The 111937-nt window shown below is 68.6% G+C and carries 118 protein-coding genes and 4 tRNA genes (2 of these 122 only partly in view); 59 read left to right on the top strand and 63 right to left on the bottom strand.

The features are described 5' to 3' along the window. A protein-coding gene (locus J4E04_RS07165) for an acetyl-CoA C-acetyltransferase (RefSeq protein ID WP_056445905.1) crosses the window boundary here: on the top strand, positions 1 to 150 show its end. 1059 nt of this gene lie to the left of the window's left edge; only the last 150 of its 1209 coding nucleotides appear in the window; its start codon lies off the left edge, out of view; it ends in the stop codon at positions 148 to 150. On the opposite strand, the gene J4E04_RS07160 is transcribed toward J4E04_RS07165, so the two are convergent. From J4E04_RS07160 to J4E04_RS07135, 6 genes are all read right to left on the bottom strand, one after another. Beyond that, entirely contained in the window at positions 147 to 416 is a 270-nt protein-coding gene (locus J4E04_RS07160; protein ID WP_027505655.1) for an Rdx family protein, read from the bottom strand. The genes J4E04_RS07165 and J4E04_RS07160 overlap by 4 nt on opposite strands. Before the next feature lie 92 nt (positions 417 to 508). After that, the gene (clpX, locus tag J4E04_RS07155) at positions 509 to 1789 is read right to left on the bottom strand and encodes an ATP-dependent Clp protease ATP-binding subunit ClpX (RefSeq protein WP_027505654.1); all 1281 of its coding nucleotides are present in this window, start codon (positions 1787 to 1789) and stop codon (positions 509 to 511) included. Between the two features lie 225 nt (positions 1790 to 2014). Further along, positions 2015 to 2680: an ATP-dependent Clp protease proteolytic subunit gene (locus tag J4E04_RS07150; RefSeq protein ID WP_027505653.1), complete on the bottom strand. Its 666-nt coding sequence runs from the start codon at positions 2678 to 2680 to the stop codon at positions 2015 to 2017. Between the two features lie 79 nt (positions 2681 to 2759). Next, the gene (locus J4E04_RS07145; protein ID WP_051613384.1) at positions 2760 to 3356 is read right to left on the bottom strand and encodes an ATP-dependent Clp protease proteolytic subunit; all 597 of its coding nucleotides are present in this window, start codon (positions 3354 to 3356) and stop codon (positions 2760 to 2762) included. A 241-nt stretch (positions 3357 to 3597) separates the two neighbouring features. Continuing rightward, complete coding sequence (tig, locus tag J4E04_RS07140; RefSeq protein ID WP_056445908.1) at positions 3598 to 5016, bottom strand: trigger factor; 1419 nt, start codon at positions 5014 to 5016, stop codon at positions 3598 to 3600. A gap of 115 nt (positions 5017 to 5131) precedes the next feature. Then, positions 5132 to 5205: transfer RNA gene (locus tag J4E04_RS07135), tRNA-Pro, on the bottom strand. Between the two features lie 192 nt (positions 5206 to 5397). On the opposite strand from J4E04_RS07135, the gene J4E04_RS07130 reads away from it, so the two are divergent. Then, a tRNA-Gly gene (locus J4E04_RS07130) sits at positions 5398 to 5471 on the top strand. 55 nt (positions 5472 to 5526) lie between these two features. On the opposite strand, the gene J4E04_RS07125 is transcribed toward J4E04_RS07130, so the two are convergent. Continuing rightward, positions 5527 to 5943 carry an STAS domain-containing protein gene (locus J4E04_RS07125; protein WP_051613329.1) on the bottom strand — a complete coding sequence of 139 codons (417 nt, stop codon included), beginning with the start codon at positions 5941 to 5943 and terminating at the stop codon, positions 5527 to 5529. Between the two features lie 229 nt (positions 5944 to 6172). Here J4E04_RS07125 and J4E04_RS07120 point away from each other — a divergent pair, with 229 nt between their 5' ends. The 4 genes from J4E04_RS07120 to J4E04_RS07105 all read left to right on the top strand — a co-directional run bounded on the left by J4E04_RS07120 (position 6173) and on the right by J4E04_RS07105 (position 10311). Continuing rightward, entirely contained in the window at positions 6173 to 7006 is an 834-nt protein-coding gene (locus J4E04_RS07120) for a universal stress protein (protein WP_222630270.1), read from the top strand. A gap of 88 nt (positions 7007 to 7094) precedes the next feature. Continuing rightward, a complete protein-coding gene (locus J4E04_RS07115; RefSeq protein WP_222630268.1) occupies positions 7095 to 8429 on the top strand; it encodes an EAL domain-containing protein in 1335 nt (444 codons plus the stop codon). Between the two features lie 18 nt (positions 8430 to 8447). After that, on the top strand, positions 8448 to 9464 hold the full coding sequence (locus J4E04_RS07110; RefSeq protein ID WP_490150260.1) for an iron-containing redox enzyme family protein: 1017 nt from the start codon (positions 8448 to 8450) through the stop codon (positions 9462 to 9464). Between the two features lie 37 nt (positions 9465 to 9501). Further along, positions 9502 to 10311, top strand: a complete 810-nt coding sequence (locus J4E04_RS07105) for a DUF1542 domain-containing protein (RefSeq protein ID WP_490150259.1) — start codon at positions 9502 to 9504, stop codon at positions 10309 to 10311. Between the two features lie 113 nt (positions 10312 to 10424). On the opposite strand, the gene J4E04_RS07100 is transcribed toward J4E04_RS07105, so the two are convergent. Both J4E04_RS07100 and J4E04_RS07095 read right to left on the bottom strand, forming a co-directional pair. Further along, positions 10425 to 11222, bottom strand: coding sequence for an Fpg/Nei family DNA glycosylase (locus tag J4E04_RS07100; RefSeq protein ID WP_490150258.1), 798 nt, complete (start codon positions 11220 to 11222; stop codon positions 10425 to 10427). Positions 11223 to 11261: 39 nt separating this feature from the next. After that, positions 11262 to 11759, bottom strand: a complete 498-nt coding sequence (locus J4E04_RS07095; RefSeq protein WP_027505646.1) for a ribose-5-phosphate isomerase — start codon at positions 11757 to 11759, stop codon at positions 11262 to 11264. Positions 11760 to 11775: 16 nt separating this feature from the next. Between J4E04_RS07095 and J4E04_RS07090 the strand changes: the two genes are divergently transcribed. Then, positions 11776 to 12486: a DUF429 domain-containing protein gene (locus tag J4E04_RS07090; RefSeq protein ID WP_490150257.1), complete on the top strand. Its 711-nt coding sequence runs from the start codon at positions 11776 to 11778 to the stop codon at positions 12484 to 12486. 39 nt (positions 12487 to 12525) lie between these two features. Here the strand turns inward: J4E04_RS07090 and J4E04_RS07085 are convergent, their stop codons facing one another. After that, positions 12526 to 13137, bottom strand: coding sequence for a DsbA family protein (locus tag J4E04_RS07085; protein WP_027505644.1), 612 nt, complete (start codon positions 13135 to 13137; stop codon positions 12526 to 12528). Between the two features lie 188 nt (positions 13138 to 13325). On the opposite strand from J4E04_RS07085, the gene pepN reads away from it, so the two are divergent. Further along, a complete protein-coding gene (gene pepN / locus J4E04_RS07080; RefSeq protein ID WP_490150256.1) occupies positions 13326 to 15908 on the top strand; it encodes an aminopeptidase N in 2583 nt (860 codons plus the stop codon). An 82-nt stretch (positions 15909 to 15990) separates the two neighbouring features. Here pepN and J4E04_RS07075 read toward each other — a convergent pair whose 3' ends face one another. The 3 genes from J4E04_RS07075 to J4E04_RS07065 are packed head-to-tail and all read right to left on the bottom strand — an operon-like array spanning position 15991 to position 17475. After that, entirely contained in the window at positions 15991 to 16473 is a 483-nt protein-coding gene (locus J4E04_RS07075) for a DUF5130 family protein (RefSeq protein WP_222638460.1), read from the bottom strand. Then, positions 16460 to 16735: an aa3-type cytochrome oxidase subunit CtaJ gene (gene ctaJ, locus J4E04_RS07070; RefSeq protein ID WP_261769336.1), complete on the bottom strand. Its 276-nt coding sequence runs from the start codon at positions 16733 to 16735 to the stop codon at positions 16460 to 16462. Before ctaJ ends, J4E04_RS07075 begins: the two co-directional genes overlap by 14 nt. Positions 16736 to 16752: 17 nt before the next feature. Next, on the bottom strand, positions 16753 to 17475 hold the full coding sequence (locus J4E04_RS07065) for an HNH endonuclease (RefSeq protein WP_231476311.1): 723 nt from the start codon (positions 17473 to 17475) through the stop codon (positions 16753 to 16755). Positions 17476 to 17711: 236 nt separating this feature from the next. On the opposite strand from J4E04_RS07065, the gene J4E04_RS07060 reads away from it, so the two are divergent. Beyond that, positions 17712 to 18665, top strand: coding sequence for a mechanosensitive ion channel family protein (locus J4E04_RS07060; RefSeq protein WP_222630254.1), 954 nt, complete (start codon positions 17712 to 17714; stop codon positions 18663 to 18665). A 20-nt stretch (positions 18666 to 18685) separates the two neighbouring features. Further along, positions 18686 to 19081, top strand: coding sequence for a globin (locus J4E04_RS07055; RefSeq protein ID WP_222630239.1), 396 nt, complete (start codon positions 18686 to 18688; stop codon positions 19079 to 19081). Positions 19082 to 19091: 10 nt separating this feature from the next. Here the strand turns inward: J4E04_RS07055 and J4E04_RS07050 are convergent, their stop codons facing one another. Then, positions 19092 to 19523 (bottom strand): cupin domain-containing protein, encoded by a 432-nt coding sequence (locus J4E04_RS07050; protein ID WP_222649368.1) that lies wholly within the window; start codon positions 19521 to 19523, stop codon positions 19092 to 19094. 107 nt (positions 19524 to 19630) lie between these two features. Between J4E04_RS07050 and J4E04_RS07045 the strand changes: the two genes are divergently transcribed. Next, positions 19631 to 19774 carry a hypothetical protein gene (locus J4E04_RS07045; RefSeq protein WP_490150255.1) on the top strand — a complete coding sequence of 48 codons (144 nt, stop codon included), beginning with the start codon at positions 19631 to 19633 and terminating at the stop codon, positions 19772 to 19774. Further along, the gene (locus J4E04_RS07040; RefSeq protein WP_490150254.1) at positions 19771 to 21384 is read left to right on the top strand and encodes a glycoside hydrolase family 13 protein; all 1614 of its coding nucleotides are present in this window, start codon (positions 19771 to 19773) and stop codon (positions 21382 to 21384) included. The genes J4E04_RS07045 and J4E04_RS07040 overlap by 4 nt, the downstream gene beginning before the upstream one ends. Before the next feature lie 21 nt (positions 21385 to 21405). On the opposite strand, the gene J4E04_RS07035 is transcribed toward J4E04_RS07040, so the two are convergent. From J4E04_RS07035 to J4E04_RS07010, 6 genes are all read right to left on the bottom strand, one after another. Next, complete coding sequence (locus J4E04_RS07035; RefSeq protein ID WP_373425210.1) at positions 21406 to 22077, bottom strand: DUF8010 domain-containing protein; 672 nt, start codon at positions 22075 to 22077, stop codon at positions 21406 to 21408. Beyond that, positions 22074 to 22505, bottom strand: a complete 432-nt coding sequence (locus J4E04_RS07030) for an acyl-CoA thioesterase (protein ID WP_027505634.1) — start codon at positions 22503 to 22505, stop codon at positions 22074 to 22076. The genes J4E04_RS07035 and J4E04_RS07030 overlap by 4 nt, the downstream gene beginning before the upstream one ends. Before the next feature lie 62 nt (positions 22506 to 22567). After that, positions 22568 to 27433, bottom strand: a complete 4866-nt coding sequence (locus tag J4E04_RS07025; RefSeq protein WP_490150253.1) for an NAD-glutamate dehydrogenase — start codon at positions 27431 to 27433, stop codon at positions 22568 to 22570. 154 nt (positions 27434 to 27587) lie between these two features. Then, on the bottom strand, positions 27588 to 29267 hold the full coding sequence (ettA, locus tag J4E04_RS07020; RefSeq protein ID WP_027505632.1) for an energy-dependent translational throttle protein EttA: 1680 nt from the start codon (positions 29265 to 29267) through the stop codon (positions 27588 to 27590). Positions 29268 to 29409: 142 nt separating this feature from the next. Continuing rightward, positions 29410 to 29856, bottom strand: a complete 447-nt coding sequence (ssb, locus tag J4E04_RS07015; RefSeq protein WP_051613327.1) for a single-stranded DNA-binding protein — start codon at positions 29854 to 29856, stop codon at positions 29410 to 29412. 137 nt (positions 29857 to 29993) lie between these two features. Further along, complete coding sequence (locus J4E04_RS07010; RefSeq protein WP_490150252.1) at positions 29994 to 31808, bottom strand: ABC transporter ATP-binding protein; 1815 nt, start codon at positions 31806 to 31808, stop codon at positions 29994 to 29996. 73 nt (positions 31809 to 31881) lie between these two features. Between J4E04_RS07010 and J4E04_RS07005 the strand changes: the two genes are divergently transcribed. Then, on the top strand, positions 31882 to 32322 hold the full coding sequence (locus J4E04_RS07005; RefSeq protein WP_027505630.1) for a MarR family winged helix-turn-helix transcriptional regulator: 441 nt from the start codon (positions 31882 to 31884) through the stop codon (positions 32320 to 32322). A 36-nt stretch (positions 32323 to 32358) separates the two neighbouring features. On the opposite strand, the gene J4E04_RS07000 is transcribed toward J4E04_RS07005, so the two are convergent. Beyond that, positions 32359 to 33897, bottom strand: coding sequence for an MFS transporter (locus tag J4E04_RS07000; protein ID WP_490150251.1), 1539 nt, complete (start codon positions 33895 to 33897; stop codon positions 32359 to 32361). 125 nt (positions 33898 to 34022) lie between these two features. On the opposite strand from J4E04_RS07000, the gene J4E04_RS06995 reads away from it, so the two are divergent. Both J4E04_RS06995 and J4E04_RS06990 read left to right on the top strand, forming a co-directional pair. After that, entirely contained in the window at positions 34023 to 34685 is a 663-nt protein-coding gene (locus tag J4E04_RS06995) for a TetR/AcrR family transcriptional regulator (RefSeq protein WP_490150250.1), read from the top strand. A gap of 47 nt (positions 34686 to 34732) precedes the next feature. After that, positions 34733 to 35134, top strand: a complete 402-nt coding sequence (locus J4E04_RS06990) for a GtrA family protein (RefSeq protein ID WP_155957030.1) — start codon at positions 34733 to 34735, stop codon at positions 35132 to 35134. On the opposite strand, the gene J4E04_RS06985 is transcribed toward J4E04_RS06990, so the two are convergent. Together J4E04_RS06985 and J4E04_RS06980 are read right to left on the bottom strand one after the other, a co-directional pair. Next, positions 35131 to 37167, bottom strand: coding sequence for a bifunctional copper resistance protein CopD/cytochrome c oxidase assembly protein (locus J4E04_RS06985; protein WP_056445944.1), 2037 nt, complete (start codon positions 37165 to 37167; stop codon positions 35131 to 35133). The genes J4E04_RS06990 and J4E04_RS06985 overlap by 4 nt on opposite strands. 146 nt (positions 37168 to 37313) lie before the next feature. Next, a complete protein-coding gene (locus tag J4E04_RS06980) occupies positions 37314 to 38405 on the bottom strand; it encodes an XdhC family protein (RefSeq protein WP_490150511.1) in 1092 nt (363 codons plus the stop codon). Positions 38406 to 38519: 114 nt separating this feature from the next. On the opposite strand from J4E04_RS06980, the gene J4E04_RS06975 reads away from it, so the two are divergent. Next, a tRNA-Arg gene (locus J4E04_RS06975) sits at positions 38520 to 38595 on the top strand. 6 nt (positions 38596 to 38601) lie between these two features. On the opposite strand, the gene J4E04_RS06970 is transcribed toward J4E04_RS06975, so the two are convergent. Further along, positions 38602 to 39240 (bottom strand): YoaK family protein, encoded by a 639-nt coding sequence (locus J4E04_RS06970; RefSeq protein WP_027505624.1) that lies wholly within the window; start codon positions 39238 to 39240, stop codon positions 38602 to 38604. 40 nt (positions 39241 to 39280) lie between these two features. Here J4E04_RS06970 and J4E04_RS06965 point away from each other — a divergent pair, with 40 nt between their 5' ends. Beyond that, entirely contained in the window at positions 39281 to 39700 is a 420-nt protein-coding gene (locus J4E04_RS06965; RefSeq protein WP_222647485.1) for a DUF732 domain-containing protein, read from the top strand. Here J4E04_RS06965 and J4E04_RS06960 read toward each other — a convergent pair. Next, positions 39664 to 41229 (bottom strand): AMP-binding protein, encoded by a 1566-nt coding sequence (locus J4E04_RS06960; protein ID WP_490150249.1) that lies wholly within the window; start codon positions 41227 to 41229, stop codon positions 39664 to 39666. The genes J4E04_RS06965 and J4E04_RS06960 overlap by 37 nt on opposite strands. A gap of 66 nt (positions 41230 to 41295) precedes the next feature. Between J4E04_RS06960 and J4E04_RS06955 the strand changes: the two genes are divergently transcribed. Then, on the top strand, positions 41296 to 42072 hold the full coding sequence (locus J4E04_RS06955) for a helix-turn-helix transcriptional regulator (protein WP_222647483.1): 777 nt from the start codon (positions 41296 to 41298) through the stop codon (positions 42070 to 42072). Here the strand turns inward: J4E04_RS06955 and J4E04_RS06950 are convergent. Further along, positions 42061 to 43239: a winged helix DNA-binding domain-containing protein gene (locus J4E04_RS06950; protein ID WP_490150248.1), complete on the bottom strand. Its 1179-nt coding sequence runs from the start codon at positions 43237 to 43239 to the stop codon at positions 42061 to 42063. The two genes, J4E04_RS06955 and J4E04_RS06950, sit on opposite strands and share 12 nt — an antisense overlap. Before the next feature lie 241 nt (positions 43240 to 43480). Between J4E04_RS06950 and J4E04_RS06945 the strand changes: the two genes are divergently transcribed. Continuing rightward, positions 43481 to 44140 carry an excalibur calcium-binding domain-containing protein gene (locus tag J4E04_RS06945; RefSeq protein WP_490150247.1) on the top strand — a complete coding sequence of 220 codons (660 nt, stop codon included), beginning with the start codon at positions 43481 to 43483 and terminating at the stop codon, positions 44138 to 44140. 34 nt (positions 44141 to 44174) lie between these two features. Here the strand turns inward: J4E04_RS06945 and J4E04_RS06940 are convergent, their stop codons facing one another. After that, on the bottom strand, positions 44175 to 44417 hold the full coding sequence (locus tag J4E04_RS06940) for a hypothetical protein (protein ID WP_222638609.1): 243 nt from the start codon (positions 44415 to 44417) through the stop codon (positions 44175 to 44177). On the opposite strand from J4E04_RS06940, the gene J4E04_RS06935 reads away from it, so the two are divergent. Further along, complete coding sequence (locus tag J4E04_RS06935) at positions 44416 to 44622, top strand: PASTA domain-containing protein (protein WP_261769331.1); 207 nt, start codon at positions 44416 to 44418, stop codon at positions 44620 to 44622. The two genes, J4E04_RS06940 and J4E04_RS06935, sit on opposite strands and share 2 nt — an antisense overlap. Before the next feature lie 174 nt (positions 44623 to 44796). Here the strand turns inward: J4E04_RS06935 and J4E04_RS06930 are convergent, their stop codons facing one another. Genes J4E04_RS06930 through J4E04_RS06920 form a run of 3 tightly spaced genes read right to left on the bottom strand, consistent with a single transcriptional unit; the run spans position 44797 to position 47420 of the window. Beyond that, positions 44797 to 45045: a hypothetical protein gene (locus J4E04_RS06930; protein WP_027505620.1), complete on the bottom strand. Its 249-nt coding sequence runs from the start codon at positions 45043 to 45045 to the stop codon at positions 44797 to 44799. A gap of 11 nt (positions 45046 to 45056) precedes the next feature. After that, entirely contained in the window at positions 45057 to 46268 is a 1212-nt protein-coding gene (locus J4E04_RS06925; RefSeq protein WP_307092173.1) for a fatty acid desaturase family protein, read from the bottom strand. A 30-nt stretch (positions 46269 to 46298) separates the two neighbouring features. Continuing rightward, complete coding sequence (locus J4E04_RS06920) at positions 46299 to 47420, bottom strand: ferredoxin reductase (protein WP_222647481.1); 1122 nt, start codon at positions 47418 to 47420, stop codon at positions 46299 to 46301. A 202-nt stretch (positions 47421 to 47622) separates the two neighbouring features. Here J4E04_RS06920 and J4E04_RS06915 point away from each other — a divergent pair, with 202 nt between their 5' ends. Beyond that, entirely contained in the window at positions 47623 to 48300 is a 678-nt protein-coding gene (locus J4E04_RS06915) for a TetR family transcriptional regulator (protein WP_490150246.1), read from the top strand. 20 nt (positions 48301 to 48320) lie between these two features. After that, entirely contained in the window at positions 48321 to 49130 is an 810-nt protein-coding gene (locus J4E04_RS06910) for an alpha/beta fold hydrolase (protein WP_490150245.1), read from the top strand. Here the strand turns inward: J4E04_RS06910 and J4E04_RS06905 are convergent. Together J4E04_RS06905 and J4E04_RS06900 are read right to left on the bottom strand one after the other, a co-directional pair. Continuing rightward, a complete protein-coding gene (locus J4E04_RS06905; RefSeq protein ID WP_490150244.1) occupies positions 49127 to 49723 on the bottom strand; it encodes a GyrI-like domain-containing protein in 597 nt (198 codons plus the stop codon). The two genes, J4E04_RS06910 and J4E04_RS06905, sit on opposite strands and share 4 nt — an antisense overlap. Beyond that, positions 49720 to 51051, bottom strand: coding sequence for an MFS transporter (locus J4E04_RS06900; RefSeq protein ID WP_235578968.1), 1332 nt, complete (start codon positions 51049 to 51051; stop codon positions 49720 to 49722). Before J4E04_RS06900 ends, J4E04_RS06905 begins: the two co-directional genes overlap by 4 nt. 23 nt (positions 51052 to 51074) lie before the next feature. Between J4E04_RS06900 and J4E04_RS06895 the strand changes: the two genes are divergently transcribed. Together J4E04_RS06895 and cmrA are read left to right on the top strand one after the other, a co-directional pair. Then, positions 51075 to 53087: an FAD-dependent oxidoreductase gene (locus tag J4E04_RS06895; protein ID WP_490150243.1), complete on the top strand. Its 2013-nt coding sequence runs from the start codon at positions 51075 to 51077 to the stop codon at positions 53085 to 53087. Between the two features lie 39 nt (positions 53088 to 53126). Further along, a complete protein-coding gene (gene cmrA, locus J4E04_RS06890) occupies positions 53127 to 53933 on the top strand; it encodes a mycolate reductase (protein ID WP_056446372.1) in 807 nt (268 codons plus the stop codon). 4 nt (positions 53934 to 53937) lie between these two features. Here the strand turns inward: cmrA and J4E04_RS06885 are convergent, their stop codons facing one another. Then, on the bottom strand, positions 53938 to 55512 hold the full coding sequence (locus tag J4E04_RS06885; RefSeq protein ID WP_490150242.1) for a helicase HerA-like domain-containing protein: 1575 nt from the start codon (positions 55510 to 55512) through the stop codon (positions 53938 to 53940). A gap of 123 nt (positions 55513 to 55635) precedes the next feature. Here J4E04_RS06885 and orn point away from each other — a divergent pair, with 123 nt between their 5' ends. Both orn and J4E04_RS06875 read left to right on the top strand, forming a co-directional pair. Beyond that, the gene (gene orn / locus J4E04_RS06880; RefSeq protein WP_222630093.1) at positions 55636 to 56238 is read left to right on the top strand and encodes an oligoribonuclease; all 603 of its coding nucleotides are present in this window, start codon (positions 55636 to 55638) and stop codon (positions 56236 to 56238) included. 80 nt (positions 56239 to 56318) lie between these two features. Continuing rightward, a tRNA-His gene (locus J4E04_RS06875) sits at positions 56319 to 56391 on the top strand. Between the two features lie 54 nt (positions 56392 to 56445). Here the strand turns inward: J4E04_RS06875 and J4E04_RS06870 are convergent. Beyond that, positions 56446 to 57669, bottom strand: coding sequence for a glycoside hydrolase family 183 protein (locus tag J4E04_RS06870; RefSeq protein ID WP_285185729.1), 1224 nt, complete (start codon positions 57667 to 57669; stop codon positions 56446 to 56448). A 515-nt stretch (positions 57670 to 58184) separates the two neighbouring features. Between J4E04_RS06870 and J4E04_RS06865 the strand changes: the two genes are divergently transcribed. After that, a complete protein-coding gene (locus tag J4E04_RS06865) occupies positions 58185 to 58934 on the top strand; it encodes a M23 family metallopeptidase (protein WP_490150241.1) in 750 nt (249 codons plus the stop codon). A 4-nt stretch (positions 58935 to 58938) separates the two neighbouring features. Here J4E04_RS06865 and J4E04_RS06860 read toward each other — a convergent pair whose 3' ends face one another. Continuing rightward, positions 58939 to 60153 carry a L,D-transpeptidase gene (locus J4E04_RS06860; protein ID WP_261769329.1) on the bottom strand — a complete coding sequence of 405 codons (1215 nt, stop codon included), beginning with the start codon at positions 60151 to 60153 and terminating at the stop codon, positions 58939 to 58941. 481 nt (positions 60154 to 60634) lie between these two features. Between J4E04_RS06860 and J4E04_RS06855 the strand changes: the two genes are divergently transcribed. From J4E04_RS06855 to J4E04_RS06840, 4 genes are read left to right on the top strand one after another with little or no spacing between them, the layout of a single operon-like run. Beyond that, positions 60635 to 61027, top strand: coding sequence for a TOBE domain-containing protein (locus tag J4E04_RS06855; RefSeq protein ID WP_027505607.1), 393 nt, complete (start codon positions 60635 to 60637; stop codon positions 61025 to 61027). Next, positions 61027 to 61845, top strand: a complete 819-nt coding sequence (locus J4E04_RS06850) for an ABC transporter permease (RefSeq protein ID WP_490150510.1) — start codon at positions 61027 to 61029, stop codon at positions 61843 to 61845. The genes J4E04_RS06855 and J4E04_RS06850 overlap by 1 nt, the downstream gene beginning before the upstream one ends. Then, on the top strand, positions 61842 to 62951 hold the full coding sequence (locus J4E04_RS06845) for a sulfate/molybdate ABC transporter ATP-binding protein (RefSeq protein WP_082544551.1): 1110 nt from the start codon (positions 61842 to 61844) through the stop codon (positions 62949 to 62951). Before J4E04_RS06850 ends, J4E04_RS06845 begins: the two co-directional genes overlap by 4 nt. Continuing rightward, positions 62948 to 64075, top strand: coding sequence for a TetR family transcriptional regulator (locus J4E04_RS06840; RefSeq protein ID WP_490150240.1), 1128 nt, complete (start codon positions 62948 to 62950; stop codon positions 64073 to 64075). The genes J4E04_RS06845 and J4E04_RS06840 overlap by 4 nt, the downstream gene beginning before the upstream one ends. Before the next feature lie 36 nt (positions 64076 to 64111). Here the strand turns inward: J4E04_RS06840 and glgX are convergent, their stop codons facing one another. Continuing rightward, positions 64112 to 66166 carry a glycogen debranching protein GlgX gene (glgX, locus tag J4E04_RS06835; RefSeq protein ID WP_490150239.1) on the bottom strand — a complete coding sequence of 685 codons (2055 nt, stop codon included), beginning with the start codon at positions 66164 to 66166 and terminating at the stop codon, positions 64112 to 64114. A gap of 150 nt (positions 66167 to 66316) precedes the next feature. On the opposite strand from glgX, the gene J4E04_RS06830 reads away from it, so the two are divergent. After that, complete coding sequence (locus J4E04_RS06830) at positions 66317 to 67180, top strand: YhjD/YihY/BrkB family envelope integrity protein (protein ID WP_051613317.1); 864 nt, start codon at positions 66317 to 66319, stop codon at positions 67178 to 67180. Here J4E04_RS06830 and J4E04_RS06825 read toward each other — a convergent pair. After that, complete coding sequence (locus tag J4E04_RS06825) at positions 67113 to 67838, bottom strand: CDP-alcohol phosphatidyltransferase family protein (protein ID WP_222630079.1); 726 nt, start codon at positions 67836 to 67838, stop codon at positions 67113 to 67115. The two genes, J4E04_RS06830 and J4E04_RS06825, sit on opposite strands and share 68 nt — an antisense overlap. A 10-nt stretch (positions 67839 to 67848) precedes the next feature. Next, entirely contained in the window at positions 67849 to 68145 is a 297-nt protein-coding gene (locus J4E04_RS06820; RefSeq protein ID WP_027505601.1) for a hypothetical protein, read from the bottom strand. 213 nt (positions 68146 to 68358) lie between these two features. On the opposite strand from J4E04_RS06820, the gene J4E04_RS06815 reads away from it, so the two are divergent. From J4E04_RS06815 to J4E04_RS06805, 3 genes are read left to right on the top strand one after another with little or no spacing between them, the layout of a single operon-like run. After that, a complete protein-coding gene (locus J4E04_RS06815; RefSeq protein WP_027505600.1) occupies positions 68359 to 68724 on the top strand; it encodes a PLD nuclease N-terminal domain-containing protein in 366 nt (121 codons plus the stop codon). A 49-nt stretch (positions 68725 to 68773) separates the two neighbouring features. Continuing rightward, positions 68774 to 70477: an ABC transporter transmembrane domain-containing protein gene (locus tag J4E04_RS06810; RefSeq protein WP_490150238.1), complete on the top strand. Its 1704-nt coding sequence runs from the start codon at positions 68774 to 68776 to the stop codon at positions 70475 to 70477. Further along, on the top strand, positions 70474 to 72225 hold the full coding sequence (locus J4E04_RS06805; RefSeq protein WP_490150237.1) for an ABC transporter ATP-binding protein: 1752 nt from the start codon (positions 70474 to 70476) through the stop codon (positions 72223 to 72225). The genes J4E04_RS06810 and J4E04_RS06805 overlap by 4 nt, the downstream gene beginning before the upstream one ends. 3 nt (positions 72226 to 72228) lie before the next feature. Here the strand turns inward: J4E04_RS06805 and J4E04_RS06800 are convergent, their stop codons facing one another. Next, positions 72229 to 73149, bottom strand: coding sequence for an MSMEG_6728 family protein (locus J4E04_RS06800; protein WP_490150236.1), 921 nt, complete (start codon positions 73147 to 73149; stop codon positions 72229 to 72231). A gap of 113 nt (positions 73150 to 73262) precedes the next feature. Between J4E04_RS06800 and J4E04_RS06795 the strand changes: the two genes are divergently transcribed. Then, positions 73263 to 73532: a WhiB family transcriptional regulator gene (locus J4E04_RS06795; protein ID WP_490150235.1), complete on the top strand. Its 270-nt coding sequence runs from the start codon at positions 73263 to 73265 to the stop codon at positions 73530 to 73532. Here J4E04_RS06795 and J4E04_RS06790 read toward each other — a convergent pair. Then, positions 73511 to 74512 (bottom strand): LacI family DNA-binding transcriptional regulator, encoded by a 1002-nt coding sequence (locus J4E04_RS06790; protein ID WP_037185774.1) that lies wholly within the window; start codon positions 74510 to 74512, stop codon positions 73511 to 73513. The two genes, J4E04_RS06795 and J4E04_RS06790, sit on opposite strands and share 22 nt — an antisense overlap. A 161-nt stretch (positions 74513 to 74673) precedes the next feature. Here J4E04_RS06790 and J4E04_RS06785 point away from each other — a divergent pair, with 161 nt between their 5' ends. From J4E04_RS06785 to J4E04_RS06775, 3 genes are read left to right on the top strand one after another with little or no spacing between them, the layout of a single operon-like run. Next, positions 74674 to 75597, top strand: coding sequence for a sugar phosphate isomerase/epimerase family protein (locus J4E04_RS06785; RefSeq protein ID WP_027505594.1), 924 nt, complete (start codon positions 74674 to 74676; stop codon positions 75595 to 75597). A 35-nt stretch (positions 75598 to 75632) separates the two neighbouring features. Further along, the gene (locus tag J4E04_RS06780) at positions 75633 to 76667 is read left to right on the top strand and encodes a Gfo/Idh/MocA family protein (protein WP_027505593.1); all 1035 of its coding nucleotides are present in this window, start codon (positions 75633 to 75635) and stop codon (positions 76665 to 76667) included. A 1-nt stretch (position 76668) separates the two neighbouring features. After that, positions 76669 to 77541: a sugar phosphate isomerase/epimerase family protein gene (locus tag J4E04_RS06775; RefSeq protein WP_056448610.1), complete on the top strand. Its 873-nt coding sequence runs from the start codon at positions 76669 to 76671 to the stop codon at positions 77539 to 77541. A 19-nt stretch (positions 77542 to 77560) separates the two neighbouring features. On the opposite strand, the gene J4E04_RS06770 is transcribed toward J4E04_RS06775, so the two are convergent. Continuing rightward, positions 77561 to 78223 (bottom strand): GNAT family N-acetyltransferase, encoded by a 663-nt coding sequence (locus J4E04_RS06770; protein ID WP_027505591.1) that lies wholly within the window; start codon positions 78221 to 78223, stop codon positions 77561 to 77563. An 81-nt stretch (positions 78224 to 78304) separates the two neighbouring features. Here J4E04_RS06770 and J4E04_RS06765 point away from each other — a divergent pair, with 81 nt between their 5' ends. After that, complete coding sequence (locus J4E04_RS06765; RefSeq protein WP_056448617.1) at positions 78305 to 79330, top strand: LLM class flavin-dependent oxidoreductase; 1026 nt, start codon at positions 78305 to 78307, stop codon at positions 79328 to 79330. Here J4E04_RS06765 and J4E04_RS06760 read toward each other — a convergent pair. Continuing rightward, on the bottom strand, positions 79304 to 79885 hold the full coding sequence (locus J4E04_RS06760) for a TetR/AcrR family transcriptional regulator (protein WP_490150234.1): 582 nt from the start codon (positions 79883 to 79885) through the stop codon (positions 79304 to 79306). The two genes, J4E04_RS06765 and J4E04_RS06760, sit on opposite strands and share 27 nt — an antisense overlap. Before the next feature lie 35 nt (positions 79886 to 79920). On the opposite strand from J4E04_RS06760, the gene J4E04_RS06755 reads away from it, so the two are divergent. The 3 genes from J4E04_RS06755 to J4E04_RS06745 are packed head-to-tail and all read left to right on the top strand — an operon-like array spanning position 79921 to position 81633. After that, on the top strand, positions 79921 to 80868 hold the full coding sequence (locus J4E04_RS06755; RefSeq protein ID WP_490150233.1) for a DMT family transporter: 948 nt from the start codon (positions 79921 to 79923) through the stop codon (positions 80866 to 80868). Then, the gene (locus J4E04_RS06750) at positions 80865 to 81161 is read left to right on the top strand and encodes a hypothetical protein (protein ID WP_027505588.1); all 297 of its coding nucleotides are present in this window, start codon (positions 80865 to 80867) and stop codon (positions 81159 to 81161) included. The genes J4E04_RS06755 and J4E04_RS06750 overlap by 4 nt, the downstream gene beginning before the upstream one ends. A gap of 28 nt (positions 81162 to 81189) precedes the next feature. Continuing rightward, the gene (locus tag J4E04_RS06745) at positions 81190 to 81633 is read left to right on the top strand and encodes a Rieske (2Fe-2S) protein (protein WP_222647467.1); all 444 of its coding nucleotides are present in this window, start codon (positions 81190 to 81192) and stop codon (positions 81631 to 81633) included. Here the strand turns inward: J4E04_RS06745 and J4E04_RS06740 are convergent. From J4E04_RS06740 to J4E04_RS06725, 4 genes are all read right to left on the bottom strand, one after another. Beyond that, positions 81614 to 83113 (bottom strand): amidase, encoded by a 1500-nt coding sequence (locus tag J4E04_RS06740; RefSeq protein WP_490150232.1) that lies wholly within the window; start codon positions 83111 to 83113, stop codon positions 81614 to 81616. The genes J4E04_RS06745 and J4E04_RS06740 overlap by 20 nt on opposite strands. A gap of 87 nt (positions 83114 to 83200) precedes the next feature. Further along, positions 83201 to 83842 carry a luciferase domain-containing protein gene (locus J4E04_RS06735; protein ID WP_490150231.1) on the bottom strand — a complete coding sequence of 214 codons (642 nt, stop codon included), beginning with the start codon at positions 83840 to 83842 and terminating at the stop codon, positions 83201 to 83203. A 92-nt stretch (positions 83843 to 83934) separates the two neighbouring features. Beyond that, positions 83935 to 84633, bottom strand: a complete 699-nt coding sequence (locus tag J4E04_RS06730; protein ID WP_285185764.1) for an aquaporin — start codon at positions 84631 to 84633, stop codon at positions 83935 to 83937. A 217-nt stretch (positions 84634 to 84850) separates the two neighbouring features. Then, positions 84851 to 85270, bottom strand: coding sequence for an Asp23/Gls24 family envelope stress response protein (locus J4E04_RS06725; protein WP_222630003.1), 420 nt, complete (start codon positions 85268 to 85270; stop codon positions 84851 to 84853). A 233-nt stretch (positions 85271 to 85503) separates the two neighbouring features. On the opposite strand from J4E04_RS06725, the gene J4E04_RS06720 reads away from it, so the two are divergent. Further along, positions 85504 to 86178 (top strand): RNA polymerase sigma factor, encoded by a 675-nt coding sequence (locus tag J4E04_RS06720; protein WP_231476307.1) that lies wholly within the window; start codon positions 85504 to 85506, stop codon positions 86176 to 86178. Beyond that, positions 86169 to 86690, top strand: a complete 522-nt coding sequence (locus J4E04_RS06715; RefSeq protein ID WP_490150230.1) for a hypothetical protein — start codon at positions 86169 to 86171, stop codon at positions 86688 to 86690. Before J4E04_RS06720 ends, J4E04_RS06715 begins: the two co-directional genes overlap by 10 nt. On the opposite strand, the gene J4E04_RS06710 is transcribed toward J4E04_RS06715, so the two are convergent. The 5 genes from J4E04_RS06710 to J4E04_RS06690 form a co-directional block, all read right to left on the bottom strand. After that, positions 86674 to 87531 (bottom strand): cyclopropane mycolic acid synthase family methyltransferase, encoded by an 858-nt coding sequence (locus J4E04_RS06710; RefSeq protein WP_490150229.1) that lies wholly within the window; start codon positions 87529 to 87531, stop codon positions 86674 to 86676. The genes J4E04_RS06715 and J4E04_RS06710 overlap by 17 nt on opposite strands. A 207-nt stretch (positions 87532 to 87738) precedes the next feature. After that, positions 87739 to 88143, bottom strand: a complete 405-nt coding sequence (locus J4E04_RS06705) for a four-helix bundle copper-binding protein (protein ID WP_027505583.1) — start codon at positions 88141 to 88143, stop codon at positions 87739 to 87741. Positions 88144 to 88223: 80 nt separating this feature from the next. Then, positions 88224 to 89156 carry a TIGR01777 family oxidoreductase gene (locus J4E04_RS06700; RefSeq protein ID WP_056448653.1) on the bottom strand — a complete coding sequence of 311 codons (933 nt, stop codon included), beginning with the start codon at positions 89154 to 89156 and terminating at the stop codon, positions 88224 to 88226. Then, entirely contained in the window at positions 89153 to 89824 is a 672-nt protein-coding gene (locus J4E04_RS06695; RefSeq protein ID WP_222629975.1) for a TetR/AcrR family transcriptional regulator, read from the bottom strand. Before J4E04_RS06695 ends, J4E04_RS06700 begins: the two co-directional genes overlap by 4 nt. A gap of 106 nt (positions 89825 to 89930) precedes the next feature. Next, positions 89931 to 90086 (bottom strand): hypothetical protein, encoded by a 156-nt coding sequence (locus J4E04_RS06690; RefSeq protein ID WP_222631400.1) that lies wholly within the window; start codon positions 90084 to 90086, stop codon positions 89931 to 89933. Positions 90087 to 90209: 123 nt separating this feature from the next. Here J4E04_RS06690 and J4E04_RS06685 point away from each other — a divergent pair, with 123 nt between their 5' ends. The 5 genes from J4E04_RS06685 to J4E04_RS06665 are packed head-to-tail and all read left to right on the top strand — an operon-like array spanning position 90210 to position 93918. Further along, the gene (locus tag J4E04_RS06685; protein ID WP_056448660.1) at positions 90210 to 90437 is read left to right on the top strand and encodes a hypothetical protein; all 228 of its coding nucleotides are present in this window, start codon (positions 90210 to 90212) and stop codon (positions 90435 to 90437) included. Continuing rightward, positions 90434 to 91354 carry an ABC transporter ATP-binding protein gene (locus tag J4E04_RS06680; RefSeq protein ID WP_222629972.1) on the top strand — a complete coding sequence of 307 codons (921 nt, stop codon included), beginning with the start codon at positions 90434 to 90436 and terminating at the stop codon, positions 91352 to 91354. Before J4E04_RS06685 ends, J4E04_RS06680 begins: the two co-directional genes overlap by 4 nt. Next, positions 91351 to 92136, top strand: a complete 786-nt coding sequence (locus J4E04_RS06675; RefSeq protein WP_490150228.1) for an ABC transporter permease — start codon at positions 91351 to 91353, stop codon at positions 92134 to 92136. The genes J4E04_RS06680 and J4E04_RS06675 overlap by 4 nt, the downstream gene beginning before the upstream one ends. 40 nt (positions 92137 to 92176) lie before the next feature. Next, entirely contained in the window at positions 92177 to 93316 is a 1140-nt protein-coding gene (locus J4E04_RS06670) for a sensor histidine kinase (protein WP_490150227.1), read from the top strand. Further along, a complete protein-coding gene (locus tag J4E04_RS06665; protein WP_490150226.1) occupies positions 93313 to 93918 on the top strand; it encodes a response regulator in 606 nt (201 codons plus the stop codon). Before J4E04_RS06670 ends, J4E04_RS06665 begins: the two co-directional genes overlap by 4 nt. Positions 93919 to 93924: 6 nt before the next feature. Here J4E04_RS06665 and J4E04_RS06660 read toward each other — a convergent pair whose 3' ends face one another. Both J4E04_RS06660 and J4E04_RS06655 read right to left on the bottom strand, forming a co-directional pair. Further along, complete coding sequence (locus J4E04_RS06660; RefSeq protein WP_027505578.1) at positions 93925 to 94287, bottom strand: ArsR/SmtB family transcription factor; 363 nt, start codon at positions 94285 to 94287, stop codon at positions 93925 to 93927. A 14-nt stretch (positions 94288 to 94301) separates the two neighbouring features. After that, complete coding sequence (locus J4E04_RS06655) at positions 94302 to 95564, bottom strand: MFS transporter (RefSeq protein ID WP_490150225.1); 1263 nt, start codon at positions 95562 to 95564, stop codon at positions 94302 to 94304. Between the two features lie 69 nt (positions 95565 to 95633). On the opposite strand from J4E04_RS06655, the gene J4E04_RS06650 reads away from it, so the two are divergent. Next, entirely contained in the window at positions 95634 to 95837 is a 204-nt protein-coding gene (locus J4E04_RS06650) for a zinc-ribbon domain-containing protein (protein WP_027505576.1), read from the top strand. Between the two features lies 1 nt (position 95838). Here J4E04_RS06650 and J4E04_RS06645 read toward each other — a convergent pair whose 3' ends face one another. From J4E04_RS06645 to J4E04_RS06625, 5 genes are all read right to left on the bottom strand, one after another. After that, positions 95839 to 97023, bottom strand: a complete 1185-nt coding sequence (locus tag J4E04_RS06645) for a phytanoyl-CoA dioxygenase family protein (RefSeq protein ID WP_490150224.1) — start codon at positions 97021 to 97023, stop codon at positions 95839 to 95841. Positions 97024 to 97140: 117 nt separating this feature from the next. Continuing rightward, a complete protein-coding gene (locus J4E04_RS06640; RefSeq protein ID WP_490150223.1) occupies positions 97141 to 98157 on the bottom strand; it encodes a LacI family DNA-binding transcriptional regulator in 1017 nt (338 codons plus the stop codon). A 78-nt stretch (positions 98158 to 98235) separates the two neighbouring features. Beyond that, on the bottom strand, positions 98236 to 101742 hold the full coding sequence (locus J4E04_RS06635; protein ID WP_490150222.1) for an ATP-binding protein: 3507 nt from the start codon (positions 101740 to 101742) through the stop codon (positions 98236 to 98238). 31 nt (positions 101743 to 101773) lie between these two features. Further along, positions 101774 to 102424, bottom strand: coding sequence for a dihydrofolate reductase family protein (locus J4E04_RS06630; protein ID WP_490150221.1), 651 nt, complete (start codon positions 102422 to 102424; stop codon positions 101774 to 101776). Between the two features lie 33 nt (positions 102425 to 102457). Continuing rightward, positions 102458 to 103090, bottom strand: a complete 633-nt coding sequence (locus tag J4E04_RS06625; protein ID WP_222629918.1) for an isochorismatase family protein — start codon at positions 103088 to 103090, stop codon at positions 102458 to 102460. Between the two features lie 154 nt (positions 103091 to 103244). Between J4E04_RS06625 and J4E04_RS06620 the strand changes: the two genes are divergently transcribed. Next, the gene (locus tag J4E04_RS06620) at positions 103245 to 104213 is read left to right on the top strand and encodes a GlxA family transcriptional regulator (protein WP_490150220.1); all 969 of its coding nucleotides are present in this window, start codon (positions 103245 to 103247) and stop codon (positions 104211 to 104213) included. Positions 104214 to 104276: 63 nt separating this feature from the next. On the opposite strand, the gene J4E04_RS06615 is transcribed toward J4E04_RS06620, so the two are convergent. After that, positions 104277 to 104930, bottom strand: a complete 654-nt coding sequence (locus tag J4E04_RS06615; protein ID WP_037185696.1) for a cation efflux transmembrane domain-containing protein — start codon at positions 104928 to 104930, stop codon at positions 104277 to 104279. After that, a complete protein-coding gene (locus tag J4E04_RS06610; RefSeq protein ID WP_027505568.1) occupies positions 104930 to 105259 on the bottom strand; it encodes an ArsR/SmtB family transcription factor in 330 nt (109 codons plus the stop codon). Before J4E04_RS06610 ends, J4E04_RS06615 begins: the two co-directional genes overlap by 1 nt. Before the next feature lie 70 nt (positions 105260 to 105329). Here J4E04_RS06610 and J4E04_RS06605 point away from each other — a divergent pair, with 70 nt between their 5' ends. The 3 genes from J4E04_RS06605 to J4E04_RS06595 all read left to right on the top strand — a co-directional run bounded on the left by J4E04_RS06605 (position 105330) and on the right by J4E04_RS06595 (position 107140). Further along, positions 105330 to 106313, top strand: coding sequence for an arsenic resistance protein (locus tag J4E04_RS06605; RefSeq protein ID WP_490150219.1), 984 nt, complete (start codon positions 105330 to 105332; stop codon positions 106311 to 106313). Between the two features lie 22 nt (positions 106314 to 106335). Further along, on the top strand, positions 106336 to 106743 hold the full coding sequence (locus J4E04_RS06600; RefSeq protein ID WP_285185799.1) for a hypothetical protein: 408 nt from the start codon (positions 106336 to 106338) through the stop codon (positions 106741 to 106743). A gap of 61 nt (positions 106744 to 106804) precedes the next feature. Further along, positions 106805 to 107140, top strand: a complete 336-nt coding sequence (locus tag J4E04_RS06595; protein WP_328811542.1) for a hypothetical protein — start codon at positions 106805 to 106807, stop codon at positions 107138 to 107140. Positions 107141 to 107315: 175 nt separating this feature from the next. Here the strand turns inward: J4E04_RS06595 and J4E04_RS06590 are convergent, their stop codons facing one another. Then, positions 107316 to 108128: a MerR family transcriptional regulator gene (locus tag J4E04_RS06590; protein WP_490150218.1), complete on the bottom strand. Its 813-nt coding sequence runs from the start codon at positions 108126 to 108128 to the stop codon at positions 107316 to 107318. Positions 108129 to 108140: 12 nt separating this feature from the next. Further along, positions 108141 to 108476, bottom strand: coding sequence for a nuclear transport factor 2 family protein (locus J4E04_RS06585; RefSeq protein ID WP_027505563.1), 336 nt, complete (start codon positions 108474 to 108476; stop codon positions 108141 to 108143). 161 nt (positions 108477 to 108637) lie between these two features. Between J4E04_RS06585 and J4E04_RS06580 the strand changes: the two genes are divergently transcribed. Genes J4E04_RS06580 through J4E04_RS06565 form a run of 4 tightly spaced genes read left to right on the top strand, consistent with a single transcriptional unit; the run spans position 108638 to position 111109 of the window. After that, positions 108638 to 109618, top strand: a complete 981-nt coding sequence (locus J4E04_RS06580; protein WP_307092102.1) for an intradiol ring-cleavage dioxygenase — start codon at positions 108638 to 108640, stop codon at positions 109616 to 109618. Positions 109619 to 109641: 23 nt separating this feature from the next. After that, positions 109642 to 109875 carry a twin-arginine translocase TatA/TatE family subunit gene (locus tag J4E04_RS06575; protein WP_027505561.1) on the top strand — a complete coding sequence of 78 codons (234 nt, stop codon included), beginning with the start codon at positions 109642 to 109644 and terminating at the stop codon, positions 109873 to 109875. Then, positions 109872 to 110654: a twin-arginine translocase subunit TatC gene (tatC, locus tag J4E04_RS06570; RefSeq protein ID WP_027505560.1), complete on the top strand. Its 783-nt coding sequence runs from the start codon at positions 109872 to 109874 to the stop codon at positions 110652 to 110654. Before J4E04_RS06575 ends, tatC begins: the two co-directional genes overlap by 4 nt. Further along, a complete protein-coding gene (locus tag J4E04_RS06565) occupies positions 110642 to 111109 on the top strand; it encodes a twin-arginine translocase TatA/TatE family subunit (RefSeq protein WP_490150217.1) in 468 nt (155 codons plus the stop codon). Before tatC ends, J4E04_RS06565 begins: the two co-directional genes overlap by 13 nt. Before the next feature lie 155 nt (positions 111110 to 111264). On the opposite strand, the gene J4E04_RS06560 is transcribed toward J4E04_RS06565, so the two are convergent. Further along, on the bottom strand, positions 111265 to 111937 hold the 3' portion of the coding sequence (locus J4E04_RS06560; RefSeq protein ID WP_056448699.1) for an ABC transporter substrate-binding protein. Its footprint extends 275 nt past the window's final position; 673 of the gene's 948 nt are visible here — the last part of the coding sequence; its start codon lies off the right edge, out of view; it ends in the stop codon at positions 111265 to 111267.

Genomic DNA, 111937 nt, shown 5'->3' with positions numbered 1-111937 from the left:
ATCTCCCTCGGCCACCCGGTCGGCGCGACCGGCGCACGCATCCTGACCACCCTCGCTCACGAGATGGTGCGACGAGACGTGCGGTACGGCCTCGAGACGATGTGCATCGGCGGCGGCCAGGGACTCGCGGCGGTGTTCGAGCGCGTCTAGGGACGGTCCGCGTGCCCGAGGTCGCGCTCCGGGTCGACCTCGTCTCGAACGAGTTGCTTCAGGACGGTGATCTCGGGAAAACCGCCGCGCTCCTTGCGATCCCACACCACGGACTCCCCCACCACGACGCGGAAGACTCCGCCGGTGCCGGGAATCAGCGCCACCTCGGTGAGGTCGGATCCGAAGGTCTGCAGCAGTTCCTGCGCCATCCATCCGGCTCGCAGGAGCCACTGACACTGGGTGCAGTACGTGATCGCGACGCGCATGGCGGCGACCCTACCCCCGACGTTCCAGAGCCCCGACGCACGAGAGCCCCGGCGACCATCGGTCGTCGGGGCTCTCGATCGAGCTGAGGGGGTCAGGCGCTCTTCTCGCGCCGTTCCGGCCGGTCCGGCTTGCGCGGCACGATGGTGGGGAGCACGTTGTCGTTCACGGTCTCCGCCGTCACGACCACCTTCGCCACGTCGTCACGACTGGGGATGTCGAACATGACCGGGTTGAGCACTTCCTCCATGATCGCGCGCAGTCCACGAGCGCCCGTGCCGCGATGGATGGCCTGCTCGGCCATCGCGTCCAGCGCGTCCGGGGTGAACTCCAATTCGACACCGTCCATGTCGAACAGGCGCGTGTACTGCTTCACCAGAGCGTTCTTCGGCTCCGACAGGATGGTCACGAGGGACTCCTTGTCGAGATGCGTGACCGACGCGACGACCGGCAGGCGACCGATGAACTCGGGAATCAGACCGAACTTGATCAGATCCTCGGGCATGACCTCGGCGAAGTGGTCCTGCGTGTCGATCTCGGCCTTGGAGTGGACCTCGGCGCCGAAGCCGAGGCCGCGCTTGCCGATGCGGTCCGACACGATCTTCTCGAGCCCGGCGAACGCACCGGCGACGATGAAGAGCACGTTGGTCGTGTCGATCTGGATGAACTCCTGGTGCGGGTGCTTGCGTCCACCCTGCGGCGGGACACTGGCCTGCGTGCCCTCGAGGATCTTGAGCAGGGCCTGCTGCACACCCTCGCCGGAGACGTCGCGCGTGATCGACGGGTTCTCGCTCTTGCGAGCGATCTTGTCGACCTCGTCGATGTAGATGATGCCGGTCTCGGCACGCTTGACGTCGTAGTCCGCGGCCTGGATCAGCTTGAGGAGGATGTTCTCGACGTCCTCACCGACGTACCCCGCCTCGGTCAACGCGGTGGCGTCGGCGATGGCGAACGGGACGTTCAGCATCTTCGCCAGCGTCTGCGCGAGGTAGGTCTTGCCGCAACCGGTGGGGCCGAGCATCAGGATGTTGGACTTGGCCAGTTCCACGGTCTCACCACGGGCGTCACGGGCCTTGTCGCCGGCCTGGATGCGCTTGTAGTGGTTGTAGACCGCAACGGCGAGACGACGCTTCGCCGTGTCCTGACCGATGACGTAGTTCTCCAGGAAGTCGCGGATCTCCGCGGGCTTGGGCAACTCGTCGAGCTTGACCTCGCTCGACTCGGCCAGTTCTTCCTCGATGATCTCGTTGCACAGATCGATGCACTCGTCACAGATGTAGACACCTGGTCCGGCAATGAGCTTCTTGACCTGCTTCTGGCTCTTTCCGCAGAAAGAGCACTTGAGCAGATCACCACCGTCACCGATGCGTGCCATGAGCGTTAGTCCTCACTAGTGAAAGAGAATCTCTGCGTGCGACCGTACCCGCCTTCGCGGTCGGAGGTCGACTTCTGACGCAACCCGAGCAGGCATGTCGGAGCGGCGTCGCACCCCCTCGGACGTGGGTGAATCGATGCAGTCCGGGGGCTCAGAACCGGCCGGAGCCACCCGTCCACGACCCGTCGTCCGGGCGTGTCGGGAGCGGCCTCCGGCCGGCCGGCGTCACTTGCGTGCGGAGAGCTTGCGGTACTCGAAGACGGTGTCGATGATCCCGTAGTCCTTGGCCTCCTCGGCCGTGAGGATCTTGTCGCGATCGGTGTCCTTGCGGATGACGTCGGCGTCCTTGCCGGTGTGGCGACCGAGGGTGGTCTCCATCAGACGACGCATGCGCTCGATCTCCCGAGCCTGGATCTCGAGGTCCGACACCTGGCCCTGCACACCGCCGGTGGACGGCTGGTGGATGAGGACGCGAGCGTTCGGCAGTGCCGCACGCTTGCCGGGGGCACCCGCTGCGAGCAGCACGGCGGCGGCCGACGCGGCCTGACCGAGGCAGACGGTCGCGACATCGGCGCGCACGTACTGCATCGTGTCGTAGATCGCCATCAGCGACGTGAACGAGCCACCGGGCGAGTTGATGTACATCGTGATGTCGCGGTCGGGATCGAGACCCTCGAGCACGAGCAGCTGCGCCATGATGTCGTTCGCCGAGGCGTCGTCGACCTGCACGCCGAGGAAGATGATGCGCTCCTCGAAGAGCTTGTTGTACGGGTTCGACTCCTTGACGCCGTAGCTGGAGTGCTCGACGAAGGACGGGAGGATGTAGCGGGAATCGGGCCCGGCGGGCGAGCTGGAGCCGGGGAGAGAACGGGGATCGAAGAGCTGGGACATCAGTACTCCAAGGGTGTGGGTGAAGAGATCGGACGACCGACAGGAGCGAGCGCGTCGCGCGCTGCGCTGTCCGGTCCGATCAGTTGTCGGCTCCGCTGGTGCCGCCGGCCTGCTCGGCGCGTGTGATGACGTGATCGACCATGCCGTACTCGAGGGCCTGCTGCGCCGTGAACCACCGGTCGCGGTCGGAGTCCTCGGTGACCTGCTCGAACGACTGGCCGGTGTGCTGTGCGATCAGTTCGGCCATCTCGCGCTTGGTGAGGGCGAACTGCTCGGCCATGATGGCGATGTCCGCCGCGCTGCCACCTATTCCGGCGGACGGCTGGTGCATCATGATGCGGGCGTGCGGCAGGGCGTAGCGCTTGCCCTTGGTCCCGGCGGTGAGCAGGAACTGGCCCATCGACGCCGCCAGGCCCATCGCGTAGGTCGCGACGTCGCACTCGGCGAAGTTCATCGTGTCGTAGATCGCCATGCCGGCCGAGACGGAACCGCCGGGCGAGTTGATGTAGAGCGCGATGTCGCGAGTGGGGTCCTCTGCCGAGAGCAGGAGGATCTGGGCGCACAGCTTGTTCGCGATGTCGTCGTCGACCTGCGTGCCGAGGAAGATGATGCGCTCACGGAGCAGACGCTCGTAGACGGAGTCGCTGAGGTTGAGTCCGGCGGTCGCGGACGTCATGGCCGGAGCGGTCACGATCGACCCTGCCTGACGGGACGGCCCTGCCTGGTCGGTGTTGGTCGCCGGGTTCGTGGTGGTCACGGTACCTGCCTTCTCGTGCTCGATGTGGTCTCGCCTGAACGAGTTTCTCGCCGTGAGCGCGAACGTTCCCTGTGGACGGAACGCTCACGTTCTCTGTCACCGACACTAACGAAGGACGGCGGCCCCGGAGTCCCGGAACCGCCGTCGTTCGCTGTGAGCGTTACTTCTGCTGTTCGCCCGCAGACGAATCGTCCGCAGCCGACTCGTCCGTGGACGACTCGATCTCCGCCGACTCGGTCTCGTCGGTGGCCTCGTCCTCGGGATCTCCGAAGAGCTCCTTGGTGTCGACGCTCGCACCGGCGGTGTCGGTCACGGAGACGCGATCGACGATCGCGGCGAGTGCCTTGCTGCGTCGGATGTCGGCGAACAGTGCGGGCAGCTGGTTGGCCTGCTGCACCTGCTGGATGAACTCCTCCGGTGCGATGCCGTACCGCTGTGCCTGGAAGACGATGTTCTGGGTCAGCTCTTCCTGTCCGACCTGGACCGACTCGGCGTCGGCGATGGTGTCGAGCAACAGCTGGGTGCGCACGGACTTCTCGGCACTCTCACGCGCGTTCGTGTCGAACTCCTCGCGCGAGGAGCCTGCGGCCTCGAGCTGCTGCGCGAGCTTGTCCTCGTCGTGGTCGAGCGGATGGATCGCGTCGTGCAGCGCGGAATCGACCTCGGCCTTGACGAAGGCCTCGGGAACCGGGACCTCGACGGACTCGAGCAGAGCCTCGAGCACCTTGTCGCGGATCTGTCCGGCCTGCTCGACCTTCTTGACGCGGGCCACGCGCTCGCGCAGATCGGCCATCAGCTCGTCGAACGTGTCGAACTGGCTCGCCAGCTGGGCGAACTCGTCGTCGGGCTCGGGCAGCTCGCGCTCCTTCACCGACTTCACCGTGACGGTGACCTGCGCTTCCCGGCCGGCGTGCTCACCGGCGAGCAGCGTCGTCGGGAACTCCTTGGAGTCACCCACGGACAGGCCGACGATCGCGTCGTCGAGACCCTCGATGAGCTGGCCGGAGCCGACCTCGTGGGACAGGCCCTCGGTCGAGGCCTCCGCGACGTCCTCGCCGTCGACCGTGGCCGACAGGTCGATGGAGACGAAGTCGCCGGTCTGCGCAGCGCGCTCGACACCGGTGAGGGTGCCGAAACGCTGACGCAGCGAGAGCAGCTGCTCGTCGACGGCCTCGTCGGTGATCTCGACCGGGTCGACGGTGACGGTGACGCTCGAGAAGTCGGGCAGCGTGATCTCGGGACGCACGTCGACCTCGGCGGTGAAGACGATCTCCTCGCCGTCCTCGAGTTTGGTGATCTCGATGTCCGGCTGGCCGAGGGGCTTCAGCTCGGTCGAGCTGAGCGCATCGTTGTACTTGGCGGGCAACGCGTCGTTGACCACCTGGTTCAGGACGTTCGCGCGGCCGACGCGTGCCTCGAGAAGCTTCGCGGGCGCCTTGCCGGGCCGGAACCCGGGCAGGCGGATCTGCTGAGCGAGCGTCTTGTAGGCGCGGTCGAAATCAGGCTTCAGCTCCTCGAAGGGCACCTCGACGTTGATACGGACTCGCGTCGGGCTCAGCTGCTCGACAGTGCTCTTCACGAACGTGCTCCTTCATCTGCTCGACTGCAGTGACTCGGTGTCGGACTGTGGTGGTGCGGGGTGGTTCCGGTGGGAAGGTGGATCTGGACCATTCGATCGCGGCGACCGACGTCTGTCGGGATGACAGGATTCGAACCTGCGACCCTCCGCTCCCAAAGCGGATGCGCTACCAAGCTGCGCCACATCCCGTTCCTCGTGCACGCCGTCACCCTCGATCGTGGCGATTCGCACCGGCAAGGCCACAGCGACGTGCGCCGACGATCCTACGGCGGTACCGCGGAGGCGCCGACGGCGGGCCGATTTCTCGATCGCGCGCGACGTTCGGTACAGTTCCTCAACGCAGGCGGCAGGAGCTGGCGATCCCAGCACCGCCGCAGGCATGCGGGCGTAGCTCAATGGTAGAGCCTCAGTCTTCCAAACTGATTACGCGGGTTCGATTCCCGTCGCCCGCTCCACGAACGCGAGAGCCCCCCGATTCACCGAATCGGGGGGCTCTCGTGTGTTCGGGGGTCAGCCGGCGTCGGACAGGACTCCGGCGCCGTCGCGCGCCGAGGTGACCAGCGACACTGCCTCGAAGATGCTTCCGCACACGGTGATCGGCGAGCAGACGCCGAGGAGCTCGAGCGGGCGCCGCACTGCGGGGTCGGTGGCCACCAGCACCATCGGACGGACCGACAGCGAGGACGCCGCGCCGAGGAGAAGGACGGCGCCAGCGCTGCCCAGGAAGGTGACGTCCGACAGGTCGAGAACCACGTCCTCGTGGCCGCGAGCGGCCACGCGTGCCAGGACCTCGCGGAGTTCGGGCGTGGTGCTCATGTCGATCTCGCCGCCGACCGACACCACGGCGACGTCGCCGCGTTCGTATTCGAGGACGGTGAGATCGGCAGCGTCGAAAGAGAAGTGGGTGTCGAGTCCGTGTGCGGTCATTGCTGTGTCTCCCGGTTCGTGTGCGTCGATCTCGTTCCTCGGCGTCTGCCTTAGATTCGCCCGCCAGAGTGACGAGGCTGCGTGCAGAGCATCACGATCCGATAACGTTCACAGCACATCGAGATAACACCGTTGCAGACTCAACTGCCTGTTCCGGGCATGACATCGCCTCGCGTCGGGAACACTGTGGTCATCTCGGCACCGTCCGTTCGAACCGCTGGAGGCCTGCATGCCCGTGTCCCACCCCGTCGTCGTCGGAGTCGACGGATCGTCCGCAGCGCTCGCGGCCGTGCGATGGGCCACGCGGCTCTGCACCGCTCGCGACCTGCCCCTCGTGCTGGTCACGGCGGTGTCCGCGCCGGCCTTCGCGGACGTCGACGACACTGCAGCGAGTGCACTCGACCGCATTCTCGCCGACGGAGTGGACGCGGCGCGGGCCGTGGCGGCCGACGTGTCGGTCTCCACCGAGACCCACCACGGCACCCCCGCCGGAGTACTGGTCGAACGATCGACGGACGCCGCGATGATCGTCGTGGGGACGCGGGGGCTCGGCGAGTTCACCGGAGGACTCTCCGCGTCGGTGAGCACGGCGGTGGCGACACACGCCTCGTGCGCCGTCACCGTGGTGCCTCTGGACACGCCGCCGAACGAGGGCACGGGACACGCCGTCGTCGTCGGCGTCGACGGCACGGACAACAGCGTGCCCGCCGTCCGCTGGGCGTTCGAGATCGCCTCGTCACGTGGGGCATCGCTGATCGCCGTGCACGCGTGGAGCGACATCGACGTTCCCGGCGGCCGCGGTCGGTCTGCCGAGGACGAGGAGGCCGTCCTCGCGGAGACGATGGCCGGGTGGTCGCAGGACTACCCCGACGTCGAGGTGGAGCGCGTGGTGGTCCAGGACCGGCCGGTGCGGGAACTCGTGGCCAGATCGGCCGAGGCGGACCTCGTCGTCGTGGGTCGCCGCGGGCGGGGTGGATTCACCTCGCTTCTGCTGGGATCGACCAGCCGAGCCGTGATGCACTCGGTGGACGTCCCTGTCACCGTCGTGCCGTCGCCCGTCTGATCCGTCCTCGCCCTCGCGAGGGGTGATCGGCCTACTGTTTCAGATGCTGCAGGCACGCGGACTCGGTCCGCCGACGAGAGGACCGGGCGTGGAAGAGATCCCCGCAGGCCTGACGGTCCACTCCCTCTACCAACCCGTCGTCGACCTCTCGACGCGCGCGCTGGTCGGCTACGAGGCCCTCGCCCGCGGCCCCGTCGGCACACCCTGGGAGTCACCCGCCGCACTGTTCGAGTCGGCGCGTGCGCACGGGACCGTCGGTCAGCTGGACTGGATGTGCCGCGTCAGTGCGCTCCGGGGGGCGCTGGAGGCCAATCTGCCGACCGGGTTGCAGTTGTTCGTCAACATGGAACCCAGCGCGATGAACCTCGCGCCTCCCGCGGGGGTGGCCGCTCTGCTCGCCGAGGCGTCGCGACTGTCGGTGGTCGTGGAGATCACCGAACGTGACCTGCTCGCCGACCCCGCATCGCTGCTCGAGGCAGTGGAACGAGTGCGCGACCGACGGTGGCTCGTGGCGGTGGACGACGTGGGAGCCGAGACGGCGAGCCTGGCCCTGCTGCCGTTCCTGCGGCCCGACATCATCAAGCTGGACATGACGTTCACCCAGCAGCGGGCGACGGCGGACACCGCGCGGGTGCTCGCGGCGGTCTCGGCGGAGTCCGACCGCACGGGCGCGGTGGTCCTCGCCGAGGGCATCGAGACCGAGGAACACCTGCATCTCGCGCGTGAGATGGGCGCTGCTCTCGGCCAGGGCTGGCTCTTCGGCACGCCCGCTCCGTTGCCGCGCCGTGAGCCACACGCCGGCCCGACCGCCGCCGACCTGCCGTCGGACTCCCCCTTCGCCGTCGGGCTCACCCACCGCATGCCGTCCGCGCCGACGCCCTTCGCACTCGCCGCGGCCACCGGTGGCATCCGCCGCGGGCGTCTGTCCCTGCTCTCCACGATCATCGACCAGTTCGCGCTCCACGCGGCGGCCACCGGACCGTCGACCATCGTGCTGGCCACGGTTCCGCACTCGTTCGAGGTGTCCGCCGAGCAGATGCATCAGGCCGCGCACCTCGCCGCGTCCGGGACGCTCGTCGCCCTGTTCGGACGAGGCGGCGCCGCGACCACACCGCCGGTGCCCGGCCTGCACACCATGAGGCTGCCCGCCGCGGACCCGCTGTTGCGGGAACTGTCGGTGATCGTCGTGAGCCCGCACTTCACCGCCGCCGTCATCGGAGCCGAAACGGACGGCGACGGATCGACCGAGTCGGACCCGGTGTTCGACTACCGCCTGACGTACGACCGCGAACTGGTGCTCGACGCGGCCACCCTGTTGCTCCGCCGCACCACGCCCGTACCGACCGAACCCGGATCGGGTCCGCTGCCCGTCTTCGGACCCCAGCGACCGCCGCGCATGTTCGGACACGGTCGAAACGGGTAGTCGGACGAGGTGACCGCGATGCTGAACGACACCCCGACCACCTCGACCCCGCCGACCGCAGCCGCGCTGCCGACGGCGCGTGGGCCGCTGTCCTCCGCCGTCCTGTCCACACTCGTGCAGTCCCCGTCGGACGCGGGCAGCGTCGTCGCCCCCCTCACGGACGCCGATCCCTACGGCGACGACCTTCATCTCGCGTTGTACCTCTGCTACGAACTGCACTACCGCGGGCTCCCCGGTGTGGACGACGCCTGGGAGTGGAATCCCGACCTCCTGCGTCTGCGTGCCGAGATGGAGAGCGCCTTCCTCGCCGACGTCCGTGCGCACGTGACGGTGGGCGGCTCGGCGGCCGACGAGATGGACCTGTTGTCGACGGAGCACGTCGACGGGTCCGGCCCGTCCTTCCACCTCCGCGACACCGGCACCGCCGAGCAGATGCGGGAGTACCTCGCGCACCGGTCGCTGTACCACCTCAAGGAGGCCGACCCCCACGCGTGGACGATCCCGCGGCTGCAGGGTCAGGCCAAGGCCTCCTACGTCGCCGTCGAGTTCGACGAGTTCGGCGGCGGGCGCGGAAGCCGGATGCACCAGAACCTCTTTCGCGACCTCCTGGCAGCGGCGGGACTCGACGCGACCTACCTCGGTTACCTCGACCGGGTGGGTGCACCGACCCTCGCACCGGTCAACCTGATGTCGATGTTCGGTCTGCACCGATCGCTGCGGGGTGCCGCCGTCGGACACCTCGCCGCGACCGAGATCACCTCCTCACCCGGATCGCAGCGGCTGGTGAAAGCGTTGCAGCGGTTGGAGTTCCCGGCCGAGTGCGTCGCGTTCTACGCCGAGCACGTCGAGGCGGACGCGGTGCACGAGCAGGTCATGCGACACGACGTGGTGGGCGACCTCATCGCGCGCGAACCGGAACTCGAGGCGGACGTCGTCTTCGGGATGCGCGCCATCGACCACGTCGAGAACGTCCTGGCGGACCATCTCATGGACGCGTGGAGCAACGGTCGAGAGTCGCTGCGCCCCGCGTCGTGATCCGCGACCGGAACCGGACTCTCCGTACACTGGGACCATGGAACCTCTGCTCCTGATCATCGTCGTCGTGGCTCTGGTCGTCGGCGTCGTCGTCGTGTCCCAACGCAGGTCCGGCCGACGGAGTCTCGAGTCGCTCGACGACGCCAAGGCCGACGCACGTCAGGCCATCGAGCGCCTCGGCGGCCAGGTGTACAACCTGGTGGGCTCGGACACTGCCTCCAAGCAGGCTCTGTCCGACGCGTCCGAGCGCTACACGGCCGCGGGCTCACAGATCGATCAGGCGCAGTCCCCCACCCAGGCGCGTCTGGCCAAACAGACTGCGCTGGAAGGGCTCTACTACATCCGCGCTGCCCGGCTGGCGATGGGCATGGACCCCGGCCCCGAGGTCCCCACCATCGACGGACAGAAGTCCGCGGGCGAGGTCACCGAGGAACGCACCGTCGACTACGAGGGTCGGGCCGTGACCGCGAGCCCCGGACCGTCCGAGAAGACGCCGAACTACTACCCCGGCGGACGCGTGGCGGGTCGCCCCGTCCCCGCGGGCTGGTACTCCGAGCCGTGGTGGAAGCCCGCCCTCGTGGCCGGCGCGTGGGGCATGGGATCCATGTTCCTGTTCTCCGCGATGTTCTCCGGGATGGCCGGCGTGGGCTACGGGGCGGACAACTTCGCCAGCGGTGAGGGCGACGGGACCGACATGAGCGACATGGGCGGCGACACGGGTGACGGTGGCGGCGACATGGGCGGCGATGCCGGGGGCGACTTCGGCGGTGGTGGCGATTTCGGCGGTGGTGGCGACTTCGGCGGTGGTGGCGACTTCGGGGGCGGCGGCGACTTCGGAGGTTTCTGACCTCCACGGGCGCCGGTCCGCACACCCCCCCGGTGCCGTGCACCCCGTCCAGTCAGCGGAACCGGGTGCGCGCCCCCCGGAACTCGTGCGGACGGATCAGTGCTCGACCGACCTCACGTCGCCTGACACGTCGGGCACCAGAAGAGGTTGCGGCCCTTCATGTCCGCGGTGAGAATCGTCGTGCCGCAGATCAGGCACGGCTGGCCGTTCCGCTTGTAGACGTAGGAACGCGGGCGTCCCGGTCCACGCGACCCGGTGCCCGAGTCGTGTTCCCTGTCCAGCGTGATGATGCGCCCGCGTCGCACGCCCACCTTCATCAACTCGACGAGATCCGTCCACATCTCGTCCCACTCCTCGTGGTCGAGGTGCTTGCCCGTGCGGAACGGGCTCACGCGGTGCCGGAACAGCAGCTCGGCCCGGTAGACGTTGCCGATGCCGGCGATGACGTCCTGCTCCATCAGCAACGCGCCGACCGCCATGGCCGACTTGTGGATCCGGTGGAACGCCTTCTCCGGGTCGGACTCCTTGCGCAGCGGATCGGGACCCAGGCGCGCCACCAGCGCGTCGACCTGAGTGTCGTCGAAGATCTCGCAGCGGGTGGGGCCGCGCAGATCGGTGCCGTACTCCTCCCCCACCATGCGCATCCGCACCTGGCCGACGGGCTCCTTCATGGGAACGGACTGCTCGCCGAACTTTCCGTACAGCCCGAGGTGGACGTGGACGATCGCCCCGTTGTCGTACCGGTGGAGCAGATGCTTGCCCCAGGCGTCGGCGCGCTTCAGGACATGCCCGGAGACCCACTCGGCACCGTCGACGAAACGTCCCTGCGGACTGGACACCTCGATGACCTGGCCGCCGAAACGCTTCTGGTGCAGTCGCGCCAGACGATGGAGAGTGTGCCCCTCGGGCATGGGTGGTACCTGACTACTCGGGCTGTGGTGCGGACCCTCTTATTCGGAGCCGCCGTCGGCCGAGGGTGCACCGGGAACGGCCGGCGCGTCGCCGGTGCGCTCGTACTCGGACAGGATGTCGATGCGGCGCTGGTGGCGCTCCTCGCCCGACCACGGGGTCTCGAGGAACGCGTCCACGATCGCGAGCGCCTCGGGCAGCGTGTGCATGCGGCCGCCGATGCCGATCAGCTGCGCCTTGTTGTGCTGACGCGCGAGCTGGGCCGTCTCGACGCTCCAGGCGAGAGCACACCGCGCGCCGGGGACCTTGTTGGCCGCGATCTGCTCACCGTTGCCGGAGCCACCGAGCACCAGTCCGAGGCTCTCCGGGTCGGCGACCGTGCGGCGAGCCGCCTCGATGCAGAACGCCGGGTAGTCGTCCACCGCGTCGTACGTGAACGCACCGCAGTCGATCGGCTCGTGTCCCGATTCCCGCAGGTGGTCGATGATCTGATTCTTGAACTCGAAGCCGGCGTGATCGGCACCCAGGTATACGCGCATGGCTAGAGTTTGACAGGTGCCCCCCTCCGCCCCGACGCCACCGTGCGGGTGGGGCCCCGTCGCCGGGGTGGACGGCGCCGCGGGCCGGTGGGTGGTGGCTCGCCTCCACGAGGGACGAGTGTCGTTGACCCTGGTCGACACCGTCGCGGCCGTCCTGGACACCACCCGGGACTGCGCGGCCGTCGGGGTCGACATGCCGCTGACCGTTCCCGACGCCGGAGTGCGAGCGAGCGAACTCCAGGTTCGGACGTTCCTGGGCCCGGCGCGATCGTCGCTCTTCCCCACGCCGGTACGCGACGCGGTGTGGGCGGCCTCCTGGGAGGACGCCTGCGTGATCGCCCGCGCGCGCACGGGCAAGGCCATCAGCAAGCAGTCGTGGTACCTCACCGACCACATCCGGGCCTGGGACGCGGCCGACCCCGACAGCGCACGGGTGATCGAGGTGCACCCGGAATCGTCGTTCCGGGCACTCGCCCCCGCCACCCGCTTCACGTCGAAGAAACGAGCCCGCGGCATCGCGCAACGGCTGCAAGCACTCTCGGTGGTGGTGGACGTGCCGGCGCTGCTGGAGGCCACGAGTGCGATCGAGGACGGGCCCGCGATGGACGACGTGCTCGACGCGGTGGCGGCCGCCTGGTCCGCGCGCCGCTGGCTCGGCGGCGAGGCACTGGAGTTCGGGGACGGCACTCGCGATCGCCGCGGCCGTCCCGACCTCATCGTGGTCTGACGCACCCCGCCGGCATCACCGACGGGGTGCGCGGTCGACTCAGTCGAACTGCGGGTCCTCGTTGCGAGAACGCTTGAGCTCGAAGAAGTGCGGGTACGACGCGAAGATCACCGACGCGTCCCACAGCTTGCCGGCCTCCTCGCCGCGCGGGATCCTCGACAGCACGGGACCGAAGAAGGCGACACCGTTGACGTGGATGGTCGGCGTGCCGACGTCCTTGCCCACCTTGTCCATTCCCGCGTGGTGGCTCTTGCGCAGCGCGTCGTCGAACTCACTGCTCGCGGCCGCCTCGGCCAACGAGGCCGGGAGGTCCAGTGCAGCGAGCGACTTCTGGATCACGTCCGGGAAGTCCTTGTTGCCCTCGTTGTGGATTCGCGTCCCCATCTCGGTGTAGAGCGGCGCGAGGATCTCGTCGCCCTTCTCCTGCGCGGCCGCGATCGCGACGCGGACGGGACCCCACGCCTTCTTCATCATGTCCTGGTACTCGTCGGGAAGATCGCGTCCCTCGTTGAGGACCGCCAGGCTCATGACGTGGAAGTTCGTCTCGATGTCGCGAACCTTCGCCACCTCGAGAATCCAGCGCGAGGTGATCCAGCACCACGGGCAGAGCGGGTCGAACCAGAAATCTGCCACGTCCTTGCTATCGCTCACGTCGGTCCTTTCGTCGTCGGGTAGTGCTCGGTGTTCGGCTGGTCTGCGGAGCGTCCCGCACAGTGGGCCGGTGACACGAACTCTGCACACCTGTTCTACCCGCCCGCGGCGACCGGCGTCATGATGGGATGGAGACAGCCGCGACCGCAGTTCGGCGGTGGCAGAAGAAATCGACAGAAAGGGTGCACGTGGTTGCCCCCAATTTGACCAGGGACCAGGCAGAGGAACGGTCCTCGCTGCTCACGGTCACGCACTACTCCATCACTCTCGACCTGACGGACGGAGCCGGTGGCCCGGGCGAGAAGACCTTCTCCTCGACCACCACCGTCACCTTCGACGCGACCGCCGGAGCCTCCAGTGTCGTCGACATCGTCGCCGCCTCGGTGAGCTCCGCGACGCTCAACGGAACCGACGTCGACGTCTCCTCCTACGACGAGTCGACGGGCATCGCGCTCACCGACCTCGCGGAGCACAACGAGCTCGCCGTGGTCGCGGAGTGCGTCTACTCCCATACCGGTGAGGGCCTGCACCGCTTCGTCGATCCGTCGGACGGCTCCGTCTACCTGTACAGCCAGTTCGAGACCGCGGACGCCAAGCGCATGTTCGCGTGTTTCGATCAGCCGGATCTCAAAGCGACCTTCGACGTGACGGTGACGGCACCGAAGGACTGGGCCGTCATCTCCAACGCGGCTGCCGCGGAGACCTCCGAGGCGTCCGGTGCCACGACGCACGTGTTCGAGACGACTCCCGTGATGAGCACCTACCTCGTCGCGCTCATCGCCGGCCCGTACGCGCAGTGGACCGATTCCTACTCGGACGACCACGGCACCATTCCGCTCGGAATCTACTGCCGCGCATCGCTGTCGGAGTACATGGACGCCGATCGCCTCTTCACCGAGACCAAGCAGGGCTTCGAGTTCTACCACCGTAACTTCGGTGTCCCGTACGCCTTCGGCAAGTACGACCAGCTGTTCGTGCCCGAGTTCAACGCGGGCGCCATGGAGAACGCCGGCGCGGTGACCTTCCTGGAGGACTACGTCTTCCGGTCCAAGGTGACGCGCTACTCCTACGAGCGCCGCGCCGAGACCGTGCTGCACGAGATGGCCCACATGTGGTTCGGCGATCTCGTGACCATGCGGTGGTGGGACGACCTGTGGCTCAACGAGTCCTTCGCCACGTTCGCGTCGGTGCTCTGCCAGTCGGAGGCCACCGAGTACACCAGCGCGTGGACCACGTTCGCGAACGTCGAGAAGAGCTGGGCCTACCGCCAGGACCAGTTGCCGTCGACGCACCCCATCGCCGCGGACATTCCCGATCTCGCCGCAGTCGAGGTCAACTTCGACGGCATCACCTATGCCAAGGGCGCCAGCGTCCTCAAGCAGCTCGTCGCCTACGTCGGGCTCGAGGACTTCCTCGCGGGCCTGCGCAGCTACTTCCGCGACCACGCCTTCGGCAACGCGACCTTCTCGGATCTGCTGTCGGCTCTCGAGGCCTCGTCCGGTCGCGACCTGTCGGACTGGGGTGATCAGTGGCTGCGCACCACCGGCCTGAACACACTGACACCGGAATTCGAGATCGACGACGACGGCAACTACTCGTCCTTCTCCGTCGTGCAGGGGGCCGCGGCACCCGGCAAGGGTGAGCGCCGCGTGCACCGCATCGCCGTCGGCATCTACGACGGTGACGACTCCGGCGCGCTCACTCGCACCCAGCGGGTCGAGCTCGACGTCGAGCCGCAGGAGCGCACCGAGGTTCCCGCGCTGGTGGGCACGCCCGCCGGTCGGTTGGTGCTCGTCAACGACGACGACCTGACGTACTGCTCGCTGCAGCTGGATCCGACCTCGCTCGAGACGCTCATCGCGCGCATCGGCGACATCACCGAGTCGCTTCCTCGCACCCTGGCGTGGTCGGCGGCGTGGGAGATGACCCGGCAGGCCGATCTGAAGGCACGCGACTTCGTCGCACTGGTGCAGCGCGGCATCACCTCCGAGACCGAGGTCGGAGTCGTGCAGCGGCTCCTGCTGCAGGCGCAGACCGCGCTCGGCAGCTATGCCGAGCCGGGGTGGGCGCAGTCCACGGGATGGCCCGAGTTCGCCGACCGCCTCCTCGAGCTGGCGCGCGCGGCCGACGGTGGGTCGGATCATCAGCTGGCCTACGTCAACGCGCTGGCCTCGTCCGTGCTGGCCGAGCGCCACACGACAGTGCTGCAGGCGCTGCTCGACGGAGACGTGGACGGCCAGGATCTGGGCGGCCTCACCGTCGACACCGATCTGCGCTGGCGGTTCGTCACCGCTCTGGCTCGCAGCGGCGCGATCGACACGGGGTCCGACACACCCGTGATCGACGCCGAGGCCGAGAAGGACAACACCGCGGCCGGTGCCCGCAACGCGGCGGCGGCGCGAGCTGCCCGCCCGCAGGCCTCGGTCAAGGAGGAGGCGTGGACCACGGTCATCGACAACGACTCCCTACCCAACATCACCGCACGTGCCATCATCGGCGCGTTCCCCGGTGCGGGCCAGGGAGAGTTGTTGGAGCCGTTCGTCTCCCGCTACTTCGACGCCATCTCCGATGTGTGGGCACGTCGTTCCAGCGAGGTCGCGCAGACCGTCGTCGTCGGTCTGTACCCGACCTGGTCCATCAGTGAGCAGTCGGTGGCGGCGGCGGACGAGTTCCTCGCGGGCGACCACCCGCCGGCCCTCGCGCGCCTCGTCGTCGAGGGTCGCGCGTCCGTGGTGCGGTCGCTCGCCGCTCGAGCGGCGGACGGTGCCTGACCGCACCTGACTCGCGCACGGACAAGGGCCCATCATCCTCGCGGATGATGGGCCCTTGTCTCTGTGCCGGGGTGGCGCCGTGTCAGGCGGACGGGCCGGTGATCGCCGCGCTCATGACGCGCACGGCGGCGACGAGGCCGTCGATCAGGTCGCCGTCACGGAAGGATCCCGTGGCCGCGGTGATACCGAGCTGGGCGATGCGGTCGTCGACGAGATGGGCGACGCCTCGACCGGAACGAACCTCGATGGCGTGCTGGTTCGGTGAGACCGCGATGAGCACCGAGTACTCGGCCTCGGGCGTTCCCGCGAGAGCGGCGTCCGCACCCGCGGCGGTGTCGGGGCCGAGGTCACCGACCAGCACGTTGAAGCGGATGCCCGTACGGCGGGTGGCCTCGATGAGCGACTCGTCGAGCTGGATCAGCTCGTCGGTCGCGAACGGGGACAGGTCGGGGTTGACGGTGCCCACCTGGTGCACACCGGAGACTCGACCGCTCGCGGTCACCACATGGCCGACGGGAAGGTTCTCCTCGTCGATCCGACGGGTCGAGAGTTCACCACTTGCCACTTGCCCGGCCTCCTACCAGCGAAGCCGAACCCGCGGTGAGTTCGGCGTGTGTCGAATGCGCAGCGTGCTGCGAGTACGGCGTCACCTCGTCCGTGGCCGACCACAGCACCGGGGCGTGGTCCCACTGCTGCCCGAGTCGGTAGGGGGCGGGACGCGGCGCGGGATCGGTCGACGTGATCTTCGCGAACACGAAGAGCGCGAGGAACAGTGCCAACGGAATCAGTCCGAAGATCAGCGCGGTTTCGAGGATGCTCACGCCCATCACCTTAGTGGACGGTGTCAGGCCGCGCCCTCACCCAGGTACGGCAGCCAGGTCGGATCGAGTTCCTTGATGCTCGCGAGCAGTCGCCAGTGCGGACCCTTCGGCGGGACCAGCGCGGCGCGCAGGGTCCACCCCAGCTCGCTGAGCATCTTGTCCGCCTTGCGGTGATTGCAGGAAGCGCAGCACGCGACGCAGTTCTCCCAGGAGTGACCGCCGCCGCGACTGCGCGGCACCACGTGGTCGATGGTCTCGGCCTTGGAACCGCAGTACGCGCACCGGAAACGGTCCCGATGCATCAGAGCCGCCCGCGTCATCGGGATGCGCGCCCGGTAGGGCACCCGCACGTACGAGCGGAGGCGGATGACCGACGGCACCTGCAGAGCGATGTCCGCCGAGTGGACGACGGGACCGTCGTCGTCGTCGTGCACCACGACGGCCTTCTCGCAGACCAGCAGGACGACGGCACGCCGCATGGGCAGCGCGGTGAGTGGTTCGAACGTGGCGTTCAGGAGGAGTACGCGCCGCTTCACCCAGGCGGGGACGGCGTCCTCGTGATCGAGGTGCCCGTCGACGTCGGCCGGATCGGAGTGATCGGTGACGGCGTGCAACGACGCGCCGCCGAAGACGACAGGGTGTTCGGACTGGGGTCGCGCCCCCGACGCGCCGCCCTGCACGGCGTCGGTGGGCGACAGTTGTCGATGCCCGGCCCGAACCTTCGCGACAGTCCCGCTCTTCTTCATGCCACCTCCAGTGACCACTGCGCGCGGCGCGACTACCACTGGTTTGCGACAGCCACCGCCCGCACGTGAAGACCAACCACAGTGCATCACGAATCGGTGCCGTTCGCACGCTCATTCGAGGTCCGGCCGACGGCCACGCGGTGAACTCCGGGTGTCCCCCCGCACGGGTGGCGGGGTGGGTGCCGAGACGGGTGGTGACAGGTGGCGTGCGCCGAGGAGATCCGTAGACTTTTCGGGTGTATTCCTTCGACCCGAACGACGTCCTCGCCCTCTCGCTCTCCGACACCGGTCGCGACTGGCTGATCCAACGCCCGCTCCAGGTTCTGGGGTACGCCCTGCTCGCCGTGGTTCTGCGTTACGTCCTGCACCGCATGATCGACCGGTTCACCAGCCGCTCACCCGGCGCGGGTCGCAGCGCTGCGGGTAAACCGCCCCTGCTGAGGCCGCTGCGCGAACGTGCCCCCGCCGGCGTCACCACCACCATCCTGAACGAGCGCCGCAACCAGCGCGCCCGCACCATCGGTTCGGTGCTCAAGTCGGCGGTCTCCGTCGGCATCCTGGTCTGGTTCGTGCTCTCCGCGCTCTCCATCGTCGGTGTGAACGTCGCCCCCTTCATCGCGTCCGCAGGCATCGTGGGTGTCGCGCTCGGTTTCGGCGCGCAGAACCTCGTCCGCGACTTCCTCTCCGGCATCTTCATGCTGCTCGAGGACCAGTACGGAGTCGGCGACATCGTCGATCTCGGCGAGGCATCGGGCACGGTCGAGACCGTGGGCCTGCGGGTCACCACGGTCCGCGACATCTCCGGGACGCTCTGGTACGTCCGCAACGGCGAGGTGCTGCGTGTCGGCAACATGAGCCAGGGTCACGCCGTCGCGGTGTTGGACCTCCCCGTCAGTCATTCCGCCGACATCGACGTCGCGTGCGAGGTGGCCGAGCGCACGGCGCGCGAGTCCATCGAGCGTGGCGAGTTCCAGGAGGACATTCTCGAGGCCCCGCAGATGCTCGGCGTCGACGCCGTCACGTCGGACACGGTGACGCTGCGCCTGACCATCAAGGTCCGACCCGGCCGGCAGTGGGCCGTGCAGCGCCAGTTGCATCGTCAGATCCTCGACGCCTTCGACGAGTCCGGCATCGCGGCGCCCTACCCCAACGGGCGGCCCTTCGGACCCGCCCCGAGTATGAGCACGTGATCGTGGAGAACAATGGAGCCATGACCGAGCCGGCACAGACCTTCTACGACGCGGTCGGCGGTGCGGAGACGTTTCGCACCCTGACCGCGCGCTTCTACGCCGAGGTCGAGCGGGACGAGATTCTGCGGCGGCTGTACCCGGAGGAGGACCTGGGCCCGGCGGAGCGCCGGATGCGCATGTTCCTCGAGCAGTACTGGGGTGGTCCGCGTACCTACTCGGACGAGCGCGGCCACCCGCGTCTGCGGATGCGGCACTCGCCGTTCGTCATCGGGCCGTTCGAGCGCGACGCCTGGCTGCGCGCGATGCACACGGCCCTGGCGTCGATCGACTCGGACACGATGGACGATGTGCATCGACAGCAGTTCGTCGACTACATCGAGATGGCGGCGAACTCGATGGTGAACTCGCCGTTGTAGTGCTGCGCGCTCAGCCGAGGGCGCCGGAGCGGCTCTTGCCCCGCAGCTTGCGGGCGACACGCATCGCGAACCACAGGGGACGCGGGATGTGGGGGCGCAGGATGGCGTGCTTGCGCACGTAGTGCGGCACGTGCCACTCGGCCCAGGTGCCGGCGTAGAACAGAGCGGCATCCCCGGCGCGGAGCACGCGGGGCTCGTTGCCCGCGGACTGGACGACGACCTCGCCCTCGATCACGTGGATGGTCTCGTCCTGCTCGAAGTACCAGTTGAAGGTGCCGGCGGTGCAGTCCCAGACCCACGACGACGTGGTGGTGTCCGGGCTGCAGGACCACTGACCGCTGCGCGCGACGGGAGCACCCTCGAGGATCCACGAAGGATCGATCGGAGCCGGCAGGAGCTCGACGGAGTCGAGACTCACGGCTTCGAAAACAGGAGTCGTCATGGAGGTTCCTTTACCGTCGCTTGAAGTTCCGCCTGAAAATACCCCACCAAACAAACTTTGGGTAGTTTTCACGCCGATCGTCCCGATTTTCTTGACCTTCCCATGGCATGAACAGCGGACGCGTGGTGATTCTCGTGGGAGCCGGGGAGGCCGGAGGCCGGTCGTCGGGACAGGCCGGGCAGGCCGGAGGGGTCGTGGTGACGGGCGCACCGCCCCTCGCGGCTCGGCCTTTGGCACTATTGCGCCTGTGAGCACTCCGATCGACGCGTCTGCCGGCCCGTCCCCCGCCGACGGCCCGTCCGCCCCGGCCCCCTGGTGGTCCGACGCCGTCTTCTACCAGATCTACCCCCGCTCGTTCGCGGACTCCGACGGCGACGGGATCGGTGATCTGGGTGGCATCCGGGACAAGCTCGGATACCTGGAACTGCTCGGCGTCGATGCACTCTGGCTCAGCCCGGTGATGCGGTCGCCGATGGTCGACCACGGATACGACGTGTCCGATCCACGCGACATCGATCCGCTGTTCGGATCTCTCGAGACGATGGACGCCGTGGTGACGGAGGCGCACGCGCGGGGCATGAAGGTCACGATGGACCTGGTGCCGAACCACACGAGCGATCAGCACGAATGGTTCCAGGCCGCTCTGGCCGCGGCGCCCGGGAGCCCGGAGCGGGCCCGCTACGTGTTCCGGGACGGCAAGGGCGACGGCTCCGAGCCGCCGAACAACTGGCCCAGCATCTTCGGCGGTCCCGCGTGGCACCGCGTCACCGAGGCGGACGGCACGCCCGGTCAGTGGTACCTCCACATCTTCGCGCCCGAGCAGCCGGATCTGAACTGGACCGAACCCGAGGTGCTCGCCGACCTGGAGGCGACGATCCGGTTCTGGCTCGACCGCGGTGTCGACGGGTTCCGCATCGACGTGGCCCACGGCATGGCCAAGCCGGCGGATCTCCCGGACATGGATCTGTCCGTGAACGAGCTGATGCGCAACGAGGACGGGGACCCCCGTTTCGACGACGACGGGGTGCACGAGATCCACCGCGCCATCCGCCGGGTCGTGGACGAGTACGACGGCGCGATGACGGTCGGCGAGGTGTGGGTCCAGGACAACGAACGCTTCAGTCGCTACATCCGTCCCGACGAGCTCACCCTGGGCTTCAACTTCCGGCTGGCCGAGTCCGCGTTCGACGCCTCGGCCATCAGGGATGCCGTCGACAACTCGCTCGACGCGGTCGACCGTGTCGGCGGCACGCCGACGTGGACCCTGTCCAACCACGACGTCGACCGCGAGGTCACCCGGTACGGCGGAGGTGAGCAGGGTCTGCAGCGAGCACGCGCGATGGCCCTGGTCCTGCTGGCGCTCCCCGGTGTCGTGTTCGTCTACAACGGCTCCGAGCTCGGGCTGCCCAACGCGGACCTCCCCGACTCCGCTCTGCAGGATCCCGCCTGGTTCCGATCCGGCGGCCAAGAACGCGGACGAGACGCGTGCCGCGTCCCGCTGCCGTGGGAGGGCACCGAGCCGCCGTTCGGATTCTCGACGGCGCGGGAGACCTGGTTGCCGATTCCCGCCGAGTGGGCCCCGCTGACCGTGGAGAGCCAACTCGAGGACGTGGACTCCATGCTGAGCCTCTATCGGACGGCGTTGAGCCTGCGGGCCGCGCGGCCGGAGTTCAGCGAGCCCGGAGTCGAGTGGTACGGGAGCCCTCCCGGGTGTCTGGCGTTCCGGCGCCGCGGCGGCGTCATCTGCGCTCTGAACACCACGTCTGAGCCCATTACCCTGCCGCCGGGAGCGCTGCTGCTCGCCAGCGCACCGCTGCAGGACGGGCTGCTTCCGGCCGACGCGGCGGCCTGGCTCGTCTGAGCGAGTCGCGGTGCGGGTCGGTCAGGACACCATGAGCGGGATCGTGGCGCCCCGGCTGCGGAACACCGATCCGTAGCGGGCGTCGAGCCGGATCCAGGACCGAGCGATTCGCACCCGGACGCGCGCGTCGTCCGCACTCCGCGACGAGTCGGACACCGTGGGCACGAACTTCATGGCGTTGAGCGCGAAGATCATGCGCATCGACACGGGCACCGCCTCGCCGTCGGCCTCGACGGTCACCACGTCCTGATCGAGCAGCGACACGGGCGGGCCGTGATCGGTTCCGTGTTCGCGGGCCAGGGCGACACCACGCTCGGCCAGCTCCACGAACACCGGACCGGGGACGTCGTCCACATGGGTCCACCCGGCGTCCGGCGGCACCGGACCGCGCCAGGCGGAGTCCATGCCGAAGCCGGGATCGAACGGTGCAGGTCCGGCGGATCGCATCGCCGAGAGGAGCCCGTCCGCGGCCACGGTGACGTCCGACGGCAGCACCCGGGCGCGGATCACGCGGGCGGCGAGGACGTCGAATCCGGTCTCGATCCACGCGACCACGTGACTGTCACCGCGGCGCCGGAGGCGCACCACCGCGCCCGGGTCGAGCCGCGCGGCGTGGGTCAGGAAGGTCGACAGATCGTCCCGGTCCCGCGAGTCCGGGACGGTCACCGACCGCTCGGCCAGCGCACCCGTCACGGCCGCTGCCAGCGCTGCAGGTACTCACGCTCGTCGCCGGACAGCCGGCGCAGGCGCTGGGTGTCGATGTCGAAGGCTGCGATCTGCGTGGACGCCACGATGGCCGGCGGAGTACTCATCGGTGCGCCGTGCGGGCGCACCTCGTATCCCGCCGTGAAGTCGACGGCCCGCAACTGCTCCACCCACATGAACACGTCGAGAGGCGTGTCCTCGTGGCGCAACTGGCCGCGGTAGCGCACGTGCAGGTCGGCGATCACCGCACTGTTCCGCAGGGTCGCGGTGGGGACACCGTCGGCCATGAGCCACGGGATGCGGGCCTCCTCCAGCAGCGTCACCATGCGTGCGTGGTTGATGTGCTGGTACACGTCCATGTCCGACCAGCGCACCTCGACGGGGCAGTGGAAGCCGATGAGCTCGTCGTCTGTCACTCCCCCAACCTATCCGGCCCGGCGCGGCGCCGGGCCGGGCACGCCCGTCCCCCCGGGCGTGGTCAACGCGAGACGTCGGTCCGCGCACCCGCCCCTCGCACCATGCTGCGGATCTGCCGCGCCGCCACCGAGAGCGTCGCCAGATCCAGCGTTCCGGACTCGCCGATCTCCGTGAGGGCCGCTCGGGCACGAGCGAGCCGGGAGGCATTGGTGGACTCCCAGTCGGCGATCATCTCGTCGGCCGTCTCCCCCGGTTCGCCGCCGCCCATCACGTCCAGCGTGAGGGCACGCAGCGACGAGTACAGGTCGTCCCGCAGTGCCAACCGCGCCAGGGAGTGCCAGCGGTCGCCGCGTTCGAGCGTCGACACCGCAGACAGCAGCCAGTCGATGCCGAGGTGCTCGCTGAGGGCGTAGTAGAGGCTCGCCATCACCTCGTCGTCCTCGTTCGCGATGTCCGCCGTCTCGATGACGTCGAGCAGGCAGAACACGTCGAGGAGCCGGAACACCCTGTGCGCGAGCTCTTCCGGCGCACCCTTCTCGATGGCGGACGTGGCACGGTCGAGTCCGCTGCGCGCCTGCCGGCCCTTCAGCCAGGTCGGGAGCTGCGATTCCAGGATCCGTACCTTGCGCGCGAACCTCGTGATCTCGGCACCGACAGCGATGGGTTGCGGCCGGTTCGACAACAGCCAGCGGGATCCTCGGTCGAGGAGGCGACGAGACTCGAGCACCAGTTCGTCGGACGCGTCCGTGGGCATGTCGGCCGCGGCGATCGCGGCCCAGATGTCGTGCAGACCGAAGATCTCGCTCGTCGCCGCGAACGCTCGTGCAGCGTCCGTGCTCCCCACTCCCGAGTCCTCCGCGAGGCGGAAGGCGTAGGTGATGCCGCCGTGGTCGACCGTCTCGTTCGCCACCCGCGTGGCCACGATCTCCCGACGCAGCGAATGCGCCTTGATGGCACCGGCGAAACGTTCGCGCAACGGCGTCGGGAAGTAGTCCGTCATGAGCGGGGCGAACACGTCGTTGTCCGGCAGATCCGATGCCAGCAGGTCTTCCTGCAGCGCCAACTTCACGTGCGCCATGAGAGTCGACAGCTCGGGCGAGGTGAGGCCGAGCCCGTTCTGCAGGCGTCGCGAGATCTCCGACTTCGTCGGCAGCGCGTCGAGCGCCCTGTCCACCCGCCCCGACGCCACCAGGTCCGCGATCACTCGGGCGTGGACACCCAGCAGCTCGGGGGCGTGTGCCCGTGAGACGCCCAGCAGCTCGTTCTGCGCGACGTTGTCCTCGAGAACGAGGGCACCCACCTCGTCCGTCATGGAGGCCAGCAGGGACTCCCGATCCTCCGCCGCCAGGTCACCCGACGTCACGGTGGAATCGAGCAGGATCTTGATGTTGACCTCGTGATCGGAGCAGTCGACACCCGCGGAGTTGTCCACGGCGTCGGTGTTGATCTTGCCGCCCGCGGCGCTGTACTCGATGCGGCCGAGAGCGGTCACCCCGAGGTTGCCGCCCTCGCCGACGACGCGCGCCCGCAGGTCCGCGCCGTTCACGCGCACCGGGTCGTTGGCCTTGTCGCCCACGTCGGCATCGCTCTCGGTGCGCGACTTCACGTAGGTGCCGATGCCGCCGTTCCACAGCAGGTCCACCGGCGCCGTGAGGATGGCGCGCATCAGTTCGGGCGGTGACAGTGCGGTGACGTCGTCCGCCAGTCCGAGAGCCGCTCGCACCTCGGCGCTGATCGGCACCGACTTCACGGTGCGATCATGGACTCCGCCACCCCTGCTGATCAGGGAGGTGTCGTAGTCGGCCCACGACGAGCGCGGCAGATCGAACAGTCGCCGCCGCTCGGCGAAGGAGGCGGCCGCGTCGGGTGTCGGATCCAGGAAGATGTGCCGGTGGTCGAACGCGGCGACGATGCGGAGATGCTCACTGAGCAGCATCCCGTTGCCGAACACGTCGCCGCTCATGTCGCCGATGCCGACCACGGTGATCTCGTCGGACTGCGTGTCGATCCCGTACTCGCGGAAGTGACGCTTCACGCTCTCCCAGGCACCCTTGGCGGTGATGCCCATCGCCTTGTGGTCGTACCCCACCGACCCGCCCGAGGCGAAGGCGTCGCCGAGCCAGAAGCCGTACTCGGCGGACACCTCGTTCGCGAGATCGGAGAACGTGGCGGTGCCCTTGTCCGCCGCCACCACGAGGTACGAGTCGTCGTCGTCGCGACGCACCACGCGCTGCGGTGGGATCGCGGCGCGAGTGGCACGGTCGAGGTTGTCGGTGACGTCCAGCAGCCCCGCGATGAACATGCGGTAGCAGGCTCGCCCCTCGGCGGTGGTCGCGGCGCGGTCGGTCGCTGCGTCGCCGGTCGGAGACGGCGGCTGCTTGACGACGAAGCCGCCCTTCGCTCCCACCGGCACGATGACCGCGTTCTTGACGGCCTGCGCCTTGGCCAGCCCGAGCACCTCGGTGCGGAAGTCCTCGCGCCGGTCGGACCAGCGGAGACCACCGCGCGCGACCGTGCCGAAGCGCAGGTGCACGCCCTCGACGCGCGGCGAGTACACGAAGATCTCGAAACGCGGGCGCGGCTTGGGCAGCACGTCGATGCCGCGAGGGTCGAACTTCAGGGACAGGAAATCGCGCTCGCGACCCTGCTCGTCGACGACGAAGTGGTTGGTGCGCAGCGTCGCTCGCACGAGGGTGAACAGGGCACGCAGCACCCTGTCGGCGTCGAGGCTGACCACCTGATCGATCAGTTCGGCGAGCTCCGACGCGATCTCGTCGGCACGCTCCTCGGACGCCGAGGCGGGATCGAACTGCGCGTCGAACAGGTCGACGATCAGTCGAGCCGTCACCGGGTTGGCGAGGAGAACACCCTCGATGCCGGTCTGGCTGAACGGGAATGTGGCCTGGCGCAGGTACTTCGCGTACGCCCGCAGCACCACCGCGCGGCGCCACTCGAGACCGGCCCGCAGAACCAGTTCGTTGAAGCGGTCGGCCTCCGCGTGGCCGTTCCACACGGCAGCGAACGCGTCGGTGAATCGTCGGCTGACCACACTCGTCTGGTTCTCGGCGCCCTCGATGACCTCGGGCTCCGCGGACAGGCCGAAATCGTAGATCCAGCAGCGCGTTCCGTCCTTGCGCACCACGGCGTACGGCCGCTCGTCGACCACCTCCACACCGAGGCTCTGCAGGACGGGCAGCACCTGGCTCAGCGAGACCTCGCTGCCGGTCACGTAGAGGGAGAAACGCCAGTGACCCGCCTCGGCGTCGCGCGGGCGATACAGGCACATGTCGATGTCGTCGCCGACGAGCGCGTCGAGTCGAGCGATGTCGACGAGCGCCCGGTCCGCGTCGAAGTCCTGCTTGTAGGCCTCGGGGAAGGCGACGGCATAGCGCGCCGCGTTGTCGGGCGACACCGACGGGTCGGCCGCGGCCGCCTCACGCAGAGCGTCATCCCACGTGCGGGTGGCGTCGGCGATCAGGGCCCGGATGCGGTCGCGGTTGGCGTCCGAGACGTCGACGGCGTCCGCGCTCTGTCCGTCGAAGCGAACAGTGAAGTGCACCAACGCGAGTGGGCTGTCCGAGACGCGTGCCTCGTACTCGACGTCGGTACCGCCGAGCTCGTGCAGCAGGATCCTGCGGGTCTCGAGACGCAGGCGGGTGGTGTAGGAGTCGCGCGGAAGGTAGACCAGCGCCGACACGAACCGGCCGTACCCGTCGCGGCGCAGGAAGAGCAGCACCTCGCGGCGCAGGGCACTGCGCTCCACGGCCGAGATGGTGTCGAAGAGCGACCTGCTGTCCGCCGAGAAGAGTTCGGTGCGCGGGAAGGACTGGATCGACTCGAGCATGGCCTGGCCGGAGTACGACGACAGGGTGTGCCCGGCGCGCTCGATGACGGTGCGCACGCGGTCACCCACGACCGGGATGTCGAGGACGTTGCCGTGCAGTGCGGAGATGGTGAAGAGCCCCGTGAACCGGTGCTCTCCCACCGTGTTTCCCTCGTCGTCCAGATCGTGGACACCGACGAAGTAGGGGTGCACGGCGCGGTGCACGGACGTGGAGCTCGATGCGCGGGTGAGCACGAGGAGGTCCTCGCGAGCGACCACTCGGTCGATCGGCAGGTCGAAGCCCGCGACGGCGCCCGGATCGTCGGATCGCAGGATGCCCAGCGCGGACTCGGCGACGGGTTCGAGACCCGCCTCCGTCGCGGTGTACCGGCGGCTGCCGAGCACGCGGAAGTTGCCCTCGGACAACCACCGCAGCAGGCGGGCGCCGTCGTGCCGCGCCTCGGGGGTGACGGACTCGGTTCCGTCCGCGTCTCCGCGGCGTGGTCGTTCCAGACGATCGGCCAGTTCCAGCTGGCGACGCTGCATGGCCTCGGTGTCGTCGACGACGCGACGGACGTCGGCGAGCACGTCGGCCAGCGAGCTCTCGAGCGAGGCGAAGGCCTCCTCGCTCGCCGCGGGGTGCAGAGCCACGTGGATCCACGATTCGAGGATGCTGCCGTCCGCGAGATCGCCGGTCTCGACGTCGGACGGGGTGGCTCCGCCTCGGATGGAGAGGAGCGTGCCGGACTCGTCGCGCACGACGCGCAGGATCGGGTGCACCACCTCGACGACCGCGATGCCGGCTCCGGTGAGCCAGGCGGTGACCGACTCGACCAGCATCGGCATGTCGTCGGTGACGATCTGCAGGGCCACGCCGACGGTGCTGTCGGGTCCGCGGTGCAGGGCGAGAGAGGCGACGCCGGGATCACGACGCTCGGCGAGCTCCAGATGTCGGTGCACCACCGCGGTCGGGTCGGCTCCCGTGGTGGTCCGCAACACGTCCAGATCGACGTGCCCGAAGTACACCGCGCGGAGGTCGTCCGCCCGATCGAGCACCGAGTTCGGCGCCGTTGCCGCCTCGGAGTGCTCTCCCGCTGAAGTCATCGCTGTCGCCTTTCGATCACCACGAGCGGCGGATCCACCGGTCGGGGCGACGTTGTCCGTGGGGTTCGGCTCCCGACCCTAGCCTCGAGAGGCCGGGAGCCGAACACCGCGGTGACGTGGCGTGCGATGAAAATAGGTTACTTACCAGTACATTTCAGTCGCGCGTGAGCTTCCGGTGCGTCACGCGGTGCGGGCGAGCGGCGTCGGGACCGAGGCGCTCGACCTTGTTGGCCTCGTAGCCCTCGAAGTTGCCCTCGTACCAGTACCAAGCGGCCTCGTTGTCGCCGAATCCACCTTCCCACGCCAGGATGTGCGTGCACGTCCGGTCGAGGAACCACCGGTCGTGCGAGATCACGACGGCGCAACCGGGGAACTCCTCGAGGGCGTTCTCCAGTGAACCGAGGGTCTCGACGTCCAGGTCGTTGGTGGGCTCGTCGAGCAGGATCAGGTTGCCGCCCTGCTTGAGCGTCATCGCCAGATTGAGGCGGTTGCGCTCGCCACCGGACAGGACTCCGGCCGCCTTCTGCTGGTCGTGACCCTTGAACCCGAAGGAGCTGATGTACGCCCGCGACGGGAACTCCTGCGTACCGATGGTGATGAAGTCCAGGCCGTCGGACACGGTCTCCCACACGGTCTTGGCGGGATCGATGCCGGATCGGTTCTGGTCGACGTAGCTCAGCTTGACCGTCTGACCGATCTTGACCTCGCCGCCGTCCGGCTCCTCGAGACCGACGATGGTCTTGAAGAGCGTGGTCTTTCCGACGCCGTTGGGGCCGATGACACCGACGATGCCGTTACGCGGAAGCGTGAACGACAGGTCCTTGATCAGCACGCGGCCGTCGAAGCCCTTGTCGAGGCTCTTGACCTCGACCACGACGTCGCCGAGGCGCGGCGGGTTGGGGATCTGGATCTCGTCGAAGTCGAGCTTGCGCATCTTGTCGGCCTCGGCCGCCATCTCGTCGTAGCGATCGAGACGTGCCTTGTTCTTGGCCTGGCGAGCCTTGGCGCCGGAGCGGACCCAGGCGAGTTCGTCCTTGAGGCGCTTCTGCAGCTTCTGGTCCTTCTTGCCCTGGACCTCGAGACGCTCGGCCTTCTTCTCCAGGTAGGTGGAGTAGTTGCCCTCGTAGGGATAGAGGCGACCACGGTCGACCTCGCAGATCCACTGCGCGACGTGATCGAGGAAGTACCGGTCGTGGGTCACAGCCAGGATGGCACCCTGGTACGCGGCCAGATGCTGCTCGAGCCAGAGAACCGACTCGGCGTCGAGGTGGTTGGTGGGCTCGTCGAGCAGCAGCAGGTCCGGCTTGCTCAGCAGCAGCTTGCACAACGCCACACGACGCTTCTCACCACCGGACAGGTGGGTCACACCCTCGTCCGGCGGCGGGCAGCGCAGTGCGTCCATGGCCTGCTCGAGCTGCGAGTCGATCTCCCACGCGTCGGCGTGGTCGAGCTTCTCCTGCAGCTCGCCCATCTCCTCCATCAGCTCGTCGGAGTAGTCGGTGGCCATCAGCTCGGCGATCTCGTTGTACCGCTTGAGTTGGACCATCGTCTCGCCGAGACCGTCCTCGACGTTCTCGCGAACCGTCTTGTTCTCGTCGAGCTCGGGCTCCTGCATGAGGATGCCGACGGTGGCGCCCTGCGCGAGGAACGCCTCACCGTTTCCGGGCTGGTCGATCCCGGCCATGATCTTGAGGATCGAAGACTTGCCGGCGCCGTTGGGGCCGACGACGCCGATCTTCGCTCCCGGCAGGAAGCTCATCGTCACGTCGTCCAGAATGACCTTGTCGCCGTGCGCCTTGCGCACCTTCTTCATGGTGTAGATGAATTCCGCCACGAGTTCCTCTCGATGTGCTCACCAGCGTGTGTGCCGGGCGGATCGCGCCGGCTGAGATGCCGACGACGGGGCCGACAACTGGGAGATGTGCTCGACGCGGAAGTCTACCGGGACCGACCGGTGCCCGTGAAACCGTTCGCGATCAGCCCACCGGCACCGGCTCGGGCTCGGCCGTGTCCACCGCGGCCTCGGCGACGGTCTCGCCGGACTCCTGCCGCTCGGCCGCCTGACGCGGCCGGTCCACCTTGACGTGGCACCGAGCGAGATCGGGTCCCACCGCGGTGGCTCGGATCTCGAGATCGGCTCGGCCCACGCCCTCCTTGGTCGTGTACTCGTTGGTGTGCGCCTGCCCGAAGACGATGACCGAATCGCCCTTCATCAGCGACGCTCCGACCCCCGACACCAGACGTCGCCAGCAGCTGACCGAGGCGTAGAGCGTGTCCCCGTCCTGCCACTCCCCGCTCTCGCGGTCCATGCGACGCGAATTGCTGGCCACGCGGAAGCTGAGCACCTCGTCGCCGGACGGCGTGGTGCGCTTGATCGGATCGGTGATGACGGTACCCACCACGGTCAGATACGACTCGTACATCGTTACCCCCTCTCGCGGTCGATCCGGTACCGACCGCGCACCCGACTCTGCGCCGCTCGCACCGCGGACAGAAGGGCCCGCGAGCACCTGTGGACGGCCGTCCACAGGAGCGCCGCGGGGGTTGACAGGAGGAGTGGTCAGGCAGTGACCAGCGAGTCGCCGGACGCCGCCAGCAGTGCGGCGTAGGCACCGCCGCGGGCGACGAGCTCGTCGTGGGATCCCGATTCGACGACGTGCCCGTGATCGAGCACCACGATGCGATCGGCCGACCGCACGGTGGAGAGTCGGTGGGCCACCACGATGGTGGTGCGGTCCTGCTCGAGCTGGTCGATCGCGTCGGCCAGAGCACGTTCGGTGGTGGTGTCCAGAGCGCTGGTGGCCTCGTCCAGAACGAGGACGGGCGGGTTGCGCAGGACGGTGCGCGCGATGGCGAGGCGCTGCTTCTCGCCGCCGGAGAACCGGTAGCCACGCTCCCCCACCATCGTGTCGTAGCCGTCGTCGAGCGAGGCGATGAAATCGTGGATCTGTGCTGTGCGAGCGGCATTCTCGATGTCCGCGTCGGTGGCGTCGGGCCGCGCGAAGCGGAGGTTCTCGCGGATCGTGTCGTGGAAGAGATAGGTCTCCTGCGACACCACCCCGACCGTCGCGGACACGTCGGCGAGCGAGAGATCGCGGAGATCGACACCGTCGACCTCGACCGACCCGGACGTCGGATCGTAGAGCCGCGCCGTCAGATACCCGAGTGTCGTCTTGCCGGCGCCGGTCGCTCCCACGATCGCCAGGGTGCTCCCGGCGGGGACCGTGAGGTCGATGTCCGTGAGCGTCGGATGTGCCGCACCCGGATAGTCGAAGCCCACGTGGCGGAAGCGCACCTCACCGCGTCGGGCCGTCGGATCGATCGGCGTCGGTACGGCGGGTTCGTCGATGTCCACCGGGAGATCGAGGTACTCGAAGACCCGGCCGAACAGAGCCAGGGAGCTCTGCACCTCGACGCCGGTGTTGAGCAGCATCATCGTGGGGCGGAACAGCTGTGTCTGGAGGGTGGTGAACGCGACCAGCGTTCCCACCGTCAACGCGCTGCCGTTGCCGATGGTGATGCCGGCGAACCAGTAGACCAGGGCCGGCATCGCGGCGAAGCTGATCGACATGGTCGCCATGCGCCACTTGCCCGCCATCATCGAGCGGAGTTCGACGTCGGCCACCTCGGACGAGCGTTCGGTGAACCGATTCGTGAGGACCGACGACGCGCCGGTCGTCTTGCCCAGCAGGATGCCGCTCACCGAGAGCGACTCCTCCACCTGGACGGACAGATCGCTGAGCAGGCGTTGCCGCACGGTGGAGATACGGCGACGCTCGTCGCCGACCCGCCGAGCGATGCGGACGAACACCGGCAGGATGGCGAGCGAGAAGAGGGCCAGTTTCCAGTCGAGCAGGAAGAGCGCGACGACGGTGGCCATGACGGTGGTCGCGTTCTGAGCGATCGACGTGGCCGTGTTGGTGACGACGGACTGCATGCCGCCGATGTCGTTGGCGATGCGCGACTGCACCTCGCCGGTGCGGGTGCGCGCGAAGAAGCCGAGAGACTGACGCTGCAGGTGCGAGTAGACCTGCACCCGGAGCTGATGCATCAGGGCCTGCCCGATGCTGTTGGACATCCAGGTCTGGGCGACGCCGAGGCAGCTGGTGACGACGGCGATCGTGATCATGCCGGCCGCGAGGATCGTCACCAGCGTGACGTCGGCGTTCGGGATGGCGTGATCGAGCATGTCGCGCAGGAGCAGCGGCGATCCCAGTGCCACGACGGCGCTGAGGGTGATGACCGCGCTCACCGCGGCGACCCGGCCGCGATAGGGCCGGAAGAGGGCGACGACGCGCCCGAGCGGTGCGGGCTGGTGGTCCGCAGATGTCACGGGGGACTGCACCGGCCTTGCCGGTGTGGTGGAGGAACGCATATGACCTCCCTGATCGGGTAGAACTGAGGTTACCTCATTATGAGGTCGACCGCTGCAACGCTAGTATCGTCCCGTGCATTCCCACGAGAAGGACCCGGCCGATCTGGTCATGATGGTGGCCAGGTCGATGCGGCGCCGCCACATGGCCGCACTCGAACCTTTCGGACTCTCGCCCTCACACGGACGGGCACTGCGCGTGCTGTCCGGCGCGGCGGGACCACTTCGGCCCGGAGATCTGGCGGAACGGTTACGCATCGCACCCCGATCGGCAACCGATGTCGTCGACGCGCTGGAGTCGGCCGGCTACGTCGCACGGCACGCCGATGCCACCGATCGTCGCGCGGTTCTCCTCGACCTCACCGACGAGGGGCGGGCACTCGCGGACACCATCGCGCAGGCGCAGCGCAGCGCGTCCGAGGCGATGTTCGCCGGCCTGAGCGCGGACGACCGAGCGACCCTCACCGACCTGCTCACCCGCATCCACGACGAATCCGGTGCAGAGAACCGCGTCTGACACGGTTCTCTGCACCGGATCCGGTGACTGTGTAAGTCAGTGAGCGACGACGGTGGCACCCTCGGGTCCGTCGGGCAGCTTGCCCGAGCGGACGAGCAGCGCTGCCATCACCGAGCCGGCGAGGAAGATGCCCGACGCCCACCAGAACGTCGTGGTGTAGCTGGCGATCTCCGCGTTCATCCGGAGCAGCGTCGCGGCGGCCTGCGGATCCGCGGCCTGAGCCACGGCCGCCTGGTTGTCGGTCGCGTAGTTCGTCGCTGCCGTCGCCGCGATGGTGCTGAGCAGCGCAGTACCGATGGATCCGCCGATCTGCTGCATCGTGTTGACGGTCGCGGAGGCGACGCCGGCGTCGTCCGGCGAGACTCCGGACACGGCGCCCTGCATGGCCGGGGCCATCGTGGCGCCCATGCCCACGCCCATGACGAGCAGGCTCGGCAGGATGTGCGCGGCGTAGGAACTGTCGATCGAGATCTGGGTCAGCAGGGCCATGCCGGCCGACGCGATCAGCATGCCGGCGGACATGAGAACGCGAGGCCCGAAGCGCGGCAGGATGACCGACGTCGCGACGGTGGCCGTGACCACGAGGGTCGCGATCATCGGCAGGAACGCGAACCCGGTGGTGATGGGCGTGTAGCCGAGCGTGCTCTGCAGGTAGTACGTGAGGAACAGGAACACCGCGAACATGCCGGCACCGATGACGAACACCGCGAGGTACGCGCCGCCGCGGGTGCGGTCGAGCACGATGCGCAGCGGGAGAAGCGGATGCGTCGCCCGCGTCTGCAGGTAGACGAAGACACCGAGCAGGACCACACCGACCGCGAGGAAACCGATGGTCACCGCGTTGCTCCACCCGTCGGACTCGGCGTGCGCGAATCCGTAGACGATGGAGAACAGCGCCGCGGACACGGTGAGGGTGCCGGGGATGTCGAGTACCGGACGCTCGGTGGCGCGGTGCTTGGCCAGCAGGAGAAAGCCGCCGACGAACGCGATTCCCGCGAAGATCAAGTTGACGTACAGGCTCCAGCGCCAGTTCGCCCACTCCGTGAGCACACCGCCGAGAAGCAGGCCGATGGCGCCGCCGGCACCGGCGACCGCGCCGAAGATGCCGAACGCCTTCGCACGTTCCTTCGGATCCGTGAACGTCGTGGTCAGCAGGGACAGTGCTGCTGGAGCGAGCAGGGCGCCGAAGACACCCTGTCCCGCACGGGCCGCGACCAGCATGCCGAAGTTGACGGCTGCGCCGCCGACGGCGGACATCACCGCGAAGCCGACGAGTCCCACGAGGAACGTGGTGCGGCGACCGAAGAGGTCACTGAGTCGACCACCGAGCAGCAGGAGGCTGCCGAATGCCAGAGCGTAGGAGGTGACCACCCACGAGCGGTCCGCGTTGTCGAAGCCGAGATCGAGCTGTGCGGCGGGAAGCGCGATGTTCACGACGGTCGCGTCGAGCACGACCATCAGCTGGGCCAGGCCGAGTACGCCCAGGATGAGCCAGCGAGTGCGGTCGTGCGCGTCGTGCGCGCTCGACCGAATCGTCGGTTGGACGTTTCCGACGTCGGATGTGGTGGAAGACATTGATCCTCGCTTCGGTACGGCGTGAAATGGAGCTATACGGAGGCGTACGCTCCGGATGGCAAGACGATAGCAGCGATGCGGAGGTATGCCCTCCGGTTAACCGACGAACCAGGACGAAACGGACTGTGAAACCCACCACAGCGGCGAAGCCGCTTCGAGCGGACGCCGAGCGGAACAAGCTCAAGATCATCGACTGTGCGCGAGAGTTGTTGGCACGCAAGGGTCTCGAGATCACGCTCGACGATGTCGCTGCGCGCGCCGGGGTGGGTGTGGGCACCGTGTACCGGCGGTTCGCCAACAAGCAGGAACTCATCGACGGCATCCTCGAGCAGCGTCTGGTCGACGTGCTCAGCCGCGCAAAGGTGGCCGCGGAGGCCGACGATCCCTGGGCTGCGATGGTCGATTTCTTCGAATTCATGTGTCGACACATGGCCGCGGACCGTGGTCTCGGTCACGTCGTCCTCGGGTGCGACGACGGCCTCGACCGCATCGCGGCAGTCCGGTCCAAGCTCGAACCGACCATCAACACTCTCATCCAGCGCGCCCAGAAGGCCGGGAAGCTCCGCCCGGACGTGCAGCCCGGCGACCTCTTCACCCTGGTGCGGATGATCGTGGCCGGCGCCGAGGTTGCAGACGAGGTGGACGAGGACAACTGGCGACGCTATTTCGCCCTGGTGATCGATTCCCTCGCGGCGGTGCCGGATAGGTCGGTGCCCCTGCCGGGTCGAGCGCTGACACCGGACGAGATCGTCAGCGTCAAGAGCAGATTGCACGGGAGGGCGTCGTGATCGACAACGTGGTCTCCCCCGTGCTTCCCTCGCACCCCGGGCATCCGATGCTGGTGGCGCTGCGCAGTGACGGAGCGTTCCCCCAGTTGGTCCGCTTCGCACTGGTCGGCGGGCTCAGCAACGTCCTCTACGTCGCCGTGTTCGTCGCGATGCACAGCGAGGGTTCCATCGTGGCCAATGCCGTCGGAGCAGTGGCGTCGACCGTTCTCGCCAACGAACTGCACCGCCGTCTCACGTTCCACGCCGCCGATCGGGTGGGCTGGTTCACCGCGCAGTGGGAGGGCGGCGGACTGGCACTCATCGGTCTGGGCGCCAGCACCGCAGCGCTGACAGCGCTCGACGTCGCACTGCCGACCGCCGGCGCCGCGTTGTCGGCCCTGATCCTGGTCGGAGTCACCGCCCTCGTCGGCGGGCTCCGCTTCCTCGCCCTGCGCGGTCTGGTCTTCTAACTGCGCTCACGCTCGCGGCGCGCCAGCTCCGCGAACATCGCGTTGTGCGCCGCGAGGTCCGCACCGTCGTCGCGATCGGCCGCCCGGTCCGTGCGGACCGCTTCCTTCCGGTCCGTGTTGGACCACTGCACCAGCAACGCCAGCATGACGAGGATCAGCGGGATCTCGCCCGTCGCCCACGCGATGCCGCCGCCGAGTCGCTGATCCGCCAGGAGGTCGGAGTTCCACGGCAGCGACAGGCCGCGGAAGAAGGTCTGGCCCATCACCGTCTCGGTGCTCATGAGCGCGATACCGAAGAAAGCGTGGAAGGGCAGCGATCCGAACACCATCGCCAGCTTGGTCACGGGCGACAGTCGACGCGGTGCCGGGTCGACGCCGATGACGACCCAGTAGAACAGGTAGCCGCTCAGCAGGAAGTGAGCGTTCATCAGCAGGTGGGCGCCGTGCGAGTCGACGGTCGCGCCGTAGATGCCGCCGAGGTAGAGCGCGTAGAAGCCACCCACGAAGATGACGGCCGCGACCAGTGGCTGGGTGAGGAACCGGGACACCGGGCTGTGCAGGGCCTCGAGGATCCACTCGCGCGGTCCCGGCACACCGTCCCGGCCGGCCGCCGGCAGCACCCGTAGGGCCAGGGTCACGCCGCCGCCGAGCGCGAGCAGCACCGGGGTGAGCATCGACAGCACCATGTGCGAGCCCATGTGCACGCTGAACATCGCCATCGAGTAGCGGTAGACACCCGACGACGTCGCGAACAGCAGCGTCGCGCAGCCCAGGACCCAGGCGATCGTGCGACCCACCGGCCATGCGTCGCCACGGGCCCGCAGTCGACGAACGCCGAGGAGGTAGACGACGGCCATGACGACGGCGGCGGTGCCGAAGATCAGGTCGAACCGCCAGTCGAAGAGGAAACGCCCGAGGCTCGGGGGCGCGGTGAGGTCGTACCCCAACTCCGCCTCGGTGAGCGTCAGCTCCCGAGCGCTCCCCAGCGGGGGCGGTGTCCGGGAGAGTCCGACCGCGAGCCCGATCGTGGCCGCGAAGACCAGTACCTCGGCACCGGCGAAACGCACGAGATTCGCGCGCGACGTCGGGTCCGCGGCGAGCGCGGGCAGGGCGCGTCGACGCTGGGTGTAGCCGAACACGCCGAGGACGACCAGGGCGACGACCTTGGCGAGTACGAGTCGGCCGTAGGTGGTGTCGAACAGATCTGCGGGCTCGACGCGGACGAAGGCGTTGACCACTCCACTGACACCCATGACCACGAACGCCACCGTGGCGACCGCGGAGAAGCGGCGCGCCGCGACATCGGTGTGCGCGCCGGCGCGACGGGCGTGCGCCAGGACGGCGAACAGTCCGCCCGCCCAGAGCGACGCGGCAAGAAGATGCAGGATGAGGCTGTTGGTGGCGACGTCGTGCGATCCACCGGACGACGAGTGCCCCGACAGTGCGAGAGGCATGAGCGAGCCGAGCGCGACCACCAGCAGGATCGGCGTCCACGACCACCGCAGTACGGCACGTGTCCCGAGTGCGAGCACGATCGCGATGATCGCGGTCCACTGCCACGCGCGGGCCAACTCGATCTGCGACAGGCCCGACCACAGGTTCTCGGGACGCAGCGCCTCGGACACCGGCTGACCGGACGTGTCCGAGAGGGTCAGCGGCACCAGCACGATCGCGCAGGCCGCCCACACGATTGCCGCCGACGACGCGGTGCGCAGCGCGCGATAGCCGTCGATGTCGAGGACGCCCGATCTCTGCGGCGGCACGAGGAAGGCTGCGAGCAGCAGAGAGCCCACGGCGATGACGGCCGCGACCTCCCCGAGCGCGCGCACAGCGGGCAGACCGTACGTCGTCACCGGACCCGGATCCGGGATGCCGAGCAGGACCAACGCCTGCGATGCGGACAGCGCGACGATCAGGCCGGCCACCACCGCGGCGATCAGTCCGGCACTCGCGAACACGCCTGCCGATCCGGCTCGTCGCGCCCCACCGTCCGGTTCCGCGGTCGCGGAACGCGGTGCCTCAGTCGTTGCCATACCTCCAGGGTAGGAGGTGACCGGCATCGCAGCACCTACGGGACGTAGTAGACGCGCAACTCACACGTCACCCCTCCGGCGAGTACGCCGGAAACGTCGTGATCCTCCGCGCTGCAGCAGCTGTTCGGACGTACTCGCGAGGGGCGTCAGTGGTGAATGCGTCCCTCGCGCTCCCCCAGCGGCCGTCCGTTCCCGCCCCACCGCCTCGCGACGATCTCCGCCGCGATCGACACCGCCGTCTCCTCCGGTGTCCGGGCGCCGAGGTCGAGCCCGATCGGGGACGACAGTCGCGCGAGCTCGTCGTCGCCGATTCCCACCTCGCGCAGTCTCGCGACCCGATCGTCGTGGGTTCGCCGCGACCCCATCGCACCCACGTAGCCGACGCGGGGCAGCCGCAACGCCACCTCGAGCAGCGGCACGTCGAACTTGGGGTCGTGGGTCAGTACGCAGATCACGGTGCGCTCGTCGATCTCACCCTCGGCCTGCAGTCGCCCGAGATAGCGGTGCGGCCACTCGACGACCACCTCGTCGGCCGTCGGGAATCGCGCGGGTGTCGTGAACACCGGCCGCGCATCGCAGACGGTCACGCGATAGCCGAGCAGCGCACCCTGACGCGCCACCGCCGACGCGAAGTCGATCGCACCGAACACGATCATGCGAGCACGGGGCGCGAAGGAGTTCACGAACACCGTCATTCCCTCGCCGCGCCGCTGACCGTCGGGGCCGTAGTGCAGGACGTCGGTGCGGCCCGCTTCGAGAAGACCACGGGCGTCGTCGATCACCGCGGCATTCGCGCGGGGCGACCCGAGCGTGCCGGACGCCGCCACCGGGTCGACGACCAGGCGAGAACCGACCCGCGCAGCATCGGGGTGCTCGATGACAGTGGCCACCGCGACCGGCCGGTGCTCCGCGATCGCCGACGCCACCGCGCCGAACTCCGGAAAGGTCGATCGGGACACGGTCTCGACGAAGACGTCGAGGATGCCCCCGCAGGTCAGACCCACCGCGAACGCATCGTCGTCGCTGACTCCATAGCGATGCAGACCCGCCTCACCGTTCTGCGCGGCCTCGTACACCGCGCCCTCGACGCAGCCACCGGACACCGACCCGACGACTCTGCCGTCCGCGAGCACAGCCATCGACGCACCCGGCGGACGCGGTGCCGATCGGAACGTGCGCACCACGGTGCCCACGCCCACGGACTCCCCCGCGCGCCATGCCGCGAGCACCTGGTCCATCACGTCCTGCACGCCTGCTGCCTTCCCTCGGAGCGAGAAGTCTAAGCCGCACCTCCGGCCCGGGCAGGGCGCAGCGCCTCGCTACACTCGACGGCGCATCGGACACCGTTGCACGCCTCCGTAGCTCAGGGGATAGAGCAAGGGCCTTCTAATCCCTTGGTCGCAGGTTCGAATCCTGCCGGGGGCACCACGGCGCTCATTCGCCCATCGAGAAGACGACGACGGCAGCCACGAGCACCGCGATCAGCGCCACCACGGGTGCGCCGAGTCCGACGATCGCGAAGGCCGCGGCGCCGAGAATCGCTCCGCCCGCGAGCGCCGCCCACATCAACAGCGGGCGGACCCAGGATTCCGAGCTGCGCCCCTGGATCCGAGCGGCGATCGTGCGTGCCATGGTCACGAGCGTCCCGGTCATGTACGTGAGGCTGATGCCGCCGTCCCGCTCGAACACCGCGTTCTCGGCGCCCATCGCTGCCGCCACGATCAGAGCGGACACCAGGGTCGCGCCGCCGCCGAGGTGCACGACGCCGGCCGCCGCCAGCAGTACCGCGACGAGCAGGAGGACGACGGTCTTACGACGCCGGCCGGCGAGGTCGCCGACGAGCGACCCGGTGACGACCCCGCCCACGAACGACACGATCACCACGAGCCCGACGGACGCCGCACCGAGATGTCCCGCAGTGAGTTCGACGGCCGCCCGAGTGGTGTTGCCCGTCATGAAGGAGACGAAGAAGCCGCCGAGAGCGAGGAAGCCGACGGCGTCGACGAAGCCCGCCACAGCGGCGAGACCCAGCGCCACGTGGGCATCGCGGCGGCGGTCGTGGGTGCGCTTCACGCGGTCATTGGATCACCACGAGAGCGGTAACGTCGCACCGGTGACCCGCCGCACCGCTACCCTTCTCCTCCTCGCGACTCTGAGCGTGGCGGGGTGCGGCGGTGACCCGGCGACACCCCCGGCCGACGACCCGGCTCCGGCGACCTCGACGTCCGAGGCGCCCAGCACGCCGTCGGTGGCCGGTCCCTCCGTGCCGACGGGGCCCGACGCCGTCGCCGCGGACGACCTCTTCATCGCAGGGTTGGACAGTGGCGCCATCGAGTACACCGACCCGGAGACGATGAAGATTCTCGGACGCGGCATCTGCGCCGAACTGCAGCAGGGGCAGCCGGTGATCGCCGAGGTGGACGCCGTCACGACGGGCAGCCGCGGCAAATGGGACGAGAGCGCCGCGGGCGCCATCGTCGGTACCGCGATCGGCGCCTACTGCCCCGAGTTCCGAGCGCTGCTGCCCGGCTGACGGCTCCGGCGCAGCAGGAAGCGCTGCACCTTGCCGCTGGGCGTCTTGGGCAGTGCGTCGACGAAGTGCACCGTGCGCGGGTAGGCGTGCGCGGCGAAGTTGGACTTCACCAGCTGCTGCAGCTCGGACTCCAACTCGGCGGTACCCGAGACGCCCTCCGCCAGAACGACGTACGCCTCGATCACCTCTCCGCGGATGTCGTCGGGTTGGCCCACCACCGCCACATCCATGACCGACGGGTGTTCCACGAGAACGCTTTCGACGTCGAAGGGCCCGATCCGGTAGCCGGCCATGATGATGACGTCGTCGTTACGCGCGGAGAAGAAGTAGGAGCCGTTCTCGATGCGTCCGGCATCGCCCGTCAGGTACCAGGACCCGTCGTCGGTGAACCGTTCGGCTGTCTTGTCGGGAGCGTCGACGTATCCGGTGAACCACATCAGCGGGCTGCCCGCCACCTCGAAGCCGATCTGATCCTCGACGACTCCGGCGGTGAAGCCCGGCAACGGCTTTCCCATCGACCCCGGGATCAGCGGCTCACGCACCGCGTCGTGCCAGGCGTTGACGATGACCATCCCGTGCTCGGTCTGGCCATAGTGATCACGCACCGGCACGCCGAGCGCCGACTCCGACCACACCAGAACGTCCGGCGTCAGCGGCTCCCCCGCCGACGACGCCCGTCGCAACGTGATGCCACCGACCGACGGGTCCTTGCTCAGGCTCCGGTACACCGTCGGCGCCGCCGCGAAGTTGGTGACCTCGAACTTCTGCATCACCGCGACCGTGAGCGCGGGGGTGAAGCCGGCATGCAGCATCAGACTGCGACGGCCCATCGCCATCGGGCCGAGAATGGCGTAGTAGAGCCCGTAGGCCCAGCCGGGATCGGCGGCGTTCCAGAAGACGTCGTCCTCGGACACGTCCAGGCCGTAGGTCATGTAGGTGACGAACGACGCCAGCGCCGACACAGGCACCGGCACACCCTTCGGCTTCCCCGTCGTGCCGCTGGTGAAGAGCTGGATCATCACACCGTCGCCGCCCACGGCCACCGAGGCCGCCATCGGCTCGTGCTCACGAACCAGAGCGTCGAAGCCCTCCCCCGTCTCGATCACCGTGATGCCCTCGATCGAGTCGAGCTTCTCGCGCTGGTCGGTCTCGGTGATGACGACGCGCGCCTGCGCGGCCTCGACGCGCATCGCGATCGCCGGAGTAGCGAAGGCGGTGAACAGCGGGACGTGCACCGCGCCGAGTCGCCAGAGCCCGAGCAGGGCGACGACCAGTTCGAGCCGCTTGCTCATCAACACTCCCACGCGGTCACCCCGGCCGACGCCCATCTCGGCGAGGCCCGTCGCGAATCGCGCCGACAGCTCGTGCAGCTCGCCGTAGGTGAGGTCGCGCGCCGTGAGATCGCCTTCGATGAAGGTGAACGCGATCGCCGCCGGGTCGTGGTCGTCGCACAGCAGGGCGGCGAGGTCGGCGTCGGCGGATCCGTAGGTCGCCAGCAGGCGTGCGACATCGTCGGTCAAGGTCGTCATGGTGAGAGTGTGGCGCGGAACACTCGCGGCCCGATACCCTCCGAAGAGGGTAGGAAGACGGAGACCATGATCGACACACATTTCGACGCCGCCGTGGACCGGTTGCGCGCCGGTTCGGGCGTCACGCTCGCTTTCGGCGGAGTCATGACCGCGGGACGGCGATTGACGCTGCGCCATTTCGCCGGGCAGTCCGTCGGGGCGCTCGACGGTGTCGAACTCGAGGCAGGTCACGGTCTCGGCGGCAAGGTGTTGCAGGTCAATCGCACCGTCGCGCTCGACGACTACATGCGGACTCCGAAGATCAGCCACCGATACGACGCCATCATCTCCGCCGAGGGCCTGCGCGCCATGATCGCCGCCCCCGTCGTCGTCGGGCGGACAGCCGTCGGCGTGCTCTACGGCGCGATGCACACGGCCGGCCACATCGGGGATCGCGTGCTCGACGTGCTGACCCTCGAAGCGGGGGTTCTGGGCCAGGACCTCGCCGTCGACGAGGCGCGGCGCGATGCCGACCGGCTGCGCGAGGACGTCCGTCAGACGTACACGCGGCTGCGGGCGGTCGCGGCACGGTCGGACGCACCCGAGCTCACGTCCGTGCTCGACTCGATGCGCGCCTTCCTGGAACCCGCCGCACCGACACCGTCCGCTCCGCACGTGACGGCCCGCGAACGGGACGTGTTGTCGCTGGTGGCGCTGGGCCGGTCGAACATCGCCATCGCCGAGGAGCTCGGCCTCACCGTGTCCACAGTCAAGAGCTACATGAAGTCGATCATGGCCAAGCTCGACGCGTCGACCAGACACGAAGCCGCGCACGCCGCCCGGCGTGCAGGCCTAGTTCCCTGATCCTGTCCGCAGCGCCTTCTCGAGCGGAGTCGGAAAGGTCGGGGTGATGGACGCGCCGTCGAGATGGGCCTCGAGACGTACAGCTTCCGCCGCGACCTGCTCCTCGTCGGCCTTCTCGAACAACCGGAACACCACCTCACCGGCGCCGCGTACGGCCCAACCGCCGACCACCCGGCCGTTCGACCACACCGTGGGGCCGACGTTGCCGAACGTGTCGAACAGATCCGGTCGGTACTCGTCCGGCAGGAACCATCGCCGATCCTTCCACCCCATCGGCGTCGGATCCAGCGCTGGCAGCAGCGCCACACCCCCGTCGGCACCGCTGATGTCGCTGCCGCGCAGCATGATTCCCCCACCCGACGACAGCTCGACCTCCTCGACGTCGAGAGCGGCGAGGGCTTTGACGGTGTGACCCTTGTTCCATCCGGTCCACCACTGGAGGTCCTCGGGAGTCGCCGGACCGAACGCCTCCAGCCAGGTGCGCGCCAGGCGAACTCGCGCATCCGCCTCCTCGATCGGCGGCACACCGTCTGGCCACCACGCGCTCACCGGTGCCCACGTGTGGTGGCGCGAGGTCCAGTTTCCCCGCGGTTCCACGCGCACGATGCGCCCCTCCGCCGACAGCAACGTCAGCAGCGACGACGTCACGTAGCGACGGACGTCGTACTTCTTGTCCGTGGTCGGGAGGAACGCGGTGCGCAGTTCCGGTACGGCGGTGGACAACTCGGCTCCCGTCGCGGTGCCCGACGCAGCCAGTGCTGCATCGACACCCGACTCGAGATGGTCGAGGAACGCCGGCACATCATCGATCACCGGGTCGGTGGGCAGGGTCGAGAGTTGCTTCGCCAGACGCGTTCTCAGGGTTCTGGCCACCCCGGCGCTCGAACCGGACTGCACGACGGGCATGAACTGCTTGTCGATGACGAAAAGGGTGCGGCGCATCGCCATGACCCGCACCAGCGAGCGGCGGGTGTACAGAGCGTCGCGCACGTCGTCCAGGGTCGCGGTGGTCGATCGCGCCAGAACCTGCAACGACACGCTCGCCGCATCCGTGGCGTGGAGCGCGACGATGCGCTGGACCACGCCCTCGGGCGTCAGCGACGACCCCAGACCCACGGCATGTTGGCGCACCAGGATTCTGCGCCGCTCCTCGTCCGTCACCTTCATCGGGACAGTGTGACCGACCCCGCCGCCGTGCGCACCCAAGCCGCGCGTTGCTCCGTTTGGGCTCCGCTCCGGGGGTGCTCACCGCGCGCACCGCCCGTCGCTCCGCGCCCTCCACACCCTGCGCGCTCCACCGCGCGCTGCGCCCGGCAAAGTCGCAAACCTCGCGAAAGCATCCTCTCGAACCCCGCGGTCTGGTTACTATCAGCCGTTCTTAAACACCCCCTTAGACCGAGGTCCCTCAATGAAGCGCTTTATTGCCGGTGTCGGCGTGGTGTCCTGCGGCGCCGTCGTCGTCGCCCTTGCAGCAGCCGCGCCCGCGTCGGCCGATCCTGCTCCGACCCTTCCGTCCGCGTTCGTGACCGAGGTCGTCGACGGCGACTCTGTTCGCGTCGTCGACGTGACCCGCGGTGCGATCACCGTGCGAATCGCAGGAGCTGACGCTCCCGAGCTGAACGAATGCTACGGACCCCAGTCGCGGGACTTCACGCGATCCGCACTCGAGCGGCAGCTCGTCGCCGTGATCGTCGATCCGTCACTCGGCGGTGCCGACGCCTCTGGAGAGCTTCCCGCCTACATAGTTCGCGTGGACGGGTGGAATCACAACGTGGAAGCCACCCGCGCCGGCGCCGCAAGGGCGAGCGGAGAGGTGTCGCGCTCCGCGGAAATTCGAGATGCCGAGAACGGCGCTCGCCAGGTCGGTGCAGGCTTGTGGTCGGCGAACTGCGGTACCCCGGCATCGCAACCCCGTCCGCAGGCAGCACCTCAGCCGAGCGGCGTCTACTACGAGAATTGCGACGATGCTCGAGCACGTGGCGCAGCACCCGTGCTGCGCGGTCAGCCCGGCTACCGCGCCGGGCTCGATCGCGACAACGACGGTGTCGGCTGCGAGCCGACGCGATGACACTCGACAGGACGAGACGGCCTTCGAGGCGTGGTCACGCGGCAGTGCTTGCGTTCACGGCGATTTCGGCACTGATGATCACGGCGTGCGGCAGCGAAAGCGACTCCGGAACCACCACCACGGTCGAAACATCGACAGAGACGGTCACCGTTGAAGCGACAGCGTCACGCGTACCGGCCACTACTTCAGCGGTGGCGGAACCTCCCGCAGTGGTCACATCTGCTCCAGCTCCCGCACCTGTGGCAGCGCCGGCATCCATGCCGGCGGTGGTCTGCATGAACTTGCAGGACGCTCAAGATCTGATCCAAGCCGCCGGGGTCTTCTACTCCAGAAGCGACGATGCGACCGGCGCCGGCAGGAATCAGGTCCTCGACGCGAACTGGTCGGTGGTGGCACAAAGCCCGGAGCCGGGCGCACTGGTCACCGAGGGGGAAGCGGTGTTGTCGGTGGTGAAGCTCGGCGAACCGGGCGACTGTTCCTGACGGAACCCACCACCGCGCGCACCGCCCGTCGCTCCGCGCACTCCACACCCTGCGCGCTCCACCGCGCGCTGCGCCCGGCGACCGCAGAGCGCAACGGCAACTACCGAGCCGGCACCCACACACGACAACGGCGCCGCACCCGTCATGGGTGCGGCGCCGTCGTGAGGCTCCGGGTCAGCGACCGTTCGACCGCCTGGACGATTCCTCGAAGTCCCCCTCGATCACCTCGAAGGTGCGCGTGTCGGACTGTGCCCGGCGCGACGCTTCCCTCATCTCGATGCCGTCGGTGACGAGGTCACCGATCTCGCGGGTGACGTCGCGGACTGCCGTGGCGATGATGACCGCGATGCGTCCGACGTGGGTCGCCGCGGACTCGGTCAGTTCCTGCACGGTGTCCTTGTTGCGTTCGAACTTGCCGACCATGGCACTACCTCTCAGGCTGCAGCTTTTTCGCGCTCGATGATCACACCGGTCACCTTGTCCACACCGGTGAACCGGTCGGGAAGGGCGAGTCGGAAGATCTTGCCCCACACAGTACCGATCTGATGGAAGAAGCCACCAGTGTTGTACGGAAGGCCGTACTCCTCACAGAGAGCCTTGACCTCGGGCGCGATCTGCGGGTAGCGGTGCGCGGGCAGGTCGGGGAAGAGGTGGTGCTCGATCTGGTGCGAGAGGTTGCCGGACATGATGTGGAACAGGTCGCCACCCTCGATGTTCGCGGAGCCGAGCATCTGACGCACGTACCACTGGCCGCGAGTTTCCTGCGCGGTCTCCTCGACGGTGAACGTCTGCACGCCCGTCGGGAAGTGGCCGCAGAAGATGATGGAGTAGGCCCACACGTTGCGGACGATGTTGGCGGTGAAGTTGCCCACCAGCGTCGGGACGAACATCGGCCCGGTCAGCGCGGGGAAGACGATGTAGTCCTTGAGGACCTGTCGTCCGGCCTTCTTCCACCAGCCCTCGAGCAGGGGCTTGACGTCGTGCCATTTGCGCTTGCCCTGGATGACGTTCTCGGCCTCCAGGTCGTGCATCATGACGCCCCACTCGAAGAAGGTCATGAGCAGGAACGCGTAGATCGGGTTGCCCAGGTAGTACGGGTTCCACTTCTGCGCGCTGTCCATCCGCAGGATGCCGTAACCGATGTCGCGGTCCATGTCGAGGATGTTGGTGTACGTGTGGTGCATGTAGTTGTGCGAGTGGCGCCACTGGTCACCGGGGCACGTGTTGTCCCACTCGAAGACCTTGGAGTTCAGGCCCGGCTCTCGCATCCAGTCGTACTGGCCGTGCATGACGTTGTGGCCGATCTCCATGTTGTCGAGGATCTTCGACAGGCTCAGGGCGCTGACGGCGGCGATCCAGGCCGGCGGGAAGAAGCCGAAGTACATCAGTCCGCGACCGGCGACCTCGAGTCCGCGCTGCGCCTTGATGATCTTGAAGATGTAGTCGCGGTCCTCCTGACCCAGGTCCGCGACGGTGCGGGCGCGCAGGTCGTCGAGCTTGCGCCCGAGTTCCTCCACGGCTTCGTAGCTCAGGACGACGGGTCCGTCGGTGCCTGGCTCGTCCAGCACGTCGACGCCGGACGTCGTGGTGTCGGGCGCCGAGCTGGAACCGATGAACGGGAGAAAGGACAGTGAGAGTCCGAACATGGTGACCTCCTCTTCGAGTGTGTGGATGGGTCAGACGTCGATGTCGACGTCGCCCACGGGGACGGAGATGCAGAGCTGGATTTCGTTGTCCGGATCGGAGTCGAGCTCACCGGTCTTGACGTTGCGGGTGCATCCCGACTTCTTGATTGCCGTGCAGGTGAAGCAGATTCCCATCCTGCAGCCGAATTCCGGTGTCAGCCCGGCATTCTCGGCCTGCTCCAGGAGGGTGGCGCCGTCGTTCTCCGCCTCGACGGACGAACCCGAGAACGACACGGTTCCCGAGGCATCCCCGTCGACGACCGGAACTGCGGTGACGAACTCCTCCGAGAACAACGACTCGGAGAGTCCGAGTTCGTCGAACACCGACCTGACACCCTTCATCAACCCGGGCGGCCCGCACAGGAACGTCTGCGCCGAGGCGTGCCAGGGTGCTGCGACGTTCAGATGCTCGGTGTCGAAGAATCCGTGCAGATGACCACCGTTCTGCTGATCGGTGTACGCGTACAGAACGTCCACGTTGTCGTTCTCGGCCGCGATGCGGTCGAGTTCGGCGCGGTAGCAGACGTCGTTCTCCGTGTAGGCGTAGTGCAGGAACGCCACGCGTCCGGTGTACCCCTCGTGCACCAGCGTGCGCAGCATCGACATCACCGGGGTGATGCCGCTTCCACCACTGATCAGCAGAACGTGGTCCGGCCGCGGGCTCGGGAGCTCGAAGGTGCCCGTGGCCGGCGCGAGATTGACCACGAGACCGGGCTTCGCCGAGGCGACCAGGTAATTGGACACGATGCCGTCGGGCTGAGCCTTGACGGTGAGCTCGATCGTGTCGTCGTCGGTTCCGGCGGTACCTGCCGGGGAGTAGCAACGCGTGTGCCGGACGCCGTCGACCACGACACCGATCTGCACGAAGTGGCCGGCGGAGAACCCCTTCCACTGCCACGTGGGGCGCAGCGTCAGCGTGACGGTGTCGGCAGTCTGGTGACGGACGGCCACCACCTCGGCGCGCATGTCGTCGACAGTCATCATGGGGTCGACGAGTTCGAGGTACCGATCGACCGCGTGCGGCGTCGTCAGCGTCTCGAGCAACCGGGGCCGCAACCTGGACAGCAGCGAACTGCGACGGCCGCGCGATGTGGGGGTGGTGGCGATGCTCAAGTCGTCCTCCTCGAATGACGGGCCGGTGACCGGATCACTTCTCCAGTGCACACTCGTTCACTGGAACCGAGTGTGACAGCCCGTACCGGCAACTTTCAAGGCCAATGTGACGACGGACACGTACCGTGAGCAGCAGTGACCCGCCAGGCTCTCGCGCGGCGGAAGTGCACACCCATACACCGATGTCGGTTAATGTCGAGGAATGTCCGAGAATTCCGTAGGTTCCACGACGGCCAGCAGGGCCGAACGCAAGGAACGCACCCGGCGGGCACTCGTGGACGGAACGCTGGACGCCATCGCGGACCGCAGTTTCTCCAGCGTGAGCCTGCGGGAGGTCACGCGCGCGGCAGGAATCGTGCCGACGGCGTTCTACCGCCACTTCGCGTCGATGGAGGACCTCGGAGTCGCGGTCGTCGAGGACAGCATGCGCGTCCTTCGCAAGATCCTGCGCGACGTCCGTCGTCACCCGTCCGCGGACAACGCGCGCGAGTCGCTCGAACTGCTGGTGGGCGAGATCCGCGAACACGACGTCCAGTTCCGCTTCCTGATCCGCGAGCGGTCCGGCGGAGTGGTGGAGGTCCGGCGCACGATCGAGACCGAGCTGCGAATGATCGTGCACGAGCTCACTCAGGACCTGTCCCGGATCCCCGCCCTGTCGTCGTGGCCCGGCGATGATCTCGAGATGGTCGCCGACCTCATCGTCAACACGATGCTGGCGACGGTGGTGGACCTGGTCGAGGTGACGCCCGCCGGCGCGGCCGAACGCGACATCGTCGAACGCGCGCTGTCCCAGCTGCGCGTGATCATGCTGGGAATGGGCCAGTGGCAGCCTCGGAACGTCCGCGGCGCACGGACGTCGGCAGCCGCCCTCGGAGCGTGAGGACCCGATAGCCTTTCCCCATGCAGATCTCAGTCGGTGACCTGACCTTCGACGCGGACCGCTACGGAACCCCCGGCGACCGCCCGGCCCTTCTCCTGCACGGTTTTCCCGAGACGTCAGCGAGTTGGCGCGACGTGGCGATCCGCATGGCGGACGCGGGCCGCGACGTCGTCGTGCCGAACCAGCGCGGGTACTCCCCCGGTGCCCGTCCGATCGGTACCGACGCTTACCGCATCGACCTGCTGGTCGCCGACGTCATCGGAATGCTCGACGAACTGGGCTTCGCGGCAGTCGATCTCGTGGGGCACGACTGGGGGTCGATCGTCGCCTGGTACGTCGCGGCGCTGCATCCGGATCGCGTGCGCACCCTCACCGCAGTGTCCGTCCCGCACCCGGCCGCCTTCGGATGGGCGATCCGCGAAGACGAGGACCAGAAGAAGCGCAGCGAGTACATGACTCTCTTCCGCCAGTCCGGCAAGGCGGAGGATCTGCTGCTCGAGGACGACGCTCGCCGGTTGATCGCCATGTTCTCCGGTGCCGCCGATCCGACGATCGTCTCGCAGCATCTTCCGGTGGTCGGCCGGCGTGAGACGCTCACCGCCGCGCTGGAGTGGTACCGCGCCATGACGCGCGACTTCGCGGATCTCCCGTCCGTCGAGGTGCCGACCACCTACGTGTGGGGTAACCAGGACACCGCGGTCGGCCGCGCCGCCGCCGAGCGGTGCGCCCAGCACGTCACCGGCCCCTACGAGTTCGTCGAATTGAGTGTCAGCCACTGGGTGCCGGAGGACGATCCGGACCGACTGGCGGACGAGATCCTCGCGCGTTAGCGCGTGACCGGTTGTCGCAGAATCGTTCTCAGCTTGTCGGCCACCACACGCCGTGGGTCGCCGAGATAGATCTCGTGATGACGTCCCGTCATCCGGAGCGAGTGCGCCGGGACGACGACGTCGTGCATGTGCGCGAGCACCGGCGCCTCGTCGTCGTAGGACCCGACGTGCAGCGTCTGCACGCACAGCCCCTCGTCGAGACGTATCAGGCGCACGTCGCCTGTCCGCGGGCCCGCCTTCTGTTCGCGGACGGTCTCCAGATGCTCGGCCGTGATCCAGTCGGGGGTCATGATCATCGCGGTCCATCGCCATCGCGACGGGTCCCGCTCGCGGGTGAACGACGCCCAGTCGTCCGCCCACCACAGCGCTTCGAGCGGCATCACCACGTGGTCTCTGCCGAGTTCACGCTTGGCGAGGAACTTCAGGCCGTACGCGAGCGGATACAGAGACGACACCGCGTCGGTCCAGGCGGTCGTGTTCGGATCACGGTCCCCGTCGATCGTGAGGTACTGCAGGGGCGGCACCTCGACCACGTCGAACACCCCGAGTCGAGCGCTGTACGTCGCGATCTCCTTCTTGTGGTCGACCTTCACGCCGCCGCGTCCCTCCCCCGATCACCCTCGGGTGCCGCGACGCGGAGCAGGGCCAGTAGCCCGGCCGCCAGCACCAGCACGATGCCGATGATGCCGGCCCGATCCGCGTCGAAGAGGAAGACGAAGAGTCCGAAGAGGCTCGGAGCGAGGAACGAGACCGCGCGTCCCGTCGTGGCGTAGAGGCCGAACATCTGGCCTTCCCGGCCGGGCGGGACGATGCGGGTCAGGAAGGTGCGCGACGCCGACTGTGCGGGTCCGACGAACAGGCACAGGATCAGTCCGAAGATCCAGAACATCAGGGGACCCGAGACGGCGAGCAGGACCAGCCCGGCGACGATCATCGACACGAGCGAGACGACGATGACGAGCTTGGGCCCCAGCACGTCGTCGACACGCCCCGCGACGACGGCGCCGAGTGCGGCGACGACGTTGGCGGCGACCCCGAAGAGCAGCACGTCGGCACTGGAGATGCCGTACACGGTGACGGCCAACACCGCTCCGAAGGTGAAGACCCCGGCCAGACCGTCACGGAACAGAGCGCTCGCGACGAGGAACCACACGGTGCGGCGGTCGGTGCGCCACAGCTCGGACACGTCGCGCCACAGCACGCGGTACGACTCGAGGTAGCCGGCTCGCGCGGCCGCCGCCTCGGGGTCGGTGACGGGGAGTTCGGGAACCGCGAAGAGCACGGGAAGCGAGAACACGAGGAACCACACCGCCGCGAGCAGCGCCACGAGCCGGATGTTGAGGCCGTCCTCGGTGGTGATGCCCAGCAGGCCGCGCTCGTCGCCGTCGCCGGCGATGAACCCGAAGTAGCACATCAACAGCAGGACGATGCCGCCGAAATAGCCCATCGCCCAGCCGAATCCAGACACCCGACCCAGATTGTCGGGCGTCGAGACCTGACGCAGCATCGCGGTGTAGGGCACCTGCGCCACCTCGAAGAGCACCGAGGCGACGGACAGCAGGATCAGGCCCAGCCACAGGTAGTGGTAGTCGTCCTTCACGAAGAACAGTGCCGCCATGCACACGACGGTCGCGGTCGACAGTACGAAGAGGAGCCGTTTGCGGCGACCTCTGGCATCGCTGCGCTGACCGGAGACGGGAGCCAGGACCGCGACCAGAACTCCGGCGATGCCGAGCGACCACCCCAACCACGACGTGGCGGACACTCCGCCGGGCAGATCGGCACCCACCGAGTCGGTCAGGTACACCGAGAACACGAACGTGAGGATCACGGCCTGGAAGGCGGCGCCGCCCCAGTCCCAGAAACCCCACGCCAGCACCTGCTTCTTCGTCACGACACCGGGCGCGCCCACGACCACCATGTCTCGCAGCATAGGGTGCCGAGATGACCGACTTCCCTGTTCTGCTGTCGCCGATCACGGTCGGTCGTACGACGTTGCCCAACCGAGTGATGATGGGCTCGATCCACACTGGACTCGAGGATCGGGCGAAGGACGTCGAGAAGCTCGCCGCGTACTTCGGCGAGCGCGCCCGAGGTGGTGTGGGACTCGTCGTCACCGGGGGCTACTCCCCCAATCGCACCGGCTGGCTGCTTCCGTTCGCGGCCAAGTTGACCAACCGTCTCGAGGCCCGTCGCCACCGACGCGTGACCGATGCCGTGCACCGCGAGGGTGGTCGGATCGTGCTGCAGATCCTGCACGCGGGCCGCTACTCCTACCATCCGCTCTCGGTGAGTGCGTCGGGTGGGAAGTCGCCGATCACCCCGTTCCGCGCCCGCGGCCTCACCGATCGGGGCGTGGAACGGCAGATCAGCCACTACGTCCGGTGCGCGCGCCTGGCGCAGCGCGCAGGCTACGACGGCGTCGAGATCATGGGCGGCGAGGGCTACTTCCTCAACCAGTTCCTCGCACCGAGGACGAACCGTCGCACCGATCGATGGGGCGGGTCCGCCGAGAACCGGCGCCGCCTCCCGGTGGAGATCGTGCGTCGCATCAGAGCAGCGGTCGGACCGGACTTCCTGCTCTCGTTCCGGATCTCGCTGGCCGATCTGGTCGAGAACGGTCAGACGTGGGACGAGATCGTGGCACTCGCCACCGAACTCGAAGGAGCCGGGATCGATCTGTTCGACTCCGACTTCGGCTGGCACGAGTCGCGCGTGCCCACCATCGTGACGTCCGTACCGAGGGCCGCGTTCATCGACTTCACCCGCCGCCTCACCGAGGTGGTGACGGTGCCGGTGGCGGCGGCGAACCGGATCAACATGCCGGAGGTCGCCGAACGCCTGCTCGCCGACGGCAGCGCGCACCTGGTGTCGCTGGCCCGCCCGATGCTGGCGGATCCCGACTGGCTGCTCAAGGCGAGGAACGGCCGACCGGACGAGATCAACACGTGCATCGCCTGCAACCAGGCCTGTCTCGACCACGTCTTCGTCCATCGCAAGGCGTCCTGCCTGCTCAATCCGCGGGCCGGGCGGGAGACCGAACTCGTGCTGTCCCCGACTCGCTCCGCGAGAACGGTCGCCGTCGTCGGCGCCGGCCCGGCGGGACTCGCCACCGCGGTCGCACTGGGGCAGCGTGGTCACCGCGTCACCCTCTTCGAGGCGCGCGACGAGATCGGCGGCCAGTTCGCGATCGCGCAGCGCATCCCCGGCAAGGAGGAGTTCGCCGAGACGGTCCGCTACTTCACCCACGCACTCGCCGCAGCGACGGTCGACGTTCGGCTCGGCACGACGGCCGGCGCCGCGGACCTCGTGCACTTCGATCGCGTCGTCCTGGCCACGGGTGTGGTGCCGCGCATCCCGTCCATTCCCGGCATCGATCACCCCAGCGTCGTCACGTACGCCGAGGCGGTGCTCGGCCACCGCGACGTCGGCAGGCGCGTGGCCGTCATCGGGGCCGGCGGCATCGGTGTCGACGTCTGCGAGTTCCTCACCACGGAACACTCCTCGACTCTGGACACCGCGGAGTGGCGTCGGGAATGGGGAGTCACCGACGATCCGGCGGCCGCGGGTGCCGTGGCCACCGCCGTCGCTCCCCCCGCGGCTCGCGAGGTGTACCTGCTGCAGCGGACGGCGGGACGGATCGGGACGCGACTCGGCAAGACCAGCGGCTGGGTGCATCGCGCTGCCCTGCGAAGCAGGAACGTGACGCAGTTGTCGGGGGTGCGGTACGACCGGATCGACGACGACGGACTTCACATCACCGTCGACGGACGGACACGCGCACTGGAGGTCGACACGATCGTCGTGTGCGCCGGTCAGGAGTCGGTGCGCGATCTTCTGGACGATCTCACAGCTGCGGGAACAGTAGTTGACGTCATCGGCGGCGCCGACGTGGCGGCGGAGGTGGACGCGAAGCGGGCGATCGAACAAGGGACCCGCCTCGCGGCCGCCCTCTGACGTCGCGTGCTCCGCAGCGTAGCGCTAGCCTCGGTGACCGTGAGCCTCCCCGCACCCACCGCAGAGTCCCGTGCCGTCGTCACCGGAGCGTCGTCCGGCATCGGAGAAGCACTCGCCACCGAACTCGCCGCCCGTGGTCATTCGCTGATCGTCGTCGCCCGTCGAGGCGAGTTGCTCGAGGCGCTGGCGGCGAAGCTGACCGCCGAGCACGGCGTCACCGTCGAGGTCCGCGTGAACGATCTGTCCGATCCCGTTCAACGCCAGACCCTGGCGGACGAACTGGCCGGCCGCGACATCTCGGTGCTCTGCAACAACGCCGGCATCGCCACCTTCGGTCCGGTGTCGGCGCTGGATCCCGCCTATGAGCGCGCCCAGGTGCAGCTCAATGCTGTTGCGGTGCACGATCTCACGCTGGCGGTCCTGCCCGGCATGATCGAGCGCGGCGCCGGCGGCATCCTCGTCACCGGCTCGGCCGCGGGCAACATGGCCATCCCCAACAATGCGACCTACGCCGCCACCAAGGCGTTCGTGAACACGTTCTCCGAGTCGTTGCGATCGGAGCTCGCCGGCACCGGCGTGCACTGCACGCTCCTCGCACCCGGCCCGGTCCGCACCGAGACGCCCGATCCCGCGGACGCCTCCATCGTCGACAAGCTGGTGCCGGACTTCCTGTGGATCGACAGCGCGTACACGGCACGGCTGTCTCTCGACGGGCTCGAGAAGAACAAGATGCGCATCGTTCCCGGAATCCTCAGCAAGGGCATGTCCGTTGCGGGCCAGTACAGTCCGCGCTCGATCAGCGCTCCGATCATCGGCAGCTTCTACAAGAAGCTCGGCGGTTCCTGACCTTCTACCTCCGACGGCGGCGTCCGGTCCCGAAGATGCTCCGTGAGATCTCGCGACCGGCCGCACTGGCTGCCGACCGCAGGAAGCTCTTCACGGCGGGGTTGGCCATGATGCGTTCTGCGGCCGACGGCCCTTCCGGCTCCGGCGCGGGCAGCGGCGGCAGGTCGTAGGTCTGCGGCAGCGGCGGGAACTCCGGCTGCTGCGGCGTCGGTTCGGGGGCCATCCGTGCGTTCAGCAACTCGTACGCGGACTCGCCGTCGACGGTGGTGCCGTACGTCGCGTACAACGGACTGGCGGTCGCGGCGGCCGTGATCGCGTCCGTTCCGATGGTGTCCATCAGCGACTGCGGCGGACGAATCCTGGTCCAGGCCACGGGAGTCGGCGCGCCCCGCTCGGACAGCACCGTGACGATCGCCTCGCCGGTCCCGAGGGTGGTGAGTGCCTCCTCCAGGTCGTACTCCGCACTCTTGGGATAGGTCCGTACCGTCTTGGTCAGCGCCTTCTGGTCGTCCGGGGTGAAGGCGCGCAGCGCGTGCTGCACCCGCGCGCCGAGCTGGGAGAGCACCGGCCCGGGAACGTCCGACGGCAGCTGCGTGCAGAAGAAGATGCCGACACCCTTGGAGCGGATCAGTTTCACGGTCTGCTCGACCTGCTGGAGGAAGGCCTTCGACGCGTCGGCGAAGAGCAGATGTGCCTCGTCGAACACGAACACCAGCTTCGGTGCGTCGAGGTCCCCCTCCTCCGGCAGGGTCTGGAAGAGATCGGCCAGCACCCACATCAGGAACGTGGAGAACATGACGGGACGCGCTGCGAGAGCGCCGAGTTCGAAGAGGGTGACGATGCCGCGTCCGTCCGGTGCGGTGCGGATCAGGTCCTCCGTCCGCATCTCCGGCTCACCGAAGAACGTGTCGCCGCCGTCGGCCTCCAGGTTCACCAGTGCCCGCAGGATGACACCGGCGGTGGACGACGAGACGCCGCCGATGCCCTTCAGGTCGGCCTTGCCCTCGTCGCTCGTGAGGTGCGTGATGACGGCACGCAGATCCTTCAGGTCGAGCAGCGCGAGCCCCTGCGTGTCCGCCCAGTGGAAGATCAGTCCGAGGGTCGACTCCTGAGTCGCGTTGAGCTGCAACACCTTGCTGAGCAGGATCGGGCCGAACGCCGTGATGGTCGCGCGTACCGGCACCGCGCCACCCTCGGTACCGAGGGAGAGGAACTCGACCGGGAATCCCGTGGGCGCCCACCCGTCCGCGCCGGTCTCGCCGGCCCGGCCGCGCAGGCCGTCCGAGTCGGCGCCCGGAGCGGACAGTCCCGAGAGGTCGCCCTTGACGTCGGCCAGCACCACCGGAACACCGGCCGCGGAGAGCTGTTCGGCGATCACCTGCACGGTCTTCGTCTTGCCGGTTCCCGTGGCGCCGGCCACGAGGCCGTGACGGTTGACCATCTTCAGCGGTAACCGGACCCGTGCGGTCGGATCCGCGACGCCGTCCAGCACCACACTGCCGAGTTCGATGGCGGGGCCTTCCGTGGCGTACCCCGCTGCGATCGCGGCCGCGCGGCCACCCTCCGTCGGTTCCGTCATCGTCACTCGTGCTCCCGTTCTCGTGTCGCCGGCGGTACGGGCTGAACTCTATCGCCGGTACCGACACGTGCGGGTCTACTGTGGCAGCGGTACCGATGGACACGACGGATACCGAGGATGTGCGTGAACGACAAACTGGTGTGGATCGACTGCGAGATGACGGGCCTCGAGCTGGGCTCGGACAAGCTCATCGAGATCGCGGCCCTGGTCACCGACAGCGACCTCAACGTTCTCGGCGACGGCGTGGACATCGTGATCCACTGCGACGACGACGCACTGGCCTCGATGCCGGACGTGGTCACCGAGATGCACGCCAAGTCGGGGCTCACCGAGGAGGTCCGTGCGTCGACGGTCACGATGGAGCAGGCGCAGGAGAAGGTGCTCGAGTACATCCGGCAGCACGTTCCTGCCGGCACCGCGCCGCTCGCCGGCAACTCGATCGGCACCGACCGCGGCTTCATAGCGCGGGACATGCCGGAACTGAACGACTACCTGCACTACCGGATGATCGACGTCAGCTCCATCAAGGAGTTGTGCCGCCGGTGGTACCCACGCATCTACTTCGGTCAGCCTCCCAAGGGCCTCGCGCACCGGGCACTCGCGGACATCGAGGAGTCGATCCGGGAGCTCAAGTACTACCGGCAGACGGCCTTCGTGGCGGCTCCGGGACCGACCACCGAGGAGATCGGCGCTGTCGTGACGACGCTGACCGGTGGCGACGCGTGACACAGGGAACCGATTGGCTTCCCGCGTATCGGTCACGCTAGTATCGAACGCGCTGCATCGCCGCAGGGTGTGCAGCAATGGTGGGCGTAGTTCAGTTGGTAGAGCACCAGGTTGTGATCCTGGCTGTCGCGGGTTCGAGTCCCGTCGTCCACCCCGAACACGAAGGCCCCCGACTCGCGAGTCGGGGGCCTTCGTCGTGCGTGGGGCTCAGCGGGGCAGCGCGTCGAGATCCGTCCGCATGAGGATGACGTTGTAGGACGAGTACTGCGACGCCGTGAAGTACAGCGAGTCACCGGCCGATCTCGGATGGATGTAGGGCGCGTAGAGGCCACCGCCCGGGTAGTTGCCGATGTCGTTGTTCACCACCAGCGCGGTGGGAGCGCTCCACGGCCCCTCGGGCGCCGACGCGGTCCGCGCCATGATGCGGCCCTCGACGTCGTTGCCGTACAGCATGATGTAGCGACCGAGATACGCATTCCACGCGACGGACATCTCCCCGACCGGCTGGCCGACCACAGGAGCGGCGGCGGCCAGGTCGGAGGTCCAGGACCCACCGTTCCAGTACTCGTACCGGGTGAGGTCCAGCATCGCGTCGGGTGCGACGCGGGCCAGGTAGGCCGCACCGAGACGGCCGTTCGGTGTCCCGTACTGGTACACGAACCCGTCCTGGCCGCGGACGAACGCCGCCTGCTGGAATCGGGCGTCCAACTGCTCCGTACCGGGGACGGCCACGCCGCTGTTGAACCGGATCGTGCCGGGCTCGGGGAACCACGTCTGCCCGTTGTCGCGCGACGTCGCGATTCCCGCGTAGTTCGTCGACCACACCGAGCCGCTCCACTCGCGGACCGACATGAAGTGCAGATACTGCACGCCGTTCACGGCGATCGCCGACGTGGGAACGATCGTGTACTCGACAGGTGAGAGCCCGAGAGCCGAGAGCAGTTGGGTCGCGAATCGCGGATCGTTCCCGGCCACCACCGCACCGGAGTTCACGTCACCGGGCACACCGTCGGCGAACGTGATGCCGTCCGACAGGTCGGTGTCGTTGCTGCGCAACAGAACATTGTGCCGCCACTGCCCGCCCGGGACCGCGCAGTTCCCGAAGGTGTCGCCGAACGCCATGAGGGTCTGACCGGCTCCGTTGTCCCAACTGATGCCGAGATCGGTCCCCGAGATTCCGAAACGATCGAACGTCCGGTTCACACTCTCCTGACCGGTCACCCACCCCACGGTGGACGTCGACGGCCCGTTGTAGGCGGGCACCGGACCCTGCCGTCCCGCAGGTGGCTGACCGGGAAAACCTGTTCCGTCGATCCCGGTACCGGGCAGTCCTCCACACGGTTCGGCCGCCGCCACGGGCGCGAGCACCAGGCTCACTCCCCCCACCAGTGCCAGTGCCAGCGCAGCCGCCATCGCCCGTTGTCGTCGCATACAGAACATCCCCCACAGTCGCGCCACACGCGGCAGTAACCCGCCCCCGAACGCAAGGTACCAGCCCGGACACGGTCCGATCTCCGCACCGGGACGGCCCCACCGCCGAATTACACGTATGTGTTTTCGCAGGTAGGCCGGCACAACCGAATTACGTTGGTGTAATTGAGCATTCGTGTTACCGAGCGATACTGCTGTCCCGTAGAGTGACCCGTGGCGCTCTTGGGGAAGGTGCGCCGTGTGTTACTCGTGTTGTTCGCTCGACGGACGTGAATGCCAAGGGAAGGGCATTCGACTTCGCCGAGCGGTGCGCCGTGGGCGACTGCTCGTCCGGTACCGGTCGGTGAGACCGGTACGGGTCAGAGGGACGTCGACGGCCGTACCGCCGTGGACAGCGCAGCAGCGACGGGACTCCTCCCCCGGGTCGGCGCCGACCGAATGGCGACGCCCGTGGGCGCATACGGAGGTAGCTCGTGCACCGAACATCACACTCGAACACCGCATCACAGGACACCGTGGACGCATCGCCGTCACCGGTGCGCCGCCGTGGTCGCTGGGGATCCGCCGCCATGGTGGGCGTCGCGGCCACCGGAGCTCTGCTCTTCGCCGGGACACCCACGGCCGCAGCAGCACCCGCGCTTCCGCCGCTCCCCGCTCTGCCCGCGTTCCAGATTCCCGGTGTTCCGCTGAGCGCCAAGCAGCAGGCGGCGATCCTCGCCGCCGTCCTCGACGCGACGGGCGTGCTGGTCCAGGAGGTCGCGGGGCTCGTTCTCGGCGACATCACCCTCACCCCGGTGACTCCCGACGCCGCGCCGGACGCCACGTCGCCCTTCCAGGCGGCCCCGCTGGGCGTCGGCGGATCACGACTCCCCTTGACGCCCGGCACCTTCGAGGTCACATCCGGTTACGGCGGGCGCAACAACCCGACCGGCGGCGGACGGCAGAACCACGAGGGCATCGACCTCGGAGCCGCGCAGGGCACCACGATCTACGCGGTCACCGGCGGCACCGTCACGCAGGCCGGTGACGCGGGCGACGGGTACGGCAACCTGGTGAAGATCCAGAAGGGCGACACGGAGGTCCTCTACGGACACCAGAGTCGCATCGATGTCGCCGTGGGTGACACCATCGCTCCCGGTCAGGCCATCGGCGCGGTCGGCAGTACCGGCGACTCCAACGGCCCGCACCTGCACTTCGAGGTGCGACGCGGCGGCGAGGCCGTGGACCCGGTCGGTTACCTCACCGCTCTGGGCCTGAAGGTCTAGCGGCTCAGACGGACTGGGCGTTGCCGGCTTTCCACTCGTCCCACGGGATGTTCCAGTCGCCCAGTCCGTCGGTACCCGACAGCGTTCCACCCACGGTGTTCTTCACGACGGTGATGTCACCACGCTTGGTGTTGTCGTAGACCCACTTCGCGTTCGACGGGCTCAGGTTCAGGCAACCGTGGCTGACGTTCGAATAGCCCTGCGATCCGACGGACCACGGCGCCGAGTGGAAGAAGATGCCGCTGTAGGACATTCGCGTCGCCCAGTCGACCGGAGTGCGGTAGCCCTGCGCGGAGTCCACGGCGACGCCGTAGGTCGACGAGTCCATTACCATGGACGCGAACTTGTCACCGATGATGTAGACCCCGTTGTCGGTGGGCGAGCTGTCCTTGCCCATCGACGTCGGCATGGTCTTGACGTCGACTCCGTTGACGGAGAACGTCACCTGCTTGGTGGCGTCGTCCGCGGTGGCGATGACGGCGTCACCGATCGAGAAGGACGACGACGCGTTCTCCTGGCCGAAGAGTCCCTCGCCGAGGTCGCGACCGAAGACGTCCACCGTCACGGTGACGCGGGTGCCGGGAGCCCAGTAGTTCTGCGGGCGCCACCGCACCTCTTTCTGGTTGACCCAGTAGAAGGCACCCTCGACCGGCGGGTCCGTCACGACGGTGATCGCGTTCTGCGCGGCGATCTTGTCGGGGATCGGCTCGTCGAACTGCACGGCGACCGGTTGGCCGATGCCCACGATCTCGTTCTCGGACGGCAGCAGGTACGGCTTGGTGACGTTGTCCGGCGAACTGGTGGTGAAGGACGAGACGGACGACGCCTCACCGCCCAGACCGTAGGCCCGCGTACGCAGCGTGTAGGTGCCGTTGTAGTCGAGCACCTCGCTGTTCGTCCAGGACGACCGATCCTCGGACAGTGCTCCGGGGACAGGGGTGCCGGCGTCGTCGGTGAGCGTCACCTCGGACAGGGTGCCGTCCGCCACGGTCACCGCGACCGGAGCACTCGGGGAGAATCCGACGGACGCGTCGGGCGCCGGCAACGACACCTTCGGCTTCATGAGCTCCGACAGCGGGTTGGAGTCGATCGGTGCGGGAGCCGCCGTCGGTGTCTGACCCGACCCCGCGGTGCACCCGGCCGCGGAGAGTGCGAGCACCGTCATCGCGGCCACCAGAGTCGAGCGCCCGCGACGGGTCCTACCCCACGACATCGTCATTCTCTCGACTCCACTCACCTGCGCCCGAACCATCAGCTATCACGCACATGATGCCATCCACCTGGGATTTCTCACCACTCCGGAGCTGGGGAACACGGTCACGGTCGAGTACCGATCGAGCATCGACCCGGCTCCTCACCAGCGGTCCGGAGCCTCTGCCAGCGGAAATGCGGACCGGGCGTCCCGTTTCGCTGATCGCGGGTGCTGTTGGTGTGCGTCACAAGCGACCCCGCACAGCACGATGCCGCCGAGCGTGAACTCGGCGGCATCGAGGACGGAGTCGGCCGTGCGCCTCTCGGCAGAAGGCCGCTCGTAGCGGCGAAAGGGGTGGTACCCGGGGCATGGATCCGACTCCGTCGAGCTGTGCAACGCCGACACCCCCGAGTCTGTTCCCGGCCGCTAGCATCACGTGGATGCGCGCCCTCGGTCCCACGTCGTCCGCATCTGCGCCGCGCCCCGTCTCGTTCCGGCGTGCGACCCGATGAGTGATCTGCGTGTCCGAGACGCCGCCGCCCTGGTCGGTGTCAGCGACGACACCGTCCGCCGGTGGATCGAGAGTGGTGTCGTCGAGACGTCGAAGGACTCGGCCGGACGCACCGTCGTGAACGGCGCCTCGCTCGCGGCGCACGCTCGGGCCCGCGCCGCCGCACCGCCGGATCCGAGCGGCACGGTCAGCTCCGCGCGCAACCGTCTGGCCGGACTCGTCACCTCGGTGGTCGTGGACACGGTGATGGCCGAGGTACAGATGCAGTGCGGCGCGTTCACCGTGACGTCGCTGATGAGCGCAGAATCGGTGCGGACACTCGGACTGGAACCCGGCAGCGTCGCCGTCGCGGTGGTCAAGGCGACCACCGTCATCGTCGAGACACCGTGATCTTCGGCCTCGCGGGCGGGACGCGCGGCCACCGCGACGCGGTGCGTCCGCCCGCCTGGATCCTCGTGCCTGCCGGACTCGGCACGGCGCTCGTCGTGCTCCCTCTCGTGGCGATGCTGCTCTCGGTCGACGTGGCTCGCTTCGTTCCGCTCGTCACCTCGGAGTCGTCCCGGGCCGCGCTGCTGCTCAGCCTGCGCACGGCGGCCGCCAGCACTGTCCTCTGCATCCTGCTGGGGGTGCCGATGGCCCTGGTCCTCGCGCGGTCGACCGGGCGGATCGTCGCCGTCGTGCGCGCACTCGTCCTGCTCCCCCTCGTCCTGCCCCCGGTGGTGGGTGGGCTCGCCCTGCTCTACGCGTTCGGCAGGCAGGGACTGCTGGGTGAACACCTGCGGGCGTGGGGCATCGACATCGCCTTCACCACCACCGCGGTGGTCCTCGCGCAGACGTTCGTCGCCCTCCCCTTCCTCGTGATCAGTCTCGAGGGCGCACTGCGCACGGCGGGCACGCGGTACGAGGTCGTCGCCGCGACCCTCGGAGCCTCACCCGGCACCGTCCTGCTGCGGGTCACCCTCCCCCTGGTCCTGCCCGGGCTGGCGTCGGGTGCGGTGCTCTCCTTCGCCCGTGCGCTCGGCGAGTTCGGCGCCACCCTCACGTTCGCCGGGTCGCTCCAGGGCGTCACCCGCACCCTCCCGCTCGAGATCTACCTTCAGCGCGAGACGGATCCCGATGCGGCGGTGGCCCTCTCGCTGGTCCTCATCGTCGTCGCGATCGTCATCGTGATCCTCACTCGCAGTCGGCGTCCGGCAGGCGTGCTGTGACACCCACCGACACCTCGGTCGTCCTCGACGTCCGTCACCGAGCACGCGGCGCCGACCTCACGCTCACGGTGCCGTCGGGCGGAGTGGTGGCGATCCTCGGGCCCAACGGTGCCGGGAAGTCGACGCTGCTGTCGATGGTGGCCGGACTCGTCCGGCCCGACGACGGCGTGGTCCGCATCGGAGCGCGCACCCTCACCGACAGCGCGCAGCGCATCGACGTCCCGCCGCATCGCCGACGGGTGGCTCTCCTCGCCCAGGACGCGCTGCTGTTCCCACACCTGTCCGCGCTGGCGAACGTCGCCTTCGCGCCCCGCTCACGAGGTGCCGGACGAGCCGAGTCCGAGCGACTCGCGCGCCGATGGCTCGAGGCCGTCGACGCGGCAGACCTCGCCGATCGGCGGCCGCGCGCACTGTCCGGCGGACAGGCCCAACGCGTCGCCCTCGCCCGCGCACTCGCGGCGGACCCCGACGTGCTCCTGCTCGACGAGCCGTTCGCGGCGCTCGACGCCGAGTCCGCACCGGCCATGCGCCGCGTGCTCCGCGAGGTACTCGCCGAGACCTCGCGCACCACCCTGCTGGTGACCCACGACCGGGTCGACGCCCTGACGCTCGCCGGTGAGGTGGCCGTCGTCGACGCCGGACGAGTGGTCGAACACGGCACCGTCCGCGACGTTCTGACGGCTCCGCGTACCCGGTTCGCGGCCGCCCTCGTCGGAGTGAACTCGATCGAGGGCACCATCACCGCTCCGGACACGCTCACGACCGCGTCGGGTGTCGCCGTGCAGGGCCGCGCCCCGGATCCTCTCGACGCGGGCTCATCGGCGGTGGCCCTGCTGCATCCCACCGCCGTCTCCGTATTCGTCGACCCACCGCGGGGCAGCCCCCGCAACGTGCTGCCCGTGCAGATCGGCCACGTGGAGTCCACCGGCTCGTCGGTCCGCATCACGTCCACCGCGGCCGCGGGTCTGCCCGCGCTGCACGCCGACGTCACCGTCGCGGCGGCCACCGAACTCGACCTCGTGCCCGGCCGTCGCGTCCACTTCGTCGTCAAGGCCGGCGAGGTGGCACTGCACGCCGCGGCTCCCGGCGCGCCCACACCGCGGTGACCGGTGGGTCGCCACGGCCGCGGCGACTGCTCGACGCGGCAGCGGATCTGTTCGGCGCCCGCGGCTACGCGGCCGTCGGCATCGACGACGTCGCGGCGGCCGCGGGCGTCTCGGGGCCGTCGGTGTATCGGTGGTTCGACTCGAAGTACGACCTGCTCCGCACGCTGCATCTGACCGCGGTCGCACGCCTCGAACGGCGCATCGCTCGGGAGGGCGCTCCCGCCGATCACCACGCGCTCGCTCTCGGCGCCCTCACCGTGCGCCGCTCGCTCGGCACGCTGCGCCGCGACCGCCCGCATCTGCACGACCCCGACATCGGTTCGGTGACCACGGTTCTCGATGCCGTCACCGCGGCAGCACGTCGTGCCGATCCGATCCTTCGGCCCTCTCGCGACTCCGACGTCACGACTCGGGCGGTGCTGTCCACCCTCTCCAGCATCGGGACGCACCGCCTCGCCGTCCCCGCCGCCGCGGTGCTCGAGGTTCTCGACTCCGCGTGCGCCGCGGTCCTCTCGGCGGACCTGCCGGACGCCGTCGACGATCCGGAACTCCCGCACGGCGTCCCGCCCGTCGGGCGACGGGACGCACTCCTGCGCTCGGCCGCGGAGCTGTTCGACGAGAGCGAGCCCGCCGACGTGACGATGGCGGCCATCGCCTCCTCGGTGGGCATCGCGGCGTCGAGCACCTACCGCTGGTTCGGCGGCAAGACCGTGGTGCTGGACGAGGTGTGCCTCGGCGCCGCGCGCCGGGCGGCAGACGAGACGGCGCGTGTGCTCGCCCGGTCGGACACGCCGCACCAGGCGCTGGCCGGGCTGGCGCGGCGGCGCGTGGCCCTCGCGACGCGGGCGCCGGCACTGCGGGTACTCCGGCGCCACGGCCTCTCGACCGGTCCGGCGACGGCACGCGAACTCACCGTGATGGCTCGCCAGGAGCGCGGAGAGTGGGTGCACCTCCTCGCGTCGACGATGCCGGGACGCTCGCGGGCACAGTCGTCGGTTCTCGTCGAAGCAGCGTTCACGGTGGTGGACGACCTGTCACGGCACGTCGACGAGCGCCGGCTCGCCGCGGTGATCACCGCGATGCTGGGTGTGGACGACGGCGGGCCCCGATCACCACATCGGTGATCGGGGCCCGCGTCGGATCTGCCGTGCCGCGACCGGCTACTGAGCCTGCAGCAGCGTGAACGACCTGTCTCGTACCAGCAGTGACGTCGGGTCCTCGCCCACCTGCTGCTCGGGGTCGCTCGAGATCGTGAGTGACCACGTCTCGTCGGGCAGGGTGAACTCGACCGGGGTGTCGGAGGCGTTCATCAGCCACAGGAACACGGTGTCCTCGGCCGACGACTTGAACAGCACGGCAATCGACTTGTTCGATCCGGTGGTCCAGTCGTCGTCACCCATCGCGACGCCGTCCGCGCGCTGGAAGTCGATCGTGTCGGGTCGACCGCCGCTCGTGTCGGTGGTGGTGTCGTCCTCGCCGTGGCGGAACCACACCGGACGCAGCGCCGGATGCTCGCGGCGGAGTGTGATCAGCGCCGTGGTGAACTCGACGAGTGCGTCGTCGGCGACCGCCCAGTCGAACCACGAGATCTCGTTGTCCTGGCAGTAGGCGTTGTTGTTGCCGCCCTGCGAGCGCGCGAGTTCGTCGCCTCCCAGGAGCATCGGAACGCCGGCCGAGAGAAGCAGCGTGCCGAGGAAGTTGCGGCGCTGGCGATCGCGCAGCGCGTTGACGTCCGCATCGTCCGTCGGACCCTCCGCGCCGCATCCCCACGACCGGTTGTCGGACTCGCCGTCCTGGCTGTCCTCGCCGTTCTCCTCGTTGTGCTTCTCGTCGTACATCGTGAGGTCGGCGAGAGTGAAGCCGTCGTGCGCGGTGATGAAGTTGACACTCGCGAGGGTGGGCCGGCGATCGTTCTCGTAGACGTCGGGGCTACCCGAGATACGTTGCGCGAGAGCGGGAAGGCTGCCCTCCGCGCCGCGCCAGAAGTCGCGGACGTCGTCGCGGAACTTACCGTTCCACTCCGACCACCGCGCCGGGAAGCCGCCGACCTGATAGCCGGCGGTGTCCCACGGCTCGGCGATCAGCTTCACCGGGGCGAGCACCGGATCCTGATGCACCATGTCGAGGAACGCGCTGTGTCGGTCGAGGTCCTCGTCCTGACGGGTCAGGGTGCTCGCGAGGTCGAAGCGGAAGCCGTCGACGTGCATCTCGGTGACCCAGTAGCGCAACGAGTCCATGATGAGGGCGAGTGCGGCGGGATGGCCGACGTTCAGGCTGTTGCCCGTTCCCGTCGTGTCGTAGTACGAGCTGTGGTCCTCGGGGACCAGCCGGTAGTAGGACGCGTTGTCGATTCCCTTGAGGGACAGGGTGGGTCCGAGGTGGTTGCCCTCGGCGGTGTGGTTGTAGACCACGTCGAGGATCACCTCGAGGCCGGCCGCGTGCAGCGCCTTGACCATCGACTTGAACTCGGTGACCTGCCCACCCGTGTCGCCCGCACTGCTGTACTCGTTGTGCGGCGCGAGAAAGCCGATCGAGTTGTATCCCCAGTAGTTCCGGCGACCCTCCTCGAGCAGGTGCGAGTCCTGGACGAACTGATGCGTGGGCAGCAGTTCGACGGCGGTGATGCCCAGCCGTGTCAGGTGCTCGATGGCGGACGGATGCGCGAGGCCCGCGTAGGTCCCGCGGACGGCCTCGTCCACGTTCTCGTCGAGCTGGGTGAACCCCTTGACGTGCACCTCGTAGACGACGGACTCGGACAACGGGATTCGCGGCGCGGCGTCGTCTCCCCAGTCGAACGAGTCGTCGACGACCACGGACCGCGGCATGAACGGCGCGGAATCGGCGTCGTTGCGTGTCTCGGGCTCGTCGTGATGGTGGGAGAACACCGCTTCGTCCCATTCCACGGACCCCGCAACGGCTTTCGCGTAGGGGTCGAGGAGGAGCTTGGCGGCGTTGTGGCGCAACCCGGCGGCCGGATCCCACGGGCCGTCGACCCGGAATCCGTATCGCGTTCCGACGGACATGTTCTCGACGATGCCGTGGAACACGTGGCCGGTGTACTCGGGCAGTGTCGTCGACGACACTTCGGTACCGTTCTCGTCGTACGTGACGACGGTCACCGACTCGGCCGTCTCGGTGTAGACCGCGACGTTCGCGCTCCCGTCGGGTCGAAGACTGACACCCGGGGGGTAGGGGGTGGAAGGCTGTCGTGTCACTGATGGCACCAGTTCTCTGTCGTAGGTCCAGCTCGTGGAGGGACCGGAAGTCACCCACGGAAGTCGTGCGGGTCCCAGCGTTCTTACCCGCGCACCGCCCGGACGAAACGGTGCAGGTTGAGCGCACGGGCCACCGGGTAGACATGCCCCATGACGGGCGTCCGCACGACTCGACGCATCGTGCGTGAACGAACGGCCGTCGCGGCGGGAATGCGACGTCGGCTGGCGGCGCGCGACACGGCCCTGGTGGCGGCGGGCATCACGTTCTACGGCGGCATCGCCGTCGTGCCGATGTTGCTGTTGGGTCTGCGCCTCACCACGCTGCTGCTGGGTGAGGAGACCGTCGTCGGGTACGGAGACGCCATCGCCGGACTTCTGCCGGGCGCGGCGGGCGCCCCGGGTGCAGTGCGGACCCTGTTCGACGCCGGGACCCACCTCGGGTGGCTGGGCGGCCTGGTCGCGATCCTGCCCGCCACCTTCTACGGCGAGGGCATGCGACGGGCCCTGCTCGTCTACGAGCCCGTGCGCGAATCGTTCGTCGGCTGGCGCGGTCGCGCGTCGGCGCTCCCGGTCCTGATCGTCACGCCGCTGCTCACCATCCCCGTTCTCGTGGTGGGCAACGCACTCGCCTCGGTGAACGGCGGCATCGGCGCGGGAGCGTTCCGCGTCTGGCTCGGATTCGTCACCGTCTGGCTGGTGCTCGCCGTACCCATCGGATGGACGTACCGGGTGGTCGCGCCGACCACCCTCTCGCGTACGGCAGTCGCGATCGGTGCCCTGACCACCGCGTCCTTCGTCTCGGGATTCCTGCAGGGCTACGTGCTGTTCCTCGCGATACCCATCGACTGGTCGGGCCCGTTCGGCGGCCTCGAACCCGTCGGAGCGGCCGTCGCCACGGTGCTGTGGCTGTTCCTGCTGCACATCATCGTGCTGATCGGCTGGGTGTTCACTCTCGAGTGCGACCGGGTCGCGGAGCGGGAAGCGCACTCAGAGCGTGATGGATCGACACGCTGATCTGACTGAAGCCGACGACGGCGAGGATCAGGGACACGGCGGCGCCGATGGTGCCGAACAGCGGACCGGTGTCCACCACCGAGGCTCCCAGGAGAGTCACCACGACGGCGATCACGCGGGACGGGCGCTCCCACACCGTCACGACTCCGATCGACGCCATCCCCGCGGACACCGCGCGTGCCCGCGCCGTCTCGTGCAACAGGGTGAGCAGCGCGACCGCGACCACCAGGGGTGCGGGCGCTCCCAGCACGAGGAGAACCGCGAAGACGAGCATGTCCGAGAGTCGATCGGCCACCGAGTCGGCAACGTAGCCGAATGCCGTCGATCGACCGCGGAGCAGTGCGACGGCGCCGTCGAGGCTGTCCACCAGCGCCGACAGGACGAGAAGCAGTGCCGCCGCGCCGGCGCCCCACGGACCGGAACCCGCGACGGCGAGAGCCAGGACAGCGAAGAGAACCCCCACAGCGGTGACCGCGGTGGGGGCGACGCGCGCCCGCGCGAGCGGGCGGGCCAGAACGTACGTGATGGTCAGCCAGCCGTGCACCAGTGCCGACGAGTGCACGTCGTACCCTCCGTGCAGCTCGGACCACGCACGGAAGTACTGCGTGCGAGTTCTCGGCACGGTGACGACGGGTTCCGACGCATCGGAACCCGTCACGTGATCGTGGTCAGTGACCACCGGGATCGGTGAGGGACTTGCCCTCGGCCGCCTTGACGCGCTTGCGCTCGAGCAGGACCACGGCGAGGCCGGCGAGCAGGAGAACCGGGCAGGCGATGCCGGCGACCAGCACCCATCCCTCGAAGCCGCCGCCCGCTGCGGTCAGGCCCAGTCCGAGCGCAACGAAGCCCAGCGCCATCAGGAAGTAGCCCGGCCATGCGCGGCTGTCGGTGATGGCCTCACCGGCGTGCGCACGCGTGGTGCGTGCGAAATCCTGCGGCTGCTCGTTCTCGTTCTGCGCGACCACGACTTGTCCTTTCGTCGATACATCCGTGCATGCCCGTCGGACCGCCGGGGGAAACCCGGTCGGTGGGCGCTCACAGAGGGCATTCGGAACCACCTACCCCCGCGACGGCTCGCACGGAGTGACGAGGGCGACGTCGGGCGCTAGGGTGAGCGCGTCAACAGACCATGCGGTTCGTGAATCGGGACGTGAACCGCTCTACGTGAGGACGCGCCCGTGCCCTATCTCGGCCTGATCGTCGCCGTGCTCTGGATCTTCTGCCTCATCGACGTCATCACGGCCGACGAAGGTGGCATCCGTCACCTCCCGAAGACGGTCTGGCTCCTGCTCGTCGTGTTCCTTCCTCTCGCCGGGTCCGTGGCCTGGCTCGTGGCGGGCCGGCCCGTCGGCGGCGGCATCTGGGGCGGTCCCGACGCGGGACGCCGACCGAGGGCGACCCGTTTCCCCGAGTACGACGTCCGTCCCGGCCGCGCTGTCGCGACGAACTCCGAGTCCGACGAGGAGTTCCTGCGTCGGTGCCGGGAACGCGCTCAGCAGCAGCGCGACGCCGCCCGTCGCACCAGGAATCCCGAGCACGACTGACGCGTACGCGTCGTCCCGACCGGTCGGCCACGTGGGTTAGGGTCGGCTAATGCATGACGCACCTCCGTCGACCGGCGGGGCCATCCTGCGCCGCTCCACCCGGCGCCACCGTGTGCGACTCGTCGGTTCGTCGGCCCTGTTCTGTGTGCACCAGTTCTGCGAGACGATGGTGCCGGTCGCCATCGGTCTCATCATCGGCCGCGCGGTCGAGACCGGCGACGTCACCGCGATGATCGTCTCGTTGCTGGGGCTGGCGGGCCTGTTCGTCGTCCTCTCCTACGCGTACCGCATCGGCGCCCGCATCATCGTCGTCGCGATCGAGCGGGAAGCACACCTGCTACGCGTGGAGGTCGCGGGACGCGTGCTCGACCCGCGCGGCGTCCAGGTCGATCTCGGCCCCGGCGAGCTGTTGACGGTCAGCACCTCGGACGCCGAGAAGACCTCGTGGGCGCTCGACGCCATCGCCCGGGTCGCCGCCGCTGTCACCGCCCTCGTCGTCACGGCGGTGGCACTTCTCGTCATCGATGTGCCGCTCGGGCTGGCCGTCGTCATCGGCACGCCTGTCCTTCTCCTTCTCCTCCAGTTGTGTGCGCCGTTCCTCACCCGCGCCGCGACCGATCAGCAGGCGGAGGTGGCCCGCGTCTCAGGTCTCGCCACCGATCTCGTCAGCGGCGTACGGCCCCTCCGCGGTATCGGCGCCGAGGACGTCGCGTCCCGGCGGTTCGTCCAGTCGAGCCGACGTGCACTGGCCGCGACGATGCGTCTGGCCCGTGGCAACAGCGTGTATCTCGGTGTCTCGGCAACGGTGGGCGCGCTGCTGTCCGCCGCCGTGGCCGGCACGGCCGGGTTCCTCGCTCTCGAGGGCCGAATCTCCGTCGCCGAGTTGATCACTGTCGTCGGACTGGCGCAGTTCCTCATCGAGCCGCTGAGTTCGCTCTCCCGACTTCCCGGCTTCCTCGCGGTCATCCGCGGATCAGCGGACCGGTTGGCATTGGTTCTCGGCGCCGACCCGGTGGTCACCTCCACCGGTACGCGGTCCCCCGACACCTCGTCCGTCGGACTCGACGACCTGTCCTACGGGACGTTGACGCATCTCGACCTGCATCTAGGGCGCGGCGAGATCGTCGGCGTCGTCGCCTACCGGCCGCAGGACGCCGATGCATTGGCCGCCGTCCTCTCCGGGCAGGTGTCGCCCGACGACGTCACCGGACGGCTGACGGTCGGCGGCGTCGACGTGACCGAGCTCGCGCTCCCCGAGGTCCGCCGCACCGTGCTGGTGGAACCGCACACGTCGGATCTGTTCGCCGGCACGGTGCGGTCCAACATCGCCCTGGACCGCGGGAGCGACCTCGACGCCGCGGTGACCGCCTCCGCCGTCACCGACATCGTCGCCATGCACGACGGCGGTCTCGACCATCCGGTGACCGACCGCGGTGCCAGCCTGTCCGGTGGGCAACGCCAACGAGTCGCCCTCGCCCGCGCACTCGCGGCGCAGCCACCGGTACTCGTCCTCCACGATCCGACCACCGCCGTCGACGCGGTGACCGAACACGCCATCGCCACCGGCATCGCGGGACTGCGTCACGACGGCGACGCCCGCACCCAGACGACGGTGCTCATCACCACCAGCCCCGCGCTCCTCGCGGTCACCGACCGCGTCGTCGTGCTCGACGAGGGGCGCGTCGCGACCGTCGGCACCCACCACGGGTTGGCGGAGACGGACGAGCGCTACCGAGAGGCGGTTCTGCGATGACCGAACCGACCGCACTGCTGCCCATCGCGAGTGGACGGCGATGCTGGACGTTCCTTCGCGGCGAACTCCGTGCGCGGCGGGGATCGGTCGCGCTCACCGTCGCCATCGGCGTGGTCGCGGCGGCGATGGCGCTGATTCCCGTGTACGTCTTCGGCATGCTCGTCGATCGGGTGACCGAGGGCGCACCGACGTCCACGATCGTCGGTGTCGTGACGGTCATCGGCGCCGCGGCGGTCGCGGGCGGTGTCTTCACCGGGATCGGCGCCTACACCGTCAGTCTGCTCGGCGAGAAGATGTTGGCCTCGCTGCGCGAGCGCGTCCTCGGTCGCGCACTCCACCTCCCGGTGAGCACACTGGAGCGAGTCGGCAAGGGAGACCTGCTCTCCCGCGTCGGGGACGACATCGCGGTGATGGCGAAATCGCTCGGCGAAGTGGTGCCGAACATCCTCGCCGCCGTGCTGCTGGTCCTGCTCAGTCTGATCACGATGCTCGGGCTCGACTGGCGTCTGGGACTCGCGGGCATGGTCGCGATCCCGATGTACGTGATGGCCCTGCACTGGTATCTGCCGCGGTCCGCCCCGATGTACGCCGCCGAGCGCGTCGCGATGGGCGAGCGCGCCCAGTCTCTGGTCAGCAGCATGCAGGGGGCCCGCACCGTGCGGGCGTACGGCATGGAGGGTGAGCACCTCGCGCGCATCGACGCATCGTCCGGCAAGGCTCGCGACATCGCCGTCACCGTCTTCCGTCTCTTCACCCGGTTCGGCTCGCGCAGCAACCGGGCCGAGTGCGTCGGCCTCTCGGTCATCCTCACCGTCGGCTTCCTGCTGGTGCGCGAGGACGCCGTCACCGTCGGTCAGACCACCGCGGCGGCACTGCTGTTCCACCGGCTCTTCAACCCGATCGGCATGCTGCTGTACTCGTTCGACGACATCCAGTCGGCCGGGGCCTCCCTCGCACGACTGGTGGGTGTCATCGATCTGCCCGACGACCGCTCCCCCGGGACCGAGGTGGAGCCCGCCGACGGCACCGTCGTCGTGACGAACCTCCGCCACTCCTACGACGGGGTCGACGACGTCCTGCACGGGATCGATCTGCGGATCGACGACGGCACGACGGTGGCGCTGGTCGGCTCGACCGGCGCCGGCAAGTCCACCATCGCCGCGCTCGTGGCGGGCTCGATGCGAGCTGACTCCGGATCGGTCCGGGTGGGCGGGGTGTCGCTCGACGACATCGGCTCCGATCGACTGCGCCGGCACGTCGCGATCGTCAGCCAGGAGGTGCACGTGTTCGCCGGACCGCTCATCGACGATCTGCGGCTCGCGGCACCGGACGCGGATCGGGAGACGGTCGAACACGCGCTGCGGACGGTCGGCGCGCACTCGTGGGTGAGCACCCTCGAGGACGGTCTCGACACGGTGGTCGGCGAGGGCGGCGTCGAGCTGACTCCGTCTCGCGCGCAACAGATCGCACTGGCCCGCATCGTCCTGGCCGATCCGGCGGTCGCCGTCCTCGACGAAGCCACCGCCGAGGCCGGCAGCGCCGGCGCGCGCGACCTCGAGGAGGCCGCCCGGGCCGCCACTCGCGGACGGACGACGATCGTCGTCGCCCACCGCCTCACCCAGGCGGCGAGCGCCGACAGCGTCGTGGTGCTCGAGCACGGCCGCATCGTCGAGCAGGGGCCGCACCGGGACCTGGTGGAGGCGGGCGGCCGGTACTCCGAACTCTGGTCCGCGTGGCGAGGGCGCTAGTCCTCACGTCGTCAGACGGAGCGACGGAACAGCCGCGAGCTCGCCCGGCACCGCGGCACCGGACGTGACCACCAGCGCGTACTCCCCGGCATCGCGCACGGTCGCCCCACGGCGGAACACGCGCAGACGCCCGGGATCGCGGCCCTCGGCCCGCATCGCCTCGACGTCCTCGGGGGTCGGCTCGCGCGCGACGGACGCCGACACCGTGCCGCCCGGCTCGGCGGACGGTTCGGGCAGCGGGAGGTCGGGAGCGAGCGGGTCGGTGTCCAGCAGGAGAGCCGTGCGGCCCGGCCGCACCAGCGCTGCAGCGACCGTCAGCAGACGGGGGCTCGTCGTCCGCACCTGCGCGGATCGGCCACGGTGCAGGGCCCGCAGGGCGGACCACTCCTCCGTACCCGGGTCGAACAGCTCTGCGGGCGCGCCCATCCCGATCATCGAGGACACCACGGCACTGGGCGTGGTGTCGCCGACCGTCAGGGGCCAGCGCGGGAAGAGGGATCCGGGCCAGACGTACCCGATCTCCCCCGCCCAGTCGGCCGGGTACGCCTGCGGCGCCTTCGCGGCCAGGGCGCGACGATGGCTCGCGTGCACCGAGTCGTCACCGAGCCAGGGCGGCAGTCGGCCGTCGTCGCGCAACTCGTCGTACGTCCACGCACGCCCGTCGCTGTAGTCGAGGAGCCGTGCCTCCAGGGCCTCCGCCCGCCCGCGGGCCGCCCACTCCCGGCAGGTCGCGATCCCGTAGGCCACGAGCGCCGGGGTGAATCCCCGCCACATCACCACCGCCGGGTGGTTCTTCCACCCGTAGGAGGGCCATACCAGGGCGCGCAGGATCTGGAAGGTCTCGACGCGTTGCTTCCCGAGCCGCTTGTCGTCGAGCAACTGTGCGCTGCGGGCGAAGCCGGGGTCGGGGAGGAACGTCTGCATCCCGAGAGGGTGACCGACGAGGGCCGCGTCGAAACGAGGGTGCGCTGCGCCAGTGCGATCTGCTCGAGTCGAACCCTGTGCCGACCCCTCTCACTGCGACAGCATCGTGTGTCATGACGATCTCCGTCGAGACGAGCTCCACCGACTCCGGGCAGTGGCGTCTCGCCGCGGTGTGCCGCGGCGAGCGCAGCGACCTGTTCTTCTCCCCCGCCGGAGAGGGACGACGAGCTGCCCGCGAACGCGAGGAGATCGCGAAGAGGCTGTGCGCACACTGCCCGGTGATCGCTCGGTGCGGCGAAGTGGCTCTCGAGTCCGCCGAACCGTACGGAGTGTGGGGCGGGTTGACCGCCCGCGAACGGCGTCAGGTGCGCCGGGCCGTCTGACGCGCGACCGTGCGCACGGGCCCGGTACTCCCGCGCACGACGAGTGACGGCTCGACCACCAGCTCGGCGGGCGCGAGGCTCTCGTCCTCGAGGCGGGCGATGGCGAACCGCACCGCCGTCGCGGCCAGACCCTCGGCGTCCTGCCGGACGGTCGTGAGATCGATGCGCGAGAGGTGCGCCAGCTCGCTGTCGTCGTATCCCACTACCGAGACATCATCGGGCACAGCGATTCCGGCACGGTGGAACGCGTCCATCAGTCCCACCGCGCACAGATCGTTGCCGGCCATCACCGCGGTGGGCACCCGCCGCTCGGCGACCATGCGCGTTCCGGCGGCACTGCCCGCCTCCTCGGTGTGCGCACCCGGCCACACCACGGCGGGAAGACCGCGCTCGTCCATCGCGGCACGGAAGGCGGCGCGACGCTCGGTCGCACCGGAGTCGGTACCACCGTCGACGTGGTGGATGTCCACGTGCCCGAGACCGACGAGGTGGTCGACCGCCTGACGCACTCCGTGGTCGTCGGCGCTGCGCACGATGTCGAAGTCGGTGGCGGGCAGGGCCCGTCCGATCATGACCACCACGGCCCGCTCCTCGAGATGCGCGACGTACTCGGGTGAGGACGACGGACCGAGCAGGATCACGCCTTCGCAGCGATGGCTGAGCAGCGCCTCGATCGCCTTCGTCTCGTCCCGGCCGGGCGCACTCGCGGACAGCAACACCTCGTACCCGGCCGCCTCGGCCACGGGATAGATGTGGGTCACGAGATCGGCCTGGAACGGCTGTCGCACGTCGATCACGACCCCCAACGTCCTGCTCCGCCCGCGCGCGAGGAGTCGCGCAGCGTTGTCGGGTCGATAGTCGAGTTCGCGCGCAGCGGCGAGGACACGGTCGCGAGTGTCGTCACTCGCACCCGGTTTGCCACTGAGGACGAACGACACCAGGGTCCGGGACACTCCCGCCAGAGCGGCGACGTCACTCATCGTCGTCTTGCGGCTGCGGGGCGGCGTGGACACCGGCACTCCTCTGGGACGGGGCTTGACACGGAAGCGTGATCCACCTCATAGTAGCTTAAGCGCGTTACTTAAGCGCGTTAGTGCCACAGCATGAGCGCCGGACATTCTTCGAGAGGAACCCCCGAGACATGAGCACGATTCGCGTCGGATCCGCCCCCGACTCCTGGGGAGTGTGGTTCCCCGAGGATCCTCAGCAGACCCCGTACGGCCGCTTCCTCGACGAGGTGTCGGCGTCGGGCTACGAGTGGATCGAACTGGGCCCGTACGGCTACCTGCCCACTGATCCGCAGAAGCTGCTGTCGGAGTTGGGCTCTCGGGGTCTCAAGCTGTCGGCGGGCACGGTGTTCGAACACCTGCACCAGGACGACGCGTGGGACGCGGTGTGGACTCAGATCGAGGACGTCGCCAAGCTGACCGCCGCCGCCGGCGGCAAGCACGTCGTCGTCATCCCCGAGATGTGGCGTGACCCCTCCACCGGCGCGGTGCTCGAGGACCGCGACCTCACGGCGGACCAGTGGCGCAAGAAGACCGAGGGCATGAACGAGCTCGGTAAGCGCATGTTCGAGCAGTACGGCGTCAAGGCGCAGTACCACCCGCACGCCGACAGCCACGTCGACACCGAGGAGAACGTGTACCGCTTCCTCGACGGCACCTCGAGCGAGTTCGTGAACCTGTGCCTCGACACCGGCCACATCAGCTACTGCGGCGGTGACAACATCGCGATCATCGAGCGGGCACCCGAGCGCATCGGGTACCTCCACCTCAAGCAGGTGAACGAGGAGGTCCGCGCCAGGGTCGCAGCGGAGGATCTGCCGTTCGGCGAGGCCGTCAAGCTCGGCGCCATGACGGAACCGCCGCTCGGCATCCCGGACATGCCCCCGCTCCTGAAGACCATCGAGCGCCTCGCGGACGACGGCAAGCTCACCGCGGACATCTTCGCGATCGTCGAGCAGGACATGTACCCGTGCGCCGTCGACGCTCCCCTGCCGATCGCGCAGCGCACCCGGAAGTACCTGGGCTCCTGCGGCATTCCCGCCGTCACGTTCGCCTGACCACACTTTCGCACCTACAGAAACGGATTGACACGATGACCACCGAACTCCGCATCGCGGTCCTGGGTGTCGGCATGATGGGTGCCGATCACGTCGCCCGCATCACCTCGAAGATCACCGGCGCCCGCGTCGCCGTGATCAACGACTACGTCAGCGCGAAGGCCCACGAACTCGCCGCGACCATCCCCGGCTGCCGCGTCGTCGAAGATCCCCTCGACGCGATCGCCGACCCCGAGGTCGACGCCGTCGTCCTGGCCACTCCCGGCCCGACCCACGAGAAGCAGCTTCTCGCGTGTCTCGAGCACGGCAAGCCCGTCATGTGCGAGAAGCCGCTGACCACCGATGTGGCCACGTCCCTCGCCGTCGTGGAAGCCGAGGCCGCACTGGGCAAGAAACTCATCCAGGTCGGATTCATGCGCCGCTTCGACACCGAGTACGACCAGCTCAAGGCACTCATCGATTCCGGCGAGCTCGGCCGTCCGCTGGTGGTGCACTGCGCACACCGCAACCCCGCCGTGCCGCCGCACTTCGACAGCGCGATGATCGTGCGCGACTCGCTGGTGCACGAGGTGGACGTCACGCGCTTCCTCCTCGACGAGGAGATCACGTCGGTGCAGATCATCAGCCCGTCGGCCAATCCGTCGGCACCGCAGGGCCTGCGGGATCCGCAGATCGCCATCTTCACCACGGAGTCCGGTCGACACGTCGACGCCGAGGTGTTCGTCACCACCGGCGTCGCCTACGAGGTGCGCACCGAGGTCGTGGCCGAGCACGGCAGCGCGATGATCGGTCTCGACGTCGGCCTCGTCCGCAAGTCCGCTCCCGGAACCTGGGGCGGCACCATCACTCCCGGCTTCGTGCAGCGCTTCGGCCAGGCCTACGACACCGAGATCCAGCGCTGGGTCGACGCGGTGAAGGCCGGCGCCGAGACGGGCAACTACGTCGACGGCCCCGGAGCGTGGGACGGATACGCTGCAGCCGCGGTGTGCGAGGCCGGCGTGAAGTCGCTCGAGTCCGGTGCCCCGGTCGCCGTCGAGATGGTGCAGCGCTCGTCCATCGTCGGAGCCTGAGATGAAGATCGCGCTCGATCCGACGCCGTTTCATCATTCGCATTCGCTGCTCGAGCTGCCCGCCGTGGTGGCCGATCTGGGGTACGAGTGGTTGCAGCTGACGCCGCACGTGGACATGATCCCGTTCTTCAACCATCCCAAGGCCGATGACGGGTTGGTCGCGAAGTTCCGCAAGGCGTGCTCGGACGCCGGCGTCGGGATCGCGTCGGTGTTGCCGGTGCTGCGGTGGTCCGGTCCCGACGAGGACGCCCGCGAGGCGGCCGTGCGCTACTGGAAGCGGGCCATCCAGATCACCGTCGACCTCGGGGTGTCGACGATGAACACCGAGTTCTCCGGTCGACCGGAGAAGCCGGAGGAGTCCGAGCGGGCGTTCTACCGGTCGATGGAGGAACTGGTCCCCATCATCGAGCGCGAGGGGCTCGACGTCCTGATCGATCCGCATCCGGACGATTTCGTCGAGGACGGGCTCGCCGCGATCCGCACCATCCGCGGGATCAACTCCCCGAACATCGGCATGGTGATCGTGGCGTGCCACCAGTTCCACATGGGTGGTGACCTGCCGGCGATCATGGCCGCCGCCGGGGACATGGTGCGTCTTGTGCACGTGGCGGACACGATGGATCATCACCGCTCGCACGGGTTGCGGTACATCACCAATCCGCCCGGCAACGCGGTGCGGGTGCACCAGCATCTGAAGATCGGCGACGGGGACGTCGACTGGGACCAGTTCTTCGGCGGCCTGGGCTCACTCGGGTTCTACGACAACGACACCGTCATGGTGTCGAGTGTGTTCGCCGAGAACGAGAACGCCCACGACGTCTCCCGCTACCAGCTCGAGACGATGACCCGGTACGTCGAGAAGTACCGGGCCTGATCGCCTCTCACGAGAAGTGTCAGGACGGCTGGACCCCGGGGGTGCGCACGATCATGGGCACCCCCGGGAACACCGCCGCCATCTCGGCGCGCGACTTCCGCAGCGCCGCAGTGCCGTAGCCCTTCTTCCGGTGTCCGGGGTGGATCCACACCCGAAGGTCGATGTCGCCACCGGCGAGCTCGCCGAAGACGATGCCCACCTTCTCCGCGCCCTCGCGTGCGACGAACCACGCGGCCTGCTCGGAGTCGAGGCGGTCCCGTGCCGCAGCCAGCTCGGTGTCCAGATCACCGGCCGCTCCGCCGGATCCGTCACCCGCGGAACCGACGTCCGCGAGGCGGGCGGCGAACAGGTCGCGGTCGTCGTCCGAGAACGCTTCCAGCACCAGGGTCTCTCCCGCGCTGGCGGGACGCTCGGCCAACGTGAAGTTCAGGCGACTGTCCAGGTCCTCGAGCTCGGCGGCGTTGCTCCGGCGGGCGTCCTTGGTGAGGCTGGCGAACGACATGCCCATGACGGCCTCGCCGCCCAACCGTGACGTGCCGAGCAGGGTGGCGATCGCCTCCACGGCGTCGGGCCGGGTCTCGGCCTCGACGATGACGTCGAGCACCTCGTGACGACGTTCGAAGGCCGCCAGTAGGGCGGACGTGATCTCTCGGCGAGCGGCAACATGATCGTGATCGGTCATCGCGTGATCATAGGGCTTCGCCCCCGTGCGCGGTTTGCGTACTCGGGGATGCGCGAAAGGCTCACGGGGGATCATGGACCCATGCACCCGAGACCGCTGCGCAGGATGGGTTTTCTCACGATCGGACTGTTCGACGGGGACGACCCCGCGGCCGGGCACGAGTCGACACTCGCGATCATCGAGCTGGGCGAACGTCTCGGCTTCGACAGCGCCTGGTTGCGGCATCGCCACCTGCAATACGGCATCTCCTCCCCCGTCGCCGTGCTGGCCGCCGCATCGCAGCGGACCTCGCGGATCGAGTTCGGCACCGCCGTGACTCCGCTGGGGTGGGAGAACCCGGTGCGGCTGGCCGAGGACCTCGCCACCGTCGACATCCTGTCCGGCGGGCGCCTGAATCCCGGGGTCAGCGTGGGCCCGCCGATGAACTTCGACCGGCTCAGGGATGCGCTGTACCCCGACACCGCCGATCGGGAGGACTTCAGCTACGCCCGGGTCGAGCGGCTCCTCGCCGCGATCCGAGGCGATCGTCTGACGGACTTCGAGGGGATGGACGGCATCGAGGTGCATTCCTCACGCGCACAGCCTCATTCGCCCGGTCTTGCGTCCCGGATGTGGTACGGCGGAGCGTCGCTCGGGTCGGCTCGCTGGGCCGGCGCGAACGGTATGAACTTCCTGACGAGCAGCGTCGTGAAGGCCGAGGAGGACGACGACTTCGACCGCATCCAGCTCTCACACATCGAGGCGTTCCGCTCGGCACACTCGGCGGGGAACGGTGCTCGGGTCTCGCAGGGCTTGGTGGTGATTCCGACCGACTCGGCCACACCGAGCCAGCGTGCCCGCTACCAGGAGTACGCCGATGCCCGTCTGGGCCGCACCCTGTCACCGGTCGGCCCGGCCCGCCTGCTGTTCGCTCCCGATCTGGTGGGCACCACCGAGCAGCTCGTGGAGCAGTTGCAGGCGCGCGCAGCCTTCCGGGAGATCGACGAGGTGGCGTTCGCTCTGCCTTTCAGCTTCGACCACGACGACTACGTGCAGATTCTCACCGACATGGCGACGACGCTCGGGCCGGCGCTCGGGTGGTCACCGGCCGGTGGGCTCGAGGAGTAGACGCGCGGCAGCACGCGCACGGTCGAAGGGCCGCTCGACCACTCCCATTCCCGCGCACACCAGCGCGCCCTCGTGCACGAGCATCAGCAGGTCGGCCGTCCCCGCCGGGTCGGGCACTCCTGCGGCCGCGAGGATGTCGACGAACAGATCGGCCATCCAGCGCTTCTGCCCGATGATCACCGGATAGGCCGGGTGGGCGGGGTCGCTGATCTCCGCGTGCGCGTTGACCATGCTGCATCCCTTACCACTTCGCTGCGCCGTCCACTCGGCCGAGGCGACGAGCACCGCATCGATCCGATCGCCGGCCTCGTCGGCGGAGACGGCACCCAGCCGGACGGCGAGGAACTTGCGCCACTGACGGTCTCGTTCCCGCAGGTACTCCACGACGAGCCGTTCCTTGGACTCGAAGCGGTCGTACAACGTCTTCTTCGTGACGCCGGCTCGCGCCGCGATCGTGTCGACGCCGACCGCGTGAATGCCCTGCTCGTAGAACAGCTCGTCGGCCGCGGCCAGCACGGCACGCGCCTTCGGCGTCCAGGCGACCTCGGATGTCATGTTTCGAACTATACCGATCTGTGTAGTCTGCTGTCATGAGTAGACAGATCGGTATACCTGTGGATCGACGCACTGCCGTCGGGTCGGTACTGGCGGGCGCGGCGTTCGTACTCTGCTGGTCGTCCGGTTTCATCGGCGCGAAGATCAGCGGTGAGGACGCTGCCGTCACCACCGTCCTGATGTGGCGGTTCCTCCCCCTCGCCCTGCTGCTCGCACCGACGTGGCTCCTCGGGTCTCGCCGAGTTCGAGGCCCGGACCTGCGGCGGCAGGTGATCGTGGGCTTTCTGTCGCAGTCCGGCTACCTCCTCACCGTGTACTGGGCCATCGGCCTCGGGGTCTCCACCGGCACCACGGCCCTCGTCGACGGAGTGCAGCCACTCGTCGCGGCAGCGCTGGCGGGCCCCCTGCTGGGCGCGGCGGCCTCGGGCCGACAATGGATCGGGCTCCTGATCGGTGCTTTCGGCGTCGCGCTCGCCACCGTTGCGGACGCCACGGCGACCACCGCGACCACCCCGGCGTGGGCCTACCTCGTTCCGCTGGTGGGAATGATGTCTCTGGTCGCCGCGACCTTCGTCGACCGTCGCGCCCAGCGACCGGCACCCGTCAGCGCCCTCGGAATCCACTGCGCCACATCGGCCGTCGTCTTCACCGCCGGCGCGGTCGCGACGGGCACCGCGGTACCGCCGACGACACTCGACTTCTGGGCGGCGACGGCGGGACTGGTGGTGTTCGCGACGTTCGGCGGGTACGGGCTGTACTGGTATCTGCTCGACCGGGTGGGGGTGACGAGGGTGAACGCTCTGATGTTCCTCGTACCGCCCGTCACCACCGTGTGGGGCGCCCTGCTCTTCGGCGAGCCGTTCACCGCCCTCACCGCGATCGGTCTGGCGCTGACCTTCGTGGCCATCACTGTCGTCACGATGCGTCCCCGGGCCGGAACCCGACGGGACATCCCGGAGTCGTCGCTAGCATCGATGTCATGACGGACGGCCGGGAGTACACCGAGGACGGCCACCACATCGTGATCGACGGGCGGAAGTGGCGCGCCACCGATCCCGACATTCCCGAGGAGCGCGGCGCCGAACTGCGGTCGATCCTGATGGCGTGGCGACGCGACGTCCGCCGGACCGGCGGCGCCGCGGAGTCCCGCGCCGGTGTACAGGCCGCCAAGGTCGCTCTCGGCGAACGCGGCACGCCGTGGTGGGAACAGTCCGACGACGAACGCCGCGCGCGTTGGGAGACCGACGTCCCGAGGCCCGGTACCGACGACGCGTAGTCGGCCGCCGTCCGGGTAACCCCCGCCCATGGCCGACGACCGCGCCCCCGCCCCGCGACCGCGCAGCGTGCTCCCACCCGTGCTCCACGATCAGCCGATCCGGGCACGCGGGCGAGACCTCGTGCGTGTCGCCGATCTGGACGAGAGGGGCGTGGCCGAGGTGCGCACCGACGACCACGGGGTGCTCGCGGTCGGCATCCGGCCCGACGGGACACCGTTCGCCGTTGGGAACACGTGCCGACACCAACTCGCCAAGCTCGGGCGCGGGCGGGTGACCGAGAACGGCTGCCTCCAGTGCCCCTGGCACAGGGCGGAATTCGACGTGACCGACGGGTCCATGGTGTCCGGGCCCAAGGGAGTGATCTTCGGTTTCCCGCCCTACTCCGCAGTGGTGGCCGCCGTCGGACGCGCCGTACCGCTCACCACCGCGCAGGTGGAGATCGTCGACGGCGTCATCCGACTCGCTCACTGACCACGTCCGCGGGGATCCTGTCGAACCACGGCCGCGCCACCTCGAGCTCCGCGGCGAGCACCAGCAGCCGAGTCTCCCCACCCGGTGGCGCCAGGAAGTGCACGCCGACTGGCAGACCGTCGACTGTCGCCGAGAGCGGAACACTCATCGCCGGCCGCCCGGTCAGATTGGCCGATTGCGTGTACGGGACAGCGGACAGGCTGCGCATCACCGCGTCCTGCACCGCGCCGAGCCGTCCGAGAATCGGTCCGAGTCGCAGCGCGAGCGCGAGCCGGGCGCCCACCCTCTCGAGGAACGGGGTGTCGAAGGCGCCGATCAGCGGCGCGGGACCCGCCGTCGTGGGTGTCATGAGCAGATCGAAGCGGCGGTGGAATGCAGCGATGGCGCGGACGTGGTCCTGCCAGCGTGCCAGCGCCGCATCGTGATCCACCGCTCTCGTGGCGCGCCCGATCTCGGCGAGGACCAGCGTGTCGAGTTCGAACTCCGTCGTGGTGGGCCGCGCCGTGGCCGACGCGGACGACACCTCGGCGGCGAGGTGGACGAACCACGGCACGAGGAAGTCTCTGGCCAGCTGCTCCTCGTCGAACGGCGAGGCGACCTCCTCGACGGTGTGGCCCAGTTCGACGAGCAGGTCGCGGGCGCGGTCGAGCGCGGCGAGGACGTCCGGGTGGGGTGCGTCGTTCAGCGCCGATCGCGCCGCGACCCCGATCCGAAGCCGAGGACCCGGCCGGCCGAGTGCCTCCACATGGGGCGTCGACGGGGCCGCGAACTCGAAGGGCGCGTCGTCGTCCGCGCCGCGCACGATGTCGAGGAACGCGGCCGAGTCGCGCACGGAGCGGGTGAGCACACCGGTGACGGCGCTCCCGAAGAGCATCTCCCCGGCGCGGGGCCCGGCAGGGACGACTGCCCGGCCAGGCTTGAGTCCGAACAGGCCGCAGTACGCCGCGGGGATGCGGATGGAGCCGCCGCCGTCACTGGCGCCGGCGACGGGCACGATGCCCGACGCCACCGCGGCGGCCGAACCACCGGAGGAGCCACCCGGTGTGCGAGCGGGATCCCACGGGTTGCGGGTCGCACCGTGCGCCTGCGGCTCGGTGACTCCCTTGGCGCCGAATTCGGGTACGGCCGTGCGGCCCAGGACGATGACCCCAGCGTCGAGCCACCGTTGCACCACGGTGTCCGTGACCCGGGGCCTGGACGACGCCCCCGAGCGTGACCCCGACGTCTCGACGATCCCGGCCTGAGCCTGGAAGAGATCCTTGAGCAGGAACGGCACTCCCGCCATCAAACCGGACAAGGCGCCCGCCGCCCGCACTCGCGCGGCATCCTCCTGCCACTGCACGAGGGCGTTCAGGGTGGGATCCACCTCGCGCGCTCGCATGATCGCGACCTCGACCAACTCCGCGGCCGTCACGTCGCCGGACGCGACCAGCTGGGCGAGCCCGGTCGCGTCGTGGGCCCGATACTCGTCGAATCTCATGGCGCTCAGACTAGGTGCGAGTGCCGCCCGCGAGCGCCGGTGTCGTCGAAGTCTGGACACCGCACGGCCCGTGACCCCGCGAACCGATCACGTTCCAGCAGAGAGGATCGCTCGGTCCACGATGCGCCGCAGCTGCTGCTGCTCTGCCTCGTTCCGAGGTGCGTAGAGGTAGAGATAGCTGTCCGGCAGTCCCACGAGGGAACGCCCGGCCAGCGGATGCCGCTCTCCCCAGCCACGCGAGACGATCTCGGCGACGTCCCGCGGATCGGCGACCACGTGCATCGACCCCTGCGCGTCGTGCACGTGGGCGATCTCTCCGCGAGCGCGCCGAGCGGCGGCGCTGCGCGGGTGATCGACGTGGAGCGCGTCGCCTCGACGTTCCAGATGGCTACGCGCGCTGTGCCATCCGTCGGTGGAGCTCAGGATCGTCAAGTGATCCTGCAACGACCGGACACTGACGGGATCGCCGTCGGACACCACCTGCCGGTGCGGGATCGGGAACGGTGCCATGACGGGTCGACTGCCGCGGTCCGGCAACTCGAGCGCACCGACAGCGGCCCGGATATCGTTGTCGCGCAGTCGAATGGTCTCTCGACAGAGGGGGCGTAGAGCGGTCATGACCACCCAGCCGACCGGATTGTCGGGGAGTCCGCCCGGCCCGATCGCGCGCCAGCATCGATAGTCGTCCAGGATCGCGCGCAGACCTGGCGTACGACGAACCGTGTTCATGACCCACCCCCATGTGCGACGGCCCGCACGACCGACCGTCGCATCATGCCCCGGGTGCACCCGGCGAGCAACGGGCTCGTCGCACACGAGAGTCAGTGCGCGGCGACCGCCTCGGCGGGCCGCACGGCCTTGTAGGCGAGTGCACCGACCAGTCCACCGATCAACGGGAAGACCAGGAACACCCACAGTTGCGAGAGTGCGCTTCCGCCGGCGATCAGCGCAGGCCCGATGGAGCGCGCCGGGTTGACCGACGTCGAGTCGACCCCGATGGCGAGCAGATGCACGAACGCGAGCGTCAGTCCGATCGGAACCCCGGCTGCCGCAACGGAATGCGGCCCTGTCACGCCGAGTACGACCAGCACGAGAACTGCCGTTGCCACGATCTCCACGATCGCGACGGCGAGAAGCGAGTAGTTTCCTGCCGAGGCGTCGCCGTATCCGTTGGCGCCGAGACCGTCGACCGTCCGGTCGTATCCGGGTCGACCCGTCGCCATGGCGTAGACCACCAGGGCGCCGACGAGTCCGCCGATCACCTGTGCGGCGGCGTATCCGGCGGCGCGGGCGGCCGTCATGCGGCCCGTGACGAGGAACGCGAGCGTGACCGCCGGATTGATGTGGCAACCGGACACGGGTCCGAGCACGAACACCATCGCGAGCAGTGTCAGGCCGAAGGCGAGCGCGATTCCGGTGGTGCCGACGTCGTCGCCCGCCAGGACGGCGGTGCCCACACCTCCGATCACGAGAACGGCGGTGCCGATGGCCTCGGCGATGTAGACGGTGAACTTGGTCATCGTCGTCCTCCTCGTCGGGTGCGGCGCTCGTCGATCTTGCGCTTGGCATAGCCCCACGTCACGCGGCCCAGGCCCTCGAAGAGTCGGCTGGACAGGCTCCGACGGGCGCTCATGCGCGCACCTCGTCGGTGCGTTTCTCGATCGTGGTCATCATGGTTCCTCTCTTCGACCGGCCCGCGGAGTGCGAGTCGGTGTGTGTGGTCGGACGAGACTGTGGTCAGGCGGCCGTGCGGTGGCCACCGACCTGCACGTCGTGCACGACGACGTCGACGCGGCTGCAGGTGAGTCCGGTCAGTGCCGTCACCGCACTGGAGACGTTGCGGCGGACGTCCGCTGCGACGTCGGCGATGGATATTCCGTAGTCCGCCACCAGATCGAGCGAGACGACTGCGGTGCGGTCGTCCACCTCGACCGACACCCCCTGTGTGTGCCTCGCCCCGTCGACGCCCACTGCGGACCGGAGTACGTCGAGCGCACGAGAACCGGCCGGTTCCAGGGCGTGGAGGCCCGGTACCTCTCGTGCGGCGATGCCGGCGACGGTGGCGACCACGGCATCCGCGACGACTGTGCGGCCGCGATCTCTGCGGTCGGTTCGGTCGTCACTGTGGTCGACGGTCGATGCGACGGACGTCCTCACGGCGTTTCCTGTCGCGGTCTGCGGGGCGTTCACTTCAGGTCCTCTCTCTGGACTGTGACGGCTCATCACAGTCATTGAGTCGGGTCCTCACCACGAAAACGCACGTCGAGAATCAAGGGATGCGCATCACATTGGTTTGCGCGTGATCCCGGGCGGGAACAGTGACGTCGGGGAAAGTAATTGCTTCATCAATCTTCGGGGTGGGTCACTCCGACGGCGGTTCGGGGGGAACAGTGCTCAGTCGTCCGTCGATCGCGCCCGATCCCGGCAGTCCCGACGTGGCCGGTGATGTCAGCCTCCCGTCCATCGCAGCACCGTCGGCGGACCGCGACACGTCCACTCGTCCGACGTTCGCCGCCGACCACCGCGAGCTCGGCGATCGCGCCCTCGCCGCCGCCGCGGGCATGGGCGACCGACGCGCGTTCGAGGAGATCGTGCGCCGACTCGGACCGGACATGCTGCGCTACGCGACCCACCTCCTGTCCGACCGAGGCGCTGCCGAGGACATCGTCCAGGACGCGTTGGTGGACGCCTGGCGCGGACTGCGCCACTTCCGTTCCGACTCGTCGCTGCGCACCTGGTTGTTCAGCGTCGTCTCCCACAAGGTGACGGATCATCGGCGGCGCCGCAGCATCGCGCCCGTCGAGGACTGGGTGTTCGAGAGGCCGAGCCAGGACCCGAGGGACGACCCGTCGCGCACCGTGTCCGACGCCGACTTCCTGTCCGCGTTGGACGATGCCCTCGCTGAGCTACCGTATCGCCAGCGGGCCTGCTGGTTGCTCCGTGAGGTCGAGGGCATGAAGCACACCGAGATCGGCACGGTCATGGCCCTCTCCCCCGGCGCCGTCCGCGGCCACCTCACGCGTGCACGCGCCACACTCGAGACACGATTGGAGACGTGGAGATGACGTCGGGTCAGCCTGATTCGACACCGCCGCAGACGGATTCGACGCTCCGTCGAGCCGCGAGCGCGCTGCGCGACGCGCCCGTGCACGGGTGGGTGGACATCAGCGCCGCCGCCCTCTCACGCGTGCGAGCCGTCGGGGTCCGGACGTGGCCCCTCGACGCCCGCTACCCCGACGAGGGCGTCGTCCAGGGAGTGGACGTCGACGCGGACACCCTTCGGGTCAGTGACGTCGTCGTCCGCATCGCCGTCCGCAGCGCCGTCGCCGAGGTGGCGGGCACAGAGCCCGCCGACATCTCGCTCTACACCGAGGGTCACCGGTGCACGGGCGGTCTGGTGACGGTGATCGCCGCCTACGGCACGGATCTCCAGGAGGCCGGCGATCTCGTCGCGAGCCGGGCAGCTGCCGCTCTGACGGAAGTCCTCGGACTTCCCTACAGCGCCGACGACATCGGCGTCGTGATCGCGGAGATCGACGCCCCCGACCAGGCGACGGCGTCTACTTCACCATCGTGAACTGGCGGACGTCGATCAGTTCGCGCCGGAAGAAGTCGGCGCACCCGGGCAGGTACCGCATGTAGGTCTGGTACATCGCCTCGCCGGCGATGGCGACAGCTTCGTCCTTCCTCGCCTCCAGCGCGGCCGACCACAGATCGAGCGTTCGAGCGTAGTGCTGTTGCAGCGACTGGACCTTCTCCACGCGGAAGCCGGCTCGCTCGCCCTTCTCGATCACCACCTGCGGGATCGGGAGCTCGCCGCCGGGAAAGATCTCGCGGCCGATGAAGTCGGCGAAGTCCATGTCCGCCCGCGTCACGCGCGACTTCTGCCGGAACATGTCGCGGCCGAGTTGCACGATGGTGTGCAGCATCATCCGGCCGTCCCCGGGCAGGATCGAGTAGGCGCGGGTGAAGAAGTCGTCGTAGCGGGGCGCGGTGAAGTGCTCGAAGGCGCCGATGCTGACGATGCGATCGACCGGCTCGTCGAACTCCTCCCACCCCTGCAGCCGCACCTCGGTGGTGCGTCCCGTGTCGAGCCCGTTCAGCATCGCCGACACGTGCTCGTACTGGTTCCTGCTCAGGGTCAGACCGACGACGTTCACGTCGTACTTCTCCACCGCTCGCCGAAGCGTCGCGCCCCACCCGCAGCCGACGTCGAGCAGACGCATGCCCGGACGGAGGTCGCACTTGGACAGCGACAGGTCGATCTTCGCGAGCTGCGCTTCCTCGAGTGTCATGTCCTTGCGCTCGAAGTACGCACAGCTGTAGGTCTGCGTCGGATCGAGGAAGAGCCTGAAGAACTCGTCCGAGAGGTCGTAGTGAGCTTGGACGTCGTCGTAGAACGGCTGAAGATCGGACACTGAGTTCCTCCACGGGTCACCGGACAACCGAGCCCCACCCGACGGTGGTGCTGCGGCGCCCGTGTTCCCGCGATCGTCGCGTCGAAACACGCCGTCAGATCCTCGATCAGGGAGTTTCGGTCGGTCCGACCGCGGTACCCGTGCCCGACCGCGTCACCGAACACCGGAGGTGACCGAAACCCGATGTGCTTGTTCCTCGCCGGCTCCTCACATCGGTGTGCCCGGCGCGGCCAGCAGGTCGCGGCACGCCCGCGCACATCGCCGACATGCGTCCGCACACGCGGCGCAGTGCTCGTGCATCCCCGCATGCCGGGCGCACTCGTCGGCACAGTCGTCGCACGCGGACGCACAGGCGATCAGCGCGGCGCGTGCCGTCTCGGACCGGGCACCGCTCCGCGTGATGATCCGGGCGGTCGCGGCACACAGGTCGGCGCAGTCCTGATCGAGTCGAATGCACGACCTGAGTCGCGCGACGGAATCCTCGGCGAGGCAGGCGTCGGCACAGACGGTGCACGCCGTCGAACAGTCGAGACACGCCTCCACACAGGCCGCCACCAGTGCACGATCACCATCGAGGGGATGGGTGGCCAATAGGTCCGTCACGGTCGTCATCGCTGCTCCTTCGTCGCACGGATCGCGTCGGTGTCGGCTACCCGCGGACCGTCGGCGGAAACGGCGCGTACGACGTCGCGTCAGCCCAGGGCGACCGGCAGCAGACCGCGGGACGTGTGGCGAGCGATCTGCTCCAACGCCGGACCCAGGCGCGGATACTCGAACTCGAAATCACTGCGCCGCAACACCTCGGGATCCACCCACCGACTCTTCAGGACCAGTTCCGGTTCGGTGCGGATGACAGCGGCGCCGGCGTGCAGCAACCATGCGGGGGTCGCGACACCTCGTGACCGTCCCAGGTGACGTCGGACCTCGCGCATCATGGTGGCGTTGTCCACGGCGAACGGTGTCGCGAGGTTCACCGGTCCCGCGATGTCCTCGCGCGCGTACAGATGGTCGATGGACCGGAGCACGTCCGCGACGTGGATCCAGCTGAACATCTGTGTGCCGTCACCCATCCGGCCGCCGAGTCCGAGCCGCGCCAGATCGATGAGGGGGTTGACGGCGCCGCCACCGGCACCCAGGACGATCGCCATGCGCAGAGCGATCTTGCGGACGCCGGTGGGCGCGTCGAACAGTTCGCGCTCCCACGCGCGGGCCACCTCGACGGAGAAACCCGTCCCCACGTCCCCGTCCCGCTCCGTCATCGGCCGGTCACGAGCATCGCGGTAGATGGTTCCGGTGCTGGCGTTGAACCACACGTCCGGAGCGCGGTCCACGCGCGAGAGGGCCTGGCCCAGTGCGGCCGTCGTCTCCACCCGCGAGGAGAAGATGACGTCGGCGGTACTCTTGGTGTAGCGGCAGCTCACCGAACGGCCCGCCAGATTGATCACCATGTCGGCTCCGTCGAGGACACGGGTCAACCGGTCACGGTCCGACCACGACGCGTCGTTGACGGCGCCGCGGCCCACGGATCTCACGTCGATTCCCCGGTCCCGATACGCCCTCGCGAGGTACTGCCCGATGTATCCCGTCGCTCCACAGATCACGACGGTCCGTACGTCTCTCGTCATCGCCCGCTTCCCTTCTCGGATGTCATGGTGTCCACCAGCCCGACGATGTCGCCGAGCAGTCCTCGCGCGACCGGCAGTCGGGACAGGCTGATCGTCTTCGTGACGACGGGAACGAGACCGTCGACGAGCGCGCGGGTGCGGCGTTGGTCGTCGGATCCGTCCGTGACCCAGTGCAGGGTCACACCCAGGTACGCGACCCACAGCAACGTGGGGAGACGACTCTCCAGCGATGCCGGTCCGCGCTGCTTGGACTTCTGCAGTGTCAGTCGCATGAGGTCCACGGCCATGTCTCGCGCGGCGGACGATTCGGGCGAGAAGGGACTGGAGGTCGACTGCAGGGGAAGCGCCGACTGGAGGAACGAGCCGCCGAAGCTTCGGTAAGGGTGCATCACGTCAAGACCGGCGTGCAGCACCGCCGAGAGGTTGTCCGCCAGCGAGGCGCCGTCACGGAGCAGAGGTATCGCGCGGGTCCGATGCTCGCGTTGGACGACGAGATACAGCTCGTGGACCAACTCGTCCTTGCCGGCGAAGTAGTAGTAGGCATTGCCCAGCGAGACGCCCGCCTCGGTCGCGATGCGCCGCATCGTGGTCGCCTGGAACCCGTCCTCTCGGAAGAGTCGAAGCGCCACCTCCACCAACCGCTCCCGCGTCGCCGTGTCTCGCACCATTGTCGGACTCCCGCCTTGAACGTGTTCAACAACGACCGTAGCGAGGTTGAACACGTTCAACAAGTGCCACCATGAACACGCGACGAGAATCGAGGGGAGAGTGCGATCAGAAGGTACGGCGACGACGAACCGCCGTCACGACCGCGCTGACGACGAGGATCAGACCGAGAAACTGGAGTCCCGGTGAATCGTCGGCGCCGCCGAGAACGATCGCCGCCAGACCGAGCACCCCGAGCAGCGCGACGACGAACCATCCGTTCATGGTCGACACGCTACTCGGCCGTCCGGTTCATGACGTTTGTCATCGCTCGACCGTGACGGTGTCATCTCGACCGATGCATCCTGGCACTGCCGGTCCTACCGCACGATCCGAAGAATTGTTCTCATGAAGCAACCAGACGAAGGAAACCTCTTCACCGACCTCATGGAGATCGGACCCGCGCCGACCCCGGCCCGCGAACTGGTGGTGGCCGTCATCTCGGTGGCCCTCATCGCGGTGCTGATCGCGATCGTCGGAGTCTCGGTGCCGACCGTGGCAGCGGCTGCCGTCGTCGCCGCGTTCCTCGCCGTCCGCGTCGCCGTCGGGCGTCGGCACTGGGGGCGAGCGTCATGACCGTCATCGAGGTGTCGGGAATGACCCGCCGCTACGGCTCCGGCAAGACAGCGTACGACGCGGTCCGCAACCTCGACCTCGACATCGCGGAGGGCGAACTGTTCGGACTGCTCGGCACCAACGGCGCCGGCAAGACGTCGACTCTGGAAGTCGTCCAGGGTCTGTCGCGCCCCAGCGAGGGCACGGTCCGCATCCTGGGACTCGACCCCGTGGCGGATCGGAGAAAGGTCCGGCCCGCCCTGGGCATCATGCTGCAGAAGGGTGGACTACCGCAGGACCTGACCGCGGCCGAGAGCCTGCGGATGTGGGCCGGCACGTGCAGCGATCCACTGCCTGTCGACGACGTCCTGGCGCGCGTCGATCTCGAAGCCCGTGCGGACACCCGAGTGAAGTTCCTGTCGGGCGGCGAGCAGCGTCGTCTCGATCTCGCCTGCGCGATCATCAGCCGACCGCGAGTCCTGTTCCTGGACGAACCGACCACCGGACTCGATCCCGAGAGTCGGCGCAACACGTGGCAGCTCATTCAGGAGCTCAAGAACTCCGGGGTGACCATCATGCTCACCACGCACTATCTCGACGAGGCGGAATCGCTGTGCGATCGGTTGGCGATCATGCACCGCGGCAGCGTCGTTCGCAGCGGAACGGTCGACGACGTGGTCGCCGGTCACCCGGCGCGCATCGAGCTGAAGGACCCGCGGACCGCACTGCCGCAACTCCCGGGAGCCGACGTCGACCGGAAGGGCGACACGGTGTCGATCACGACGAACTCGGTACAGGAGACGCTGACCGAGCTGCTCGTGTGGGCCCGCGACAGCGGCGTCACCCTGCACGGTCTCGACGCGCGAGCCGCGTCCCTCGAGACCGTGTTCCTTTCCATCGCAGACACATTCGACGACCCCGAGGTGATCACGGCATGAGTACGATGACCGCACTGTCCCGAGCGGAATTCACGCTCCTCGGACGCAACCGCGTCCTTCTCTTCAACGCTCTGGTCATGCCCCTCGTCCTGCCGATCGTCCTTCTGGTCGTCGCGGGTCGAGACGGTGGGCTCACCGACGCCGGCGTGTCGGCCGCGCTGGAGATCTTCGCCCTGTTCCTGCTGGTGTTCCTGGTCTACTACAACCTCCTGTCGGTCTACGCGACGCGTCGAGACGAGTTGGTGCTCAAACGTCTCCGCACCGGGGAGAGCACGGACGCACAGATCCTTCTCGGACCCGCGGTACCGTCGTTCCTCCTGACCCTCCTCCTCGGAGTGATCGTCGGCGTGGTCGTGGTGGTCCTCGGCGGCGGCACTCCCGTCAACGTCCTGCTCATCGCGGCGGCACTGGTCGGTGGTGCGGCGCTCTTCGCCGCACTGGCCCTCATCACGTCCGCCTTCACCCGCAACGCGGAAGCAGCACAGATCACCAGCCTGCCCGTCATCCTGCTGGCGATGCTCGGATCGTCACTCCTGCGCGACGTGGTACCCGAGTCCCTCGCCGACGTGGTGGCTCTGACACCGATGGCCGCGGTCAGCGATCTCCTGAACCTCGGGTGGTTCGGCACCACCTCGGTGGGTGATGCCACCGGTGGCGCCGACTCGATGGGCTTCGCGTCGACGTTCGCGGAGGCTGGTCAGCCGGCTCTCGTCATGCTCGCCTGGATCGCGGGCAGCGTCCTGATCGCCCGGACCCACTTCCGCTGGGAACCGCGCTCCTGACGTCCCGCCACCGACCGTCCGATCTGCAAGGCTGGAGACCATGAGACTGCGCGATCATCTCGACCCGACACTCGGCTGGCGGGGCAGCAGCGACGTCGAGAAGGTCCGCACCTACACCCGGCAGTCCTTCCAGTTCATCGTCGTCGCGGTCGCGGTGGCCTCGATGGCGGCCTCGGCGCAGGCGGGTGACGCGATCTCCACCGCCGCCGCGCTGGTGTGCGTGGTGTCTGCACTCGTGGTCCTGCACCGTATTCCCGCACTCGGTGGCGCTTCGAGTGCGGACGTCCGGGCACCGTTGTGCGTACAGATCGCAGCGGCCGCCGTGCTCGTCGTGGTGGGCGCCGCACCGAACCTCCTGTGGGTGGCCATCCTGGTGACGACACCGATTGCGGCACTGGTGGACCTGCGCTGGTCTCTCGGCGCCGCGGTGGTCGCCCCGGTGGTCGCCGCCGCATCGGGCTCGACCGCCCTCGAGATCACACTCCTGGCCTTCTGCATCGTCGCCATGGCCACCACGGTGCGCCTGTCGATGTGGTTGCTGCGCATCGTCACCGAGCTGGCCACCACCCGCGACGCCGCCGCCGCCCTGTCGGTCGCCGAGGAACGACTGCGCTTCTCCCGGGACCTGCACGACGTCGTCGGTCGAGCGCTGTCCGCCATCGCGGTCAAGAGCGAGCTCGCCGCCGCGCTGGCTCGGCGAGGAGACGACCGAGCTGCCGCGCAGATGGACGAGGTACGTGTGCTCGCCCGGGAGTCGATGACCGACGCTCGGGAGCTGGTGCGCGGCTACCGTTCCGTCGACGTCGCGGCGGAACTCCGCGGCGCCCAGTCCCTGTTGTCCGCCGCCGGCATCCGGACCGAGCTGACGGGGACGGTCGCCGACATCCCCGGCGCAGTAGCCGAACAGGCCGCGTGGGTGGTGCGGGAAGGCGTCACGAACATCCTGCGCCACTCGCGTGCCACCTACTGCCGTATCGAGTTCGGTGACGACCGGCTCCGCATCGTCAACGACCGGCCGACGTCGCCGGAACGTGCGGGCGACGGCACCGGTCTCGCCGGTCTCCGTGAGCGTCTGGCTGCGGTCGGAGGTTCCCTCACCGTCGAGGCCGGAGCCGACACCTTCACCCTCGCTGTCGAATTCGCACCGACGACGACATCCCCCACGAAGGGCAGACCATGATTCGGGTACTGCTGGCAGACGACGAGAACCTCATCCGGGTGGCCCTGGGCACGATGCTCGATCTGGAGGACGACATCGAGGTCGTGGGACATGCGGACTCGGGCGAGGCGGCGGTGACCGAGGCCGCGCGGACCACCCCCGACGTCGCGGTGCTCGACCTGCAGCTCGGCGGGATCGACGGTATCGAGACGGCCCAACGCATCGCCGCGCTGCTTCCCGACTGCCGGTCGATCATCGTCACCAGCCACGGCCGGCCCGGATACCTCAAGAAGGCGCTCTCTGCCGGCGTCGGCGGATTCCTCCCGAAGACCACGTCCGCGGCGACTCTCGCCGAGGTGGTGCGCACGGTGGTGAGCGGCGGACGCTACGTCGATCCGAGCCTGGCGGTCGAGGCCATCGGCGCGGGCGATTCGCCGTTGACACCGCGCGAGTCGGACGTGCTCGAATTTGCCGCGGACGGAGCCACGATCGCCGAGATCGCCCAGCGCGCACATCTCTCACCGGGAACGGCACGCAACTATCTCTCGGCCGCCGCGGCCAAACTCGGCGCCGCCAATCGCCACGAGGCATCCGCGATCGCCCGGCGCCACGGGTGGATCTAGACCCGATCAGTGATGCGGAGGCTCGCCGGTCACGGTGTGATCGGCGAAGTTGAGACCCTCTCGCACCAGCCGGGCCAGGTGGCCGTCGGCAAGTCGGTAGATGACGTTGCGGCCGCTGCGTTCGGTCTCGACCATGCCGACGAAGCGCAGCTTCGCCAGATGCTGACTCACCGCGGTGCGGGACGCGCCGGTCTCCTCGGTGAGTGCCGTGACGTCGGCGGGGCCGTGGCTCAGCGTCCAGAGCAGGTGCAGCCGAGTGGGATCGGACAGCATGCGGAACGTGTCGCCGGCGGCCTCGAGACGCGCGCGGTCCGGGCGGTCGGCGTGGTCGAGACTCGCGTGAGCCCGCTTCTCGTCCGATGCCGTCATATCGCCGCTTCCGTCTACTCGGTCGGTGGCGCGCCCACCGTCGATGCCGGAGTCCAGAGCCGACCGGCACCCAGCGCGGCAAGTGTAGCGAGGACGGCGATGATCGACGCGGCGACGACCTGGCTCACCTCGGCGCCCACCCAGCCCGCCACCGGATAGGTGAGCAGGAAGCACGCATGAGACAGCGAGAACTGCGCCGTGAAGAGCTCGTCCCGGTCACCGTCGTCGGAGTCTCGGGTGATCACGCGAGCAGACGGGGTGGAGATCATCGACGTTCCGGCGCCCACCACGGCCCAGACGACGGCGAGTGACGCCCAGCCCGCGGCACCGCTCGGACGGAGGGCGGCGAGCGCGACAGCACCCGTCGTCCCGAGAGAGACGACCACACCACCGGCGAGCATCAGCCGACGGTCGTCGACGACTGTGAGAATGCGGGGAACTGCGAACGCCACTACCATCGAGCCGCCGCCGAAGACCCCGAGGGCCACGGCCAGGGCGCTGGCCGGCCCACCCACGATGTCGCGCACGTAGACGACGCTGTTGACGATCACCAACGCCGTTCCGGCCGCGACGACGAGGTTCAGTGCGAGCAACCCCCGGAGCGCCGGACGAGTGCCGAAGCGGCGCACTCCGGCCACGAGTCGGTCACCGAACGACCGAGACCCGTCCGGGGTGGACCGGCGCTCTCTGTCCGGAAGTCGGGTGCCCACCACCAGGACGGCCGACAGCGCGAAACCTACTGCTGTGCCGACGAACAGCGAGTGATACGACACGACGGTGAGCAGCGCCGCGGCGAGCATCGGACTCAGCAGCGACTCGAGGTCGTAGGCGAGCCGGGACAGCGAGAGCGCGCGGGTGTACTGATCGTCGCGGGAGATCACCGCGGGAACGACGGCCTGGAAGGTCGGCGTGAAGGTGGCCGACGCCGCCTGCAGGACGAACACGAGCACGTACACCTGCCACACCTGCGTCACGAACGGCAGCAGTACCGCGATCACGATCCGTACGACGTCCGCGGACACCAGCACGGTCGTGCGTGGCAGACGGCCGGTGAGCACGGACATGACCGGAGCCACCCCGACGTAGGCGACCATCTTGACGGCCAGCGCCGTACCGAGGACAGCGCCGGCGGAACTACCGGCGATGTCGTAGGCAAGAAGTCCCAGCGCCACGGTGAGCAGACCGGTGCCGATCAGTGCCACCACCTGTGCGGTGAAGAGCCTGCGAAACGCCGGGACCGCGAGAACGGACTCGGATCGAACCTGCAGAACACCCATGCCGACGACCATACCTATGCGTGCGCACGTGCGCACACATGGGTGTTCGGTGGCCTCTAGGCTGGCCCGATGTTCTTTCTCTTCGGATACGGCACGAAACGGTCCTCGCTCGGCGCCGGCAGCACGCGGACGTGCCCCCGCTGCCACAACACCACCCAGTGGGAGCGGATGCGGCAGTACACGCAGCTCAGCGTCTTCTTCATCCCCGTCGCACGCTGGAAGCGCCGCGTGCTCGAGGTGTGCGGAATCTGCGGGACCGCGACCGAGGTGTGAGTCACGCCCGGTGGCGGGCGAACAGATCCGCCGCGGCGGCGTCGAACTCGGCGGCGTCGAGCCCGCTCGCCAGCGCGCGCCGCACCAGTTCGGCGTGCGTCTCCCCCGCCAGACCGCTGATCGGCTGGTCGAGGTCGAGGTTCGACGGGAACGCGTAGCCCTCAGCCGACGCCGCGATCACGTTGGCGACGTCCCGCTCACGACCCTGCGCCGCCCAGTCCACCAGCGTCGGATACAGGGCAGACACGACCGCCTGCCGGTCGACGCTGTCGAGCGCGCGGCCGAACGGCGAGGAGATCTGCAGCAGGTTCGCCATCCTGAAGATGTCGGTCGACGTGTTGTGCCCTGCCGCGTGGAACAGCGCCGGATTGAAGAACACGGCGTCGCCCTCCCGAAGCGGAAGCTGAACGTGGTTGTCGGCGAAGTACTCCCGGAACTCGGGGAGGTTGAAGGCGATGTAGCCGGCCTCGAACTTCTGCGAGTGCGGCAGATACATCGTCGGGCCGCTCTCGATCGGCATGTCGCAGTGCGCCACCGCTCCCTGCAGTGTCAGCGCCGGTGACAGGCGGTGGATGTGCGCCCGGAACGCCGCGGCCGTGTCTGTCGACATGAACCCCAGGTGGTAGTCACGATGCGGATTCTGGGCGGCGCCACCGGGATTGACGACGTTGATGGCGGACGTGACCTGATACATCGGCCCGAGCCACGCCTCCGCCACCAGCGCCAGGAGATCGTTGGCGTAGTACCGAGCGAACTGCTCGGGCTCGGCGACCGCCAACTTCTGCAGGGCCGACCAGATGCGATCGTTCGCTCCCGGCTTCGCGAAGTGGTCACCGTTGCTCACACCGCTCTCGTGCTGGCCACGAATGACGTCCCGGTACGTGCGGGTGGTCTCCGCGACCGCGTGGTCGGCCGTGAAGGCACCGCGGAACACCACGATGCCGGGGCCGTTCAGGAGTGCATTCGCCAGTTCGTCCTGGATGTCGGCACGCACCTGGTCGTCGGTCGCCCGCCGCGCGAGCTCCGGTCCGTCGTACACGAGCACGTTCTGCACCACGTCGGACGCGTGGGGGTGGTCGGCGAGCTGGGTGCTCTCGGACACCAGTGTCCGGAACTCCTCGATGTCGCAGTCGGCCGCGCGGAGGCGATCCGCGCGGTGCGAGTGGCTGCTGATGTTGCTGGTCATACCTGCTCCTCGGTCCCGATGGCCGTTGTCGTCATGGTCGAGCCTGCCGGGCGCGGACACCTCGAGACAAGGCTTCGAACCCTCAGTTTCCCCTCGAGACGGGACCCGCCCGAGCGGTCAGGGCATGTTGAACGGGGTGACGATGCGGATGGGTGACGAGGATCCGCGGACCGCGGTCGAGGCATCGCGCGCGTGCAGCACCATCCGACACGCACGCTGAGCGTCCGCGCGCATGTCGTGCTCGAGCACCGCGCTGATCTGTCGGCGATACAGCAGGTCCCGGTTGTCCGCATCGAGGTCGTGCGCGACGAACACCCGGCAGGGTCGATCCAGCGTCCGGAAGGCCCGCACGATGGCCGAGTTCCCGCCGCCACACGAGTAGACGGCGGAGATGGTGGGGTGACGATCGAGGGCGTCGAGAACCAGCGACTCCACGCGATCGTCGAGCCCGTCGTTCTCCGCGATCTCGACGACCGTCCGCACAGGTCCGGGTAGTCGTCGCAGCGCGGTGCGAAAGCCCATCTCCCGCTCCTCCTCGCCGTGGAACGCGTTGCTGCTCAGCGTGATCAGGACGTCACCCGGGTGATCGGCCATCATCGTGGTGATCAGATAGGCGGCCGTCTCCCCCGCTGCACGATTGTCCATTCCCACGTACCCGGACCGTCGGCTCCCCGGAATGTCGGTCACGTAGGTCACCACGGGAATCCCGGCGGCCACGAGGCGATCGACCGCGGCGGCGACGTCCGGTACGGCAGGCGCCTTCAGAATGACGCCCTGAGATCCGCTGCCCGACAGCCTGTTCAGCCGCGCGACCACCGCCTCGGCGGTGGCGCTCTCCTGCAGATGAAACCGTGCGCGCACCGTGGCGGGTTCGAGACTCGGCAGTTCGGCCTCGACCGCACGCTTGAAGGTCTTCGAGAAACGGTCGGGCGCAGACATGACGACGTCGAGCATGTACTTGCGTCCACTGAACCGCAGTTGTTCTCGTTGGCCGTCGAGATCGGCGATCGCCCGCGCCACCATCTCCCGTGTCGACGGGCGGACACCGGGGCGATCGTTGAGCACACGGTCGACCGTGGCTTCGCTCAACTCCGCTTGTTGCGCGATCTCTCTGACCCGGTAACGATGCTCCACTGCTGCTCCTGAGGTGACGACGGCACTGCGCCGCGCGACTGCCCGATCAGCGACACGCTATCAAGTCCGACGTGGTCCTCAGGGCTGTCGGGGCCGTCGGTCGGGAGTGCCCGGGCCGAGCGGAATCTCCTCGAAACGGTCGAGCAACGCCGCCGCCTCGCACTCTCGCGCCGTCGACCGGGCCGCACGAACGTCGACCGCGTCGACGGGCTCGCCGCGGGACACCGCGATGCGCGCGGCGAGCAGCACACTCTCGGCCTCCCACATCCGATAGCCGCGAGCGGCGTGCGCGGCGCGGGCACGCCGGACGTGAGCGTGCGCGTCGTCCCACCGTCCGAGTGCCGCGCAGAGGTCGGCGAGATGGTGGTGAACGACTCCGAGGACACCGGGAGTCAGCAGGACGGTGTGATCGGCGTAGGGAGCCAGCAGTGCGAGCGCGTCCTCGCACACCGCGGTGGATGCCGTCGCCGCGGCCGCGCGCGCCGCCAGGACGACGGTGATGAGCCACAAGGTGTCGACGGAGAGCGCCGCCAGTCTGCCGTTCTCGAACCACTGCACCAGGGATCGGGCGCCGTCCGTGTCGCCGCTGTCCACGGCGGACAACGCGAAGGCTGCTCGATAGGCGGGGAGAGCCTCGAAGAGTGGCTCCATGTCCCGCTTCATCGCCGCGAACTCGCCGAGCCCGTCTCGGAACATCCCGAGCAGGAAGACGGCATTCATCTCCCGGCCCCACGTGTGCCGCCCCATCGGCGCCGGCGGCGGGCGGCGAACGTCGTCCTCGAGAACCTCTGCGGCACGGCGCAACTCACCCGTCGCGACGAGAAGTCCGACCCGCATGCACTGCACCGTCCAGAGGGCCTCCTCGTCCAGCGCGAGCCGCGTGGCCGACACGGCGTCGAGAGCCGCGGCGGCCTCGCGCGGCTCGCCGGACTCGATGTGCGCCCGCGCCATGGTGACGGCGAGCGACGGATCGAGGTGCCCCGGTCCGAGGTCCATCAGTCGCACCAGCTCGGCGAGCGCCTCGGCCCGCTGCTGCCGGAAGCGAGGCAGCCGCAGGCCGGTGAGAACGGCGCGCAGAGCGTGGGCGAGGGCGTCGTCGTCTCCTGCACCGCGCGCCATGTCGGCCGCGCGCGCGAGGTCTGCAGCACGACCCGACCATCCGGTCGCGGTCCATGCCAGTTCCTCCACCATCTGGGTCAGGAGCTCGGAGGCAGCGCCGGAAGCACCGCGACCCGCCCTCTCGAGAGCATCGAGCCCTGTCCGCAGGTGCTCCGTCCGCCTCGGGTCGGGTTCGTAGAGCTGGAACAGGGCGATGCCGTCGATGACGTCCGCGGTGAGCGCGTCCAGCAGCAGATCGAGATCGCCCAGTCGGCGCGCCATCTCGGCGGCGTCCAGCAGGGTCGCGCCGTAGCCGCGGTCCAGTGCACGCCGCTGCGAACGCCCCTGCCGGATGAACAGTTCGCATCGTGCGCGGGTGTCGCCCCCGGGAACGCTGCGCTCAGACGCCCTCTGAAAGAACTCGGCGGCGTCCTCGTACGCCGCGACGGCGTAGGACCTCTCGCCCGCACGACGTAGATACTCCGCTGCCGCCGACCGGTCGGCGTCGAGCGCGCGTTCGAGGTGACCTGCGGTCCTGGCGAGCTCGTCGACGGTGGACGTGGCCCCCGAGCCGATGAGTGCGGCCGCGACGGCAGAATGCGCCGCCGCGCGATCGGCCCCGGACAGCGTGGCGTCGACGACGTCGACGATCAGCGCGTGGCGTAGGTGCAGGACGTCCTGCGCTCGTCCCTCGATCACCAGACCGGCGGCGGCCAGTTCGTCGAGCGCCCGAGCGAAGGAACGGTCGTCGAGGGTGGCGAGCGCGGTGCGCACGACGACGCGCGTGGCGCTGACTCCCGCGACGGCACACAGCGTCACGATCTCCCGCGCGGTCGGAGTCAGGCGGTGAAGGACCCACAGCACGGCGTCCGCCAGGGACGCCGGTGACGGTCCGTCCGGCTCGCGCCGATGCGCGTCGAACACGGCCTCGAGGAAGATCGGTGATCCGGATGTCCAGCCGTGCAACCAGATCGGGTCCAAGGTGCTGCCGCGCCGGCGCGTCCAGTCCTGCACGTCCTCGAGGGTGAGGGCCGGGATCGACACCGTGTGCACCGAGGACGGTGGCAGGGCCGACCGCAGGTCCGCCGCAGGACCGTCGAGCTGCGCTCCGCGCATCGTCACCACCACACAGAGGCGATGGCGCCCCGCCGCGTGTACGAGGAATCGCAGCACGGAGAGCGTGCCCTGCGACGCCCACTGCAGATCGTCGATCGCGAACACCGTCACCCGACGACGGGTGGGACCGGTCAACCACCGTTCCATCGCCGACGAGAGCATCGCGCGATGATCCGCGTCGGGTCCCTCGGCCGACCACCGATCCGTGTCGACCCACCCGGTCGTCAGCATCTCGCGGAGGGCGGAGGCGGCGGGAGCATCGTCGTTCCGGTCGTTCTCGCGCCCGAGTGCGTCGATGAACGGTTCGAACGGGACGACCGTGTCCATGCTGCACCGCCCGTAGAGCACGTCGGCGCCGGCGGAGTCGGCACGGTTCAGCGCCGCGGTCACCACCGTCGACTTGCCGACGCCGGCGTCACCGGAGACGACGACGAGCTGACCGGCCCCACCCGCGGCCGCCTCGACGGCCGACGCGATGACGTCGAGTTCCCTGGTACGTCCCACGAGCAAGGGCGAATCGCTCGGAGGAGTGGCCCCGACGCGGTCCACCTCCGCTCGTCGAGCCGGGACGACGACCATCTGCGACGACGACGGTGTCGTCACCTCGATCGCGTCGGGATCTCGGAGCAACTCGACGAACACTCGCTGGGTCTCCGCGGACATCTCCACGCCCAGTTCGGTGGCCAGCACGGTGCGGCACCGCTCGGCGACACCGAGGGCGCGAGCGCGGTTTCCCAGGGCGTCGTGCGCACGCATGGCGACCCGGTAGGCGGCCTCGCAGAAAGGGTCCGAGTCGAGCAGCTCCTGCGCCCGGGCCAGCGCGTGCTCGTGGCGACCGAGTTCGAGCGAGGCGGCGGCGTCCACCTCCAGTGCACGAAGACGGATGCGGCCGAACACGGTGCGAACCTCGTCGGCCCAGGTTCCGTGCAGGCCGTCCAGAGGTGGAGCGTCGAGCAGGCCGAGCAACTCACCGGCGCGATCGGCACGCGCATCCGCCGAGTGGTGATCGGGATCCAGGTGCCGACGCGCCAGGTCCAGATCCACGATCACCGCGGGGCCGAGCGTCAGTGTCACCGCTCCTGATCGACTGGACACGGTGGTGCCCGCCAGCGCTGCACTCGTCGCCAGCAGCTCGCGGACCTTGGACAGGACGCTCCGAACGGCCGACGACCAGGTGGTGGGTCGATCGGTCGACCAGATCACCGAGGCGAGCTCGCCGTACACCACACCGCGTCCGTGATTCATCGCCAGATACGAGAACACCGTCGCACACCGAGGTCCGCCGAAGGCCCGGACGTCGACGACGCCCGCGTCGCTCTCCACCCGCGGCGATCCGATGAGCCGGATCACGGCACGAGAAGGAAGCGGCACAGTTGTAAGTTATCCCGGGTCGGCGGGAACCCTACGTCTGATGGCGCCTCCAGAACAGATGGTGCACGACACCGCTCGCGCTGGGAACGACCTCGTGCTCGAAGCGGTCGTTCAGATCGTCCGGGGACTCCCACAGCGCCAGCCCCGGTCCGAGATCGACGGGTGCGACCGCGACGTGCAGCGTGTCGAGGAGGTCGGCGTCGAGGAACTCCCGGACCGTGGTGACACCGCCACCGACCCGGACGTCTCGACCATTCGCCGCAGCCTTCGCCTGCGTCAGGACATCGGACGGGCAGGCATCGACGAAATGGAACGTGGTGTCGGACAGGGTGAGGGACGGCCGCACATGATGCGTCATCACGAAGACCGGCGTGTGGAACGGCGGCTCGTCACCCCACCATCCCTGCCATTCGTGATCGGTCCACGGTCCGCGTTGTGGGCCGAACTTGTTGCGCCCCATGATCTCGGCACCGATGTTGTTGGCGAAATCCCGAGCGAAGTAGTCGTCGAGGCCGCGCGTACCGCCGGATCCGGGGCGTCCCGGCATGCTCGCGGTGCCGAGATACCACGACATGAGCTCACGATGGTCCAGGCCGAACGGGTTCTCGAGGCTCTGCTCGACGCCGGCGGCCACCCCGTCGCGGGACACGGTGAAGTTCTGCACTCTCGACAACTGCGTCATGTCTGCTCCCGACTCGAGGAAGGTGATCGGTGATCAGACTCGCACGGCGTCACGGCCGGTCATCGCGGACTCGACGAGATTGCTCTTGTCGAGCGGCGTCTCTGCGCGCACCGCGTCGGACCACGCGGTCGTCGTGGCCACCGCCGCGAAGTTCGAGTGCAGCAGCGTCATGAGCGTCGTGTGCACGACCTTCGCGGACGCGGTTCCCGCCGCGTTGGAGAGGTCGATCGCACCGGACGCGTCCGACAGGATCTCTGCCGCGAAGCCGAGACCTTCGGCCTCGACGGCAGTCGCGAGGTCACAGTTGTTTGTCATGAAGCCGACGATCGTGATCGTGTCGACGTCTCGGGCCCGAAGCTGCTCGGCCACGTCCGTTCCCGCGAAGACGCTGCCGTACTGCTTCTGCACGCGTGTGACGCCCGCAGGCAGCGCCGACTCGATGTCCTGGTGCAGGGCGTAGCCGTCGGTGCCCGGGGCGAAGACCGGTGCGCCCTCGGGCATGCTGTGTTGTACCGCGAGGACGGGAATTCCTGCGTCGACGGCCGTCTCGATGGCCGACACGATGTTGGCGAGCGACTCGGCGCGAGGCGGGTAGGCGATCTCGAGGGGCCCCGAGAAGTACTCCTGCTGCACATCGACAACGATCAGTGCCCGGCGTGGTGTCATGTCTCCTCTTTCCTGACGGTGTGTGAGGTGGTCTGCCCGACCGGGCCGACCCACCACCTCAGTGTTCTCCCGCCTTCGGTCGCAGAACAGTGGCATGTATGCACGCTTACGATGAATTCGAGCCAACTCGAGTTCTGTATCGGAGGAGTCACCCGTGCGTATCGCGATCTACGCGTTCGACGACGTCACCATGTTCCACCTCGCCGCCCCGCTCATGGTGTTCGGCGAGGTGCAGCGGCTGGGTCTGGCATCCGACTGGGAAACGACGCTGTGGTCGGACTCGCCCGGCAGCATCAGGACCTCCGAGGGATACGTGCTCGGTGACGTGGCGGGTCCAGATGTCACCACCACGGCCGACATCGTGATCGTGCCGTCCTGGCACACGTCGCTCCCGCGTCTCGGCGACACCGTCGGACACGCTGTCCGCGAGGCACACTCGCGCGGCGCCGTGATCGTCGGCCTGTGTCTGGGCGCCTTCGCCGTGGCCGATGCGGGCCTCCTGGAAGGACGCTCCGTCGTGACGCACTGGGCTGCACTCGCCGACCTCGCGGAGCGCAGCGACGGCAGCACCGTGGACCCGTCCGTTCTCTACATCGATCACGGCGACGTCGTCACCTCGGCAGGAACCGTCTCCTCGATCGACGCGTGTCTGCACCTCGTCCGAAAACATCTGGGCGCCGCCGCCGCCACTCGGGTCGCGCGGCAGCTGGTGATCGCACCGCACCGCGAGGGTGGGCAGGCGCAGTACATCGAACGGCCTCTCGGCGAACCTGCCGCCGACACGACCATCGCCGATGTCCAGGAGTGGATCCTCGGCCATCTCGACGAGGAGTTGACGATCGACCGCCTGGCCGATCACGCGCGCATGAGCCGCCGCAGCTTCGTTCGTCACTTCGCGCGCTCGACGGGCGCGACGCCCGCGCGGTGGGTTCTCGAACGTCGGCTCGACGAGAGCCGGCGGCTGCTCGAGACGACGGACTGGTCCATCGACGCCGTGGCGTCCGCGTGCGGATTCGGTAGCCCGGTGACGTTTCGTCAACGCTTCGCCGTCTCCTTCTCGACCACGCCGTCGGAGTACCGCCGCCACTTCACCTCACGCGATCGGGCGCACCTCCCGGCCTGACCGGAAGGTCCGATCGGGCCGGAAGGATGGTGGACTGCGTCGACCTCGAGGGGGTGGTGGCGGTCATCTGCTGGTGGCTGCGCCACACCCCGACCGCGGTGACTCGCAGCAGACGTCGCCCCTCCATGCATTTCTGCCCTCACGCACCGCAAGAACCGAGATGACAAGAGCAGCAACGGGATCGGCCCACGACCATCCGAGAGTCGCATGCAGCGCCAGCCCGACGAGGACGACGGCCGACAGGTACGTGCACAGAAGGGTCTGCTTCGAATCGGCCACCGCCGTGGCAGAACCGAGTTCGCGACCGGCTCGTCGCTGGGCCCACGACAGCATCGGCATGACCACGACGCTCACCGCCGTGACCACGATTCCGACCGTCGACGGTTCGGGGTCACGCGAACCCAGCAACGATGCCACCGCGTCGACCGCGACATAGGCCGCGAGCGCGAAGAAGGAGAAGGCGATGACCCTGAGCGTGATCGCCTCGCGCGCACGGGGGTCGCGCGCCGAGAACTGCCATGCCACCGCCGCGGCCGAGGACACCTCGATGACGGAGTCCAACCCGAACCCGATGAGCGCGGTCGACGAGACCCGGACACCCTCTGTGACGGCCACAGCGGCTTCCACGATGTTGTAGGCGATGGTGGCCGCGACGAGCCACCGGACGCGTCGAGTCACCACCTGCCGTCGCGACAGCGTGTCGGCGTTCGTGTCCATCAGCAACACCCGTCCTCGGCGCTGGCGGCGCACAGCGAGGGGTCCACTGCGAGAACCACGGTCATCAATTCTCCCAGCGCCGCGCCGACGGTGGCGTCCGCCAATTCGTACCGTGATCGCCGTCCGTCCGGCACCGCGACGACGAGACCGCAGCCACGAAGGCAGGCGAGGTGGTTGGACAGCTTCTGTCGACTCACCTCGAGTTCGTCCGCCAACTCAGCGGGATACCGGGGTCCGTCACGAAGCGCGAGCAACACGCGTGTCCGAGTCTCGTCGGACAGAGCCTGGCCGAAACGAGCCAGTGCGGCCACCGGGGTGAGAACGTCCATGGCGATACAGTACAGCTGATTCTGAATTCATGGATTGCTGATCAGTGATTCCCTCGCTTAGTGTCGTCGCATGACCGACTGGGCGAACAGCCCCGCCGCACAGTGGTGGGACAGACACCAGATCGGCCTGTATCTCGCGGCACTGGCCGTCGGAGCCGTTGTCGGGCTGACCTTCCCGCAGACCGCCCCAGCCTTCGAGCACGCCATCGATCCGGTACTCGTCGCCCTGCTCTACGCGACGTTCCTGGCAGTCCCGTTCGCGGAGATCGGTCGATCCCTCCGCGATGTCCGCTTCCTCGCAGCCGTCGCGGTCCTCAACTTCGTGGTGGTCCCGGTGGTCGTCCTTGCCCTCACGCGGGTCGTCGCGGACGAGAGGGCGGTACTCGTGGGCATCGTGCTCGTCCTGCTGGCTCCGTGTATCGACTATGTCATCGTGTTCAGTGGGCTCGCGGGTGCCGCGTCGACGCGGCTTCTCGCTGCCGCTCCCTTGCTGATGCTGCTGCAGGTCGCCTTGCTTCCCCTCTGGCTCTGGGTGTTCGCCGGATCCGAGACGGTGGCCGTCATCGACGTGGCACCGTTCGTGGAGGCCTTCGTCCTGCTCATCGTCGTCCCTCTGACGGTGGCCGCACTGACGCAAGCACTCGCCCGACGGCATCGGGTCGGCCTGCAGCTGATGGACGTGATGGCCGCCGCGATGGTGCCCCTCATGATGGCGACTCTCGCGGTGGTCGTCGCGTCGCAGATCGATTCGGTCCGAGGCGAGTTCGACCGACTCATCGTCGCGGCCCTCGTCTTCGTCGCGTTTCTGGTGGTCATGGCGCCGGCCGGCATCGGCATGGGTCGGGTGCTCGGTCAGGACGTGCCGTCGACACGGGCACTCGTCTTCTCGGGTGCGACTCGTAACTCTCTCGTCGTTCTCCCCCTTGCCCTCGCCCTTCCGCCGGCACTCGACCTCGCTGCCGTCGTGGTGGTAACACAGACTCTGGTCGAGCTGCTCGGCATGGTGGTCTACGTGCGACTGGTTCCGAGGCTCGTACCCGCCGCGCGAACCTGATGCCGTGTGTGATGGTGGACGTATGACAGATCGCCCGTGGTTCGAACGACCTGCTGTGGAGAAAGCGGGCACCACGTTCTTCCTGGTGTTCTTCGCCGCGCTCGTCCTCCCCGACGCGGTCTCCGAGCTCGTCTCGGCGCCGTCGTGGTGGCATGTCGCGAAAGCAGCAGCGTGCGTCGTCCTCGTCGCCTACGCCGGTACGGCTTTCGTCAGGGCGTGGTTCCTCGGTGGCAGCGCCCGGTCGACGAGGCGAACGCCTGCCCTCGATCCAGCCGAGGTTCCGCGTGCCGACGTCGATACTGCCGTGGCGTCGGCGCCGTCCAGAGTGATGGCAGTGAAAGCACTGAGGGAGACGCACCCCGGGCTGGGGCTACGCGAGGCATCGCTGTTGGTGGACGCCGCGCGGCGTCCGCCCACAGACGGGCCATGAGGAGCCGCCGTGTACGAACCGATCGGTACGCTGAGGAGATCCGCTACGTGAGGAGAAGCAGATGACCGTGATCCCGGCCGTCGCGCTCGTCGTCATCGGCAGCGCTCTTGCTGCAGTGGGTGCCGAGGTCACGGCTCGGGAGAACCCGCGAGTCGTTCTGTCGCTCACACATGAGAACACCGCGACTCGGATCACGACGAGAATTCGCCTGCTTCGCGGGCTCGGCGTCTTCGCGCTGATGCTCGGCAGCTTCTACCTCGGACCGGCGTTGTGGCCACATTCCTTCGCGGGACCCATCGCGCTGAGCGCGGCAGTGCTGACGATCGGCTACTTTCTTCCCCACGTCGTCATCACACGCCGCCACAATTCGGCCGTCGAGGGTCGGGTGACCTCGTGATCGCGGCAGCACTCGTCTTCGTCGTCGCTGCGGCGCTGCGCATCTGGACCGATTTCCAGGTGTCCGCCGTGAATGTCGGCCACACGTCCTCGCCCTCTACGTTCCGAGCGTGGTCATCACCACCACTCACAATCGTCATCACGCAACGCGCGCAACCGGACCCTGACGGTCGCGGTCACAGCGCGGTGGGGTCCCGGACCGGCCAGCCGATCTCCGTCACCAGTTCACCCTCGAAGACGACGCCTCGCGGATAGCGCTCACGCACGGGTCCTTCTCGTCCGATGCCGTGCTCTGCGACATGGGTGCCGAGCGCAGAGTACGTCTCGTCGATCCGGGCGTCCGGACCGTCGTGCAGCGCCACGGCGAAGTGGCCTCCGGCAACCGTCACCACGTCGAGAGCGCACCGAGCGGCACGCGCCGCGTCGACGGGGTACCACAATGCTGCGGAGCCCGTCTCGTCCGCGAACAGTTCCTTGTCGAAGTCGGCCCCGAGCGGCCCGACAGCCTCGATCCCAGCACTACTCAGGCGCTCGATCAGGGTGTGGTGCGCGGTATTCCACCAGTCCGCGACGCCGGACAGCGTCACGGTGCCTCTGACGGCCACGGCGACGATCGGGGGGTCGGTCCGCATCTCGATCGACGGCGACGTCGTCGACTCGTTCACCAGTGCGCGGAGAGATGACACCGCGTCGTGCGTCCGCCGCAATTCCGACTCCAGGCGATCGAGGTGCTGCGTGAGCACACTGCGCCGAACACTGTCGTTCTCGGCGGCGACGTAGGACCGCACATCAGGAAGCGGCATGTCGAGGTCGCGCAGTCGCTTGATCACTTGTGCACTCGCGACCTGGGAGACGTCGTAATAGCGGTACCCGCTCGACGGATCGACGTCGACCGGTTCCAGGAGGCCAGCATCGTGATAGAGCCGCAACGCTTTTCGCGTCAGTCTCGTCATCGTCGAGAACTCGCCGATGGTCACCCGCGCCGCCACGGACCCAGTCTCTCATCCACCGATGGTCAACCGTGCGATCACGCCGTCGGCGAGCTCGAATCGGTAGACGAGGTCGGCCACCCCACCGGGGAAGTTCCCGGCGATACGAACCGAGACTCGATGATTCCTCGCATCGACGAGCTCGGACCCCGTCACAGTCGTGGTGTAGGTGTAGCGGCCGGCCACGGTCTCACGCCACGCGCGGATCTCGTCGCGGCCACGATAGGTGTGGCCTTCGTCCGTCACAGTTCCGTCCGGAGCAAAGCATGTCGTGAGTGAGTCGCTGTCGTCGCGGTCGGCGGCGTCGAGGTAGCGGAGAACGACGTCGGGAGCATCTGTGGTGGTCATGCGTCGAGAATCAGCCCTGCCCCGAGGTGAAGGTCAAGTGGTGGCCGGACCACACACACTCCCGGGTGCCTCACAGCTGGCGTGCAGGCCGCTCCCCGGAACCTCACCAAGTATCGACTCCACACCGAAACGCACACCGCGACAACCGAGGAGCCACCGCAATGAGCACCGTTCCGGAACCCACCCCCACACCCGACGGGCCCACCTACGCCGGGCGCCCACTCCCCCGGCCCGACGATGACGTCGTCGATCAGGGAGTCGGTTTCGACATCGCCACTCTCGTCACACGCCGCAGAGTCCTCAGCGTCGTCGGCGCCGGAGCCGGAGCACTGGCCCTGGCCGCGTGCTCGGGGTCGTCCGACACCGCGAGCACCACGACCGCCACCGCTGTCGCCACCGCCGCAGTTGCCACGAACGAGATCCCCGATGAGACCAACGGCCCCTACCCGGCCGACGGAAGCAACGGCGTCAACGTCCTCGAGGAATCGGGAATCGTCCGCGCCGACGTCACCTCGAGCCTGGACGGCGGCACCGTCGCCGCCGGAGTCCCGTTGTCGATGACCTTCACCGTCACCGACCTCGCGAACGACAACAACCCCTTCACCGGCGCCGCCGTCTACCTGTGGCACTGCGACGCAGCCGGCAAGTACTCGATGTACTCCGACGGCATCGAGGACGAAACATATCTGCGCGGCGTCCAGGTCGCCGATGCCGCCGGCGTCGTGACCTTCACGACCATCGTCCCGGCCTGCTACTCCGGCCGCTGGACGCACATCCACTTCGAGGTCTACCCGGACGTCGCCTCCGCCACCACCGCCGACAACGCGATAGCCACCTCCCAGGTCGCCTTCCCCCAGGACATGCTCGACGCCGTCTACCAGCTGGACACCTACGCCGGGTCGACCGAGAACCTCGCGCAGATCGGCAGTCTCGACAACGACAACGTGTTCGGCGACGGACACAGCCTCGAGATGGGCACCTTCACCGGCGACCCCACCTCCGGCTACGTCGGATCACTGGCCGTCGCCGTCGACACCACCACCGAACCCGCCGCCGGCGCAGCACCCGCCGGGGGCGGGCCCGGCGGCGGCGGACAACCTCCCATGGGCGGCGGGACCCCTCCCGCCGCACCGTCCAACTGACCCCTCACACAGAAGGAATCATCATGTTGCACAACCTGACCGGCTGGCACGCACTCATCGTCCTCGCCATCCTGCTTCTCGTCTTCGGCTCGACCAAGCTCCCCTCCCTCGCCAAAGGCGTCGGGCAGTCCATGCGCATCCTCAAGGACGAGGTCCGCGACGACACCCCCACGCCGTCGACGGGACGCGTCGACGCCGTCGACTCGACCACGACCGCCGCGGACGGCGTCCCGGTGCCGTACCGACACGCCTCATGACCACGACCACCGCCGCGCGAGGCACTATGCCCCTCGCCGGGCATGTCAGCGAGGCACGCCGCCGCGCGACCCGCGCGGCGGTGTCGCTGGTCGTCGGAGTGATTCTCGGCTTCGTACTCTCCGACCAGATCCTCGACGTCCTGCGCACACCGGTGGAGGAACTCGCGCAGTCCCGTCAGGCCAGCCTGAACTACGACACCGTCACCGGGGCCTTCGACCTGCAGATGAGGATCGGCCTCTTCTCGGGAATCATCCTGTCGAGCCCGGTCTGGCTGCGAGAACTGTTCGCCTACCTCACCCCCGGCCTCACGGCTCGAGAGAAGAAGTACGTTCTCGGCTTCACCGCGGCGGCGGTGCCACTGTTCGCCGCCGGATGCGCCTTCGGCTTCCTCATCTTCCCCCGCATGGTCACCGTCCTCGCGAGCTTCTCCTCCGATCAGGACAGCACCATCCTCGACGCCTCCTACTACGTCGACTTCACCATGAAGATCGTCCTCGCCACCGGAGTCGCGTTCGTCCTCCCCGTACTGCTGGTGATGCTCAACTGCCTCGGGGTCCTGTCCGCCCACCGGCTACGCAGCAGTTGGCGGATCATCGTCGTCGTCATCGCCCTCTTCAGCGCGCTCGTCACGCCGGCGGCCGACGTGCTGTCGATGTTTCTCGTCGCACTGCCGATGTCGGCGCTCTTCGGAGCCGCCGTGGCCATCACCACCGTGCACGACCGGCGGGCACTCACCTCGAACCCCACCACGATCGGGAGAACCCCATGTTCGGACTGACTCTCGAGAAGCTGTTCTTCGTCGCCGTCATCGCCGGCCTCGTCCTCGGACCGAGCCGGCTGCCCGGCTACGCACACCACCTCACCCGCGCGATTCGAACGCTGAAGCAGTTCGTCGAGACGACGCGCGCCACGGCGGAGCGGGAAATGGGCGTGCCGCTTCGCCGTTCGGAGTGGGAGTCGCTCGACCTACGGCAGTACGACCCACGACGCATCGTGCGCGACGCACTCCACGACACCACCCCGAACACCGTCGTGACCGACGAGATGATCGAGCAGGCGGAGCGGATACGGCCGGGCCAGAAGTACCTGGTGACAGGACCGTCCTCGCATCCCGTCCGCACCCTCATCGCCTCGTTGCCCGCCGACGACCCCCGACGAATTGCTGCGAGACTCGTGGCAGAGGTAGACGCGCCTGCCGCTGATGCGAAAGACCTCCAGCGAGAGACGCTGTAGGGCTTCAGGTCGGCAGTGTCGCTCGACACCAGGGAAGCCGCACGGGTTCCACGTCGTCCACACCCCCTTCAGCCGGCTTAAGGGGGTGTGGTGCGCTGCGACCCGTGCAGCTGGTCGACGACGCCTGCGCCGAGCACGTCCGCGCCGAAGACCGCTCAGCCGGCCGACCCGTACATCTGCTCGACGAGGTCGAGTGACCACTGCGCTGTGATAGGCCCACCGTCGTTGGTGAACTTGTCCGTTCGCACCACCCGCCCGTCCCGCACAGCCGGCAGATCGGCCCAGAGTCGATTCGACTCCAGTGCTCGTAGATCGTCACTCGACGTGATGGCCGCGAGAAGAACGTCCGAATCCGCTGCGACAGGGATGTTCTCCGCTGCGAAGTCGGCCTCGGGACGAGCCGATTGCCAGGCCTGTCCGAATCGAGCTCCGACGTCCTCCAGCACCAGCGAGGTGATTCGCTCCCTGTTGATCGAGATGCCACCGCCGTCTCCGGTGGCGATCGACAGCACCGTCGTGTCACCGAGAGGTCCTGCGAGTTGCTGTCGGAGCGCGTCGACGCGGTCCGAGTACTCGTCGAGCAGTGTGGCGGCCGTGTCCTCGCGACCCAGTGCCGCACCGACCCTGGTCACGTCGTCCTGCCAGGACACCCCGGAATCGGTCGATCCCACGGGGAGCACAGGCGCGACGGCGCTCAACTGGTCGTAGATCTCCTCGACCACCTCGTCACGCGCGATGATGAGGTCGGGATCCGCTGCGGCCACGGCTTCGATGTCGATGCTGTTGCGCGGGAACAGCTCCGCGACTCCCCGCGACAGAAGGTCTCGG

The sequence above is a fragment of the Rhodococcus sp. NFXS4 genome (genome assembly GCF_058139645.1).
Note: the sequence above shows the minus strand (reverse complement) of the source record. Positions and strands in the feature narration are given on the sequence as shown.

Coding starts and splice junctions, on each gene's coding strand:
- J4E04_RS06645 (WP_490150224.1), bottom strand. CDS start 97,023: ATGACCAGCAACATCAGCAGCCACTCGCACCGCGCGGATCGCCTCCGC.
- J4E04_RS06940 (WP_222638609.1), bottom strand. CDS start 44,417: ATGCAGACCACCGCCGGCATGGATGCCGGCGCTGCCACAGGTGCGGGA.
- J4E04_RS06610 (WP_027505568.1), bottom strand. CDS start 105,259: ATGGACGTTCTCACCCCGGTGGCCGCACTGGCTCGTTTCGGCCAGGCT.
- J4E04_RS06760 (WP_490150234.1), bottom strand. CDS start 79,885: ATGACATCCGAGGTCGCCTGGACGCCGAAGGCGCGTGCCGTGCTGGCC.
- J4E04_RS07045 (WP_490150255.1), top strand. CDS start 19,631: ATGAACAGCGGACGCGTGGTGATTCTCGTGGGAGCCGGGGAGGCCGGA.
- J4E04_RS07095 (WP_027505646.1), bottom strand. CDS start 11,759: ATGCGCGTATACCTGGGTGCCGATCACGCCGGCTTCGAGTTCAAGAAT.
- J4E04_RS06985 (WP_056445944.1), bottom strand. CDS start 37,167: ATGGCAACGACTGAGGCACCGCGTTCCGCGACCGCGGAACCGGACGGT.
- J4E04_RS07050 (WP_222649368.1), bottom strand. CDS start 19,523: ATGACGACTCCTGTTTTCGAAGCCGTGAGTCTCGACTCCGTCGAGCTC.
- J4E04_RS06660 (WP_027505578.1), bottom strand. CDS start 94,287: ATGACGGCATCGGACGAGAAGCGGGCTCACGCGAGTCTCGACCACGCC.
- J4E04_RS06900 (WP_235578968.1), bottom strand. CDS start 51,051: ATGGTGGTCGTGGGCGCGCCCGGTGTCGTGACGAAGAAGCAGGTGCTG.
- J4E04_RS06945 (WP_490150247.1), top strand. CDS start 43,481: ATGAAGCGCTTTATTGCCGGTGTCGGCGTGGTGTCCTGCGGCGCCGTC.
- J4E04_RS06690 (WP_222631400.1), bottom strand. CDS start 90,086: ATGAACGGATGGTTCGTCGTCGCGCTGCTCGGGGTGCTCGGTCTGGCG.
- J4E04_RS07125 (WP_051613329.1), bottom strand. CDS start 5,943: ATGACCGCACACGGACTCGACACCCACTTCTCTTTCGACGCTGCCGAT.
- J4E04_RS06770 (WP_027505591.1), bottom strand. CDS start 78,223: ATGACCGATCACGATCATGTTGCCGCTCGCCGAGAGATCACGTCCGCC.
- J4E04_RS06915 (WP_490150246.1), top strand. CDS start 47,623: ATGTCCGAGAATTCCGTAGGTTCCACGACGGCCAGCAGGGCCGAACGC.
- clpX (WP_027505654.1), bottom strand. CDS start 1,789: ATGGCACGCATCGGTGACGGTGGTGATCTGCTCAAGTGCTCTTTCTGC.
- J4E04_RS06925 (WP_307092173.1), bottom strand. CDS start 46,268: ATGTTCGGACTCTCACTGTCCTTTCTCCCGTTCATCGGTTCCAGCTCG.
- J4E04_RS06680 (WP_222629972.1), top strand. CDS start 90,434: ATGACCGTCATCGAGGTGTCGGGAATGACCCGCCGCTACGGCTCCGGC.
- J4E04_RS07120 (WP_222630270.1), top strand. CDS start 6,173: ATGCCCGTGTCCCACCCCGTCGTCGTCGGAGTCGACGGATCGTCCGCA.
- J4E04_RS06750 (WP_027505588.1), top strand. CDS start 80,865: ATGACGGACGGCCGGGAGTACACCGAGGACGGCCACCACATCGTGATC.
- J4E04_RS07100 (WP_490150258.1), bottom strand. CDS start 11,222: ATGCCCGAGGGGCACACTCTCCATCGTCTGGCGCGACTGCACCAGAAG.
- J4E04_RS06655 (WP_490150225.1), bottom strand. CDS start 95,564: ATGGGTGTTCTGCAGGTTCGATCCGAGTCCGTTCTCGCGGTCCCGGCG.
- J4E04_RS06780 (WP_027505593.1), top strand. CDS start 75,633: ATGACCACCGAACTCCGCATCGCGGTCCTGGGTGTCGGCATGATGGGT.
- J4E04_RS06600 (WP_285185799.1), top strand. CDS start 106,336: ATGACAGATCGCCCGTGGTTCGAACGACCTGCTGTGGAGAAAGCGGGC.
- J4E04_RS06955 (WP_222647483.1), top strand. CDS start 41,296: ATGATCGACACACATTTCGACGCCGCCGTGGACCGGTTGCGCGCCGGT.
- J4E04_RS06700 (WP_056448653.1), bottom strand. CDS start 89,156: ATGACGAGAGACGTACGGACCGTCGTGATCTGTGGAGCGACGGGATAC.
- J4E04_RS07055 (WP_222630239.1), top strand. CDS start 18,686: ATGACCGAGCCGGCACAGACCTTCTACGACGCGGTCGGCGGTGCGGAG.
- J4E04_RS06775 (WP_056448610.1), top strand. CDS start 76,669: ATGAAGATCGCGCTCGATCCGACGCCGTTTCATCATTCGCATTCGCTG.
- J4E04_RS06575 (WP_027505561.1), top strand. CDS start 109,642: ATGTTGCACAACCTGACCGGCTGGCACGCACTCATCGTCCTCGCCATC.
- J4E04_RS06625 (WP_222629918.1), bottom strand. CDS start 103,090: ATGACACCACGCCGGGCACTGATCGTTGTCGATGTGCAGCAGGAGTAC.
- J4E04_RS07025 (WP_490150253.1), bottom strand. CDS start 27,433: ATGACTTCAGCGGGAGAGCACTCCGAGGCGGCAACGGCGCCGAACTCG.
- J4E04_RS06990 (WP_155957030.1), top strand. CDS start 34,733: ATGCTGGTGGCGCTGCGCAGTGACGGAGCGTTCCCCCAGTTGGTCCGC.
- J4E04_RS07150 (WP_027505653.1), bottom strand. CDS start 2,680: ATGTCCCAGCTCTTCGATCCCCGTTCTCTCCCCGGCTCCAGCTCGCCC.
- J4E04_RS06615 (WP_037185696.1), bottom strand. CDS start 104,930: ATGGACACGAACGCCGACACGCTGTCGCGACGGCAGGTGGTGACTCGA.
- J4E04_RS06935 (WP_261769331.1), top strand. CDS start 44,416: ATGAACTTGCAGGACGCTCAAGATCTGATCCAAGCCGCCGGGGTCTTC.
- J4E04_RS06670 (WP_490150227.1), top strand. CDS start 92,177: ATGAGACTGCGCGATCATCTCGACCCGACACTCGGCTGGCGGGGCAGC.
- J4E04_RS06675 (WP_490150228.1), top strand. CDS start 91,351: ATGAGTACGATGACCGCACTGTCCCGAGCGGAATTCACGCTCCTCGGA.
- J4E04_RS07065 (WP_231476311.1), bottom strand. CDS start 17,475: ATGAAGAAGAGCGGGACTGTCGCGAAGGTTCGGGCCGGGCATCGACAA.
- J4E04_RS06805 (WP_490150237.1), top strand. CDS start 70,474: ATGACCGAACCGACCGCACTGCTGCCCATCGCGAGTGGACGGCGATGC.
- J4E04_RS06585 (WP_027505563.1), bottom strand. CDS start 108,476: ATGACCACCACAGATGCTCCCGACGTCGTTCTCCGCTACCTCGACGCC.
- J4E04_RS06580 (WP_307092102.1), top strand. CDS start 108,638: ATGAGCACCGTTCCGGAACCCACCCCCACACCCGACGGGCCCACCTAC.
- J4E04_RS06870 (WP_285185729.1), bottom strand. CDS start 57,669: ATGCGACGACAACGGGCGATGGCGGCTGCGCTGGCACTGGCACTGGTG.
- J4E04_RS07160 (WP_027505655.1), bottom strand. CDS start 416: ATGCGCGTCGCGATCACGTACTGCACCCAGTGTCAGTGGCTCCTGCGA.
- J4E04_RS06830 (WP_051613317.1), top strand. CDS start 66,317: ATGACGGGCGTCCGCACGACTCGACGCATCGTGCGTGAACGAACGGCC.
- J4E04_RS06950 (WP_490150248.1), bottom strand. CDS start 43,239: ATGAAGGTGACGGACGAGGAGCGGCGCAGAATCCTGGTGCGCCAACAT.
- J4E04_RS06860 (WP_261769329.1), bottom strand. CDS start 60,153: ATGACGATGTCGTGGGGTAGGACCCGTCGCGGGCGCTCGACTCTGGTG.
- J4E04_RS06980 (WP_490150511.1), bottom strand. CDS start 38,405: ATGGACCAGGTGCTCGCGGCATGGCGCGCGGGGGAGTCCGTGGGCGTG.
- J4E04_RS07110 (WP_490150260.1), top strand. CDS start 8,448: ATGCTGAACGACACCCCGACCACCTCGACCCCGCCGACCGCAGCCGCG.
- J4E04_RS06565 (WP_490150217.1), top strand. CDS start 110,642: ATGTTCGGACTGACTCTCGAGAAGCTGTTCTTCGTCGCCGTCATCGCC.
- J4E04_RS06960 (WP_490150249.1), bottom strand. CDS start 41,229: ATGACGACCTTGACCGACGATGTCGCACGCCTGCTGGCGACCTACGGA.
- J4E04_RS06795 (WP_490150235.1), top strand. CDS start 73,263: ATGACGATCTCCGTCGAGACGAGCTCCACCGACTCCGGGCAGTGGCGT.
- ssb (WP_051613327.1), bottom strand. CDS start 29,856: ATGTACGAGTCGTATCTGACCGTGGTGGGTACCGTCATCACCGATCCG.
- J4E04_RS06930 (WP_027505620.1), bottom strand. CDS start 45,045: ATGGTCGGCAAGTTCGAACGCAACAAGGACACCGTGCAGGAACTGACC.
- J4E04_RS06735 (WP_490150231.1), bottom strand. CDS start 83,842: ATGAACACGGTTCGTCGTACGCCAGGTCTGCGCGCGATCCTGGACGAC.
- J4E04_RS06605 (WP_490150219.1), top strand. CDS start 105,330: ATGACCGACTGGGCGAACAGCCCCGCCGCACAGTGGTGGGACAGACAC.
- J4E04_RS06765 (WP_056448617.1), top strand. CDS start 78,305: ATGCACCCGAGACCGCTGCGCAGGATGGGTTTTCTCACGATCGGACTG.
- J4E04_RS06595 (WP_328811542.1), top strand. CDS start 106,805: ATGACCGTGATCCCGGCCGTCGCGCTCGTCGTCATCGGCAGCGCTCTT.
- J4E04_RS06885 (WP_490150242.1), bottom strand. CDS start 55,512: ATGACGGAACCGACGGAGGGTGGCCGCGCGGCCGCGATCGCAGCGGGG.
- J4E04_RS06755 (WP_490150233.1), top strand. CDS start 79,921: ATGAGTAGACAGATCGGTATACCTGTGGATCGACGCACTGCCGTCGGG.
- J4E04_RS06685 (WP_056448660.1), top strand. CDS start 90,210: ATGAAGCAACCAGACGAAGGAAACCTCTTCACCGACCTCATGGAGATC.
- J4E04_RS06665 (WP_490150226.1), top strand. CDS start 93,313: ATGATTCGGGTACTGCTGGCAGACGACGAGAACCTCATCCGGGTGGCC.
- J4E04_RS06730 (WP_285185764.1), bottom strand. CDS start 84,633: ATGACCAAGTTCACCGTCTACATCGCCGAGGCCATCGGCACCGCCGTT.
- J4E04_RS06695 (WP_222629975.1), bottom strand. CDS start 89,824: ATGGTGCGAGACACGGCGACGCGGGAGCGGTTGGTGGAGGTGGCGCTT.
- J4E04_RS07145 (WP_051613384.1), bottom strand. CDS start 3,356: ATGACGTCCGCGACCGCCGGACTCAACCTCAGCGACTCCGTCTACGAG.
- J4E04_RS06810 (WP_490150238.1), top strand. CDS start 68,774: ATGCATGACGCACCTCCGTCGACCGGCGGGGCCATCCTGCGCCGCTCC.
- J4E04_RS06740 (WP_490150232.1), bottom strand. CDS start 83,113: ATGAGATTCGACGAGTATCGGGCCCACGACGCGACCGGGCTCGCCCAG.
- tatC (WP_027505560.1), top strand. CDS start 109,872: ATGACCACGACCACCGCCGCGCGAGGCACTATGCCCCTCGCCGGGCAT.
- J4E04_RS07010 (WP_490150252.1), bottom strand. CDS start 31,808: ATGCGTTCCTCCACCACACCGGCAAGGCCGGTGCAGTCCCCCGTGACA.
- J4E04_RS06785 (WP_027505594.1), top strand. CDS start 74,674: ATGAGCACGATTCGCGTCGGATCCGCCCCCGACTCCTGGGGAGTGTGG.
- J4E04_RS06910 (WP_490150245.1), top strand. CDS start 48,321: ATGCAGATCTCAGTCGGTGACCTGACCTTCGACGCGGACCGCTACGGA.
- J4E04_RS06800 (WP_490150236.1), bottom strand. CDS start 73,149: ATGCAGACGTTCCTCCCCGACCCCGGCTTCGCCCGCAGCGCACAGTTG.
- ctaJ (WP_261769336.1), bottom strand. CDS start 16,735: ATGGGCGTGAGCATCCTCGAAACCGCGCTGATCTTCGGACTGATTCCG.
- J4E04_RS06855 (WP_027505607.1), top strand. CDS start 60,635: ATGAGTGATCTGCGTGTCCGAGACGCCGCCGCCCTGGTCGGTGTCAGC.
- J4E04_RS06630 (WP_490150221.1), bottom strand. CDS start 102,424: ATGACGCAGTTGTCGAGAGTGCAGAACTTCACCGTGTCCCGCGACGGG.
- J4E04_RS06650 (WP_027505576.1), top strand. CDS start 95,634: ATGTTCTTTCTCTTCGGATACGGCACGAAACGGTCCTCGCTCGGCGCC.
- J4E04_RS07000 (WP_490150251.1), bottom strand. CDS start 33,897: ATGTCTTCCACCACATCCGACGTCGGAAACGTCCAACCGACGATTCGG.
- J4E04_RS06705 (WP_027505583.1), bottom strand. CDS start 88,143: ATGACGACCGTGACGGACCTATTGGCCACCCATCCCCTCGATGGTGAT.
- J4E04_RS06895 (WP_490150243.1), top strand. CDS start 51,075: ATGACCGACTTCCCTGTTCTGCTGTCGCCGATCACGGTCGGTCGTACG.
- J4E04_RS07105 (WP_490150259.1), top strand. CDS start 9,502: ATGGAACCTCTGCTCCTGATCATCGTCGTCGTGGCTCTGGTCGTCGGC.
- J4E04_RS06745 (WP_222647467.1), top strand. CDS start 81,190: ATGGCCGACGACCGCGCCCCCGCCCCGCGACCGCGCAGCGTGCTCCCA.
- J4E04_RS06790 (WP_037185774.1), bottom strand. CDS start 74,512: ATGAGTGACGTCGCCGCTCTGGCGGGAGTGTCCCGGACCCTGGTGTCG.